The organism is Lacrimispora sp. (assembly GCF_036758025.1).
In the GTDB taxonomy this organism is placed as follows: Bacteria; Bacillota; Clostridia; order Lachnospirales; family Lachnospiraceae; genus Lacrimispora.
On sequence record NZ_DAIOXM010000017.1, the window covers coordinates 1 to 108974 of the forward strand.

Genomic DNA, 108974 nt, shown 5'->3' on the forward strand with positions numbered 1-108974 from the left:
CCGCCGTTTTCAGCGGCGAGTTATATCATAACAAAGGAGGAGACAAATGTCAACATTTATTTTACATTATTTTTACATTATTTTCAAATCCCATAATTATCATATCATGAGCATTATATTAAAGCTGAAAACTCCTTCACGGACATAAAAATCATTCAATTCAATTCTGCCTGCAAATACAAAAAGAAGGAACTGTAAATGACAAAGCTTTGGATATTTTCTCACTTGCATTTCATCACTCTGGTAACCTGTTTTTATTTCTGTAATCTTTTTATTTATTTTAGTAACCAAAAGCAGCTCTTATGTTATATTTTTCCTGCCTTATGTCGATATAATAAATAAGAGAACATAAAAATCAGGCATTACATACAAAACAATTATTACTGAAAACAGAACAGGAATCCAGTATTGCCCTTTCGCCTGTTCATTCAAAAGAAAAACTGACATTATATTACGTTAGGGGAGAAAATAATGAAAGAAAAAAACAGAAAAGGATTATTCGGCCTTTTTCAAAATGCAAAACGCTCCTCCCAAGATTCGGAGGAAGCCCAAAATTCTTCTGCCGTTTCACTGGAGGAGGCTGTTAAAGAAACTTTTGAAGAGACACCCATTGGCGGGAACGATCAGACAAGTTCTTCAGCAACACCTCTTAAAGACGATGAACCGGCGGTCTCCTCCCCATCTATATGGGAACCTTCCGATGATCCGCTTCTTATCCGCATTAATGAAGATGTATTAAACATCGAATGCAGTCAGTTCACAACAAAAACCAGTTCCCTTTCAAATGTCTTTAAGCGTACCGCTTCTGTTTCCCAGGAAGGGGAAGGCACTGAACCAACTCCCAGGGATGCTCAGCCCCATCTTTATATTTCAAAGGATGGCATGGCAGCATGGATATATGTTATACCCCCATTCAACAATGGACGGGACATAAGTGAAAAGGATTTAAGGGCAGTCCTTTCACAAAATCGTGTGAAAACCGGCATTCTGGAGGACGCTTTCCAATCAATTGCAAATGACCTTATTTATGATCAGTCTGTACTGGTTGCAAAGGGAACACTGGCCCGTAACGGAGTTGACGGTTCCATCAATGATCGTTATAAGCGGGTTCTCCACCTTGAATTCGAAGAGGATGAAAAAGGCTCTGTAGATTATAAGCACCTGAATAATATCCAATCCATAAAAGAGGGAGAGGCAATATGCGAAATCACCAGGGCTGTACCGGGTCAAAACGGTATCACCGTAACAGGAATTCCCTATCCCTGTACCATCAAAGGAACTGAATTCCCCGTACCTGTCGGACGCAATACAGTACTTAATAAAGAAGGAACTCTTCTGATTTCCCAGAAAACAGGCCATGTCACATTTGCAAACGGCAAATTTCATGTGGACCCTATTCTTAAGATCAACGGCAACATCGACAACAGTACCGGAAACCTGGACTATGACGGAGATATTTTCATCAGCGGAGATGTCAGAAACGGTTTTTCCATAAAAGCCACCGGAAGTATTGACATCCGGGGATCTGTGGAAGGTGCCGTTATTACAGCCGGCGGTCCTATTACCATTGCCAGCGGCATGTCAGGAAATGGAAAAGGGGTACTGACCTCTGAATCTCATATAAAATGCCGGTATCTGGAACATTGCACTGTATCAGCCGGCGGAAACGTATATGCAGAAAGCATTATTAACTCCAAGGTGAAATGCGGCCAGGACATTGTGGTGACCTCAGGTATGGGAGCTATCATAGGAGGAACTCTTCTGGCCGCCAGCAATATCAATGCCCGTATAATCGGCTCCAAGGTTCGAAGGCTGATTACGGAACTGGTCATTGCCAACATTCCGAAAAGCGTGGAAGAATCAGAAAAGCTGACCAGAGAATTGGAACAGCTCCACTATAATATGTCTGAAGTAAAGAAAAATATTAATTATCTGGAAAACTCCCAGCGAGCGGACAAAGAACAATTATTGGAACGTCTGAAACAGGCAGAGGAATATTTAAATATCAGGGAGCAGGGAATTAACAATCGTTTAGAAGAAATCGCCGCGGATACTGCGGTTCAGACAGGATTGATTCAATGCCAGCAGCTCCTTCCAGTGGTTCGCATTCGAATGGGTGCTTCCGTCCTTTTAATTCAGGAGGAATATTCCAAAAGCTTGATTTACAAAAATAATGAAGGCGAGATTGTTATTGGAAGTAATTAGAGGAGGGACGTTTTATGAAAAGAAAAATTATGATTGTTGATGATTCAATCGTAACGCGTAGTGAGATCGAACAGTTACTGACAGGAACAGACTTCGATGTGATCGGCCAGTACCGGAGCGGTGAAGAAGCTTTGGAAGCTTATGAAAGGGAAAAACCTGATATTGTTACCATGGATATCATCATGCCGGGCATTGACGGAATCGAAACTTCCCGGCGCTTATTAGAACGCTATCCCGACGCAAGAATCATTATCATCAGTTCCCTGGTCTATAATCAAACACTTGAAATGGTAAAATCTCTGGGGCCGTCTATCCCCTTTGTATTTAAACCTATAAAGAAATCTTATTTTATATCTGCTTTGCTTAAGGTATGTGATACTCTTCCGAGGTAGGTATGTTATTTATAAAAAATGACTGCTGCAAATAAAACTTTATTTTGCAGCAGTCATTTTTAATTCTTAGAAAAACATGGACCCAGACGTTAGATCATCTTCCTCAGACGACTGACCGCCAATTCCGGCAGAAGCCATCTGCATCCGCATTTTCATCAACTCAATGAAATAGAGATAATCCGATTTATCCCATGTCTGGTCACCAATCGATTCATCTGTAAGGTGAATTTGCCCGTAAGGCAAAGAGAGGACCTCCTGGGGAGAAAAACCGGTTGAAAAAGCATTCATAAAACTGACCGGCTCTGACCGGCTGTATGAAGGAGCACTTAATGCAGCTTCTCCCTCTCCCATATAATTCATGATTTTGGCAACATACTCTCTGGTTTCCTTAAAGGGAGGAATGCCGCCGTATTTCTGCACATTGTTGGGACCTGCGTTATATGCCGCCAGGGCAAATTCAACATTCCCGTTATAGCGGTCCAGATTTTCCCTTAAGTATTTAGCGCCTCCCATAATATTGCTCCGGGCATCATAAGGGTCAGACACTCCCAAAGATCTGGCAGTAGATGGCATCAACTGCATCACTCCTGCTGCTCCTGCTTTTGAGGTGGCAGAAGGGTTAAAATTTGACTCCGCCTTGGCAACTGCCTTTAAAAGCTTTTCAGAAATCCCGTATTTTCTTGAAGCCTCTGAAAACATCTCATTTAAATTTTCCGGAACCTTTAAAGCTGATTTCAACGCCTGCTTAAAACTTCCTTTGGAAGCCGTCACCTTATGCTCTTTCTGCCCTGCATCAACCTTTGCAAAAGCAGACAATTTTAACTGGTCTATGGTTGTCAAAACACAATCCTCCTAAATTCAACAATTCCCACTTTAAGGAATCCATCTGCCGGAAGCATCCACCCAATAGCTTCCCACGTTAGTGCTGCTGGCCATGCTTCCATCGTCATACAGATAATACCATACTCCCGGCTGAGGCTGTATCCAGCTTGTCAGCATTTCCCCGCCTGCCGGGTTTAAGTAATACCACTTTCCATTTATAAACTGCCAGCCTGTAGTCAGCTTTCCATCACCGGGATTTAAGTAATACCACCTCTGGCCTGACAAAAGCCAGCCAGTCTGGCGAATTCCATTTCCGTCAAAATAATACCAGTCATTTAAAATCTGCTTCCAGCTATTTGTGGGAACTCCTCCGTCTTCCTGCTTGTAGGTGTCTCCCTTCCAGGTGCCTGCCGTGTCCCCGTCATATTCCATGATTACATCACTTGATGTAATGTAATCTCCCTCCTTCATATACTTGCGGTCTTCGGAGGTAAAGCCAATGGCTTTGACTTCATAGTAATAAACTGCATTTTTGTCCATATATTCAGAAAGGTCCGCCATATAGGTTCCTACTGAAATTCGTTTTTTCAGCTTGTCATCGGCATAAAGAGACACCTGATAGCCGGTTGCAAACTCCACCTTTTTCCAGACAGCCTTTGTCTTATTGCTGTCACTCCAGCCGGCAGCGGCAGTATTGCCTAACTTTACCACCGGGACATAATCCACCTTTATTTCAAGAGTATTGTTATCCACGGCCTTGGCAGAGACAAATTTGGCTCCTGTGATCTTGCACTCGGAGCGGTTGTAGGAATCGGCAAATACCATGTTCTCCGATGTAAGGAAAACGCTGACCCTTTCATTCTTGCCTGCCTTCCATTTTTCCAGATCCCGTTTCCAGACCACGTCTCCGACGGACGCACCTGAAACTGTTGTCTTAATTTCCGGCATCAGAATTTCCTGATCGCCGAATTCACTGGTAAATGTAAGATTTACACTGCGGATTACCACTGATTCAGCGCCATAGACCCTGACTGGCACAAGAATTGCCAGAACCAGGATTGCCGCTGCTAAAAAAAAGGTTTCCAGTTTTCTCATCTCGATTTTTTTCATTGCACCCATACTCCATCTTCATTGACAGGGAAACCGTCAATAACCCGGTTGACAGCCATGGTTCCATCCTGATTGAAATAGCGCCAAAATCCGTCGATCCTCTGCCAGCCTGTCACCATCACTCCGTCTTCATCTGTATAATAAGTCTGTTCGTTGCGGACAATCCACCCCTTTAACATGGCTCCCTCTAAGCTGCCCTGCAGCGTATTGAGATAATACCATCTTCCGGCTTCATTAAGCCAGCCCTTCTGCATGGCTCCCTGGGCTGTAAAGCAGTAATAATAGCCGTCTATCACCTGCCATCCGGTGGCTGCCGCGCCCATAGGAGCTGCATACCCATTATCCGGATAAAAGTAATACCATGTGTCGCCGATTTTATTCCAGCCTTTAACCATGGCTCCCTGGGAATCCATGTAATAAATATCTCCGCCTGATAAGAACCAACCGGTCACCATCTTTCCTTCCCGGTCAAACCGGTACCAGACTCCGTCAAGGACCAGCCAGGAATCAGCATGGACAGTTCCGTCTCCATACCGGTAATACCAGATGCCGGACTGCTGCTCCCAGCCTTCCTTAGCCTGTGCATCTGCCGGAACTCCAGGAAGTCTGTCGGCCTCTTTTCCGGTTCCATCCGATACATCCCGGTCTCTGATCACCAGTTCATCGGACTCCACCCAGCCGCTTTTCTTTCCGTTCTTTAACTCATCCTGTTTATAAGGAACGGAACGGATTTTAAAATAATAAGTGCCCTCCTCCGTCATGTACGGATAGAAGTTATATGTAGTGGCCTTTACCTGCTCTTTTTTCAAAATGACAGATTTTCCACGATACAGCCACAGTTCATAGGCTCCCGAAGTATTATCTCCCTTTTCCCATACAGCATGTCCAAGCCTTGTGTCTTTCCAGCCCACATCCTCAGGCTCCGCATACAGTCCTTTAATGGCTTTGACCCTTAAAGTCACCACCAGATCGCTTCCGTTTCTTCTGGCACTGACATAGGAACCGCCATTGACTTTAATTTTGGAGGCCTCATAAGAAGATTTAAAGTAAGCATCGTATTCGTCAGAAGGAGTGAGGGTGACACTCATCCTCGGTTCCTCACCAATGGTCATATTCTTTGAAGTGGATGTGACCCATTCCGCATCAATGACCTTATACTGCTTTCCTCCTGATGTCACATAGGCTTCCCCATCTGTTTTATCAATCTGGATATCCGGCAAACGGTCTCCTGCCTCGATATTCAGTCCCACCTTAATGCTGACTGAATTGATGGACTCGGATGCCATTGCCTTACCGGGAACGAGGGCCAGGCAAACAGCCAGAATCAGGCTTGCTGCCGAAACTCTCTTTTTGATTTTCATGTAATCACTCCTTTATATAGTGTTGTAATTACTATTTTACCATAAAAAACCAATTCTCAATCTTACGGTTTTCTTTCCATGCTTACAAAATACTAACATTAAAAATGGAATTAGTCAAATTTGTAATACTATAATATGGTAAAAACACAATGAAAAAAAGAAGTGTTACAGGGTCTTTCTTCTTTTAAGCTGCTCCTGGAAGGTGAACTTCCGTACCAGAGATTCCTGGTAGGTGGTCATATCAAAAAAACGGCTTCCATACCGGAAATATGGCTCCTCCTCTACTTTGGACAGACTTTCAGCCCACAGCACCTGGCCCTTCAGCCTTGTGCAGCCTGTATCCGTATCAAAAAGAAATGAATAGATCTGATCTACCATCAATTGATGTTTTGATTCAAATCCAATTCCGCCTGCGCTGACATCCTTTATTTTGGCATTTACCTGGATTACCATTCCATCTGGGTCTGCAATTTCCATTATAATAGGAAGAGAAACCTTAACCTTTAAGTCCCGTCTTCTCTGTTCCGTTCCCATCATTTCATCAATACGACATGGAACCTTATAAATGGCACTGCCAATTTCCCCTACTTCTTCTCCAGTGATCTTCACCCTTGCAGATAAGCTGCATTTGCATGTGACAAGGCCCTGTATTCCGTCATAAAACACAACTACGCTGTCTATGTTCACCTTATCCATATCCTCTTCCTCAAATATGAGGCCAATGCTGTCACTATGGGCATCCACCACTCTCACTTCTGCAAGGAAAACTCCATTTAAAGAATAAATACACGCTTTTTCACATTCATTAAACATCATTCTACTCCACCATTTCTTCTCTTATTGGTTCTTCTTCCGTATCTTCCACTGTTTCCTCCGGTTCGGCTTCTTTTGGCTCTGCCGGCGTACCGGGCGCATAATTTAAAAAGTAGACATAGATATCCACGATGGCCTGATACAGTTCATCCGGTATCTGACTCCCAAGTTCAAGCTGGGTCAAAAGAGTTGCGAGGGAGTTGTCCTCGTAAACGGGAACGCCGTTTTCATTGGCTGTTTCTACGATTTTCTCGGCCATGTACCCCATTCCGGAAGCCACAATCACAGGCGCCGAATTCTTTGCCTCATCATATTTTAAAGCTACCGCTTTTTTATTCAGTGTATTTTTAAATTCTGACATCGACTGAACTCATCCTTTCCTGGATTTTAGGAAACACTTCCAGAGGAGAGGAGGGTCCGCCTCCTGCCTGGAGATAAACATTCTCTGCCCGGAAATGATGCCGTTCAAGAATGGCTTTAATTCCCTTTTGAATGCCTGCTTCTGATTTTTGCAGCTTTTCCGGATAAAAAAGCTGGAGAGAGGCCGCTTGATTCCCATAAAGCAGGATCAGCTTAAACTGTCCCAGATCCCTGATATCGAATTTCACGAAGAGCCTGGCGGTGTGCCTTACACCTGCCTGGGTGCTGCTGCCTGACTCATCAGGATCAATCCACATTTCCGAAAACATTTTCCGGCCGTCTATCTCCACCGGAAATGCCAGATGCAAAAGGGGCATATAGACGCTCTCATTTAAGACCATGGACTGGAGCATGCTCTGAAATGCCTGCTTGTTCTCAAGCCCTGTTCCTCCGCTTATGCCTGTCCTTAAAAAATCCACAAACTTATCCGCCCACTGGTTTTTTCCGGCAGCCTTATCCATGTCCACCTGATCCAGCATCTGGTCAAACTGTTCTGTCGTCATGTCACCGAAGAACTTCCGGAAGCCCTGATAGCCTGCAAGCCTGGAAAATGACTGTAAAACCTCCTGCCTGCTGCCGTTCTCATATCTGGCCATGAGAATGGTCAAAAGGGATATCTTGTCCCTTATGGCGCCCATATCGTGGCTGTTTGCCACATAGCGTGCAAAGAAGGGAAGAATCTTTTCCTTTAAAAGGGCACTGTTTTCCCCAGTCTCTCCCTGGGGTGCTGCCATATCCAACTCCTGCAGCAGAGCGTCAATCTCCTCCCTGGTCTGTCTGAAAACATATGCCTCCATATCCTTTATGGTATTAAATATATCATGAAGTAGGTGCTTTCCGGAAGACATATCGTTAAATTTCTTAATAAAATCTAAAATTTCTGCTTTTAAGTCTATGGAATTAGTCTCTGCCATAGCACCCCGCAGCCTGTCAAAGATGCCTCCGCTGAAACGGACCGATGATTCCGCCTGTTCTTTTAAAAAAGGAAAGATCTCTTCCCCTTCCATCTGTGCCGCCTCAAAAAAAGAAGCAATCTGCTGTGCGGCATCATCTCCCATGACTCCGCCTGTCAGCATCTCTTCTCCCTGAAAAAAAATATCGGTAAATATAGCCGACATATCCGGCATGCTTTTTACCATACTGAGAAATGCACCAAAATTGGAACCATACCGGAAGGCAAGCTGCTGCTCCCCGTTTCTTCCGGCATCAGTCCTGTTGTCCCCCCGCATGACCCTGGTGGGGTCAATGGGATTCTGGATCTGGGTCCCCTGACCGGCCTGGGGCGGGGTCTTGATCGTTGTATTATCGTAACCCGAAAGAGGGGTGGTTACTTTTAAAATATCTGCCATAATATGCCTCCATTTAACTGCTGATTCATATATTTTTCAAAAGGATACTGAATTTACTATTATCTTTTAGTCAGCCATACCGATAAACATATATATACTAAACTAGACAAGGCGGTGTAGATATTATGGATAATGGCATGGATAATATGCTTGATATGTATCTCTTTGAAACCAATTCCCTACTGGAGCAATTAGATGAACTCCTGATAGAAGCCGAAAAAGCAGGCGATTTTACAGTGGATGATGTGAATGAAATCTTTCGTATCATGCACACTGTCAAAGGTTCCTCTGCAATGATGGAATTCTCTTCTTTAATGCAGATCGCCCATCACATTGAAGATTTATTCTTTTTCATCCGTGAAAACGGTCTGGACTCTCTGGACAGTTCTCACAAAAGCATTCTTTTTGACCTGATGTTCCGTTCTACGGATATGCTTCGTGCTGAGGTTTCAAAGGTTGAAAATAACAAGCCGCTTAGTGATAATGTCGACAATCTGACCCAGGAAATTAATAGCTTTCTGAAAAAAATCAGCAAGGAGAACCATTCTGCCGGCAAAGAAGAAAAACCTTCTGAAGCTGTCAAGGTGCAGGAAACTTCCCAGCAGGCTTCTGACTTGGCATCCCTTGCTTCTGCCGCCACTCTGGAAGAGATCCGTATTGACCTGGCAGAGTGCCCTGATGACCCGGCTGCTTTCTTCCTGCGTATCTTCTTTGATGAGGGATGCGGAATGGAAAATCTCCGGGCTTTTATGCTGATCAGCTCCTTAAAAGAATCCGGGCTGGAGTTTAACTTTTATCCCAGCGACGTGGAGACAAACAGCTTAAGCTGCGGCATCATCATCGAAAAAGGCTTTTTCCTCACCTTCCAGACACGGGAGGAAGCGGATTCAGCCATATCACAGATCAACAATTTAAATAACATCCGTTCCTACGAGCTGATTGAAAACCCACGGACCAAGGCGGCTCCTGTTTCAGAAAAGAAAAGTACTCCGTCAGCCTCTGCTCCGGCTGTCAGGGAAAGTTCCGCGGCGGCAGTCTCACCTGCTGCAAACAACGGTCACCAAATGCCCAGCAAGCAGAACTTAATCAGCGTAAATCTGGCAAAACTGGATAACCTGGTTGCCATCGTAGGTGAAATCGTCATTACAGAATCCATGGTGACCTCTTCTCCTGAGATTCAGAACTTAAAAAATCTTGACAGCTTTTTAAAGGCCACCCGGCAGCTTCGTAAGCTGACCGATGATCTGCAGGATATTGTTATGTCCCTGCGCATGGTGCCTGTATCCGGCGTATTCCAGAAGATGAACCGAATCGTCCGGGATATGAAGCAGAAGCTTAAAAAAGACGTACGTCTGACCATTATCGGTGAAAATACAGAAGTGGACAAGTCCATTGTGGACAGTATCGGTGATCCTATCATGCACATTGTCCGCAACTCCATGGATCATGGAATAGAAGAAACAGCGGAAGAACGTATTGCCGCAGGAAAAGATCCTCAGGGAGAGCTGACCCTCTCTGCAAGCCATACGACCAATGAAGTAATTATCACCATCAGCGATGACGGACGGGGGGCCGATCCTGCAGGAATTCTTGCAAAAGCAAAGAGAAACGGCATTCTCACCAAGTCGGAAAGCGAATACACCCAGAAAGAAATTCTGGCCCTTCTTCTTGCCCCAGGCTTTTCCACCAATGAAGTGGTCACTGAATTCTCCGGCCGGGGAGTTGGCATGGACGTAGTTAAGAAGAACGTGGAAAACATCGGAGGCACCATAAGTATTACCAGTGAATTGGGTAAGGGAATGTGCACTACTTTAAAAATCCCTCTCACCATGGCCATTGTGGACGGTATGGAGATTTCTGTTGGAAAATCAGTCTTTACCATTCCGATTGCAAACATCCGCCAGTCCTTTAAGGTGAAGAATGAGGACGTAATTTACGATACAGAAGGCAATGAGATTGTCAAGTGCATGAACCAGTTCTATCCCATCGTCCGCATTCACAGGCTTTACAATATTGAGACGGAAGTTACAAGCATTGAAGACGGAATCCTGGTTTGGGTGGAATCCGGCGACAAATCTTACTGTCTCTTTGTAGATGACCTTTTAGGCGAGCAGCAGGTTGTTGTAAAGCCCCTTCCGGTATTCTTAAACAGCTTCAATATCAAGGATTCGGGCATCAGCGGCTGTACCATTCTGGGTGACGGCAATATCAGCATTATATTAGATGTTTTGAATCTGTATGCCGCATCACACAACCAGTATTATTAATTGAAATTGGAGGAATACAAATGCCAGCAGAAAATACAGCTACAGCCGAAGATTTTACTTCCGGCCGGACAGAGACCACAGAGCGCTATTTAACGTTCCGCACAGATAACTTAACATTTGGCGTAAGCACTAATTATATTATTGAAATCATTACCAACCATACCATCACAGCCATGCCCATGGTACCGGGCTATGTCAAGGGAATCATCAACTTAAGAGGACAGATCGTTCCCATCATGGATATCCGTTCAAGGCTTGGCAAACCGGACATCGAATACACCAGTTCGAGCTGTATCATCGTCCTGAACGTGGATTCTGTATTTTTAGGAATTATTGTGGATTCCGTGGAACAGGTTCTTGACATCGACTATTCCAGAATCTCACCGGTTCCTGCCAGTAACCGGGAGGAACTGGTCAGCGGTATGATATCCATGCCGGATAATCACGTGGTCCTTCTTCTGGACTGTGAAACCTTAGTCAACAACTCATAAAGGACGGCTATTTTATGTTAACAATTTCGCAGCAGGATTTCATACGGCTGGTAGACTTCGTAAAAAAGAATTACGGTATCGACCTGTCTAAAAAGATGCAGCTTATTATGGGAAGATTGTCAAATACCATCACAGCCATGGGATTTACTTCCTTTACCGACTATGTGGATCACATTCTATCATCAAAGAATCCGGCTGATCTGGAAATAATGCTTAACAAGCTTACCACAAACTACACATATTTCATGCGGGAGGAAGCGCATTTTAAGTTCTTTCGTGATACTATTCTTCCTTATTTATTAAGTACTAAAAAGAACAAGGTCTTAAGTATCTGGAGCGCCGGCTGCTCTTCCGGCGAAGAGCCTTATACTATTTCCATGATCACCAAGGAGGCCCTGGGGGCGCAAGCCGCCCTCTGGGACACCAGGGTGCTGGCTACGGATATTTCTCAGAACGCCTTAAAGGCTGCAAAGGAAGCAGTGTATGACGGGGAATCCTTAAAAAACCTTTCTCCTGAGTGGAGAGCCAAATACTTTGTCAAAACCAAGGAACAGAACTTGTACTCCGTTTCCCCAGCAATCAAATCAAATGTCATTTTTCAAACCTTTAACCTGATGGACCCCATCCGGTTCCGGCTGAAATTTGATGTGATTTTCTGCAGAAATGTCATGATTTATTTTGACCAGAACACCAAAGATGGTTTGATCCAGCGTTTTTACGATGCAACTGCTCCGGGAGGATACTTACTCATCGGACATTCCGAAACAATCAACAAAGAAAAGACCGCTTACCGGTATTTGATGCCGGCCACCTATCGAAAAGAATGATCTGCGTAATATAAAATCTATTTACTGTTGCCAAAGCTATACGCTTCAGTAAATGGATTTTATATTACACGGATTGCTGAAAGGAATTTGGATTCGCCTTCGGCTTAATAACAGGAGGAATAAATTATGATGAATAAAATTCGGGTTTTCATAGTAGATGATTCCCTGCTGTTTCGCAAGGTATTGATCGATAATCTCTCTAAAAATCCCAACATAGAAGTAATCGGATATGCAGTTGACGCATTCGACGCTGAACGCAAGATTCCTGCGTTAAAGCCGGACGTAGTCACCCTGGATGTGGAAATGCCCAGGGTCAATGGCATAGAATTCGTGAAAAAACTTCTTCCAAAATATCCCGTTCCGGTTATTTTGGTTTCTTCTCTCAATTTAAACGTGTTTGAGGCCCTCTCTGCAGGCGCCGTGGATTTTGTCAGAAAGCCTGACATGTCCAGCAGCAATTCTGCCGGCACATTTTTAAATACGTTAATCAGTAAGATTTTTATCGCCTCCCGGGCTGTTATCAAAGTTCCCGCGGCTTCTCCGGCTCCTAAGGAAGCCGTGAGAGTTCCAATGGGGAAAGCAGCTTTCAGCCTGAACGCCAGCAATACCATCATCGCTATAGGCGCTTCTACGGGCGGAACAGAAGCCACGCTGCAAGTCCTTAAGGAGCTCCCTGCGGACACTCCTGGAATTGTTGTGACCCAGCACATGCCGGAAGGCTTTACCAAAATGTATGCAGACCGCTTAAACCGCCTCTGCGCCATGAGCGTAAAAGAAGCCAAAAGCGGAGATGCTATTGAAAGGGGACAGGTTCTCATCGCCCCAGGCGACCTTCAGATGAAGGTGGTTAAAACAGGAAGCCGTTACACAGTAAACTGCTATTCAGGAGAAAAGGTAAGCGGGCACCGTCCCTCTGTGGATGTGCTGTTCCAGTCTGTTGCCGATACCGCCGGGGCCTCTTCCGTTGGAATTATTATGACCGGAATGGGCAGGGATGGAGCAAGCGGACTTCTCAGCATGAGAAAAAAGGGAGCATTTACCATCGGACAGGATGCGGAAAGCTGCGTTGTTTACGGAATGCCTATGGTAGCCTACAATATTGGGGCTGTGACCAGGCAGGTTTCCTGTTCAGGCATTGCAGGAGTATTGATGAAGCATTTAAGTTCACTATAATTTAATAAATTCCATTGCGTAAAGTTAATATTTCGTTTAAATTGACGATATTATAAATGTAATCAAAAAACAGCAGCATTTCCAAGTCTCTTAGAAAGGAGTAAAAAATGCGTATCTCTACGAACTATCTCAATACGCTGTATAATACCTCCATGACACGACAAAATCAGAATGAAATCAGCCCTTCTGAATCCGGAAAAAACAATTACGATGAAATTACTATCCGCTTTGCTTCTCCGGAAGCAAGGGATTCTAAATTTGCCTCAACCCTCAAAAATGTACTTATGAACGAAATCAGACAAACCCCTTCGGAGGAAAAGCTGGACCTTTTAAAGCAGAGGATTGAAAACGGAACCTATCAGGTAGATGCCAATAAGATCGCCGAAAGGATTCTTTTATACAAAGGAGCGGATTCCAATGAATGAATTTATCGCTGTAATTGAAGAACTGATCCAGTTATTTCAGAAGCTGACTGAAATTGAGCAGGTAAAACTGGAGGCCGCTAAAAAGAACCGTGTCACTTATGTGGAAGACTGTATGAATCAGGAACAGGCCGCCATATTAAAGCTGAGAGGTCTTGACAAGAAGCGGGAACAATGCCAGGAACGGCTTGGCTTTAAAGGATATACCTTTCAGCAGATTCTTTCGGAGGTGCCGGAAGACGGACATAACCGCCTGAAAGAACTGTTTGACCGGCTCTCCTATCAGGTCAAGCTGTTCCAGGATATAAGTGACAGCGCACGTACTATGATTGAGATAAATCTACACATGATAAATAAGGCCATTCAAAGTTCCCAGAATGAAGTGGCTCCAGATAAAGCGAAGTGGGAGGGACTACTATGACACGTTCTACCTTTGCCGGTTTTACTACCGCACACCTGGCCATGGCAGCCAGTCAGCGGGCTATTGATGTAACCGGACAAAATATAGCAAATATTAATACAAAAGGCTACACGAGACAGAGAGTGGATTTGGTAAGCTTTAATACACGTGGCGGCGATTCTATGAGCACGGCTGCCAGTTCCAAAATCGGTTATGGTGTTGAAATTACGGGTATTTCACAGATCAGAGATCCTTTTCTCGATGTCCAGTTCCGCAACCAGATTGCCAAGGTGGGGACTGCTGATGCTAAACAGGCTACTTTAGATCAGTTGGCTAATATCTTTGATGAAACAGATAAGGCAGCTCTAAAACAGGCTCTCAGCGATTTAAGCAGCAGCTTGGACAAGCTCTCCTCCAATGCAAACAGCAGGGAGTTTGACAGCATCGTCCGTTCTCGATTTCAGGTAATTGTGGACTACATACACCAGAAATCAGCTGACTTAAAAACAGTCAGAGAGGAAACCATCAGCGGCTTGGAGAGTACGGATATTCCTGTTGTCAATAATCTTCTTTCCGACATCGGCAAGTTAAATGATGCCATTTGGAAGAGCCAGGTACAGGGCAATCCCTCTCTGGAACTTCTTGATGAAAGAAATAATAAGCTTGATGAATTGGCCGGCTATCTTCCGATCTCTGTAACATATAAGGATGTATATGTTTCTAAAGATGTTAAATTCGAATACCCGGAAGTGAAATTCAGAGCTGGCAATGGCATGACCTATAATCTCACTGGTGGAGAGCACGGTGAGAACTATGCTTCGGTCATCTTGGAACGAAATAAAGGAGCAGACAACGAACCAAATGGAAAAGTTTCTATCTTTTTGATTCCAGCCAGTGATTTTCCCATGGGCTCAGATGTAAGTGCTTTAAAAACCGAAGATCTTTCTGATTATTTAAGAGAAGGTTCCTTAAAAGGAACTGTAGATGCTTTAAATAAATCTGGAGAATTGGACAGTCCTTCTACCGATTTCAGAGGTATTGGTTATTATGAAAAAGCCTTTGAGACCTTTGTTCAGGTATTTGCAAAGACGTTCAATGATTTGAACGGGGGCATGCGGCCTTATACAAGTGTAAATCCTCCGCCCAAAGGAGGGAGTGTATCAAAAAATGACAGTAATTTTGCGGTCTTCAGCGTAGATTTCTCAGAGACTTCCGGAAACTTTTCAGATGGGGAGACCATTAAAATTAATGGAACCACATTTACTTTTAAAAATACACCATCCGGTCCAAATGAGATAGCGATTGGATCAACTATGGAAGATAGCATGAATACTCTGCTCACTTCCCTGAATACCTCACCGAATAATAGCATGACAGTAAATACCATTTCAGATACGGGTACCTGGACGTTGTCGGGAAAAAAATTGACATGGACCGGCACAACCGATTTGGGTAGTGCATCTATAAGCAGTTTCAAGGAACATGATGGAGTGAATAATGTAGCTCTCGTTTACGAAGCAAACCCATCTAACCTCAGAAACTTCGATTTATTCCGGACCTCTGATGGAGACACTACCTTTACTGCTTCTAATATTAAGATATCCGATGACTGGATGAACAATACCATTTACATTATTTCTTCTCAAGAAAAAGGGGCAGGAACCTCTGCCAATGATAATATACTTAAAATGCTGAAAGCCCTGACCGATGAACGGGTATTCAAATATGAACATACTGCAGGAGATATTCCTTACTATACAGGAAACTTCTTCCAGTGCTATTCAAATCTGGAAAACACCCAGGGTATTGACAGTTCTTCCAACAGTGCTGTTCTCACCAACCACATAGCCGTGCTTGCACAAACATCAGACAGCAAAGACTCTGTATCAGGTGTTTCCTTAGATGAAGAAGGCATTAGTCTGATGCAGTACCAGAGATCCTTTTCTGCTGCTGCCCGTCTGATGACAACCCTTGACGAGGCATTGAATACACTAATCAATAATACCGGCATCGTAGGACGCTAAACAAAAAAGACAGGAGGTTTCCAATGAGAATTACGACGAATGCACTAATACGGAACTATAAAAGTAACTTAAGCAGATCTGTAGACAACTTAAATAGCTCCAGAAATCGTGTTATGACCCAGAGAAGTTTTAACAAGGTTGCTGAAAACCCTGCATCCGCAGCCCGTGCCTCTCAGCTTCATCGAAAGTATTATAAGAATCTGGATAACCTGGATACACTGCAAGATATTCAGTCCCGCCAGGATGGTCAGGAAGATGCTCTCATGCAGGTACTGAATGCCATTAAAACCATCAGTGGGGATTATAATTTACAGGCTATGAGCGGTGACAAGCAACAGCCGGAAGAGCGGAAAACCTTTGCCACTGCTATCCGCCAGTTTCAGCAATCAATGACATTAAGTCTCAACTCCACCTATGAAGATACCTTTTTATTTGCGGGATCTGACGGAAAGAATCCGCCTTTTGTGCTGTCTGAGGACGGGTCCAAGCTTACTTATCGGGGAATTGATGTGAATTTAGAGGCAGTTCATCCCGAATATGATAAACTCACGAAGTTAGCCAAAGATGACTCCCTTTATGTGGATTTAGGTATGGGCCTTTCCCTCGATGGAATCGGCAATGTGGTGCCTTCCAGTGCTTTTGACGTTTCACTTCCAGGAATCAAGGCGATTGGTTTCGGAGTGGATACCGAAGGCTTTAGCAACAACGCGATTATCCTGGCAGGACAGCTGGCAGATGAATTGGAAAAGACCCCATTTGATGTAGATAAATACGGAAAGATGGTAGAGAAGTTTAAATCCTTAGGAACGAATGTATTAAATGAAGTTACTAATCTGGGGGTTAAATCAGAATTTTTAAGCACCACAAAAGATCGTTTGGAAAATAATGATATTTCTCTTCAGGAACAGATGCTGGAGGTGGAAGGAATCGATACTGCGGAAGCTATTACTGATTATATGTGGAATCAATATGCCTACAATGCCGCACTCAAAGTAGGAACTAGTATTTTATCTCCATCTTTTATTGATTTCATGAAATAACTTTGATCGGAGGTGTGTTAAATGGAAGCATTGCTTAGAATTACAACCATACCCATGGAATATGAAATGAAAATTCAAAAAGCGAGGCTGGAATATTCAAGTTCTAAATCTGATGTTACGATGAACAGAGACAGGGGCGGCATGACCATGGAAAACCACCCTATCAAAGTACGCTTAGATACGTACAATGCACGTAATTCAGTTTGTCCTACTACAACAGAAAGTGTGAGGCAGGCGGCTGACAAAGGAAAAGCTGCTGCCTTAGACGCCACGGCTGCATATGCAAAGGAGAGTGCCATGTTGTTAGATCCCAAAATTCCTAATGCCCTCAATCAAATATTCAGCCAAAGGGCCCAGCAGCCTACAGGAGAATTCGGATTACGATTTATCCCCACTACAGGCCCTGATATTGAATGGTCTGACCCAGATCTTTCCATGCAATATCAGATGGATAAATTAAGCTTCGATATAAAAGTATTAAACGGGAATTTCGAATTCATACCAGGAAGCATCGAGATGTCCATTACTCAAATGCCTGATGTAAATATTGAATACATCGGAAAACCCCTTTATGTTCCTCCCAGTGCCGCTAATTTATTTAATCATACTTCAATGGATGTTCTCGCTTAATCCTGTACCCCGGAGGTATTTACAATGGAAATCAACACGCAGTACTTTGGCAAGATCTCCTGTTCAGAAGAAGAGTTTATTCATTTTTCTGATGGACTGTTTGGCTTTGCCGACCTAAAAAATTATGTTCCTCTGGCATTCCAGGAGAACAGTGATGCCTTAATCTGCCTGCAGTCTTTAGATGACTCAAATGTTTCCTTTATCCTTATGAATCCATTTCAGTTTTTTGAAAAATATGAGCCAGGACTATCTCATGAGGATAAAAGGCATCTAAAGACTGAAGGCAGAGAAGATGATATTTCCTATTACGTTATCAGTGTTATTCACAATCCAATGGAAAACAGTACGGTAAATTTAAAGGCTCCTATTGCGGTAAATACTAAAAACCGCGAAGCCAGACAAATTATTTTGGATAATCCCCTCTACCGTTTCCGCCATCCACTCAGGGACTTCATAAAAAAGGGGGATTAGTATGCTGATTCTTCAAAGAAAAAAAGACCAATCCCTTACTATTGGCAACAATATTTCTATCAAAGTTCTTGATATAGGAAATGACTGGGTAAAGCTGGCTATTGATGCACCAAAGGAGGTTTCTATACTTCGCACCGAGCTTTTGGAAGCCGTTTCTGCAAACCAGGAGGCTGCTTCTACTCCTTTAAGCGAAGGCTCTCTCTCCATGATCAAGGATTTCATGAACAAAAAAAACAGCGGAGATACCTGATATTATTTGGGTATATCCGCTGTTTCTTTTTCATGATTCAATTCTTCCGTTTCCCCGTCTTCCTCTTGTTGACCTATCTCTTCTGATTCCTGATTTCTCCTTTTAAAGAGCCGATGAACCCCTTTCTTAAAGGTCAGAAACCCCTTTTCCATTCCATTAACTGCCACCCTTATTCCATACCTCCCAAGACGAAGTGTCCAGAAAAGAGGTAAAAGTATACTGGACTTCTCCAATGCCGGATATATGGTTTCCATATAGGATCGGTCTGGGAACAGCCAGTTTACCAACCGCTTTAATTCTTCTGCCCTTCGATCCCTGGCATAGCAATCTGCAACCTTTGTAATCAAGGGAAGTAACTGTGCGCTGATTTCCCGCCCCTCCGAACCTTTACTGAAAACATAGGACTCCATGGCATCATATATTTCCATATTTTCAATTCCTACTCCAGTCCCCAACCAGCGAAGGATGAGATATTCCAAATGTTCCGCAAACTCTGCTATTTTAAGCTTTTTTAACTGTTCATAAATGTAGGGCCATGTAAAGATCTCTCCGTAGGTCTTATAAAATACCCAAAAATCTATAATCTGGTTCAGACTGATATCTCCCCTGGCATAAGAATCGGTCAGCCGACAAATGAAAAACAAGTACATTTCAGTGGGATTCATCTCTCTGATATGATTAAATCCATTTTTATTCGGCAGTGCACGAAACAAATTTATGTAAAACCTCTGCATGGATTTGCTGAAAAACATAGTTTGATTAAAGCATAAAACTCTGTTTCCGGGAATCTTGTAATATAATTCTCCGTGTACTTCCGTATACTTCTCTTCAAAATCTGCTTCACGAAAGAAAGCCTTAACCGCCAGAGCATCCTTTCTTTTCAAACCGATCTCAACAGATTCCCTACAGCACATTTCTTCAATAGGATAACATTTGACTATATCTGAATAATTTAGAAAAAAACAATTAATTTCCCTTCTTTCAAAAATAGTCTGGATCTGTCTTTCTGCTGAATTAAGACGCTCAATCCGATGAACAGATTCTAAATATTTATCAAAAAAGTGCTGACGGACCGGCTGCGGAATCTCTTCGTCTAAGCCCATAATTCCATAATAGACAACATGTGCCACACGATGATAATCAGCAATCCGGAACAATTTTTCCCAGTTTAAATATCTCAAGGGAGCCGGTGGTTCCTTTTGATTCATGACCGATGACAGTAGTGTCATTAAGTACCGCTCTTCATATCCTTTACTCATTCATTATTCCACCCTTAATCTATAAGAAATTTCCTGCCAGCAGTATGTTATTCACTGTAACATAAATTTCCATTCATATTATATATCGGTTTTTTTTAGACAATCTTAACTTTAACATGTAACTGTTCGATAAATAATATGTAAATGAAACCAATATCACGATTACAGAAAAGGTGAAAGCATTGAACACCATCCATTATATCTTCCTTCGGACTCTATTTTTGACGGGAGTCCCCTTTATAGCCTCCTCGCCTCTTGGTCAGGGCAGCCAGGAAAACACTGCCATTATCTCAAATTTTGCCCAAGACGAGAACCCTGTCTCTTTATCGGCTGATTTTCCTCAGGAAGGCCGGTATGACCTTATGCTGGACAGCGCATGCGGCCCTCTTACTTACTACAATCAGTCTGATACCAGATGGGGAAACTTCCTCTATGGAGGAAAGGATCCTCTCTCCACTTATGGCTGCGGCCCCACGGTCATGGCTATGGTGGTCACAAGTTTTACGGGGAATCAGGTGCTGCCTCCTGATATGGCACAGTGGGCTGCAGCAAATAAGTCCTGGGCTCCTGGTCAGGGGTCTTATCACCGGCTGATTCTGGACAGCGCACTGGCTTATGGTCTAAATGCAACTCCTCTTAAAGACTATACGGTGCAGGGGCTGGAGAATGCATTAAAATCTGGACATTTGATTGTGGCCCTTATGAAAAAGGGACACTTTACCCAAAATGGGCATTTCATTATTCTCACCCATTTTACAGAGAATGGAATGATTAAAATTGCTGATGTAAATGAATATAATAACTCACAGATGGAGTGGGATCCATCTGTTATATTAAAGGAATTGAATTATAGGGCATCAGACGGAGGCCCTCTTTGGATGATAGGGCCCGCTGACTAATGATAATAAGAATCTTTTCCAGACAGCCGCAGGCTTATATGGCGATCCAATTCGATGGTACGTTTTAATGCCAGATGAATATTCTTCCCTTTTTCCACCAGCATTTGTGCTTCAGGAGTGTCAGGATTAACATCAGTGCTTCCTTTCAGCCAAGTCCTTATCTTGGAGACTTCCTCCGGCCGCAGGGCAACTATGAGACAATCTACATTGCTGGTACTTACATCGGCCTTGTCCATCTCCTCCTGGCGCATTCCCAACAGCATTTGGACTAATTCCCGATCATTACGAGACAGAGAATCTCCCATTTCTCGAGTAATACGCTCTATTTCAGTAATGCAATTGTATTTTATCTGCATTTCCTTCAGAATCTCAATCATCATAGCCTTTTCCATGATTACCCTCCTTAATTTATAGAAAAATTTTAAATAGCCGGAGAGAAAGATTTCTCTCCGGCCCTGTTTTTTAACTGCTTAATCTCTGTGCCTCTTTAAAAGCATCTCTCAATTCTACAATTAAAGGTCTAACTTCTGAAATAACCTTTACATTTCTCCCTGCACTGATCCTGCTGAATTCATACAGAAAAAAATCATACATGCGATTCAGCTCATTGCTAATTTCAAAGTCAAAGTTTAAGGTATTTCTTAAATAATGAACAATCTCAACAGAACGTCGCATAGACTGGTCAAAAAGCTCATAATCTTTTTTTTCCAGGGCAAGCTCCGCTCTGGTCAAGCGCTTTAAAACCTCATCATATAGAAGACCAAGCATCTCTCCGGAAGTCATGGTATTTACCGCCTGTGTTTTATAATTCTGATAACCATAAGAATTCATATTGTATACACCGCCAATCCTTTATCAACCGCCCAAAGCGCCCTGCAACCAGCTGCTTTGGGAATTCATCTGTGCGATTACTGTCTCTAAAGATGTAAATTGCTTTACATACCGGTCTGTCTCTACCTTAAGCTGAGCCTGAAGACGTTCAACAAATTTGTCGACTTCATCCATGGACTTTTTAAGAGCATTGGTAAGGATACTGGTAGGCGCATAAGTAGAACCTGCTTTTTCAATTAGGCTTCCCTTTACCGCACCCGTAGTAGAGGCATACTGATCAGTAACCTTCAGCAAGCGAGACGCAAGCCCATCTTCGTTTCCTGTAGCATCTGTTTTTTTGGTAAACAGCTCCTGTATCTTTGATCCAGAAGTTTCAAGACCTGCCCTGAACTTCTCTTCATTGAATACCAAAGCTCCATTATCTGAATAATTGGTACTTTTAGTAATTCCAATGCTTTCCAGAAGTGCCGCATCATCCCCATAGACTCTAAAAGCAGAACGCAGAGCATCAGATAGGCTTCTTAATTCAGGATCACCGAATAACATTCCCTTCTTTGCCTCTTCTTCCCACTTTTCAATTTGCGTGTCTTTCATCTCTTCTTTTTGTTCATCTGTCAAAGGCTCGTATTTCCTGTTCGGTTTGGTAGAAACCTCATCATTGACCAGCTTAACTATGGAATTAAAGTCCTTGATCATATCAGAAACTGCTTTTACAATCTTATCAGAATCTACCTTTGAACTGAAAGTGACAGCATCCTCACTTTTTTCTATGATATTACCGTCTGTTCCATAAGTTCCAAAGGTTCCATTTACAGTGACAGTTAAACCATCCAGATCGAAAGAGTTGGATCCACGGGTCATCTCTACTGCTTGAGAATCACCGTACTTTACGCTGATGACAGCATCTTGTCCCAATACTTTATCGTCTCCTACCAGTTTTCCAGCCAAATCACCAAAGAGCGTTTTATTATCGGCTCTGCCATCAATCTCAATGCTGCCAGATGCGCCCTCTTCCTTTGACACAATGGAAAAACGGTCAGCATTTCTCATATAAGTCACAGTTACACCTGCATCAGAGCTATTAATTGCTGCAATAATTTCACTCATAGTACTTTTATATGTAAGGCCCTCAATGTCTTTTCCGTTGATATTGATGTTAAGTGGAGTGTTCTCATCCGCTGGTACTGTCATACCTTTCTTCTGCGAAAACTCTTTAAAAGTGGCTTCCATTCTCAGACGGTTTCCTTCTCCGGCAACGACATCTATAGCACCGCCTTTTCCGATTACGCCACTGTCAGCAGAAGTAAGAATCAAGTCAGAAGATGAATCCGGAGTTCCATCGGGTTTCACAGTGGAAAATTCCAGCTTATTACCAGCACCTACCTTTACCTCAATTCTTCCTGTCCCGAATTCTTTTGCCAACTTTGTTTTAATATCATCCTTCAGAGCATTTAAATCTGCGATTCCGGTATCTCCTCCATAAGCCAGCTTTATGGTTTTTGTAACGCCATTGTATGAAAAGGTCATCTCCTTTCCATTTATACGATCTTCGAAAGTCTCATGCCTATAGAGTTCTTGAGGCTCCATCTTACTGGCAATTCCAGTGCCAACAACTCCATAATCTAACTTTTCATCTTTCAATTTTTCTGCATCAGCACCAAGGGCCTCTAATGCCGCTCTGCTTCCTCCAACCAAACGGATGGTATGTTCATCGCCAAGGGCTGTAGCCTTAAAATCCAGGGTATAACCAGGATTTTCATAGTTGTTCTCATCTACCTTTGTAGTTATATCACCTGTAACATTTGCCTCGACATAATCAGCAAGTGTCTTTTCTCCTACTACAACCCCTCTTAAGGCTTCATTAATTGCATCCTGAACTCCCTGTCCAGTGGAATAGTCACCGCTTCCCAAACGGACACTAAAGGCTTTATCTCCAATCTTGAAGCTTAAACTCTCTCCTTCTAAATTGTTTACTGCCCATTCCCCATTTACGTCGATGGAGCCAGTTTCCAATTTTCTGGTGCTGACATTCTCTTCAGAGACTACCGAAGCTTTAGAGGCCAGTTGTTTTACCCCCACAACAGAAACAGATTCAGAAGTCTTAGGGCTTCCTGTTACCTGAACATATTTACTGTTGGTTCCGACTGGTGTCACATTGCTTTTAGACCAAAAAGACGGACTGGAAATATTGGTTTCTGGACTCATATAGGAAGTATATTTTCTCGAAAACTCAATCAATTTTGAACTAATGGAACGATAAGCATCCTGTTTCCACTGAAGAGTCTGCTTACTCTTTTGTTGTTTTGCTATTTTTGCCCTTGTTGCGGCTGTCATTCCTTCAATCAGACTGTCTCTGTCCAAGCCACTGGCGAGACCGCCGAAGCCTTTGATGGAAGAAGATAAGCTGCCGCTGGTCACACTATTATATACTGATGCCATATTAAAACTCCTTTCTAAACATACAGACGATTTTATTCTCCAAAATTCGCTTTTTTTCTTGTTTTTGCTATACTTATTTATCGACATATTGTATACTAAAGATAATAGTATTATCTCATTTTACGAATGGAGGAATAGAAGTTGTCAACTGTAATTGCAATTACAAATCAAAAAGGCGGCGTAGGCAAAACCACTACTTCCTGCTCTCTTGCCTGCGGCCTGGCTATGAATAATAAAAGAGTTCTGGCTGTAGATTTGGACCCTCAGGGGAACCTGGGGTTCAGCCTTGGACTGCAGATTGAATCAGGAGCAACCATTTATGAGGTCCTAAAGGGAACCGCCACCTTGCAGGAGGCAATCCGCTCTGTAAAGCGCTGTGATGTGATTTCCTCCAACATCCTATTAAGCGGTGCGGAGCTGGAATTTACAGGCAAGCAGAGAGAATGCATGCTGAAAAACCTTCTCTCCACGGTAGCAGGATATTACGATTATATCATTATCGACACCCCCCCTGCACTAAACATCCTTACCATAAATGCATACGCAGCCTCTGATTACTTAATCATCCCTATGGTGCCCGAAATCTTAAGCCTGATGGGAGTATCCCAGATTAAAGATACCATCAATACCGTCCGTTCTTCCGTTAATCCGGAACTGGTAGTACTTGGCATACTGCTTAATAAATACAATCCCAGAACCCTCCTTTCCCAGGAAGTAAAGGAAATGGCTCAAAAAATTGCTGCTCAGATTGATTCCACAGTGTTTAATGCCCATATCCGGTCCAGTGTCAGTGTGGCGGAAGCTCCTGCCCAGGGAGAAAACCTTCTGGATTATGCTCCCCGGTCTAATCCCGCCCGTGACTACAGGGAATTAGTTGAGGAAGTGCTGGAATTGATTAGGCAGCGAAAAAATTGATAATGCAAGGAGTATTAAATTATGGCCAGAAAAAGCAGTAAAACTGCTCATGTTATGAATCTGTTAGCCGGGGATGATTCTGAATCCCCAAAGGAGGAGGCTGCCAAAGAAAATCTGGCTGCCAGACAAACTTCTGATTCCGCAGAAGCTATTAAAGGGCTGGCCAGCATGAATCAGCCCTCATCCGCACCAACACCTATTTCCATCATCGATATGTCTTCTTCAGCACCCGATCCAGTGGCGGAGCTGATTAAAGAGCAACTGGAAGAGGCAGAGGCGGCTGAAGTTGCCGTGGATGCCTCTGCAGTAGAACCTGAGAAAAAAATCTCAAAAGAGGTTACCCCTGAGAAAGAAGTATCCAAAGAGGTAATTCCTGAGGAAAAGGCTCCCGAAAAACCGCCGGTTCCTTCCTTCCAATACTTAAACGTCATGGAATATATCGTCAAGAATGCAGCTCCACAATACATGAAAGACTTCGAAGTGTGCCTCTGCGATCACTGCACCGCTGATGTGACGGCATTATCCCTGTCTCATCTGCCTCCCAAATACATTGTTGTGGACCGGGATTCTGTGTCTCCGCTTTTGAATTTTTATTCCTCCCGCTTCACCCAGCAGGTGGTGGTGGAATTGACCAAGGCATGCTCTGTTGTAAAAGAAAACCCACACCATTAGGTGTGGGTTTCATGCATGATTGCTTCCGCTTCCTGATATGCACTGCTGCTTATAATTCCATTCCATATTTCGTTTACGGTTTCAACACAATCCATATAGGTCTGTGCCAGCAAACCGGACGGAATGCCTAACTTATCGGAAAGAAGCTTTACTTCCTTCCAATCCGCATTCTCGTAGCTGAGAATGAGTCTGTAAAGGTCTCCGCAAACTCCCTCACGTTTGATTAAGGCATCCTTGATTTCCTGGGCTACCGGAACCTCTTCCAGTATTTCCTCCAATGGTGCATCAATCATGAACTGCAGAGTGGAAAACATTCCCATCATATAAACCTCTGACCGGATAATGGGCAGATCCTCCACATGCTCGGAAAGAGCCATGGCATAATTAGCCCTGAGGAAGGACAGCTTCATCATAGCCTCGAGGGCCTCATCCTTTTCAAAGTCATTGTTAAAGCTTAAGAGATATACCCACTGCTTCAACTGACTGATACCCATGGTCACCAAAGCCTGGCGAATAGAGGATACCCGTCTGCGAAGGGCAAAATAAGCAGAATTTACAATCTTAAGAAGAGCATAGCTTAATGCCGCATCATGGCTTACGATTTCTTCTATCTGCTGAATGTCCGGCTCATCTTTTGAGACTTCCACAACAAGCTGGAAGAAGTTTCCTTCCAGGAATTCCATACGATTTACCTTATTGGCCATGGCCTCTGCCACATAGCTGCCTTCTGCAAAATCTGCACCGACTTCCATAGCCAGCTCGTAATCCTCTTTGGTATTAACTCCGGTTGCAATGCACTTCTTATCAAAGCCTTTCATGGTATTGATAAGGTTATTTAAGGAAACACGCTCTCTTCCCTCATGTTTGTTGCTTACATCTACCTTTATGTATGTGACAAAGTCCAGCATGGTAAAATATTTTGGAGAAAACTGAAAATCATTGATAGCAAATATGTAGCCTTCAGTACGGTATTTTTTAATGATTGTAGGAGATAATGGATGGATCATCACATGATCTTCAATCTGGATAACCAGCTTATCTTTGTCAAAAATCTTCGGTGTATTTCTGAACAGCAAAGAAGGAGTGAAAGTTACAAATGTCAGTTTATCTTGAAAAATTCTCTCCGTGTTCTGCATCAGGAAGCCTGCAATGGTATCTGCTGCTGCCACATCGGAGCTGCTGTAGAGGGAATCATAATCCTTCTGGAATAGTACCTCATAGCCGATAATTTTGTCCTCCTTCAGTGCCTTAATGGGCTGCCGGGTGACATATCTGTCCATTTTCTACCTCCTTTCAAGCAAATGATCAATTACTTCCACCAGATGTCCGATTTCCGGTTTTGACAGCTGTTCGTTTGCACCCAGCTGTTTGCCTTTAATCATTAATTCCTGATTGATCATGGAAGAGAAGATAACAAGGGGGATGTGCTTTAATTGCTTATCCTCCTTCACCAGCTTTGTCAGGTGGTGTCCATCCATTTCCGGCATCTCAATATCCGTAATAATCAAACTCACCTTATCAGCAAAATCTGAATCATTTCTGATCTCGTTTAAATAATCCCACGCTTCCTGACCGTTGTTTTTAAAAGTCAGGTTTTCATAGCCTGCCTTTTTGAGAGAAGCTTCAATCATCTTTGTCAAAAGAATGGAGTCTTCGGCAATCAGAATGGGACTGTCAATTCTTTCCCTTTGACCAAGTCTGGATATTTCATCTAACTGGATTCCTGTCTCCGGAGCTATCTCTGCCACGATTTTTTCAAAATCCAGAATAGTTACTAAATCCTTTCCGCACTGGGCAATGCCGGTTGCCACGCCTTCTTCTCCACGGCTGATGGTATCATCCGGCTTCTGAATATCCTTCCAGGAGATGCGGCTGATGCCCACAACGCTGTGTACACGGAAAGCAATGTGCAGCTTATTAAAATTGGTAACAATGAATAAGTCCTTTGGCTGCTGTTCTGTTGCACTTCCGGTTAAATAGTGAGGAAGGTCAATGACCGTGAGAAGAATATCTCTGGGTTTAAAAATCCCCTCTACAGAAGGATGAGCATGAGGAATGGGCTTCACCTTATCTGACATCATGATTTCCCGGACTTTGGCCACATTAATACCGTATAATTCACCGTAAATCGTAAATTCCATTATTTCAATCTCATTGGTTCCTGATTCTAACAAAATATCTGTTTCTGCCATAGTTCTTCTCCTTTGTCCCAATATAATCAGCAAAAACATCTGCTTACTGAAATATCGGCATATTTCTTCCGATTCATAATATTTATAAATCAATTTCCGCTCTGCCGTAGGTTCTGATCCTGACTCTTCCCGTACTCACATCAAAAGACATGGTCCTGGCGTAATTTTCTCCCACATCGGAAGCCGCAAGACGGATTCCCTGTGAATGGAGAATATGTCTTACACTGACAACATTGCGGGCTCCGATGTTGCCAAGGGTGCTGTTTCCCTGCAGTTCGAACATCTTGGCTCCCCCGGCAATCTTGGCAATCAGCCTGGCCTTTCTGGCTCCCATGATTTCTATTTTCCGGAGGGTCTCAGCCAGTCCGGTATCGGCGTATTTAAATATGTTTCCGTCTCCTACACCATATACCTCAGGAAGCATGATATGGACCAAAGCTCCCAGCTTAATCATGGGGTCGTACAAGCTGATCCCAACACAGGAACCGAGAGCATAAGTGATCAGAACTCCCTCCTGCCGCGCGAACTTCATATCTGCGATTCCAACCGTCAGCTTTTTATCCATTACTTATCCCCAGCTTTTCCATTAAAAAGTTCAGTGACTGAATTTCCGGCATCATCAGAAGGTCACTGTGAAGCACGTTCCCACCTATAATAAACTGGCCGCTGATCATCATCATCTTATCTGTTTGATAGCCAAACTCCACCATAGGCACACTTAAGATTCCACCCAGCATGTTCACCGCTGTATCCGGGACAGATAAGTTGATGGTCACATCGCTGAGAGTGGACATTGCATTGACGTAAGAAGATATGATAATATTTCCGACCTCCTCCAGGGCGGAGGTTTCCAGAACATTCAGTTGATAATAGTCTTCAATTTTTTGCTGCATCAGGCTGGATAAGACCTCATTGATAAAATCCAGCTTCAGGATAAAAAGCATCAGTCCGTTGATCTCTCCTGACATCTTTACCAGTATGGCAGCCACAATTTCCTCAGGATCTCCGAGAAACTTAATGGCATCATTGTAGCCAAGAATCTGCACGTTGGGAAGCGTCATCCGCACAGTCTTCCCCAGCATGGAGGATAGAGCCGTAGCTGAATTACCAGTTCCTATGCTGCCTATCTCACGGATCAGATCTAACCCCAATCCATTCATTTCATCGTAGCGTGTTATCTTCATGACACCGATCTCCTTCCTATGTGGTCACCTATCCCTGACGAAGTGTGTTGATGGTGGCCTCCACCTCTTCAGAGGTCTGTACCATTCTGAGAGAGTAGGAATAGGCTCTCTGGGCTTCCATCATTTTAGTCATTTCTTTTGCAAAGTCTGTGCCCGACACCTCCATGGCACCTTTTATCACCTTTGCCTGTTCAAGGAGAATAGGTGCTCCGTTTTTTTCGGTCACAGCAAATTCGTTATTTCCTACGCTTTCGATTCCATCTCTTCTTATAAAGGTATATATGCCTATGGCCTTGGGATCGTGGGCGCCTTCTTCAAGCTCCTCTTCCTCTTCTTCCTCTATTTCGTCCTCCTGTCCAGGGTAAACGGCAGGCTTGACATCATAGGAAATCTCCTCCTGATCCATGTTCAGGACTCTTTTTCCGGAAGTGTTTACCAGATAAAACTGGTCCTCTAACTGGGAAAGCTGGAAGCGTCCGTCCCTTGAATATGTAATGTCTCCTGTGGCAGGATCTCTCAGCATAAAAAAGCCTTCCCCTGCTATGGCATGGTCATATTCAAGGCCGGTTTCCCTGTAGGGCATATCAGTCATATCGGTTTTTGTATAGTCCATTCTGACTCCGCTGCCTGTTTTAGCCGCATCTCCCCCCTCTGTACTCCTTGTCTGGGAATAAATCAGGTCGGAAAACACGCTGTACTGAGGCTTAAAGCCCGATGTATTCACATTGGCAATATTGCTGGACACCACGTTCAGCTTTGCCTGATTACTTAAGGCGCCTAAAGCGCCGATATAAAAAGACTGGTTCATCTTACTCTTCCCCCTATACTCTTCCTATGTCATTGGAAACCTTGCTCATGAGCTGGTCATATATCCGAAGCACCTGAGCCGCACTCTGGGAGGCTCTCTGGCTTGTAATCATCTGCGTCATCTCTTCAATGGGATTGATATTGGATCGTTCCAATGCCTTCCACATAATTCCACCGTCTGCTGCTGTTCCTTCCGCTGCAGTGGTAAAGGAGCCGTTATCGCCCTTTACTAGCTGGCTGTAATCGGCAAAGTCCACAACTCTGATTTTACCCAGAAGAACCGGCTCCTGCTCCTCGCTGGTCTCTCCGTCTTCCCCGGCTCCAAGCCCCTTGATAGGGACCTCGTAAATATTGCCGTCTTTATCCACAGTAATGTGATCGGAAGAAAGCTCAATGGGGTTTCCATCTTCTCCAAGAACCCTTCCTAATGAGGGAATGGAAAGGTATCCTTCGTCATCAATGGTAAAAGAACCGTTTCTGGTATAAACCTGGTTTCCTGCAAAATCCCGAACGGCAAAGAACCCTGGTTTTGTCAGGGCAAAGTCTAAGTTTCCTCCGGTCTCCTCCACTGCTCCCTGATCATGGCTGGTCACGGTGCTTCTGGAAGCACGTATCATGGATACGGCCCCTAACTGAGCAGCATTGTCTTTATCACGGTTTCCGGTGCGGTATAACATCTCATCCCGGAAGGTGGTGCTGACCATACGGTCAGGTTTAAAGCCCGCTGTTCCGCTGTTGACCATATTGTTTCCGATTACATTTAAGTTCCTGGTCTGATACAGAATTCCTGAAGCCAGATTGTAAAATCCATGAAACATATCTTTTCTCCCTTCCTACTTCCCATCTATGAAATTAGTCAGATGCAGCCTGAGCTTTTGAATCGCATTGGAGTGAATCTGTGAGATTCTGGGCTCGCTAACGCTCATGACATGTGCAATCTCCTTCATATTTAATTCGTCCATATAGTACAGTGAAATAACCTTTTGTTCGTTTTCTTTTAAATTATTTATGGCAGAAACCAGAACCTCTTTAAACTCTTCCTGCAGATAATGGTCTTCAGGCTGGTCATCTTCATTTATAGAGGGAAGCTGCACCATCTTTTTATTGTCACTTCCCGCCTCCAGAACCATGTCTAAGGAAAGGACGCTGTAAACATTGGACTTGCCAAGGGTTTCCTGGTACTTTTCCAGACTTATATTCATGTGATCCGCAGTTTCCTGCGGAGTGGGAAACCGGCCTAAGCGGTTGCATAGTTCTGTGACAGCATTGTCCATCTCTTTTGCATTTTTCCTTACGCTTCTGGGAATCCAGTCCTGCTTTCTCGCCATATCAATGATCATTCCGCGAATCCGCTTGGAAATATAGGTTTCGAATTTTACATTCAAGTCAGGGTCAAACTTTTCAATGCCGTTCATAATGGTCAGCACCCCTTCATTGACGATATCCTCCACCTGGGCAAAGCTTAAGTAGACATCACGCATCTGAATGGATATACTTCTCACCATGTTCATATACCGCATCACCAGTTCATGCTTAATCGTGATATCTTTTGTATGCTTATATTTAATTAATAGCTCTTCATTGGTATATTGGCTTAAATCCTGTTCCATTTCGACTAACACTGCCTTTCTGACACAAAGAACGGTCAAAGGGTAATATTTCCGATTGCCTGGATCTGAATATTATTTGCAATCTCATTAAAGGAAAGGACATATACATTGGGATAGAACTGTTCTACTAAACGGTAGAAATACAGTCTGACTACCTGGCTGGTGAGAATCACCGGCTTTTGTTCCAGATCCGCAAATTTTTTCATCTGTTCCCCCATCTGTCCGATCACAGACTGCATCACATCCGGACTGAGAGCCAGATAGATGCCTTGTTCTCCTTTTGCCATACTGCTGATAATATTTTTCTCCAGTTCCGCATCCAGGGTGAGCACCTTCATCTGTCCGCCTTCGCAGAACATTCTGGTGATAGTTCTCTTTAAAGAGATTCGGATATTTTCTGTAATCATATCCATATCCCTGGTGGTAGGAATCGAATCTGCTATGGTACCCAGAATCGTTTCCATATCTTTGATGGGAACACCTTCTTTCAGAAGATTAATAAGAATCTTCTGGAGGCCGCCGTAAGTGAGCTGTCCCGGCATCAGTTCATCCACCAGCTCCGGTGTTTGCTTCCTCACATTTTCCAGGAGCTGCATAACCTCCTGGCGTCCTAACAGCTCAAAAGAGTGCTGCCTGATGGTCTCAGATAAATGGGTCAGCATAACGGAGAGAGGATCAATAACGGTGTAACCGTAAATTTCCGCCATCTCCTTGTTTTCAGGCCTGATCCACTTACTTGGAATTCCGTAAGCCGGCTCCACGGTTTCAATTCCGTCTACCTCGCCGGAAAGGCCCGGGGGCTCTAAAGCCAGATAATAATCTACCAGGATTTCTCCTCTGGCTACCTCTTCCCCTCTGATCTTTATAACATATTGATTGGTATTTAAACTGGAACTGTCCCTCAGTCTGACGGAAGGAATGACAAGTCCCATGTCCTGAGCATACTGTCTTCTGAAAATGACGATCCGGTTGATCATCTTGCCTCCGCTGCTCTCATCGATCAGAGGGATCAGGCTGTAACCGAATTCCATCTCAATGGGTTCAACATTGATGAGGGCATAGACATTGTTCACGTCACGGTAGTAGGCTTCTTCATTGGCACCGATCTCCGGCGCTTCTTCAGCCATTGCCATGGTGGCAGCCAGTTCCTGGGGACCGATAGCAGATAAACGGACTTTCTGACCCAGCTGATAGCCTGCGGCAATAAGAATCACCGCCATAACTGCAAGCTGAACCTTGGGCATTCCAGGTACCAGCATCAGCACCATCATAACAACACCAGTGAGCATAATCGCTCTCGGCTGAGCCATGAACTGACCCGATACATCTTCATTCAAGGTGCCTTCTGATACGGCTCTGGTCACCACCATACCGGTAGCAGTTGCAATTAACAGTGCGGGAACCTGGGAAACAAGTCCGTCACCTACTGTTGCAATGGAATAAATGGACATTACTTCGCCAAATTCCAGGTTTGACTGCACCATACCGATAATTGCACCGCCGATAAAGTTAATGGCAGTGGTGATCAGGGACATGATGGCATCTCCCTTTACAAACTTGGTAGCACCATCCATGGCTCCGTAAAAGTCCGCTTCCTTCTGAACCTTGTACCTTCTCATCTTTGCTTCCTGCTCGTTAATCAGGCCGGAGCTTAAGTCCGCATCAATCGCCATCTGTTTACCAGGCATAGCGTCCAGGGTAAATCTGGCTGCAACCTCTGATACACGTTCCGTACCTTTCGTAATAACCAGGAAGTTTACTAAAACAATAATAAGGAATATAATAAAACCGACAACCACATTTCCCTGCAGAACGAAGTCACCGAAAGCCTTGATCACCTGACCGGAAGACCCCTGGTTTGACAGAATGTTTCTTGTAGAGGATACGTTTAATCCCAATCGAAACAGGGTCGTCACCAAAAGCAGGGCAGGGAAGATGGAAAATTCCAAAGGCTCCTTTATGTTCATGGTTATCAGCAGGATAATCATGGAAAGGGCAATATTTATAATAATCATTACATCCATAAAAAACGGAGGCAATGGAATAATCAATAGAAGTACGATCATAATGACAAATACTACTACAGAATTTTTCAGTAATGTCTTCATTCTTTTACACCGTTTCTTTCAGTTTCTCTGGCATGGTTTCCTCATTCTATGATCTTGTTATTCAGCTGGTATACATGTACCAGAATTTCAGCGACCATACCGTAATATTCTGAAGGAATCGCAGCTCCCACCTGGGTGCCGGCATATATCCCCCTTGCCAAAGGTTTGTTTTCAATCACATGTACTCCGTGTTTCTCACCCAGAGCTACAATCCTTAACGCCAACTCATCCTGGCCTTTGGCTACCAGAACAGGGGCAATATCTTTCTCTATATCATACCGTAGAGCAACCGCATAATGGGTAGGGTTACGAATAATAACGTCTGCCTCAGGGACTGACTGCATCATTCTGGAGCGGGCCCGTTCTCTTTGAAGACTTCGGATACGTCCCTTGATTTCAGGATTTCCTTCGGTCTGCTTAAACTCTTCCTTTAATTCCTGCTTTGACATTTTAATCTGGCGGTCATAATCCCACCGTGTATAGAAAAAGTCAAATCCGGCAACCGCCAGAAATACCATGGAAACCCGGAAGATCATGTCCATAATCGCACTCAGCACATACACTGCCGAACTTTTTAAATCCATATCAATGGTTCTTGACACTGGTATTAAATCCGCTTTTATGACCTGATAAAGAATGATTCCTAAAATGGTAATTTTCACCATGTTTTTCAAAAGCTCTATGACATTTTTTAAAGACAGCATCTTTTGAATCCCCTGAATGGGATTTAAATTGCTGAGTTTAGGGGCCAACTTGCTTTTTGAAAATAAAAACCTTGTTTGTACTCCTGTTCCTATCACCGCCAATGCAATGCTTGTCAAAAGGATGGGAAGGGCCGCCTTTGCAACTGCCAACATGGTATCCAGGAAAATCCCGGTGGTATAATCAGACAGATTTTCCGCCACTGGAGCCAGGCTTAAATATTTTATCATATAATCCCGCATGGCTCTGTACATGAAGGGAAACAACATTCTCAGCATTATAAAGCTTCCGAGAAGAGAAGCTATCATAACCACATCCTTGCTGAGCGGAACGTTTCCTTTTTTTCGTTCATCATTCCGTTTTTTCGGTGTGGCTTTTTCGGTTTTTGAAGGATCCGGCATTCCCGTTCATCACATCCTTTGCATTATAAGAGCCTGATTATATCCTCAATGGTCAGAAGCATCTGGCTGATCAGGCCGCTTACATAATCCGTCATGGGAGAAAACAGGAAAACCAGCATAAAGAAACCCAGCACCAGTTTCGTCTGTATATTCACCACAAACACATTGATCTGGGGAATTATTTTCATTAATACCCCCACTGCAATTTCTGTCAAAAATTCAATGGCAATCAGGGGAAATGAAAACTTAATCGCCATGACCGTGCATTGAATAAAAATTTCCACCATAGCCCATGCCGCCTGAGATCCCAATGCCGCCTGACCGTAAGGAATTGCCTCGGCAGCCTTTATGAGAATCTTAAACAAGGCCAGATGGCCATCCACTGCAAAAAACAGAAGCATGAAATAGGCATGGTAAATGGTTCCTGTAACGGCAATCTGGGCATTAGTCTGAGGATCGTAAATCATTGCCATGGACAGGCCCATCTGATAGTCTATAATGCTTCCTGCAAAGACGATGACCATAATAAATAACTCCATGACAAAACCAATGGCAAATCCAACGGCAAACTCTTTTAAAAGAAGCACCGCAAATTCAATGGAATTCACAGGCTCCGGCACCTGAGCCGAAGAAAAAGAGTAAATGAGCAGGGTAAATACCATAATCATGCCGCCCTTTACCTGTGCCGGAATATTTCTTCTGCCCCAGATAGGATTCAGCAGAATAAATCCTGACATCCTCATAAAAATAAGGGAAAACAGCATCATCTGTCCTATTTCCGGCATCTGAATCTTCCTTTCCTTTTATCCCAGCATGGAATTGAAAATATTTACTGTAAAATCACTGAGCGTTGTCATCATCTGGTCTCCCATCATCAGAAGCATCAGACCTATGACGATCAGCTTTGGAACAAAGGTAATGGTCTGTTCGTGGATCTGGGTAGCTGCCTGAATAATGGAAATAACAATACCCACGATCATGCTGACAATCAGCACTGGACCGGCCAGCTTGACCACTGTCCCAAATAATTCATAAAGCAGACCGTTTACAGCGGTTTCTGTCATATTCTAATCCTCCTGTCAGTAATGAAAGCTGTTCACCAAATTGGTGAACAGAAGCTCCCAGCCATTGACTGTTACAAAGAGCAGAAGCTTAAATGGAAGGGAAATCATGGCTGGCGGAAGCATAACCATACCCATGGACATCAGGGTACTGGATACAATAATATCCACCAGCAAGAATGGCAGAAAGATCATAAATCCTGCCGTAAATGCCCGCTTCAGTTCTGAAGTCATAAAAGAAGGAATCACCACTGTCATGGGGAGTTCCTCAACATTCTCCGGACTGTCAGTATTGGATAAATCAACAAATAAGTTTAAAGTGGCAGTCTCCGTCTGTTTCAGCATAAACCGTTTCATAGGGACTGCAGCCCGGTCCAGGGCCTCTCTCTGAGTTATTTCCTCTCTGATGTAAGGCTGGTAAGCGTTGGTGTTAACATCTTTGATTACCGGGTCCATGATAAAAAGTGTCAGGAATAATGCAATTCCAACCAGCACCATATTGGGCGGGCTCTGCTGAACACCAAGAGCATTTCTGGTAAAAGACAGGACAATGATGATCCTCGTAAAGGAGGTCATCATCACCAGAATGGATGGCAGCAGGGAAATAATTGTCATCATAAGGAGAACTTCCAGAGTTGGCACCCGGCCGCCATTAATATTAATCAAGGCATCTGTATTCATTCTGTTCCTCCTTATACATCATCCCTGTTTCTGTCCGTATATTTCTTTAATATCTTTTTAAAGCTTTCATATCCTTCTGCTCCGGGAAAAGAGGTTCCCTCAAGAGCTTCCTTGGGGATATCCTCCTCTGTAAGCTCCGCCAGAAGGGTGATCTGAGAAGATGCAATGCCAATCAGATAATAGTGGCTTCCTGCACGGACAATCGCAACTGACTTATCCTGACCAAGAGGGAGCCTGTCCAGCATCTGCATACAGGTTCCTCCCCGTTTCATCCCTATCCCTTTTCCAAGACTTTTGGTAAATATATAGCTCAGATACAGGATCAAAACCGTAAGAATCAACGCTGAAATCAGACTAATCACACTGTTCAAATGCAGCCACTTCCTCTCTATTCCGCATTCTTCCTGATAATCTCTGTAATACGGATACCAAAGTTATCATCAACCACCACTACATCACCCTTGGCAATACAGCGGCCATTTACAAATAAATCAACCTGCTCTCCAGCCAGCTTGTCCAGAATTACAAGAGAGCCCTTGGTAAATTCAAGGATTTCCTTTACCAGCTTTCTGGTTCTTCCGATTTCTACGGATACCTCAAGCGGAACTCCCATGATCAGTTCACGGTTTTCTTCCTGCTCCTCAAAATCGGTGCTTCCTTCTTTTAAACTGTTCTGAGGAATAGGCTTCACATTTATGGTCTTGGGCTCCTGAGACGCAGCGGCTTTCGCATGTTCCTGCTCCTTCTGCATCTGGGATATCATCTGCTGCATCTGACTCATCATCTGCTGCTGCATCTGAATCTGACCCATCATCTGCTGCATTGCCATCTGATCGCCTCCAGTCATCTGTGGTATTGCTGTCTGACCGGCCCCGCCCATATAGAGTACTGCCTGGTCTATTCCGGTTGTGGATGGCATTGCTGCCTGGCCGGTTGCTGCCGCCTGGTCTGCTCCAGTACTCCATTCTGCCTCTGGTTCTACGTATGCAGCCGGTTCCTGGTTTACAGGCTCTTCATCCCCAAATCCTCCTGCCAGCAGTCTTTCAATCTCTTCTTGGGTCATCATGCCGCCTGAAGATGGTGCTGCTGTTTCCGGCTCAGGTGCTGCCGATTGCTGTATTGCCGGCTGAGGCTCTGAAACCGTTTCTTCTGCCATCAATTCTTCAGGCAGGAATCCCCTGACAAGCTCTTTTGCAAGACTCGGAGTCATCACATTAATAAATTCACTTTCCAACTGGTCCGCAATCTTTAATGTAAATCCGACCACAACCATGGATTCTTCGTTGTTATAATACTTTTCTTTGAAATCATTTACATTGGCAATTTCAAAGGAGCTTGGAGTTGAAATATTAACCGTCTTTCCTAAAAACTCAGACAGGGCCGTGGCAGATGCTCCCATCATCTGGTTCATTACTTCACAGATTGCACTGATGTTCAGTTCATTTAATTCAAATTCTTCCTCTGGTGTTTCCATTCCCATCAGCATATCTACAATCACTTTTACATCATGCCTTTTCAAAAGCATGATATTGCTTCCGCTGAGTCCTGCAATATATGTAATTTCCACCCCTACTGCCGGTTCCAGGTTTGAAATTTCAAATTCATCCTTTGACAATACCCTCACCACCGGTGTGGTAATATCAACTCTGGCATTGAGCATGGTAGATACTGCAGTTGCCGAGGCACCAAGGCTTATATTTAGTATTTCCCCTATTGCATCAATTTCAAATGCGCTAAAATTCTTTGAATCCATACAACTTTTCTCCCTTTATACTCATTTAGCCCTCTATGCCAAGCCATGCCTTATTTCCCAATTTCCAATGCCTTGGAGGCCATCGTCTTTATGGCATTAAACGCTGTTACGTTGGCCTCGTAGGACCGGTATGCAGACATACTGTCTACTGTTTCCTTTATCAAATCCACATTAGGCATCTGCACATAGCCGTTTTCATCCGCATCCGGATGCTCCGGATTATAAACGGGTTTAAAGGGACTGGGGTCTTGTACGATCTGTGAAACCCTGACGCCGCCTACACTCTGCTGTCTGCTTACACCGGCTGCATTCATCAAAATTCTCCGGAAATTATTCTCATTTTTGGATTGGAGCACGACCATTTTTCTCTGGTAAGGTCCGCCCGCTTCCGTTCTGGTTGTATCAATGTTGGCAATATTCTCCGATGCAATGTCCAACCGGAGACGCTGTGCGGTCATTCCTGACGCACTAATGTTCATGGAACTTAAAAATGACATTTGTCCCCTCCTCTTCGGTAAGTTAACCGATAATACCTGTAACTGTTTTAAGAATTCTGTCAGGCTTAAACGGTTTAACAATAAAGTCCTTTGCACCGGACTTGATCGCCTCAATTACCATGCTTTCCTGCCCCATAGCAGAGCACATAACAACCGCAGCTCCCGGAGCCTTTGCCTTGATGGCCTTCAATGCTTCCAGTCCATCCATATTAGGCATGGTAATATCCATGATTACCAGATCCGGATTGATTTCAGAAAACATTTGTACAGCCTGGGCTCCGTCAGATGCCTCATACAAATCGGTATATCCATTTTTAGACAGGGTGTCCTTGATCATCATTCTCATAAATGCGGCATCATCTACTAATAATATTTTAGCCATTTTCATACATCTCCTTCTATTATCCTTAATTCTTTATATAATCCCTGGCTCAATTTTCACTGGCCTGGTAATTTCCTTTTTCAACAAGGTCTTCCACCCGGATTGCCACATTCCGTTTATGAACGCCTAACTGGCCCTTAAACCATGGCTGGTCATCCACATACAGCTTGATGTCAGAATCCTTGGGTGTTCCGAGATTGATAACATCTCCCACATGAAGATTATAAACATCGTCAAGGGTAATGACAGAGTCTCCCATCTGGGCACGAACCAACAAGTCAGATGATTTGATGTTGTTTAATATTTCCATCTTGATATCCTGGCTGTTTTCCTCTTCGCCCATGGCACTGGCTCTTCTCTTATCCATGATACTGTATATGTTCATAAGGAGATTTCCCGGAATACAAAGGCTAAACCTTCCGGAGCAGCCCTCCATTTGCACATCAATGACAACAATCACGATGGTCTCATCCACACCGATTTCCTGAAACATGCCGGGATTTCCTTCAAGCCTTTCCAGTTCAAAATCCAGACTAATATAGTTTGACCAGGAATCCTTTAAAGGTCCAATGATGTATTGGATCACTCTGCGGTATAAGGCCATCTCAATTTCTGTATAGGTATAGGTCAGGTCAACATTGGTTTCTGCTCCTAAACCTCCCAGCATCCGGTCAATCAGACTCAGCATCAGCGGCATACTGGCATTAATCAGAAGAGGCGGATTCTTGGAATGATCCGGCAGGCTCACGTTGACAAGAGTAAGAACATCATTGTCGCTGAGAGCATTGCTGAACTCATAGTATCTCTGCTCTTCTACTGTAGTGACCGACAATTCACTGGAGGTCCTGAACAGGCTGTTGATCTGAGAACCTGCAATTCTGGAATAATTATCAAATATACTGTTTAAAACTTTAAGCCTGTCTTTTGTAAATTTCTTCGGGCTGTAAAAATCATATTTTCGGTATTTTACTTCACTGTCCTTTTTGTCAATATCCTGACTTGGCTCATCTCCCCCCTGAAGGGAATTGAGCAGCGCATCAATTTGACTTTGGGATAATACTTCAGCCATTTGTTTCACTCCGCTTCATTTTTTAATTGCCTAGTGCGTCCTGATAATTCTGATATATCTGGTCGTAATACTCCTCCAAAGACTTCTCTACCGCATCATTCTTGGTTATCAGTATCTCCACGCGGCGGTTTCGTGCCCTCCCCTCCTCTGAATCAAAAGGAGCAATCGGCCGGAACTGGCCATAGCTGGTTCCCACCAGTTTATCCGGTGAAACAGCACTTCTGCTCTGAAGGTAAATGACCACCTCAGCAGCACGCTGAGCTGAAAGCATTCTGTCGTTACGGACATTATTAGGTCTGTTAGGGTCTCCCTGGGAGGTATGTCCCAATACCTGCACTTCCTTTATGGAAGGCTCCACCTGCTGCATGGAAGCGGCAAACTGTTCCAAAACTTCCTTGCCCTCCTGCCGGAGAACAGAACTGTCTCCGTCAAAAAATACTTTATCACGAAATGAAATAAAAGTGAAGCCGTCTCCGCGGGTAATTTCCACCGAATCCTGCATACCTCTTTCCTCAACCACCTGCTTCAGAGACAAATACAGTTCATCAAAGTCCTGAATCTCCTGCTGTTCAGCCGTCTCTGAGGCTTCATCAATCTGATCCTCCAGTTTTTCTAAAGCCGACGGATTAAAGCTCTGTACCAGTTTTTTCCACTTGGTCTGGTCCATGGAGGACATGGAGTAAAGGAGAACGAAGAAACACAGCAGTAATGTAACCATGTCTCCATATGTATCCATCCAACTTCCGGATTCCTCCGGCTGCCTATTTTTCTTTATCATACAACCACCTGTTTTCCTATTTTCCCTGAGCATAACAGCATGTCTGCAAGGCGTCCTTCTTTTCCCTTCAGGTTAAGCGTCACTTCCGCTTGCCTCTTTGACTGAATTTTTCTTTGCAATTTTCCCCTGCTGTCCCTGCGACAGATAGGATAACAGCTTTTCTTCCAGATATTTCGGATTGTCCCCCGCCTGAATGGACAGAACACCTTCAATGATAATCTGTTTATATAAAACTTCTTCTTCATTGCGGATACGAAGCTTTTTCGCCATAGGAGCAAAGAACAAATGAGCCATAACGCAGCCATAAAAGGTAGTGATCAAAGCCACAGACATATCTGCTCCAAGGGTGTTTGCCCCATTGCCTGACATATCCATGCTTTTTAACATATTAACCAATCCTACCAGAGTACCAATCATACCGAAGCCAGGCGCAACTCCCGATCCTTTGTCATAAATGCTGACATCCTGCTCATGGCGGTCCATCATGGCTGACACTTCACTTTCCAGCATCTCCCTGATCTTCTCCGCATCCATGGCATCCACGATCAGCATAACGCTCTGTTTCAGGAAAGGATCCTTAATGCCGCTGGCCTGTTCCTCCAAAACCAGGAGGCCTTTCTTTCTGGCTGTCTTTGCCATATCTACAAGAGTATCAATGACTGCAGCTGAATTATACCGCTTCGTACTGACCATAATTCCGATGTGTTTGGGGATCTGAGCCAGAGTTTTTAATGGAAAGCTGGCAATCAATGCTGCTATCGTGCCTCCTCCGGTAATAAGAACGCTGGGTATGTCCACAAAGTTTATCAGCTTATCCATGCCGATTCCATAAACAATCAAGCCAAGCCCCGCTACCCAGCCAATGATCAATGATAGATCCATAAATAACCTCCTATATTCCAGGCCGGGCCTGGACTAACCATTTTTCTTCTGCACACGAGCCTGTATTTCAGCATGAAATTCAATCACACGATCGATGATTTCCTCTACGCTTTCTTTTACCACATAGTGCTTTCCGCTGACTAAAACGATATTGGACTCCGGTATGGATTCGATTCGTTCAATCTGCTTGCAGTTAATCACAAATTCTTCATTATTCAACCTTGTAAGATGAATCATGGCTATGCTCCTCTTCTTATCATAGAGGCGGTTGATACCGCCTCTATGAATCATATAAGATATTACCTCTTGATATTAACCAGCTCTTCAAGCATCTGATCTGTAACTGTAATGATTTTTGAGTTGGCCTGGAAGCCTCTCTGAGTGGTAATCATGTCTGTCATCTCTGTTGCAAGGTCTACTTTTGCCATTTCAAGGTAATTACCCATGATTTCGCCCTGGGGACCTCCAGCTTCATAAACACCGATGTTGCCGGCGTTGGCACCTGGAACGTAGTAGTAGCCTGTAGTTTTTTCCAAACCGCTGGTATTCTGCACTCCGGCTAAGGCGATTTTACCGATGATAACGGTAGAACTTCCGTCTTCCGAGGTTCCAACTACAGAACCATCCTTTTGTATCTTATAATTTGTCATCTTTGCAGGTGAATCACTGCTAGACTGGGAACTGCTTTCCGTCCTGCTTCCCGCCGCATCATTGGCAGCCTTCAAAGCGTTCTCAGCATTCGTCACGGTTGTTTTAGCCAGTGTGACTTTTGCATCCGCTTTTTTCACTTCTAATTCCTTAGAATTATTCTGTCCCTGCAAAGAGTCCGGTTCAACTTTCAATAACTTTGCTTGTACGGCTTCCAGAGCTGCCTTTTTTTCTTCAAAAGCTGTCTTAAGGGCGGCATAACCTACGCTCGCAGGGTCTGCAGTAGTATACGCATTGGAGGCAGACGCAAAATCAGTCCATAGAGTATCTAATTCTGCAGGAGTATATTCATTGAGGGCAGCTGGAGCATTTAGTGTTGCTTTTTCTCTAATTGCCGCATAATTCATCTGGTCATAATACAGCCTTGCATTATCATAGGCTGTTTTGTTAGCAGGATTAGAAGTTGTCACCCATACGTCATAAGCGTCATCCATCGCCTTTTTCACATCATTCTTCAGCCAGTCATCCAATCCGGAAAGAGGCCCAGTGTAATCGAGGGGAGCTGTACCCATGGTAACCTCTCTTGCCTTTCCAGTTCCAGGAGCTGGAGTAGACGAACCTTCATACGCCTGCCTTGCAGCCATAAACTCCTGTTTTGCCACTCCTAAAGATGCATTCAGAGAGTTCAGAGCCGCCATGGCCTCATCTAATTTTTTCTGCGCTTCGGCTATACCTTCCGTCAGCTTTCCGCTGTTCAAATCATCCATCTCAGCGTTAGTCGGAATTCTCAAAGGAGCCAAAGCTGCAGTATTATAGGTTCCATCGTCATTTAACGTAAAACCATACACATAATTACCTGAATCATCAACCAAATAACCCTGATTGTCCACATCAAATTTTCCAACTCTGGAAAGGAATAAGCCGCTTTCTGCAACAGTGGTTTCACCCTCTAGAGGGAGTGCCTCACCGTTAATCATAGGGCCAACAATAAAGAAACCGCTTCCGTCAATCATACAATCCAAGCTTCTGGAGGACGGAGACGGGCTTCCCATAGAGAAGTCATAGGAAATGCTTCCCGTGGTTACACCGTATCCTACCTGATTGGCATTGCTGCCGCCATAGCTGCCCGCAGCAGTGCTTCCCTTTGAACCTGAGGAGGTATTCTGATACATGGTATCCTTAAAGGACATACTTCCGGATTTAAATCCCCAGGTATTTACGTTAGCTATATTATTACCAATAACATCCATTTTTGACTGGTGTGTTCTAAGACCTGCCACACCAGCGAACATTGATCTGACCATAATTTTACTTCCCTTCTTTTTTAGATGCCGTCATCCTGCTGTCAGTCGGACATACAGGAAAAGCCCCCATAAATGGTCCAGCTATAATAAAACGGCACTGTCGATATTTGTGAAAATATTTTCTTTCATTTCATTACCGGACATAGTCGTCACTACCGTGTTGTTAGGCACATTAACAATGAACGCACCTCTGTCACTGATAATCACCACATCCTTTGCTCCTTTGGATCGGGCTTTTTCCACTGCCGACTGGAGATCCTTTAAAAAAGAATCCGACATCTCAATTCCGCGTTGCCCTGCCCGTTCTGCGGCATGACGGGAAAATTGAAGCCCTTGTGTTTGTCCGATCCTGCTTTGAAGCACCTCGTTGAAGCTTACGGCTGGCTTCTGCGCTGCCGCAGCACCTGCACTTCGCAGCTTTAGCTGCCTTAGTTCCTCATTCTGGTTTATCTTGCCTAGCATTATTCATCATCACCTGCACTATCCTTATCCATATCGGTTTCTGAATCCTCTTAATCATCTGTTGGATCTTCTACTCCATCTGCATCCTCAGGATCCTCGGTTTCATCTGTATCTTTATTGGGATCTTCAACGCCATCCACCTTATCAGGATCTTCTGGGTCACCTAAATCCTCCGGCGGTGTATGTCCTTTTTCATAGACAGACATAATATTGGCAACCGGATAACCCGTCTTATCATCATCATTGATGTAAAGAGTGGGGGTGCCTCCGAAAATATCTACTCTGGTCACAGTTCCAGTGATCTTTTTTACTGATCCGTTTTTATCCTGAACTGCCAGCATAACTTCTTTTCCCATCATGGAAGTTCCATAATTGATGGTATTAACCTGAGCAAAATCATTCATTGCAGTAGAGAAATTACTCATGGCCTGCATCATGGCAATCTGGGTCATCTGAGTCATCATCTCAGAGTTATCCATGGGGTTTGACATATCCTGATTCTGCAACTGTGCTGCCAGAAGTCTGAAAAAGCCTTCTGTTGACAGTTCACTGTTACTGGCTGTCGTAGTACTGTTTGCAAGCGCTCCCAGAGAATTATAATAACTCACTCCGTTTACATTTGACATTGTATCTCTCCTTATCTGTAACCAGCGCCTTCTTCACTAACGCCATTCATTTCAAAAATCCCAAGCCTCAGTTTCTGGATAAAGTCCTCGCGGTTTCCTTCCTGCTGCCTTCCCTGATGCTGCTCACGTTGTTCCTGTCTTTGACTCTGATCCTGTTGCTGATTCAAATAATCAGTCTCTTGCTTGTCCACCTGAATCTGGAACGGACGCTCCAGGTTGGATTCCAGAATTGCTCCTAAGTCACCTGCTGACTGGGACAAAAGCTTTAGGGTTTTATTCTCCGTACACATCAAGGAAACGCTGATCTGGTTATCTTCATAGGAAATTTTAATCCGAATCTTACCCAGATTATGAGGTTCCAACTGAATATCCAATTCACCTTTCCCTCCGCGCATCTGTCTTAATATCTGTTCCGACAGCTTTGCTTCCAGTTCCTCTGTATTTTCTGCATTTACAGAAACAGGAATCTCCTCAATCTTTTCAGGCCGGTGTTCCTGGGTACTTACAGGCTGGTAAGGTCTTTCTCCAAGTCCTGCCAAAGCATCATTTTGGTTTTCCTCTTCTGATGATTTCTTTTCCTGAACATCACCCTTATGAATGATCGCCAGCTGTTCCTTTTCTGCCGGATTTAAAACTTCCTCCGCCGTCCCTGTAAAAGACTTATTCTGAAAAATACCTTTCTCCGATTCGACAGAACCAGATGTTTCAGAATTTTGTATGGAAGAACTCCATACTGCTGATTCCGTTTTCTCAGATGGATTATTCTGCTCTGCAAAAAGGGGCTGAGGTACTTTTGTTAAATCTCCCGACTGCAGGATCTGGGCTTCTTCGTTTAAGCCTTCCATTCCCACACCGCTCTCCGTCAGCTTCTGAAGGCGGAACTGATCCAAGGCCCGGAAGGAATCCATTGCCCGGATATTTCTGTCTTCTCCAAGTGCAGTTACAGGAATCTCTTCTGTTCCAACGGCTTCTACAAACCCATTCATCAGTTCTTCTCCGGTTTTGAAAGCCTCATTGTCCGAAGCCTGAATCTCTGTCATTCCAGCTGCTGCAACGGAAGCTACCGCTTCTGAAGAAACCATAACATCTTCTGCATCTTCCTTTGATCCCGGACTTTTGCTGTCCTTCTTCTGGTTGCTGCCTTTCAGCATGGCCTTAAAATCCGAAAAACCGTCAACTGCCTTTTCATCCTTTTTTCTGGTACCGGTCATCTGTCTGGACAGCAAGTCCACACTGCTGTTTTTTACTTCTGTCATTTTCTCACTCCTTTCTTTCATGCCATACGGCACTTGATTTCTATGGTAACTGCCGGAAGCCTGTTCCGGCAGGATTACCTGCTCGCCTGGACTGAGGTGGTGTTAGAAACAAATTCTTCAATGAACAGTTCCTCACTGCGCAACACCTCTTTGTTATACTGCAAAAGCTTTTTTTCCTTCAGCTTTTCAATGGAAACCACTTCTTTTCTGGCCTCCACAACCTCACTGCGCTTTTGCTCCTCTTTTTTCTTCAGCCGCTGAAGAACTCCCTGTTCTGCAAGAATCTTCTGCTGCATAAAAGCAATATAAGTCTCATATTCCCGCATCACATTAATCGCGATGCCGTTCTGTGTCTCCTCCTGGAAGCGGACACAGGCACTTCTTCTCTGGTCGGATAATTCCTCAATCTTTTTTTCCTGGCTGACTACTTTAGCCACAATCTGGGCGTGTTCATTTTTTAAATTATCCAAAACCTGATCTTTGTAATTCAACACCGTATCAAGTGGAAAATTGAATTTTTTCATGTTCCGCCCTCCTTTTCAAATCTATGCTAAAATTCTTTTCAGTTTTTGTAAAACCTCTTCGTAACTGTCGCTTTCCTGTATTCCCTGGCATAAGAACTGATTTATCTTGTCAATTTTAGATATTGCCATATCAAGCCTGGGATTGGTGCCGCTTTTATAGGCACCGATGGAAATAAGATCTTCATTTTTCTCATAAAGGCTCAAAATATCCCGGACTTCAGAAGCCATTTTCCGGTGTTCATCGGAAACGATATTGGTCATCAGACGGGAAATGCTGGCGCTTATGTCAATGGCCGGGAAATGGTTTGCATTAGCCAGCTTCCGGCTTAAAACAATATGGCCATCCACAATACCTCTTACCGTATCGGCAATAGGCTCATTGGTGTCGTCGCCTTCCACCAGAACCGTATATATCCCGGTAATGGAACCTTCTCCAAAATTGCCGCTTCGTTCCAGCAGCTTGGGAAACTCCGCATAAATGGAGGGCGTATAGCCTCTGGCAACCGGAGGTTCTCCGATTGCCAGCCCAATCTCTCTTTGGGCCATGGCAAAACGGGTCAGGGAATCCATCATAAGCAATACATCCTTGCCCTGGTTTTTAAAATATTCGGCGATGGTAGTTGCTACCAGGGGACACTTCATACGAAGCATGGCCGGCTGGTCGGAAGTCGCCACCACCAGAACAGAACGTTTCATTCCTTCCGGCCCCAAGTCCTTTTCTATGAACTCCCGCACCTCTCGTCCTCGCTCTCCTACGAGAGCTACGACATTGATATCTGCCTTTACATTCCTGGCAATCATTCCAAGCAGGGTACTCTTTCCAACACCGCTGCCCGCAAAGATTCCAATACGCTGTCCTTTTCCAATGGTATTTAAGCCGTCAATGGCCTTAACTCCGAATTCCAGCTTGTCCGTAATGGGAGGACGGGTCATAGGATTGATATAAGGATTTTCTACATAATAATACCGGGGAGATTCAAAAGCACCCTTTCCATCCATGGGTTCGCCTTTTGCATCAATGATCCTGCCTCTTAAAAAATCCCCTACCGGTATCTTCAAACGGCGCTTTGTGTTGCGGACAAAGCTGCCCGCTGCAATGCCGTTCATATTCTCATAAGCCATGAGCTGTATTTTGTCGTCCTTAAAACCCACTACCTCTACCGGAATCTGTTCCTGCCTGTCTTCGTTATAGATGTAGGCAATATCTCCGATGCTGGCCCTACCGCCAGAGGCTTCCATGGACATCCCTACAATGTTTTCAATTTTCCCGATGTGATCGATGGTCTCAGTCTTCATGATAAGATCCGGTAATTCTTTAAACATGCAGGTCCCTCCCGTTACAGTCTCGCGTTATTGAGTATTCCTTTGATATTTTCCAACTGGGTATTGACGCTGACGTCAATAATTTCTCCCGGAAGTTCAATGATACAGGTGCCATCCTCTGCATTGTCCATGGCAATGATCTTGATATTTCCGGAAATGTGGGCAAGTTCGCTGAGCAAGCCCACATCTCCCTGTATGATCATTCCTGCATCCTCCTGGGATACATAAATCTTTGCCCATTGGGTTTTCTTCAGCTTCCCTGCAGCAGCCACAATCATTCGTTTAATGACCTCTCCGCTGGATTTTAAGCTGGTCTGGATCACCTTTTCCGCAATGGTCAGAGTGACCTTTTTCAAGTCATCAATATATTTGTCCAGAATCTTTTCTTTTTCTTCCGTAACACTTTCAATACTTTTTTTCATTGCTTCCACAAATTCGTCCTGGCGGAATTTGAGAACTTCCTGATGTACCTCATAGGCTTTTCGGAATCCCTCCTCATATCCTGCATCGTATCCGGCCTGACGGCCTTCCTCTGCGGCCCGGTCACGAATTTCTTCCGCATCTTTCATTGCCTGGTCCAGAATTACCTGCACCTTCTGTAAAGCCTCCTCGTATAGCTCATCAGTCTGGAAATACCCGCCTGACGGCTGGACTTCCTCTACCTCCTGATCTTCCTCCGGCTGCTCCTTTTCCTTTACAACAATATCTTTAAATTCCCTGGTAAATCCAAATTCCAGAACGTGGTCCTCAAGGTGCGTGCCCTTAATAATATTAGACAATGACATCATCCTTTCCGCCCTTGCTGATGATCAGCTCGCCTTCTTCCTCCAGACGTCTGATGATGCCAACAATCCTCTGCTGAGCCTCTTCCACATCCTTCAGACGTACATTAACCGTAACTTCCATATCGGACTGAATGCTGTCCTTCATACGGGCTGACATATTGGAGAAAATAACGCTCGTGATCTGTTCATTAGCGTTTTTAAGCGCATAAACCATATCCCGCATATCGCACTCCCGGATGAAACGCTGAATAGAGCGGTCGTCCATGGTGATGATATCCTCGAATACGAACATCTTTTTGCGGATGGTATCTGCCAGCTCCGCATCCTTTCTGCCCAATTCGTCGAAGATAAGCTTTTCGTTGCTTCTGTCTATGTGGTTCATTACATTTGCTATGTAATCAATACCGCCCACGCTGGTGTAATCGGTGGTGAGGATACCGGAGAATCTCTTCTTAATTTCCTCTTCCACGATTTTAATGGCTTCAGGAGAAGCACTTTCCATTCTTGCAATGGATTCCACTACCTGCATGCGCTTTTCGGGAGCAAGCTCTGAAATAATCTGAGCAGTCATCTCTTCATTGGTATAGGAAAGCACCAAAGCAATAATCTGGGACCTTTCATGCTGGAGAACGGAAAGCAGGTTCTTTACATCGCTTTTCCGGATAAATCCAAAGGACCTGGATTTCAGGGACTGGGTAACCTTCTGAAGAAGGCTGTTAGCCGTACTTTCACCAAATGCCTTTTCCAGAACAGTTCTGGCGTATTCCAGACCTCCGTCAGTAACAACCTTCTGAGTTAAGCAGGTCTTATAAAATTCATCCAAAGTGTTTTCCGTCAGCTCAGATTCCACATGTCCAAGCTTTGCCACTTCCAGTGTTAATTTTTCAATTTCATCTTCAGTTAAGTATTTGTATATCTTGGAAGCCTTTTCCACTCCCAAGGAGACAATCACTGTTGCCGCTTTTTGTTCAGGCCTAAGACTAGTCGCCATTATTACCGCCTCCATTCAGCCATGTTTTCAGAAGCTGAGCCGATATCTCAGGATTCATCTCTGCAAACTCACGCACACTGTGGCGCAGCTCTGCCCCTCTGTCTTCTTCCGGTTCCAGAATCGCGATTTCTTTTTCCTTGGTCGCCGCCAATTCCGGAACATCTTCCTGGCTTATATCCATAGCCTCCAAGCGGGCCCGTCTCTTTCTTCTGATCCTGATAACCAGAATAACAATCAAAAGAAGGAGGATCACTCCAGCCAAGGCTGCAATGAGAATCCAACGGTTAATTAGCAAACCGCCTGTCCCCGTTTCCACCGGTTCTTCTGGTTCCTGTGGTACTTCTATAGTATAGAAAGGAGCAGCTACGGCAGTTATTTTCTCCGCCCGTTCATCCAATGCGATTCCTGCTGCATTTCCAGCCAAATCCCGTATATCATCAATTGTAAGACTTCCAAATCCGTTTCCGTTTATTACTACTGAAACAGTCAGATTCTCCAAAGTACCCGGATTAATCTGTCCCTGCTCCTTGATCTGATTCAAAAGATACTTTCTGGTCAAACTGCTGGAACCGTAGGCATTTTCTCCGTCAGTTCCCCCTGCATTGTACTGAGGGATGTCTGCATTTGCCTCTGAGCCGGCTACACCGGAAGCATTCTCTCCGCTTCCGGAATACTCCCTGAAAATGGACTCCTCGGAAGTGAGACCTGTTTTGTCATTTTCGTCAATCTTTTCGGGTGTATTGTAAACAATGCTCTCCCGAATCAGCTTCTCCATGTTAACCGTGCCTTTTACAGATACGCGCACATTGCCGTTTCCATACACTGGTCCCAGGACATTCATAACCTTTGCAGAAATCTGATCTTCAATCGTCTTGGTGATCTCTTCCCCGATCTTTCCACTGGCAATGTCCTCATTTTCGGAAGTAACAGAGACCTCACGCCCGTTTCCGTCAAATACGGAAACGTTGTCAATGACCATTCCGGGTATGCTTCTGGATATAAGAAGCTGGATGGATTTGGCCTGCTCTTCCGTGGGAGACCCTCCATCTTTCATAACTACAACAGCCTGGGCGCTCGCTTCCTGCTTCGTTTCATCAGACAACGCATATTTGGAAGTCTCTCCCAGGGCTATGGTGACATATGCTTCTTTTACACCATCCAGAATTTTGATAGTAGAACCGATTCTGGTTTCCAGATCATAAAGTTTGAAGGTCCGGCGGTCAGAATCCGTAGTCATCAAGTTTACATTATTTCTGAATACATCGTATGTAAAACCACTTTTAGGATACCCTTCTGAAACCATCTTGGCTTTAGTGGTATCCATCTCTTCTGCAGGCACCAGTATATCTCCATCTGTGTACTGATAAGCGATTCCGTCTTCCTGCAATTTTCCAATAATCTGTTTGGCTTCTTCACTGCCAACTCCGGTAAACATGACCTCATAAGGCTTTTCCTTCATCGACAGTGCTATAACAATAGCTCCTACTACAACCGCCGCGCCTAAAACGCCGGCAATAATGATTTTCTTAACTTTACTGCTCAGTTTTCCTAAAAGTTCCTTAATTTTTTCCATCACATCTGTCCGCCCCGTTATCTATGGTTAAATACCGATTCTAATAATCTCATTGTAGGCTTCCAGTGCCTTAGTCCGAAGAGATGCGAGAAATTCTGCAGATAACTGGGCTTTTGCTGCGGCTGCAGGAACAGTATGAGGATCATCAATCTGGCCTGTTGACAGCAAATATTCCTGTACCATCAAATCTTCATCTGTACTCTTTACATTTTGAATCGCTTCTTTGAATATATCACGGAAATCCGGACTTCCATCCCGTCCGGCTGTCACCTTCTTTTCACTTCCTATGGAACCAATTGACTCCATGGGAATAATCGGCGTTATAAACATCTGTGCCATCTTATCTACCTCCCGACTTAACTTTTAATCACTGTACGAAGTCTGCTCACTTCACTGTTTAAGGCATTCAATTGATACTGGTATTGAAGATTTGTTCTTGCCAGCTCCACGTTTTCCACATCCAGGTTAACATTATTTCCATCCATTCTGGCTGATTCATTCTTTGTGTCATGGATGAAATACCTGGAACTGTTTATGATGTTCCCCATATCTCTTGATGTACCCGCGCCCTGTCTGCCGGTCTGCAGACGCCTGCGGAATTCGTCTTCAAATGTGACGTAACGGGCCTTATACCCGGGAGTCTCTACATTTGCAATATTATTCAAGGTTACCTGCTGCCTTGACCACAGGTGGCCTAATGCTTTCTCTGCCATAGAAATGCTGTTTCCAAATATTCCATTCATAGACATTGCCCCTCACTTTCATTCCTTTTGTAGAAATTTGGAAGCCATACTTTACCGCTGAAATCGATTCATTACAGTTAAATTTCAACAACGTTTTCCAATTTTTAAGTTTTTCTGTAATTTTTCTTACTATATTCTACATTTTATTACAGATATTGTCAAGAAAGAATAAGGGGTTAAGTCGAATTTTGTCAGAATTTCTTTGAAAATGCAGAAAAAAAAGGAGGGGAATGTAAAAACATGATAATCCATAGGAACAAAGTATGTTTGTATTTAAAACAAAAACCCCCTGAAGTGCGGAATTTAACGCCTTCAGAGGATTAGGCACTATGGTTATATTGTTATAAAACAAGCTCCATTAAATATACTATATTCTAATTTTTAAATACTTTTAATTTTTATTGTATATTTTCTAGTTTTATAATATAAACCCAAATTTAGCAGTTGAAAAAGTAAAAAATTCAGGAGTTTGTACAATAGGATACTCCAGACTTTTTTATTGATAAATCAAAACCAATTCCCAATCATTTTCCGGTACATTTCTTCAAGACCAGTTTTAGCTTCCCAACCTAATTTCTTCATTTTAGAACCAGATAATCGTAATCCTGTTTCCGCCGCATATCCATATTGATTATCTTTCGGAATATTATAAGTCACGCCTATTTCCCCATTCGCAATCTTATCGGTAACCATTTCTGCCATTTCACGTATTGTCATCGTATTTGCTTCGTTAACAATATTATACGCTTCTGAAGATTTTCCATTTTCTAAAAGAAATAAAATTGCATCCACTGCATCATCAGTATCACAGTAATTTCCCACGGAATTTCCTTGTGTGTGTAATATAATATCTTTATTTTCCCTTACCGAACGTGCAAACTGAGCAAATATTCGGTTATCCTCCTCCCGGACTCCTCTGCCAAAGGTCTGTGCTAGCCTTGCAATTTTTACCGGAACGCCATATTCATGATGATATATATGGCAAAAGTTCTCTGCCATACGCTTTGCCATGGGATAGCAACTGCGAATTTTCGATATGTCAACACTTCCAAGTTCTTCCTCAGTCACTTTTTTCCCTTCTGAACAATCAATTTGCCCATATACTTCCATAGAAGATAAATAAACCATACTCTGAGCATGACATCTTACTGCTAATGTAAGAACGTTTTGAGTTCCATTTACAATAGATCCTGCAACTTCCACAGGATTAGACATCATATAAGAGGATTGAGTGGCTGCCGCACAGTGAATTAAATATTCATAATCACCGGAAATCTGACAAACTGCTTCTAAGTTCACTAAATCTGCCTCAATAATTTGTACACTATATTTCATAAAATCACACAGTTTATTTTTATTCCGAACGATAACTGTCACATCATGATTCTGTTCCAGCAATCGTCTTGTTATCATTCTTCCAATATATCCAGTGGCACCGGTAATTAAAAAAGTACTCATCTGGCTACCTCCTTTGCCGTTCTTAGCCCAAGGCCGTTTGTATCCACTTCCTAGCTTTAATCCTGTCCTGTTCAATCAAGTCATGTACTTTTTGGTAATCAATTTCATTTTGCAATAAATTTCGAGTTATCATTTCATTCACGTCAGAAACAAACCGCTCTGACAATCCCAATCTTCCTAATAAGGACTGTACTCTTGTAGTCCGTTTATCCGCTTCTGAACTTCTCATAATGACAAACGGCTTTTTAAATATAATAGCCATACATGCACCATGGAAAGAATCTGTAAAGACAAAACTACTTTCAGCAATTAAACAGAGCCACTCTTCGATAGAACTAACGCTGTAATAACCTTCCTTATAAGCATCAATACCGGCAATTTTTTCTTCTGACCATTTTAAATGCTCCTTAATATGAGTTAACAAACCCGTTTTTTCCGATGTGTCATAAAGAACATAGCTTGCAAGGTAAACACCCTTATTTTTCTTTTCTGAAGAATTCGCCATATCCCAATATACTTTAAAATCACATAGGAAAACGGGATCAATATTTACCTCTGTATCAATACCCCATTTTTTGCATATTGCAATACCGCTATTCTCACGTACAGAAATACGATCAAATCTTTTTAAAAATTGAGAGTATTTTATCTCATCCTCTAAACTTCCATCCCATTCTTCTGTTCCAAAAGAAGTTGAATATGCGACTTTTTTCTTTTCATCTCTTATAAAATATAAAAGCCCAATTTCATTAAATAATTTCGAAATTTCACAATTCCACATCTGATCAGAACCCAAGATAAAAGTTTCTGCATATAAATTTACATCTGTCATGTTTTCTCTTTTATCAATCAAGGCAGACAAATCTTGGGGATCATAAGGATTTTCGTTAAACAGTCGGGGGATTCCTGCAGGTATATGAGGGGAATCCATAGGATGCTGTATCATCAGAACCCGATAACCCTGTTTTTTTAAAAAGGAATACAATGCAAAATAAGTAATTTCGGCACCATAGCTATACTCACTGTATATCCCAACTAAACCTATATCATGGGCTCGCCATGTATTCTCATTGACCGCCTTTAAATTCCCGTTTTTTGTCCAAGGGATCAAATTCCCCCATGGACGATCTCTTTCAAAGATGTAAGAAACTTTAATTCCTTCTTTTTTTAATTGCAGTGCAATTTCCTCATACTTTTCACATGCAATCACCATAACCGCATCTCTATAATACTCTTTATATTCATCAAGGGAAACGACCAATTTTCCATGATACCTGTTTCCTATTTTACTTACATCATTATCCACAAAACAAACTGTACGCTCCGCACTGAGATACCATAATGCATGATTTCCATAATTTCCAGCGCCAAAAATAGCATATCTTTTTCTCATGACCCTTCCCTTCTTACTTGTCTACTATAATGTCCCAGATGATTTTTTCATCCGAAATACCTTTCTGGCTTATTATTGCTCTTATTTCTTCAGCAGCAGTCTTGTTCCTTACAGCAATTATAATATAATCAAAATCATTTTCATCTATTTGGTCTGCCGAAAGAATAGGAAAGCCTATAGAACTGTATTTTTTATAATTACTATCAAACCAGCCTGTAATTTGATAATCTCTGTTCTGGTTAAGCTGTACGTAATAATTTTCCCCTACATTTCCTGCACCATAGATGCAAATTCGTTTTCCAGATTTCACTTTTTCATAGGGAAAAACAAAAAAATCCGGAGAAAGTATCTCAGCTTTCTGTTTTTCATTATTATTTTCTAAACCATATCCACCATATTTTTTAGAAACATATTCAAAATCTTTTTTGTAGAAATCACTCCAAAAATGTACTCTCTCCACTGGCTCATCAAAAGGCTTTACTAATACTGGTTGCATACTATCTTCTATACTGCATTCCTTATAATCAATATTTCCTTTGACCGCCTTAAATACAGATTCTCCAAGGTTATTGTTTATCAAAACAAGAGAAACCCCTTTATTGTCATTAAATCCAGGTTTAGCCTTGTCAATTCCCCAATAATCAGCAATTGTGATGTCTCCAGGATGAATCACGTTTTTATATGGGCACTTATAACAAGATGGCCGTAAGATTGCATGTCCATAAAATAACGTTTTAAACACCTCGCTATGTACTTTCTTCCTGTTAATAAATGTCAGAGTTTCTATATGAGCTTCCCACCCGTGTTCCGCTTTATTGCGGAAATCGACAGCAGTACATTTCCCACTATTTTTTTTTTCCTGCCATGCAAGATACTCTTCCCAAACCTTTGGACTAGGAACTCCATGACAAAGAATATCCGTACAGAATAAACCTTCATAGTACTTCTGAATGAAACTTCTTAATCCAGCCACCTGACAAGAGGTTCCAGAAAAAAGAACCTTCCTTCCGCACTCCAGATCAGCTTTTACAGCCTTAAAAACATCTCTCAAATCACTCTGGATATATTTGGAACCTCGCATACGGTTTCTTTCGTTCGCATTCTCAGCACGAACATGAACAGCCTTAAAATCGTCAGACAAAATACACCCATAGACGACTCCATCTTCCTCCAGTACATAGTCGGATAAAGCTGTAAAAACACCTCCAGAGCGGGAAGACATTCGTATAGCTAACTCTTTATGTTTTACGGCGAATACTAACGGCATATCAAATTGATGAGAATTATCTGCCATATAGCCCTCCTCCAACTAACCATCGCAATGAGCGTTGAAGATGTCTCCTGAAATACTCTGCATACACCGCTACCTCCATCATCACGCACCTCCGTCTCTTTTACACTAAATATCCTTTATTTCGCTGATCCGCCTTAAAAGCACAAACATTAAGACACTGGTAACAACGATTGCACTTCTCATTATTAATTTGCGGATATAAAAAACCCTCTTCATCAGGTGTCATGGAAATAGCCCAAACAGGGCAAACTGAATAGCAAGCAGTACATCCACAACAATTTTCTTTCCTTTCAAACAATATAGGGAATGGTCTTTCCCCATCATTGCAAAGGTTAAATTCTGACATATATGAAACCTTGTCATTGAGTTGTGAAAGATTAAACTTGCTACTCAAAATTGGTTTTACAGCCTTCATTTTTTTCACCTTTCAACCACTGCTTACTATTATTGTGAATTTCTGAACCATAATTTTTCTCTGCCAGATGCGTATAAATATTATTTTTTAAAATAGAATCATTTTTAACAACTGCGAGGAAGTCTAGCAAATCCACCTCTTCTCCTTCCCGAAGAATAGGAACAACTTTATTCATTCCCCGATGTTCTTGTTCAAACATCCTTTTCACAAGCATTATTTCTGCTATCTCACTTTTTAGTATCTGCCTTGTAACCTCCAACGTTTCAACATCAATCACCAAAACTGCATTATCATATTTGGAAACAGAAAGGAGGTGATGATTCCCCAGCTCTTTTGCAAAGTAATAATTCCCTCCCCAGCCATTTTTTTCTTTCTTTATATCTACTTGAGATAATTCTTTATATTCTCTCACTGTAAAATTACATTTATCTATTAATACCGACATATTCGCCATATGAGAAAAAGCCAGCATATTCCTACCACAATTATTGATGCTTATAAATGGAATGGATTCACTTGAAAATCCTTTTGGGAATTCAGATATGGTGGCTATTTCATTCGTTTCCAAGTCCCAAACATTAATTTGTTCTTCCTGGCAAGCAGGAAGAATCCAGCACTGCTTCCCTACAATTTTGGCAGTCAGATAACGCATATGAGATGGGCCTATTCGTCTTATGGTCATATGTCCTGTATTAATATCCAACAGCATAATTCCATTGGTTTTTCTGGATGGCAGATATAATTTATCATTATAAATGTCTGCTGTTAATCCAAATGCAATCCCCTCTTGCATTGCTTCCTCTTTAGTGAGCAGTTCCTTCCAGCCTTTGATTTCAGCAACTTTCTTTCTTCTGCAATCATAAGATAGAATATCCGGGTAATATTGAGGTATAAAATAAATAGTGTCATTTACACAAACCGATGTTTCAAATTTTGCTTTTGACATATCTTTCCCTATTCCCGTATGCTCTGTAAACTCTCCAGTTTCAATATCATATTCTCCGATTCTATTTCCAAAAAAAGGGGCAAAAATCACCTTTTCCCCGCTTATGACTGCGCTTCTATGTATATTTCTAGCATTTAAATCTTCTCCTGGAAATTCGCCTATAAAGCGCGGCTTCATAGTGTCTAAAGGAATACAGAAAAGGCCATTGTATCCTAATGCTGATACCCAAAGACAATTATCATGCTCCGCAAAATTCAAAAAAGCAAAATTTTTTATCATCCAATTCATCTTTTTTCTCCCACACGAATTAGTGTATAATCTTTTCCTCGTTAATTCCCCACTCTCTTAACATTGTATGAACAGATATAAAAGCATTCTCATTCCGAATGGCTATCATCACATAGTCAAAATTTATCTTCAAAACTTCCTCAGGGCTGGTAACATGATAGTTGGTATTTTCAAACTCTTTATATTGGCCATCTACCCATAAAACAACTTCACAATAACCGGAAGTCTGAATCTGTCTGTAATAATCCTGTCCCATATCTCCGGCTCCATACAGAACAATTTTTTTATTCTTCTGAATCTTTTCAAAGGGAAATTCCCAAGATTTCAATTCTATTAATTCACGAATAAGATGATCCATCTTGCGGTGTACCTGCCCCATCTGTTGCATGTGTTTATACACTTCCTCAAGCCGGTTTGAAAGCCTCTGTAATTCCTTCGAATTTTCACTTAGACGCTCTTCTCTTCTCGCCCATATCGACTCTTGCTTATGCGCCATTTCATCTGCATAAAACAGATCAATAGTCTCAAAAACTGCTGCAATTATCTGTTTTTCATACCTCTCACTTGTGGCATATTCCAAATAGCTACAGCGTGCCCTTTCTCCTGCTTTCTCCAGCATTTCCGGCCGCTCAATAACTTTTCGCATAGCTTCTTCCAAATCTCCGGCATCCCCTGTCTGGGTAATCCACCCTCCCTCCGGAAGAGTGATATAGGAAGCGCCCACATTTTGACTGATAATTGCAGGAGTCTCCAACATGGCCGCCTCCAGGACCACTAACGAACATGGTTCATCTCTGGAAGGTACAACCAGAACATCACTTTGCCGAATGAGTTTATAAATCTTGCTTCGATTAGTTAGTTCACCATGATAGCAAATGTTACTCTCAGAAAAGTATCTATCTTTCAACTCTTGCCAGTAATCTTGCTCCCATTCCGGCACTCCTCCCGCTATGTGAAACTCCGTCTCAAGCCTATCTTCATTTTTAAGATTGGAATAAGCCTCCAGTGCAATATCAAATCCTTTTCTGGGCTGCACCATTCCTAAGATCAAAAAACGAATCTTTTTATCTGTATATGATTTCTTTTTAATAGAACGATATTCTTCAAACTCATCCCTCACACCGTTATAAATGATTTTAGAGTCTTTTCCGCACAATCTCTTTAAACATTCTCTAGCATATTCACTCACCACATATACAGTACCAGCACGCATTATGGCTTTTCTCTTTCTTATATCCTGTATAACATCAGCAATTAATTCAGCCTCATGCACATAAAAAAGAACGGGCCTGACATCGCTTAGCAAATCCCCTAAATCACAAGTTAAAATCGTATTGCAAATAATCAATTCATAGATAAGGGATTTCTCTTGATATTCGGATTCTTTTTCCAAAAAATCAAATCTATTGATAATCTCCGGATGAATACCCAGTTTTACAAATTCTGCACAAAAAGAGCCATCCTTATAGCTCCACAACTCAACGAGATAATCTTTTTTCTGCAAAATCTTTGCTACATTCAACAAGCACCACAATGAACCACCATATTCCATTTCATGGGAAACTAATAAAACTTTTTTTATTTCCTCCATACATTTTCCCCCTTCACATGCTGCTTTCCTCTATTCTAAAAAATCTCTAAATTCATAGGAACGATTATAAAATTCATCATTAAGTCTTCCATTTATAATCGGGATTCCTGACAAATCTGTGTATTTATTTTGTATAAAGCTCAACATCTTATCAGTCACCTTTATATCAGCCTGGCAATCATCATACAGTGCGAGATATTCTTCAAAAAAATCCATGATACTTTGATGCATTAAATCCAAATCGTTTCGTTGATTGATAGTTCTATTTTCTTCTGCATAGGTTGGCTCTCCATTGGCAGAAAAAGATAGTAAAGTGGGTTGGGTAGAGGTTAATATATTTTCAAGCAATATATACGATTCACAAATAAAAGCTTCTTTTTCAAACCATGTGGATATTGAAAATAAAGATCTTATATTTATATTTCTATTATCCTTTATGTGCACAAAATAATAGCCGAATGTTTCAATTTCAAACAACCGCTCAAGTGCCGACTGGCAGGTTCCTGATGCCGCCAAATCAAATACTGCTACTTTCTTTCCACTTACTATCCCCTGTTTCTTAGCATATATTTTATATCCGGTTCTCACCTCCTCTGCTCTTTGTAAAATCAGACTTTTATGTGCCATAACGTACTCATGTGATTCCATACCTTTATGGTAAACTTGAATTTCATCATTAACCAGCAGAAAACGGTATCTCAATAAATCTTCTGGTTTTCCGTCATAACCCAAGCCGAGAACCCTTTCTATGTCATTTTCATTATAGATTTCACTAACAATACAAGGGGTTCTGGAGGTTAAAAAATAACAGGCATCAGGCATTTGATCATCGGATTTTTCACATAACATTTGGTACATCTTTTCAATCAGATAACCATCTCTTGCCAAAAACAATATTTTATCAAAATCTATACTTTCTTTTTTCATATTGTCTTTAAGCCAGAATAAATATTTAGTTACAATCGGTGCTATAAATATTCGAGAAAACCTTCTGACATCCTTCAAACTTACCTTTCCAGAGTCTTTTTGAAAAGCAAAAGGATCATTAAATATTTCAGCAACGAACAATCCAATTAATACCCTGTTATCATATTTTTCATAAAAATATTCTAACTCATAATAACTTGAGAATGCCATCATTTCACTTGCTTTTTTCACTTCGTAGGAATCAATACCAAATAACGGAGGATTTATAACATCAGCTTCATAGTTATCACCAATATGTAAACAAGAATTATCTTTTATCGCATCCTTCAAGATACAGAACAAGCCGTTGCACTTTGTCCTCCCATATTCACTGGATACAATTATATCCTCATATTCGTTAATGCTATTATTGTCCAAAAGCACTTTTATATGCTCTCTTGATAAATACATATCTGAAACAAAAAACACTCTTTTGCCTTTTGATATTGCAAACTTATAAGCTTCTATCATCCGATATCTTGGAACAATGACCTTTTTCTCAATATCAAATTCAAGTTCCATTAGTTTGATTACCGACTCATAAGACAAAGCAGTGTTATGCATAAATCTCTCGTAAATTTTCTGCAAAGAGGGATATTCCCCAGAAAGCAGTTCCCGTTCTGCTCTTACTCTCTCCTTAACAAAATCCAGACCATACTCATCATTAACTTTTCTTGCTAAAATTTCAAATACATCCATGGGATACAATACTTTCCGCATAAGGATTGTATCAAAAATGTCAAAACTGATCACATCATGCCTGTCGATTTCTCCCAACAATTCCTCATAAGATTTCTTCTTGTAATCATCGTCGATTATTCTTATTTCGAATTTTTCTATCAAATTAGTTCCGTTTATATCATACAAATTTATATTATTTTTTTTGCAGAATCCTTTAATTCTATTATATATTATTTTAACAGAACTGGCCCTAGCTATAACAACTATATTTTTTATACCGTTTTTTATCAAATCTTCTTCGCAAACGATATTATAATCATAAATTCTGCCGTGTTTCTGATATCCATCTAATAATCCAAAGATTTTAAATTCTCTACAATTATCTAATATCTCTTTTGTACTTGGACTAATCCCATATACAACTATTGGTTCTTCTTTGTATCGGCAAAAGTTTTCTCTAAACTTTTTAATCAGGCAATTACTTTCAGCCATACTTGACAGCCTCCTCATCAGTTTGCAACAAATATTTTTTTCCATCCAATGCGCTTTAATTGTTCCAGTACATCCGCTCTGTATTTCATATCTACAGCAACAATCACGCCAATTTCCTCTTTATCAGACACCTTTTCACTAAGATAATAAGCATCATGTTTCAGAAAGCTTCTTTTAATCGTATATCCATCACTTACCAAGAAATATTCATAATGGAGCTTTTGGTTTTCTAAAAAATCAGAAACATACTTCCCATTATTTCCCTGCCCATAAATACAGACCCTTTGATTATCCATAATAAACTTTATAACTTCAAATCGGCTCCAAACATTTTGACCACCGAATAAATTCATAATAGATTGCATGCCAAATACTTTCAGGGAACCCTCTATGGATTTTGACAAAAGATATTGATAGTTTATAAGATTATTTCTTGCAGTTTCTTCATTTAAGACCGTTGCGGAATAAAAACCATTTCTTTGTGCAATATATATTATAATTCTTTCTAATGCATGATTAAAGGTCCCATCAGTATCCATAGGTTCTTTAGGGAATGCATCTTTATTGACAGGTTTATTCATTAAATTTTGAAGCGCTTCTTTCCGAAACCAAAAACAACTTGAAAGAGCAAACGGCTGTTGTTCTTCATCCATATATCTTTCAGCGCCAAATTCTTTCGCCAATTCCCATGTTTTATCATAGCATATGGTCCACGAATCACCTAATAGCCTCACATATCCGCTGTGGTACGGAATATCAGGTGTAAGAATTCCTAAAAATCTATTTTTAATAAATAACGTTATTATTTGATTAATTACTGCTTTATTCTTAATAAGACTTGACCATGCATAATGCATGAATGAATATCCTACCATAGGGTATCCAACTCCACCTGTGGTTTTCTTATCATGAAGATAGCAAATATATTTATAGCCTTTTACATATCTCCATAAATCCAATAAAAGGGCTCCCCAATCACGTCCGATATTACTTGAATATATAATATCAAAGTTATCCCTATACTGTCTAAGAGCTGTAAATAAAGTATTGTAAGCCTCTTGATTTGCAACCGATATCACAAGGTACATTTCAGTTGGAATGACACTAATGTATTCCAAACATTCGGATATCAAATCCTCATAATAAATATGCATTGCTATTGCGCATTGAGAGTATAAGTTTCTGTCGACATCGACATGTTCACCGCTAAGGATATAATCTAGATTCAGATTCCGTCTTATTACCGACATATTGCAATTTTCAATAATGTATTCCCATATAAGCCCTGCATCATAATTTGTCTTTTCAGAAATGTAGCTTACTGCATCTGAGGTTTGGTTCCCTAAATTAAACATTAACATTTCCGATTTAATATCCCGAAAAACGCTCTTACTAAGGACCGGGCATTCATAATATTTCAACAAATAAAAGGGCGCATATTTCAATAGATCAAAATTATCTTCCGGTCTTTTAGCTATAAACTTTATTGGATTTAAGTATGCTCCTCCAAGAAATTGTGTACTTTGTAAATATTCGGTTAAGGTTTCACTTTCATTTTTTTCATCTTCAAGCATTTTCTGAAACTCATGGTTCTTTATAATAGTTTCTGATATAAAAATAAAAGCATTCTCCAGTTTCCTTGGAACCAACTTTCCATATTCATCTTTATACTCATATCTATAAATTAATCCCCAATAATCAAAGCTCTGTTCGGACATTGTCGTAAACATATTTTCCAGACTATAAACCGGACCAAAAAAAGAGGTATCAACATATAATATTTCTTGAGTATCAATATTTTTAGATCCAGTTAAATATCTTGCCGATTCTTTCCATAAAGAAACATCATTATTTACCTCAATAAACTTTACATTATCAAAATCCCGCAATAAATCGCCAATATCTTCTGCCAATTTATGAGACGAAAAAATATAAATACTTTTACAACATTTATACAAGCTATCAATAAGAACAATTGTATCTTTTCCCAAAGGATATTCTTTTTGTTCGTATATCACAACAGTCCAATCCAGTTTCATACACAACTCTCACTTTTCTGCAATAATGTAAAATGGAAGAATACCATAATTCGCCTTTAATATACTGTAGTATGCTACTATATACACATCCTTAAACCCTACAGCTTTCAATGTATCAAGTAAGTCCCAGGAAAAGATGTTATATACAAGAGCCCCCTCTTTTGATAAAGGATTTCCATGGTACATAGGTTCTTTATGGTATACCAATTCTCCATTTATAATTTCTGCCCTTTTTTCTACCTCATCATTGAAAGTCGCAAATGGGACAGTAATTACAGCCTTTCCATCCGGCTTCATTACCCTGAACATTTCACGAAATGCCTTATCATAATCAGAAACATGTTCAAATACATCCTGCGACAAAACAAAATCAAACATCTCCGATTCAAAGCTTAAATTCATCGCATCTTCATGCAATATTCCATCAATATATGATCCGCTCTCATAATCCCCAAGATACTCACTCCCTACCAAATCCGGAATAAACTTTTTTATTTCTTTATATGACTGTGTCACATATTCATACATATATGCACTCTTTCCGCTTAAGTACATTCTTTTCATCACACCAATCAAATATCTCATCCGATTGTTTAATTTACATTTAGAACACACCAGCCGTTCTCTATAAACCGGACTTTTTTTCTTAAAACCACCTACAAGTTCAGAAAACATGTAGTCCAGTTCAAATTGGCTTTCTTCCTGGCATACATCACAGTATCCAGATATCATCATCCGTTTCTCAGGCATTTCAAAGCAAAGTTCTCCAACTGCTTTTTCATATGCACCATACTTTCTACATATTTTTTCACAAACATCAAGGTATCTTTTCTTTGTTCGGATAATAAATTCCTCTTCCATTTCATCTTTTATCATATTTCTAGCCATTATCTTGCAAACAACATCAGAGTTTATAAAAGTTTCTTTCATGATTCTTTCACCTCACAATTCATTGATCAGCCTAAAAATTCTGCATTCTGAACCATCATAAGTTTTCCTGTCTTTTCATACAGCGCAAACAAGGATCCTCCATCTCCATAATAAGCATCACTTATGATAATTGCCCTATCCACATCACCGCTCTCATCAAAAATCCCCCATCCCTCTGATTTATAACTAGAGACAATGCCGCTATACTCATTCCACAAATGGGGTCTCATAGACTGAAGAGTTGCCGGCATCAGAGGATGGGGACGCCACAGCAATACAAATTCACCTTGTCTGTCTTTAAACAGATTTATTATATTTTTTATCTTTGCAATAATTTCATCACTTTTTTCCAAGAATACAGCGATGCTCGTATTGTACAGAATGACTTTCTTTTTTGTTCCATCACTACTATAGATGATATATTTCCATTCTTCAGGAATATCTAAGCTTTCTTTTTTTGTATTTAACAATTTATCATATTTAGGGCTTCCTAAAGCCAATATTTTTTGTTCTATATTTCCATATACATTTTTACAATTATTGTTTCGTTCAAATTTATGTAATTCTTCCACATAGGTTTTTCTAATTGTTTCCGATTGGACAATCACCTTATCTGCATATAACGTTCCCGGAAGTACACAAAAATGTTTCTGTATAGTATCTCCTGCGCAGACGAAGTAAGGGATATAAACAAGCATATCTGTGTAATTTTTTAATTTCTTTGCGTAAAAAGCAGGATGTACAGTGGTTATTATATTATTATTATCATAAGGATTATGGATATAGATTACATCCGGTTTTCTCTCCTCAATCAAATAATCCTCCCATGACGTAATAGGCACATATTCAGGATACGCATTTCCCTCATAATGCATACGCCCCAAAGTTCCATCGATATTTTTATCAAAATATGGTATGGGGATTACATATACTTCACAGCTTTCGTCTTCATCAGCTGCTTTCCAAACACTTTCAAAGGAATCCCACATAGATGCTTTATATGGTAAAAACACTATTTCTTTTTTGTCATCAGAAAATTCATCCCTGACCTTATTATATAATTGGATTAGCTGCTTTTTTATCTTTTTCGATAGCTTCTGGAATTGGCAGTCATCGGATAATTCAATGCTCATCTGATAAATATCTTCACAATAATTCTCCAGAACTTTTATCAGGGATACTGTTATTTTACCGAATGTTTCAAAATAATTTCCCAGAACAATGGCAGTTTCCTGACATTGTGAGAGTATATCAATAATATCCTCTTGAGTAACTCCATTACCCTTTTTTCTAATATTTTCATTCGTGTCTTTTAATACGCCAATTATATCCAGAATCTCTTTTTTCTTATATTTTTTCATCGCAATTATTCCTATGCATATACTAGACCCCAAATATCTGCTGATTTTCCATGGCTTCGTATATTGCTCTGTATATATAAAAATCTGCCGGTTCCGTGATCTTAATATTGTTTTTTGTACTCATAACCATATGCATCCGTACATTATACAAGCTACATAAATGAGAAGAGTCAATTGTTTTCAATCCATCATCTTGCGCCATCTCATATAGCTTCAGTATGTCCCCAAAGCGAAAGGATTGTGGCGCTTTCGCTACAAACATTTGATCCCGAGGGGGTACATCTATAATGCTGCTTCCAGCCACACAACGTACTACACTTTCACGAACTGGCTCAGATGTAATAGCATTGCCATGTTTTTTTACAGCTTCAATATTATTACTGATCAATTCTTCGTTTATCAACGGTCTTACTCCATCGTGTATCAGCACAATATCATCTTTTAAACAATACTCTCTCATTGCCTCAAGGCCGCAATAAATAGAATCATGCCCTGTATCACCGCCAGGCACAATGTTTAGAATCTTTGTAATACCATATCGATTCAATAAGCCCTTTAATTCTTCTATCCATTCCTTAATACACACTACTACAATTCCATCGATTTCCTCATGATACTCAAAATGTTCTAATGTATAGATAATAATGGGCTTTCCATGCATCTCTAAAAATTGCTTCGGCTTAGAGTATGAATTCATTCTCTTGCCTGTACCCCCCGCAAATATTAATACCTTTGCCATCTCTTTACTCCTATTTATATTTCATAAGGCTCATCAGTTATCATGTCTCGTTTTAAATTCTACTGCATAACAAAACAAAAAACCAAGGCTAGAAGATATCCCCAGCCTCAGCAACAAATTTTCGTTCTTCAACCGATAATAGATGATAGATTGTCTCTTCCAGTGCCGGGAATGGAACCTGTTCCGATATTTTAATTAAAAAAACTTTATTCTTAAAAGAAGAAAGATCATAAAGCTTCGATAAAAAGCTAAAGGTAGCATTAGCTGTTTTCTCTTCTCCTGGCTCCCGCTTTAAAAGAACCAAGATTTCTTTTAAAACAGAAGGCTGGTAAGGCTCTGCCCGAAGAGCAAGGACTCCATATCTTACCATGTCAGAATACCGATTTTCTCTCGCATAAAAGGTAAAAAGCTTATGGTATACGGAAGCGAGATCAGCTGATATGTTAAGAGTATCATTCCCTTTATATATATCTAACAAATGAAGGGCCTGCTCAAAATAATATCTTGCCTTCTCCTCATCTCCCTTGTTATAAAACCACCGACCTGTCATGTAATCCACATCAGGGGTATTACAACCGTAACTTTTAGCTCTCTGATAAACAACCATAAAGTCTTCATCACTATCAACTTCTCTTATGCACTTTACTTTAAGCCAATTAGCAAAGCAATAATTCTTCCTCTCTATTTCTATATTAGCATTTGGATCTTCTGTAGCGCGCTCATAAGCCTCCTCTGCTTCTTCCAGCCTTTGAGCTGCAAGAAGAGAATCCCCTAGATACCCCCACATCATGTAGTTTTTCGGATCTTCCTCCAGTTCCCTCTGCACCATGAAGATATTCCGGTCACTCTTCTTTTTTTTAGCAAATTCCTCACTAGCATAACCAGTATGAAAAATGGCAAGGGTATCTGTAGCATCACAGGAATACAGCTTACTGCCATCGGTTAAAGCAAGGTATTCATGAATTCTTCCGCGATAGCGAAGCTTTGGATCATTCCGAAAAATACGGTACTGAACTCCCACAGCCATCTGCTTTCCGGAATCATCAAGATGTATCCAGGCAAGCTTAATCATATGGGGAAGTGAGGAGGAATTGGTAGTCCTTTCCAAATACTCCAATGATGGAAGCAGCTTTTTGGCATCTTCTGGCAAAAAATATTCATCTGCATCCAGAAATGCAATCCAATTACCCTTTGCTTGTTGAATAGCAAAGTTTTTCGCAGCAGAAAAATCATCAATCCAAGAGAAATTGTAGACCTTGGCCCCCATTTCTTTTGCTATTTCCACTGTTTTGTCTGTAGAGCCAGTATCTACCACAATCTGTTCAAATAAAACTCCCTTCCCCCAGCTAAGTGCTTGGCGAATGTTCTTCTCTTCGTTTTTCACAATCATACATTGGGACAGGCGAACGGAAGGCTTCATACAAAATTCCTCCTAAATATGATAAAAAACCCCCGGAAATCACCGTTCCGGGGGATTATAAATTAAAATCCAGCGTAATTACTGCAGTAACTGTAATACACCCTGTGGAAGCTGATTAGCCTGTGCAAGCATAGCCTGGGATGACTGAACCAGAATATTATTCTTGGTGTAAGCCATCATCTCTTTTGCCATGTCAACGTCACGGATACGGCTTTCAGCAGCAGTCATGTTCTCAGTAGTTACTCCCAAGTTGTTAACTGTATGCTCCAGACGATTCTGCTGTGCACCCAGGGCACCACGGGTAGAAGAAACTGTGTTAATAGCAGTCTTAACAGCATCAACAGCTAACTTAGCATTAGCTACACTGTCAACAGATGAAGTATTTATATTCAGATCAGTTGTTAAAATACTATCAAGTGCTACTGTCAATGAGTTGTTACTATTAATACTGTCACCAATCTGAAGGCTGACATTAGTACTTGTACCATCTAAAAGCTTAGTACCATTGAATGTTGTAGTATTAGCAATACGATCGATTTCATTCTTCAACTGAGTAAACTCATCGTTCAAAGCTGCACGGTCAACAGTATTATCATAAATTCCGTTTGCAGACTGCATTCCCAGTTCTACCATACGATTTAACATGGAGTGAACTTCTGTCATAGCACCTTCCGCTGTCTGAATTAAAGAGATACCGTCATTAGCATTCTTCTGAGCTGTCTCAAGGCTTGTGATCTGTGCTCTCATCTTCTCGGAAATAGCAAGACCAGCTGCGTCATCACCTGCACGGTTTACTCTGAAACCAGAAGATAATTTCTCAAGGCTCTTGCCTACTGCTGTATTGTTGCTTCCTAACTGTCTGTGAGCATTTAATGCTGCGATATTGTGTTGAATTCTCATAGATATTTCCTCCTTGAATGTGTTTCAGGGAATTCCTTTTCCCTGTGTAGTATGTTTTCCCTTTTCAGGAAAAATAAGTAAATCATGTTGATGGAATCCTGCGGGGTACCAGCCGAATTAACGATTCCATGTTTTGACACTTGTGTCTTAGGAAGCGTAACTTCCTTTCATGTGTATTATCGTATTGGTCAGAACAAAAGATAAGCCCTTTTTTAAATATTTTTAAATATTTTTTATTTTCAGCCTCTCACATCCACAATCTGCCCAATCCCATCCACAGGCACCTGCTCCGGAATCGCTGCTTCTACCATCTTAAGCAGCCCAGCTGCCGCAATTTCCTGAGAGTCCATGGCCTTCTTTGCCACACTGAGACCTGCACTCTGCTGAACCCTTGCAAGACTCATATCTATACTCATTGCACCAATATCCATAATTCCACTCTCCTTTCACGGAATACACCTGATCAGAACTCCTGATCCATCCCGATACTATTATATCGGTTACTTCAATCACTAAAATAACCCCTTATAAACTTTCCTTATAACAATCCAAGGTAAACCAAAATTCTACTCCACCCTGGACATTCCTGACCCCGCACCCCTTCCGGTGAGAATCCATAATAGCCTTCACAATAGAAAGCCCAATACCGCTCCCCCCATACTCTCTCGTATGAGCCTTATCCACCTTAAAAAACTTGGACCACAACTTAGGCAGATCCTCTTCCGGTATATTCTGCCCAGTATTAAACACAGTCACCAACGCTTCCTCTCCATTTTCCTCCGCAGTAATAACAATCTTTCTCTCCCCATCCAAATGGTTCAGCGCATTGTTCAAATAATTAGTAACCACCTCTTCTATTTTAAATTCATCCGCATACACAGCAATAGGCCCATTATTTACAAACACCACCTCAGCCTCACTCTGCTGAATAAGAATTTTTGCAGAATTCACCACTCCCTGAATCAATTCCGTCAGATCAAAAGCTTCAGCCTGAAGAGTATCGTTTCCAAACTCAAGAGCTGTAAGATTCAAAAGCTGACGGACCATCTGGTTCATCTTTCCGGCTTCATCCATAATCACTTCACAATAATAATCCCTGCTTTCCGGGTCCTCAGCCATACCTTCAGTCAACCCTTCCGCATACCCCTGAATCAAAGCAATGGGAGTCTTCAACTCATGAGAAACATTGGCAATAAAATCCCTCCGCATCTCATCGATTTTATTCTTTTCTTCAATATCCCGCTTCAACTGCCCAATGGTTTCCTTCAATGTATCCGACAACTTATTCATACCGTTCCCCAGCACTCCGATCTCATCCTCTTCCTGACCCGTATACTTGGCGTCAAAATCCAAAGAAGACATCTTTTCAGATAAATTCGCAAGCTGGAGAATCGGGGATGTGATCCTTCTTGTGACCAGATAAATGAAAAAACTACCCACAACCAGCGCCGCCACCCCCACATAAGCCAGAAACCGGTTGGAAAGGCTCACACTATCCCGTATACTTGCAAGAGGAATGGACAGCAAAAATATGGTCTTATTATCAGAAAAATACCCCCAGCTTTCCAGATAATAGGAATCGGAACGCCTGTCATAGGTCTTCTGCACAATATAATTGTCATATCTTTTCAAAATGCTGGCATCAGGCATATTTCTCCCGAAAATATATGCCTCCACTCTGTTTTTCAAAAACTGCCTGTCCCCGTTTGAAGGGAAGAGAACTTCGTCAGTGGTGCTGTCAATCAGCACCATCATTAAATTGTACTTTTCCCCTAAGGCCCGGAACATCTTCTGGGGAGCCCCTTCATTTTTCATATCCGGGTCATAGGAGTCCATGTAATATGATATAATATTTTCCCCGCTGTCATTTGCCTCTTCCACCAACCTGTCGATGGAGGCATAGGCCTTTCCCATGATCTTCACCTTATCTCTGGTATAAAAACTTTCCAGAAACCAAGTATTGATACACCAGGTAGAAATGAGGACAAATGCCATAAGGCAAACAAAAATCACGGCAAAACGTGCTTTAATGGAGTGTTTCATTCCTTCACCTCAAATTTATACCCCATGCCCCAGATCGTTTTGATGTAGTCTCCCTTATCTCCCATTTTGCTTCTCAGCTTCTTCACATGGGTGTCAATGGTCCGGGCATCGCCGAAATAATCGTAATTCCAGACATGGTTTAAAATCTTCTCTCTGGACAGGGCAATTCCCTGGTTTTCCAGAAAGTAAGCCAAAAGTTCAAACTCCTTATAGCTCAAATCAATGTTTTTCCCGTCAATGGTGACCTGATGGGCCGCCCTGTCCATGCAGATTCCTCCTACCTCCAAATCATCAGAAGTCACTGCCTTGCTGCGCCTCAATATGGCATCCACCCGGGCCGCCAGAATCTTTGGGCTGAAAGGCTTGGTAATGTATTCGTCCACTCCCAGCTCAAAACCCTGAAGCTCATCCCGCTCCTCTCCCCTGGCCGTCAGCATGATGATGGGAACCTGGGAATATTGGCGGATGGTTTTGCAGGTCTCCCAGCCATCCATTTTAGGCATCATTACATCCAAAATGATCAGAACAATGTCCTTTTGTTCAAAAAATATATCCACTGCTTCCTCTCCATTTGCCGCCTCTATTACCGAAAATCCTTTTACGCTCAAAAAATCCTTTACCAGTTTTCTCATTCTGGCTTCATCGTCCACTACTAATATTTTTAATGCTTCCATAATAGCCTCCTGAAATCATACTCTGTTTTTACCAAACTTCTTAGGGAATACTCTCGTTACCCTGCAGACAGATTCACCTTGCTCTCCAGGGAGTCTTCTCGTTGCCCTACAGGAAAATTCACCTTACCCTTAGAGAACCATCTTTTTCCCTACAAACAAATTCACCTTATATTTATGGACTCTATTTTACCAAATAGTCATGCAGATATCCACATTTTCACAGAGATTTCACATAACGAAAAAAGCAGATGCGCCCAAAGGACTGCATCTGCTTCTTCAATTACAACACTATCTCAATTCCGTAGTAGGAATGGTATCCATATCATCGAATGCCTGGTTCTCTCCGCCCATTGCCCAGATGAAAGTATAGTTGCTTGTACCTGCACCTGAGTGAATACTCCAGGAGGGGCTGATAACAGCCTGCTCATTCTGCATCACAATATGTCTTGTTTCCTTTCCTTCGCCCATCATGTGGAATACCACATTGTTCTCAGGAATCTCAAAATACATATAGATCTCCATACGTCTCTCATGAGTATGTGACGGCATGGTGTTCCATACGCTGCCTGGGTCCAGGACAGTAAGGCCCATGGAAAGCTGGCAGGTTTCCAGCACGTCCGGATGGATGAACTGGTTGATGACACGTTTATTGGAAGTCTCCATAGCACCCAAAGGCTTCTTAGCTGCCTTTTCAATTGGGATAAAGGTTGTCTTACATTCCTTGTGAGCCGGAGCACTTACCATGTAGAACTTAGCCGGATTGGAGGAATCGTCACTGGAGAACAGAACTTCCTTTGTGCCTTTGGTGATATACAAGCAATCTTTATTGCCCATCTTGAATTCTTCTCCGTCAGCTACGATCTTTCCAGGGCCGCCGATATTAAAAATTCCGACTTCTCTTCTCTCAAGGAAATAGCTTGTCCCAAAGTTCTTCCATATATCGATTCCCTTGTCAATGGAAACAGTCTCTGTGGTAGGCATACAGCCTAATGTAACCATACGGTCTACGTGAGAATAAACAGCGACTACCTCATTGGCAATGTATAAGTTTTCAATTAAAAATTCATTTCTGGTTTCTTCTGTTGTGTATCTTCTGAAATCTTTCTGATTTGCAGAATATCGAATATCCATGAATAAAAACCTCCTTCTTTATACTTTTGAAATAACTGACCATCTTCATCCTACCACAGGGCAGTTTTTAATTCAACATCTTATTTTGCCTCTGAGGAATTATTCCCCAGAGGCTGCGATTAAATCCATATTATTTTTCAAACGCTCATTATCCGGATCATATTCAAGGGCCTTCTTTGCATGACTTAAGGCTTCCTCTCTCATGCCCAGATAATAAGAAGAAATGGCACAAAGGTCATCTAATGTATAATCCCAGGAATATCCCATGTTGACAAAGGTCCGGGATTTTTCTTTGATATTTAAAGCTTCTTTTCCCAGAAAATACGTCATGGACCAGTCCTTTAATTTGTAGCACATGTCTGAAAATTCCACATAAGGATCACGGAGCTCCGGCATTTCTGCAATCGCTTTATAATACCATCCATAAGCATCTTCTATTTTCCCCAGATGGAAGCAAGAAGTTGCAATCCAGCGCATGGCGGCGCACCGCTCATCACGCCACTGAGCAGAGGGCAGATTCAAGTATTCTTCCAGGGCGCCAACGCATTGTTCCCATTGCTTTTTATACATATACTCTCTTCCCAGATAATACCGCATCCGCTCATCATCCGGGTCTTCCTTTACTGCCAGCTCCAAAAGAGGCAGATAGGAACCTCTGGACTTGGAAAAATCCGGATAATGGTTGAGAACCATACCTTCGATGTATATGATTTCAAGAGGCAGGTCGCCTACATACTGGACGTGCTCATGAATCGGACATTTCCAGCGGAAACCGTTCCGCTCATGGGCTTTAAAATAATAAAACTGCACGTCTGGGGTTCCGTCTGGTTTTAAACTCCAATTATAAAGATATCTTCCATGTTTTGCCGAAGGCCCATTTATAATTGATTTATGATTCAGCCAGGCTTCTTCCAGGTTCTTCCTCCACCCCGGCTCAAACCGCTCGTCTAAGTCCGTGGACACGCATATATCTGCATCCTCGGGAACGTGGTCCAGGGAAATATTCCTGGCCACGTCAAACCTCCACGGTTTAACCACATCCACGTAGACAACGGCTCCCCGTTCTCTCAGACGTTCTACTGTGCCGTCATCAGAGCCTGTATCCGTGACCACAATCAGATCCGCTTCGCTCATGGAATCCATCCACTGGTCCACAAAATGAACCTCATTTTTGCAAATGGCATAAACGCATATTTTTAAGCGACTCATGAGTCTTCCTCCCCTTTGACCCGCTGACTGACTTTCTCTTCGATAAACTTTAAATTGCCCTGAAGCCTTTTATTATCCGGCTCCAGCTTTAAAGCCTCTTTGGCATAATCCCTCGCTTTTTCATAGAGTCCAAGCTCATAGGTACTGAGGGCGCCATAATCATAGAGGGCATATCCCCAGCTTTCCGGTTCTACCAGATAGCTTCCTGTGCTCTGGGTGATGGAAAGACCTTTTTCCACCATTGCATAGACCAGGGGCCAGTTCTTTTCCTTATATCCCGACTTTGCCAAAGCCAGGTAAGGTTCACGCACATACTGGCATTCTGCCAGGGCCCGGTAACGCCATGCTCTCGCCTCTTTTAAGTTTTCTTTTTCTTCATAACTTTGGGCCAGGAAACGCATGGAGGCGCTCCGCTCCTCATCCCATTTTGCAGTGGGTAGGGATAAATGCTTTTTCAGGGTTTGAATAGCTTCATCAAACTTTCTGTAGTACATATATTCTCTTCCAAGCCAGAACACAGCCCTGTCATCCAGGGGATTTTCCTCTACGGATAATTCCAATAGGGGCAGATACTGGCTTCTGGGCTTTGATAGATCAGGATAATGGTTCAGCCTGAGTCCTTCCACCCACACTTTATTCTGAGGGGCTTCCCCTGTATATTCTAAAACCTCATGGACAGGATGAACCCAGCGGTATCCGTGCCGGATATGGATTTTTTCCATAGGAAACTGTTTCTTTGGCGTCCCGTCAGGATTACAGGTAAAGGCAAATAAATAGCTTGCCCGGGTATGACCCGGTTTCCAGGCGGCCTCCAGTTTCTCTCTCCAGCCAGGCTCAAATACTTCATCTAAATCATTGGAAACGCAGATGTCCGCATCTTCCGGTACATGGCTCAATGCCACATTTCTGGCTGTGTCAAACCGCCAGGGAGATATGGTTTCTTCATAAACAATGGCTCCTCTTTCCCGGAGCTTTTCAACAGTCCCGTCCGTTGAGCCTGTGTCCGTCACAATGACGGCATCGGCAACTGACACGGCGTCCATCCAGCGGTCCACAAACTGTTCTTCATTTTTACTGATGGCATATACACAAATTTTATATCGGCTCACTTTATTAACTCCTTTTTACTCATCTTACTCAACCAATTTTACATCGTGCCCTCTGGGTATTACGCTACTATTAGTATATGCAGTCTGCGGCTTGTTCCGTGAGAAATCAGTTATTCGGGCAAGCAAAAAGGATATAAGTGTTTATTCTTATACCCTTGTCTGAGCTTCGTATAGATTTTAATTTCCATTTTCAAACATTTTAAAAATCGCTGACATTACCTCTGATATTTTGTCATAGGACAGACGTCCGATCTTATATAGTATAAGATTCTTTTCTAAAGTAAAAATTTTATTGGGGCGCACATTACTATTTTGTTTCAAACTTCCTTCAATGAAGTCTTCATCGCAGATGGAAACAGAATATTCATCCATCTTCATACTGGAAGTGATTTGTACAACAATAAAATCATCACCTTTTAAATCAGCTAAAATTAACGCCGGCCTTTTCTTTGCTGCGCTTAAATCACCGAAAGGAAAAGGCAGTACGATCACATCTCCTGCTTTAAAAATTCCTTGATTTTAAGATTTCGCCACGCTGCCTCCTCTTCTTGTGAAAGTCAATCTTTTGCAAGAAGAGACTCACTTAATAATGCACTGCTGGCCTCCGCATTCTCATACAGTACAAATCTTATAAAATCCAGCACTGAATCCAGTTTATCTTCTGGTATCTGGGAAATTAATGTAGAAATCATCTCTTGTTTCAACATATGCCATTCTCCCTTCTCATTTAAATTAATGGGTTGATTCCCGCCTTTAACGTTTTTAATAAAAATATCATATCATTCCAAATTACAACTTACAAGCTTCCCCTATATATTTTCCACACCATACACCACCTGGTAAATCTCTTCCTTATACGCCTTAAACTCCTCCTCCGTCACTGCCTTCCCATAACTCATAATCTGCAGCGGAGTTGGCATGTCCCCGGCTTTTAAAGGCATTTGTTCATAGTAAAAGAAATTCAAATGAAATCCTATCCTTTCATAAAAGCCCGCCCGGCGTCCTGTCATGGGATCTTCTTCTGTAACAGGCTCTATTTCCAGAAACACCGGCTTTGAACTTTCTAAAACAACCTCTTCCACCAGTTGTTTCCCGTATCCCTTCCCCCTGCATGCTTCAGTGGTTGCCAAGTGCTCCAGGAAAACACAGGCTGAAAGCTCCCAATATCCCAGAAAAGCAAGAATCTCTCCTTCTTCCTCCACAACCCGGATTCTATAACATGGATCACTGAAAACCTTTTTCTGCCCTTCTCTGGTTCGGCGCTCAACATCAGGAAATGAGTCCTCATAAATCCGGTATATTTCCTCAAAACGGGTTTCAGGGGTCTTTAACAGCATAATATCAATCTCCTAATCTTTTATTTCTGATCGTTTCTTCCTTTCAGTATACCACTTTCCGCCAAAAGAAACCACCAAAACAGCCTGCCCCCTTACGGAACAGGCTGTCTTTCATTTACATTTATTTAACAGTAATTCTTCCCTGACCTGCCGGATTAGCATAATCAGAACCCACATTACCGCCTAAATTGCTGCGGATATAAGCAGAAAGAATATCCACGTCAGTCATAACCTCATCCCTGGTCACTTTGCTTCCCTTAAACATGGTCATGCCGTCTCCGGCGGATTTTAACATGTAGTTATGGGAGGCCACAGTATAAGTTTTATTCACATCAAGAGGCGCGCCGCCTACCATGATATCAGATACCCGGTATGCTCCGTTCACTTTTACAAAGTTGCCTTTTTCGTCTACCTGCACATTGGAAATCTTTGAACCGTCAATGGTATAAGTAAGACCGGATACCTGCAAAAATCCTCCGCTCTCTTTGGGATAATTGGAGGAAGCCATCTCCAGGGCATCCTTAATCTGCTGTCCTGTTGCTTCTACCACACACCCCATATTTCCAAACGGAAATACTGTAAGAGTATCGTTATAAGTAATATCTCCCGCCTTTATGCCGGCTCTCACACCACCGCCATTGGTAAGGCCAATATCCGCACCAAGGACAAAACGGTATGCATCGGCACACAGATCGCCGAGGTTTGTCTCTGCACTTCTGACTGCCCGGTTTCCGGTGGCAGGATCATTGATGGTCAGCTCCACATCTGAATGTCCGATTACAACCTTTAAGGTTTCATTGTACTGAGCCTGAATCGCTTTTATGAACCTGTCCGTATCATAATCAATGGCTTTTCCGTCAGCATTGACAGTGCTTTTTCCCGGAAGTACAAGCTGAGTACCCACTGTCAGCATATCCGGATTCCTGATCTTGTCTCTGTTTGCTGCGTAAATTTCTTCCCAACGGTTATAAGAGCCCAGCTCCCTCTTTGCAATCCGGCTTAAAGTATCTCCGGATTTTACCGTATAAACACTGGTTCCTGCTCCCGGAGGAACCTGGGAAACCAATTCGCTGGTAATGGTTCCGTCTGTGCGCAGAGTCAATTTTCCGATATTCTTCAGTTTTGTTCCAGCCTGGGTAAGAAGCACATCACGTCCATCCTTATTTTTCACGTACTTTTCATATTCCTCATGGGAATGGCCGTCAATGAGTATATCGATTCCAGTAGTATTTTTGATCACACTGTCAGAGGTCCAGCGGTCCGTTGTCCCATTTTCACCCAAATGGCCTACTAAAACCACATAATCGGCACCCTCTGCCTTTGCACTGTTTACAGATTCCTGAATCCGGTCGTAAAGCTTTTGTCCGCTTTCATCTTCACAGAATCCGTAAATGTAATTCCCATTTTCATCCTGAAAATAGGCTGGTGTGGATTTGGTAAAGCTTTCGGGAGTGGTGGCACCTACGAATGCAACCTTGGTATCACCGTATGTAAATATCTTATAAGCTTCAAATACGGGAGCACCGGTCCTCAAATCCATAAAATTGCTGGAATAGTAGCCGCAGTTCAACTTTCCTGCCAATTCCAGAAAACGGGGCATTCCATAATCGTACTCATGGTTTCCCGGCACAGCGAAATCAAAGCCCACCTGGTTCATAATGTCGATCAAATACCCTCCGTCTGACAAGGTTCCGATGGGTGCCCCCTGGATAGCATCACCCGCATCAATCAGCGTCACATAAGGGGTCTGGGCCTGCATCTCCTTCTTATAGAGAGACAGTCCGGCATATCCTATGTTGTCATCAATCCCGCAGTGGACATCGTTGGTATAGAGAACCACGATATCCTGATCCGCCGCCAGGGAAGAAAAGGACATGCCTGTGGTCAGGGATATGACCATAACCAGGGCCAGCCATAGTGACAGGAACCTTTTTTTCTTGCTTCTGTTCATTGCTTGAAACCTCCTTTTGATAAAATATAAGCTCCCCCTATTATATCAGATAATTATATAAAATAATATAACATTTTTGAATATTTGAAAGCTAATCCCCCTTTTTATTAGTCATTTTTCGACATAATAATCCATAATCACAAACAAAAAACACCCCTCCACCTCAAGCTATGCTCTTGGCAGAGGGGTATCCCTCACTGATTCATTATTGATCGCTGTTCACTTCTTCACTGATTTCTATTCCCAGATCCACAAGCTGCTTGGGATCCACGGGAGCCGGTGCCTCTGACATCAGACAGGAGGCATCCTTCACCTTCGGAAATGCCATAACATCGCGGATGCTATCAGCACCTACCATCAGCATTACAATACGGTCTAAGCCGTAAGCAAGGCCGGCATGAGGCGGAACCCCGAAACGGAAGGCATCTAACAGGAAGCCGAACTGCTCCTGAGCCTGTTCCTTGGTAAATCCAAGAACCTCAAACATCCTGGACTGAATGTCGCTCTGGTGTATACGCACAGAACCGCCGCCAAGCTCTGTCCCGTTTAAAACCATATCGTATGCCTTGGCCCTGATTGCACCCGGATCGCTGTCGATCAAAGCCCAGTCCTCGTCCATAGGCGCAGTAAATGGGTGGTGAACAGCAGTGAAACGGTCCTGGTCCTCGGAGTACTCTAAAAGCGGGAACTCTGTCACCCACAGGAATTTAAACTCATCCTTTTTCAAAAGATCAAGCTGTCTTGCTAGCTCCAGCCTCAAATTGCCCAGAACATCAAAGACTACGCTGTCCTTATCCGCTGCAAACAACAAAAGGTCGCCAGCCGTTCCTTCCATGGCATCTGCCAGCTTGTGAAGCTCTTCTTCTGACATGAATTTCGAGAAGGAGCATTTATAGGTTCCATCCTCATTGATTGCCAGATAAGCAAGGCCTTTCGCTCCAAAGCCCTTCGCATACTCCACAAGGGCATCAATCTTCTTACGAGGCATAGCCCCCTGCCCTTTTGCATTGATACCACGCACAGAACCGCCGCTTTCCAGAGCGCCCTTAAATACAGCAAACTCTGTATCCTTCACAATATCAGAAACATTTTTTAGCTCCATTCCAAAACGCAGATCAGGCTTATCGGAACCAAAACGGTCCATAGCCTCTCTCCAGGTCATTCTCTGAATAGGAAGCTGGATATCATAATTGCAGATTTCCTTAAATAACTTTTTCAGCAGCCTTTCATTAACCTCCAGAACGTCTTCCACATCCACAAAAGACAGCTCCATATCGATCTGGGTAAACTCCGGCTGTCTGTCAGCTCTCAAGTCCTCATCACGGTAGCATCTTGCAAGCTGGAAGTAGCGATCATATCCAGAGCACATAAGCAGCTGCTTAAAGAGCTGAGGAGACTGAGGAAGAGCATAAAAGGAACCCGGATGAACACGGCTGGGAACCAGATAATCTCTGGCACCTTCCGGCGTACTCTTAATCAAAGTAGGTGTTTCAATCTCCAAAAACCCTTCTTCCGCCAAAAATGCCCTGGTCAAAATAGCAACCTGGCTTCTCACCATAATATTTCTCTGAATATCCGGTCTTCTCAAATCCAGATAGCGGTATTTTAATCTCAGTTCTTCTTTTGTCTTGCTGTTTTCCTCAATAGGAAATGGAGGTGTATCTGATTCAGAAAGAATCCTTAAGCCTTTTGCACGAACCTCAATAGCACCCGTAGCCATGTTTTCATTAATATTTCCCGCACGATTTTCCACGGTTCCGGTAACTGCAATAACAAATTCGCTTCTCAGCTTTTCTGCCTTTGCAAAGTTCTCTGCTCCGCAGTCACTTTCTTCAAATATGATCTGCAAAATTCCAGAGCGGTCCCTCAAATCCACAAAGATAATACCTCCCTTGTTCCTGCTCTTTTGTACCCAGCCCATAACTGTGACTTCTCCGCCTGTATTGGCTGTCCTAACCTCCGTACATCTATGGGATCTCTTTATTCCCAACATTGACTCTGCCATAACTTCCTCCTAATGTCTTTTTTAGCATTAATCTTTATAAAATTCTTTAAACTGGGTATAGCCTTCCTTTTGAAGGCTTTCCTTCTGAAACTTCTTATTCTTGTTCATCTGAGAAACTAAGACAACCTCTCCTTTGGCCCGCAGTTCCATTGCCTCTTGAATGGCTTTGTTCATCACTTCAGCGCCGGCACCTTTTTCAATGAGAAATACCATCTTTTCCTCTTTTCCAGGAACAGTAAAACCTTCATCCATAAGAATGGTGATAATCCGCTCAAATCCAACAGAAAAACCACAGGCAGGGGTATCCATCCCTGTAAACTTCCCAATCATCTTATCGTAACGACCACCGCCGCCAACAGACCCCGGAAACCCATCCACATGAATCTCAAAAATAGTTCCTGTATAATAAGACATCCCTCTTACCAGAGTAGGATCAAATACAATGTTGAACTGACTGGTAGAAATCTCAGTAACACTATCTATAATTGATGCCAGATTCTCTGCCTGAGACTGGTCCATGGCATCTTTCAATAACTCACCAAGGCTCCGCACGCCTGCTGCATCCGGGGTCACGTTTTCAAAAAGGCTTAAGTATTTGCTGATCTTTTCTTCATCATAACCGGCCTCTGCCAGTTCTTTTGCAACACCGTCAGTACCAATCTTGTCCATTTTATCCAGAATAATAAATACCTGGTCATAGGATTCCTCCGGAAAACCGCAGTAAGCCGCCATTCCCTTTAAGATATTCCTGTCGTTAATTCTTATGGAATAACCCTTGAAACCGATTTTACCAAGCAATGTAGTGGTTGCCAGAATCAATTCAATTTCCGCAAGCCGGGTAGGATCCCCCAGAATATCGATATCACACTGAACAAACTGCCGAAAACGCCCCTTTTGAGGACGGTCCGCTCTCCATACACTCCCCATCTGAAGAGCTTTAAAAGGAGAGGTAAGCATTGCTGCATTATTAGAATAATATCTGGATAAAGGAACAGTCAAATCATAACGCAGACCACTGTCAGTCAAATCACCCTCCGACTGGGCTGTTTCCAAATTCAGCTTTTCTCCCCGCTTCATAATCTTAAAAATCAGCTTTTCATTATCCCCGCCCTGCTTGCTGCTCAAGTTTTCGATATGTTCCACGCAAGGAGTTTCAATGGAATGAAATCCAAAGCTGCCATAAGTTTCCCGTATCTGCTCCATCACATATTCCCGTATCTGCATTTCTGCAGGAAGAATATCCTTCATTCCCGTAACCGGTTTCTTTTTTAACGCCATTTCATTTTCTCCATTCCTATATAATTAACAGCTAACCACAAAATTAACACCCAAACCCAGGAAATGCCAAAAAACAGGAAGCAGGTAAAGCCACCAAAATAAAGGCGACTTGCCACTGCATCGGAGCCTGTTTTTGGTGGCTTTACCTGCTTCCGTTACCCCCGACTCCATCCCACTCAAATCCAATCTTAAGAATCCAAAGTTGCCAGCAATTTTTCTTTCCTCTCCAACATTTCCCCAATTCTACTCACATACTGTTCTACATCCTTAACATTTTCCACCCGTTCCAGACGGTTTTCCAAAGGAAATACCACCTTAGTAGTAGTACCAGCCCCACAGGCAATGATAGTCTGCTTTTCTTCCATAATCAAAACATTATAAATACAAGCCTTCCCAGGACGTGCATAACCCACATTTTCAAAATTCCCCGCCATATTTTTCTGACGATAAAGGTAGTAAGGTTCCTGCCCCATTTTTCTAGCATAATCTGCTGTCACCTCAATCATTTCAGGCGTATTGGCAATCTTTAAATCCCCATACCGCTCCTTAAACATATTAAGTCGTGCAGCCCTTTTAATAGCAAGAGAATGAACCGTAATACCATCCGGATCCAAGGCCTGTATCTCCTCCATAGTACGGATCACATCCCCCACATCCTCCTCCGGCAGCCCCACAATCAAGTCCATATTGATATTATCAAACCCCATAGACCGAGCCATAAAAAAGCAGTCCTTCACCATATCCACCGTATGCCTCCGGCCAATCAAATCCAAAGTTTCCTGCTTCATAGTCTGAGGATTAATAGAAATACGGGTCACCCCATGATCTTTTAAAACCTGAAGCTTTTCCTCTGTAATACTGTCCGGCCTCCCAGCCTCCACCGTAAATTCCTTTACCCCGGAAAAATCAAAGGTCTTTTTCAATCTAATTATAAGCTGCTCCAAATGAGCGGCAGAAAGGGAGGTAGGCGTACCCCCTCCGATGTAAACCGTATCCAAAGGCCTGCCCGCCATTTTTCCCGCCACATAATCCATTTCTATAAAAAGGGCTTCCAAATACTGCTCCATCCGTTTCTCCCAAAGTCCAATGGGAAAGGATGTAAAAGAACAATATAAGCAGGTAGTTGGACAAAATGGAATGCCCACATACAGACTATAGCCGTTTTCATAATCAATGGAAGACAACAAATCCATTTCCCGTTTTGCAATTTCCAAACTCAAATCAATCTTTTGGTCACCGGAGAAATAAGTATCTTTCATATAACTGCGGACCTTCTCTTCTTCCCAGCCCTCCAAAAGTTTCGTCATAGCAATTTTCGTAGGACGGATTCCTGTTAAAGTCCCCCAGGGAAGCTCTATGCCTGTAATTTCCCGCAGCATATTATAAAGCATCCGTTTAATCCTGTTTTTCGTCTCAAAACGGTCTGAAAAATCAGCTTCCGTCACTGAGGATTTTACAATCCCTTTTTCAATATCCTGAACAGTCAGTTCAAAGGAAGCTTCCCCGGTCTTGCCGCGGATTAGAAGGCTCTGCCCTTCCCCCGGCATTTCTTCACGGGTAAAGCTTTCTCCCGGATAAAATGCCATTAAAAGCTCTCTGATATCCTGCTCAAAGGATTGGTCATCCAATATCATTCCTATCATCTTGTTCTTCCTATCCCTTGTAGTGTAATGCCACCGGGTTATACACCTTTTCATGTCCCACAGTGGTCTTATCTCCATGTCCCGGATATACAAGGGTATCCTCCGGCAGCGTAAACAGCTTTTCTCTTATGGATTTAACAATCTGATTCTGGTTCCCTGTAGGAAAGTCAGTTCTGCCCAAAGATTCCTGAAACAAGGTATCTCCGCTTATAAGAACCTCTTCTTCCCGGATCAAATAACAGACCGAACCACACGTATGCCCCGGCGTAAACAGCACCTCAAAGGAAATTCCTGCAAGAGATAACATTTCTCCATCCTTTACATATTCCACATCCGGCACCACACAGGCCGAGCCAAAGCCGGAAGACAAATTCAGAGAAGAATTAGTAAAAAGATCTTTTTCCTCATCTCCTCCATACACCTTTATTTCGGGAAATGCTCTTCTGATATCCTCTACTGCAAGGATATGGTCAAAATGACCATGAGTCAGCAAAATAGCCTCAGGAGTCAGGGAAAGTTCCCGGCACATATTCAGAATATATGCTCCATTGTCTCCCGGATCGGCAATTACTGCTTTTCCTGTTCCTTCCCGGTATAAAATATAACAGTTGGTTCCGATCTGCCCTACGGGGTAGGTCTTGATTCTGAAATCGCTCATATTCCTGCCTTTCTCATGCAAGAGAACTGCGTTATCCCGCAGTCCTCTCAATGTCTATGACGCCTTCAATCTGTCTCAGCTTATCGATCAGCTTTCCAAGCTCCTCCACCCCATGAATATCAAAGGTCATGGTAATGGTGGCATTGCCCTGCTTGTTGGTTCTGGAATTCATAGAAGTGATATCGATTTGCCTCTCTGAAAACACCTTGGAAATATCTACAAACATGCCGATCCTGTTTTTTGCAAATATATTGATTTCCGTAGAATACCGCTCCTTGGCATTATTTCCCTCAGGCTCCTGCCACTCTGCGTCAATCATACGGTTTCTCTCATCCTCCGGCAAAGCTAATATATTGACACAATCCGTTCTGTGGATGGAAATTCCCCGGCCTCTCGTCACAAATCCTACAATCTCATCTCCCGGTACCGGGCTGCAGCATCTGGAAAAACGGACCGCCAGATCGTGAATCCCTTTTACCACAATTCCGCTGCTGGAACGTTTCTTCACCGGAAGCTTGCTGTTCATGTCTTCAATGTCATTTAAAATGCTGGTGTCGGTCACTTCTTTCTTAAGCTTCTTGTTCCGCTCATCCACCATCTTGTTGATGACCTGGCCTTCCTTTAAACCACCGTGTCCGATGGAAGCAAGGACGGATTCCCAATCCCGGAAGGCATAGCGCTTCATGACCTTATTCTGGTATTCCGGTTTATTAATATCGGAAAAGATGATTCCCTTGGTCTTGCAGTAACGCTCTACCATTTCCCGGCCTCTGAGGATGTTATCCTCCTTCAGCTCTGTCTTAAACCACTGTCCGATCTTGGTCTTGGCCTGGGTGCTCTTTACAATATTCAGCCAGTCCCGGCTGGGCCCCCGGCTGTTCTGGGAGGTGATGATCTCCACCTGGTCGCCATTTTGGATCACATAGTTAATGGTCACAAGCTGGCCGTTTACCCTGGCACCTACCATCTTATTTCCCACGGCACTGTGAATGGAGTAGGCAAAGTCAATGGGAGTGGAGCCGCTTGGCAGGTTCTTCACGTCTCCGGAAGGAGTAAAGCAATAAACACTGTCAGAGAACATATCTAAATCGCCCTTGACCACGTTTAGGAATTCCTTGTTATCGGACATGTCCTTCTGCCACTCCAGAATCTGGCGCAGCCAGCTTAACTTCTCTTCTTCCTTGCCCTCTGCCACCTGTCCGCTTCCGCTTTCCTTATATTTCCAGTGGGCGGCAATTCCGTATTCCGCAGTCCGGTGCATCTCATAGGTTCGGATCTGGATTTCAAATGGCTGCCCGTTGCTTCCGATTAAGGTGGTGTGAAGGGACTGGTACATGTTGGGTTTGGGCATGGCGATGTAATCCTTAAAACGGCCCGGAATGGGCTTATACATCTCATGAATCACTCCAAGAGCTCCATAACAGTCCTTGACGCTGTCTACAATGATTCTCACCGCAAATAAATCGTATATCTGATCCAGAGTCTTGTTCTGGTTTACCATCTTCTTATAAATGCTGAAAAAATGCTTGACCCGGCCATCTACCCTGGCTTCAATTCCTGCCGTCTTTAAATGGTCATGGACCTCATCGACAATGCTTTTTACAAAGATTTCCCTGGCATCCTTCTTCAAAGATATCTTTTCCGCCAGATCAAAATACACATCAGGCTCTAAATATTTTAAAGACAAGTCATCCAGCTCGATCTTAATTTTTGAAATACCCAGACGGTTGGCAATGGGAGCATAGATTTCCATGGTCTCCCTGGCCTTTTCCTTCTGTTTTTCCGGCTTCATGTACTGTAAGGTCCGCATGTTGTGAAGGCGGTCCGACAGCTTGATGATGATAACACGGATGTCTTTTGCCATGGCTAAAAACATCTTTCTCAAGTTTTCAGCCTGAATTTCCATCTTATCCATGGACCAGGATATCTGGGTCAGCTTGGTAACGCCGTCCACTAAGAGAGCTACCTCTCCTCCGAATTCTGCTTTCAGCTCATCAAGAGACATAATGGTGTCTTCCACCACGTCGTGAAGGATTCCGGCGGCAATGGTTTCCTTATCCATCTCTAAATCGGCCAGAATAATGGCAACACAAAGAGGATGAATGATATAAGGTTCTCCTGACTTGCGCCTTTGATCCTTATGTGCTTCATCCGCAATGCGATACGCTTTTTCTATCATGGAAATATCATCAGAAGGATGATATCTTCTTATGGTTTCTACCAACTCCTGATAAAGCGATTCCGGGCTGGTGAAATCAGCCGGACCCTCCCGGTCTATTCCTATTAAATTCTCCAGATTCTCTCTACCGAAATCTTCCGGGATATTTTTTTCCATTATTGGATTCTCTGCCATATGCCGCCACCTTTTTGTAACAATCCTGATTATTGCCTGCTTTTAAACATAGTTATGATTCATTATAATTAGATTTGTCGAAAAATGCAATTATTTTTTCTTTTTCTGCTTTTTCCAGAAAAGCCCCTTCCAGGGCATACCGGTTCATCTGAACCAAATCCAACTGCAAAAAGCCCATATGCCTTTGAATCAATTCTGCTTCTTTTTCCAAAGAAGTATCTGAAACCGTCATGTTATCCGTATTGTATGTGACCCGGATTCCCCTGTCATAAAAAGCTTTTAAGGGATGCTCCTTGATAGATGGAACCGCTTTGGTCTGGAGATTGCTGACCACGCACATCTCTAAGGTAATGTTTTCCTTTTTTAAAAGGTCCATACACGCCTCTGACTGAATGGCTGCACAGCCGTGTCCGATTCTTTTGGCTCCATAGTGGACTGCTTTTATGATATTTTCAAAACTGCCCGTCTCTCCTGCATGAATGGTAAAGGGAATTCCCTTTCTATCGGCACCTTTAAAAAGCTGTTCAAAATGAGACATGGGAATCAGCCCTTCCGGCCCTGCAATATCCACACCTACAACCCCTTTTCCAAGATAAGAAGCTGCCAGATCAAAAGTTTCCTCATTGTCTCTGTCCGGTCCGTTGACCATGGCGCAGAGGAGCAGTCCGGCTTTCATGGGGGAATTTCCAAGCCCCTGGTTCACCCCTCTTATGACCGCTTCCAACACTTGCTGCCCTGTCAGCCCTTTTTTCATATGAAGCTGAGGTGCAAAGCGGATTTCAGCCAGAATAAGCCCCTGTGCTGCCAGCCGCTGTGTCAAATCCCTGGCTGCCAGCTCCAGGGCCTCTTCTGTCTGCAGCAGCCGCCCAGGTAAGTCAAAGCACTTTAAGTAATCCACCAGGCTTTCACAATTCTCCCCTACGGAAATAAGTTTCTTAATATCCTGGCCTTCTAAATCATATCCAATCTGCCCTGCAAGTTCCTTTACCACTTCCGCGGACAAGGAGCCATCCAAATGCAGATGAAGGTCTGTTTCCAATGGTTTCATAGTTGTCCCTCCCCTTTACAAATATCATATGAAATAACCTGCATTAAGCTTTATGAAAGTATTCTACCATATTATAAGAAGGAAAGAAACAAAAACAGCATCCCGGGCTTTTAAAAGACCGGAATGCCGCTTTTTGCATTGATTTTCATTTCTTACAGAACCAAACACCAAAGGGGAATGGTCACTAAAGATAAAAGGGTGGTTACCACCACACACTTTGTGGCAAATATGTAATCGCCGTCGTATTTTGCCGCCAGTATGGCGGTGGTGCTTCCTGCAGGCATTCCGGTTAGGAGAACAGAAATTCCGGAAAGAAGAGGGTCCACATGGAACAGGCGACAAGCGGCATAAACCAGAAGGGGAATCAAAAACAGACGAAAAAATGTATACTTGATGATTCCCCGGTCCAGGAAACTTCCCGGAGCCACCTCTGCCAGTATGGTTCCGATTAAGACCATGGACACCGTAGTAGTGCAGCTTCCGATGCTCCGGATGGTGTTTTCAAGGAATCCGGGCAGTGGAAGCTGGGTGACCATAAGCAGCACCCCGATGTAAACTGCTACGATACAGGGATGAATCAGAACCTTTTTCACCACTGTCTTCCTATCCGGGCTGTCTGTAAAGTAGGAGACTCCGGCAGACCACATGACGATTCTCTGAGGCACCAGGAAGATGGAGGCATACATAAGCCCTTCAGGCCCGTAGACCCCTTCTGCAATGGGGTTCCCCATAAATCCGGCATTGGAGCAGACTGTTCCGTATTGGAGCACCTTTTTTCTACGGGCCGGTTCTCCGTTATAGAGGACCTTTGCCAGCACAAGGCAGCCAACCTGGATTAAGGATGCGATCCCAAGAATGACAGCAAATCCTTTTAAGATATCCATATTAAATTCGATCAAAAAGGAACTGATGATATTGCAGGGAAGGATTAAGTAAATGACCAGATCCGTAAGAATGGCCTTTGCTCCCTCCGGCAAAATATCTTTTTTCCTGAGAATAACACCTGCCGCCACCAGGAGAAACAGCATCCCCTGGAGATTTATGAGATTACCATTATTCATTTTGTCTCCTAAATAAATCAAGCGGATATGCTTGCATATCCAGCTGAATCATAAATTCAAGGTTGAAAGATGTTTTTCTTTCAACCTTATCAATCTTATCACTCTTCTAATGATTTCATATATTCATCCATGGCTTCCGCCACTTTTTTGGAGTAAGCAACAGCTTCCACCACAGTTCTGGCTCCTAACACCACATCTCCGGAAGCAAAGATACCGGGAATGGTAGTCTGGCCTCTTTCATCGGTTACCAAAAGGCCGTTGCTTCCGGCTTTTAAGCCCTCTGTGGTATTCACCAGCTTGCTCTTTGGTCCCTGGCTGATGGAAATGATGGTGGAGTCTGCATGAACCTGCTCCAGCTCTTCCTCATTTCCAATATGATTTTCTTCATCATCATAGATCAGATTCTCAAATACAGGGCCGTCATCGTTAATTTCTATGATCTGCTTTCCGAACTGGAAATCAGCTCCGTCAATTTTCGCATAGTTGGTTTCGTGGTCACTGGCATTGCTGTGAAGGCCTCTGGCATAAAGAGTTACCTTCCTGGCCCCATGGCGGATGGCAGTTCTCGCCACATCCATGGCGGAATTTCCCATTCCGATGATGGCTACCGTCTCTCCAAGGTCGTAGGCATCGGGATTTGCCAGATAGTCAATGGCATAGTGGACATTTCCCAGGGATTCCCCCTTAACGCCCAGGGTCTTAGGCCTCCAGACACCGGTTCCGATGAATATGCTCTTATATCCGTCCCGGATCAGGTCCTTGATTTCCAAAGCAGTTCCAATGGCAGTGTTGGGACGGATCTTCACACCGATTTCCAAAAGCTTCTTTTTGTATCTTTCTAAAATTGTCTTGGGCAGGCGGAATTCCGGGATTCCGTACTGTAAAACGCCTCCCAGCTTGTCCTTGGAATCAAAAATCGTCACGCTGTAGCCTTCCTTGGTCAGAAGAAATGCGATGGTAATTCCCGCAGGTCCCGCACCGATTACCGCCACTTTCTTTCCGTTTTTCGGCTTGCATTCGATTTTCATTTTATCGAAAATAGTATCGGAAATATAGTTTTCTATACTGCTGATATGAACCGGCTGTCCTTTTTTACCCAGGATACAATGGCCTTCACACTGCTTTTCGTGATTGCAGACGAGGGAACAGACAATGGACAGGGGATTGTTTTCAAATACCATGTCTCCTGCTGCGTTTAAATCCCCTCCTTTAAACGCCTGAATCATCTGGGGAATGGGGGTATTGATGGGGCAGCCTTGACGGCACAAGGGCTTTTTGCAGTTTAAACATCTGTTTGCTTCATCGATTACATGAACTCCCATAATTTATTTTCCTCTCTTCTTTTTATTGGCCGCCGGATTTCATTTCCGGAGAACGACTATTTTAACCGCATTTTGTATACAATAAGTTTACATATTTCACATCATATCATACTCAAAATAGTAAAATCAATAGGCTGCACCAATGTATAAAAAAAAATAAATTATGACAAAAATATATCGAACAAACCCTGTATTTTCCCCGTTTTCAGGCTTTTTTCAGATTATTTTCCTTCGTATACGATCAGGGATTCCACGTCATATCCGGCCAGCTTTTCTGCTCCGTTTAATCCGGCCAGTTCCATGATAAAGCAGATTTTCACCACTTCTCCTCCAAGCTCTTCGACCAGCTTGATAATGGCTTCTATGGTTCCGCCTGTAGCGATCAGGTCATCGATGATAACCACCTTCTGTCCTGGTTTGATGGAATCCTTGTGGAGCTCAACGGTGGCTGTTCCATACTCCAGTTCATAGTCCGCAGATACCACTTCCCTTGGAAGCTTCCCTTTTTTCCTGACAGGAACAAAACTTTTATGCTCTGCATAAGCCACGGGAACGCCAAAGATAAAACCTCTTGACTCCGGTCCCACAACTGTGTCGTACTCCACTCCGTCAAGCATGTTTCTTATGCCATCCACTGCCAGGGCAAGTCCGTCTGCATCCTCCAGTATGGTGGTCACATCCCGAAAAATAATTCCCTCCTCCGGGAAATCCGGAATGCTTGTAACATAGTCCTCTAATCGCTTCATCCTTTATACCTCGTATTGTTTTATTTTTAACCAACTTGAAATTTCTCAACCTCTCTATTATAACTCAAAGATTTCTTTCAGGCAAATGTTGTTTTTTAATAAGGACATTTTTTAAGAAAAAAATAAAAGCCCCCCGCACATTCAACCCGGAAGGCCCTTACACTGTCTTTTATTTATCTTCTTGGATGCGCCCCCGTATAAGCACGGCGCACAGATTCTCCTCTGGTGCAGTTCATATAAAGCTGGGTGGAGGACATATCAGAATGTCCCATCATGGCCTGTACTGCGCGGATATCAGCTCCGCCATGGAGCAGATGTGCTGCAAAAGAATGGCGCAGTGTATGGGGCGTAATATCCGCCTCTATCCCTGCCTTATCTCCGTAAAATTTTATAATCTTCCAAAAGCCCTGGCGGCTCATGGGCAGTCCGTTGCAGTTGGTAAAAAGCCACTGGGAGTCCATATCCCGGAGAAGGTATCCCCGTCCCCGTTCCATATAAGCGGAAAGTGCCAGCTTTGCCACCTTTCCAAAGGGAACCATACGCTCCTTTTGTTCGTCCTTGCAGGTAATATAGCCTACGGTCAGGTTCACATCCTCTTTTTTCAGGTGGATGATTTCCGATACCCGTATCCCGGTGGCATAAAGAAGCTCCAGCATAGCCCTGTCCCGAAGCTCCTTGGGGGAGTCCCCGTTTGGCTGGCTCAGCAGGCAGTTCACTTCCTCCACCGTTAAAATGGTAGGTGCCTTTTTTTCTACCTTAGGGGCCTTTAAAAGCTCCGCCGGATCTTTTGGTATATTTCCCTCTCCCCACTGATAATGAAAAAACGCCTTCATGGAAGCCAGGCTCCGTGAAATAGTGGTGGAGGCTTTTCCTTCTCTTTCCAGGTACAGGATATAGGAATTCAGACTGGTCTTCGTCACCTTGTCCACAGTCTCAATTCCCTGCTGTCTTAAAAAGGAGGCCATCTGCATCAAATCTCTTTGATAAGATACCTCCGTATTCTTCGATGTTTTTCTGATCTCCCTCAAATAAATGATAAAATGGTCTATCTCTCCTAACATTGCCTTATCCCCTAACCTGACTGTTTAAAAATGCCCTAAAACAAGACTTCTTCCTAACATTATATATACTATTTTCGATAAAATCAAACACATTTTTTTTACATTGTAACCATTTTAAAGCCATTTTTTACAGTCAGTACAAGATATAGGAAAGGAATTGGTTTTTTCCGCAAGATATGGTAAAACAAAGGGAAATATTTTAAAGAACAAATTTCAAAAAAATCGGATTTAACCAGGCTTCACAGGCACTTCCTAAGGCTGCCAGGAGCAAAAGCAGCAAAAAAGCCGGTATCCGGAACCGTCTTCCCTTTTGCACTCCCCAGAAGAGAAGGATTCCCCAAAGGGGAAGGTAGAGAAGTCCCTGGGGCATCAATGACATGAGAAAAACAGGAAGCCCCATAAGCCCCTTTTGAATGGTTATAACCGAAAGAATAAATCCCATGGAAAAGCCCATCCCTGCCGTCAAAAGACAGAAGAGAAAAGCGCCGTAAACGGTCAGTCCCATAAGCCAGGCAATCCAGACCTCTGCCGCCCTCTGTTTAAAAACCTGTCCGAACAGTCCCAAACGCTCCTCCTGTTTTAAACTCACCTGTCCCTCCAAAAGAGCCAGATAATACCCCGCCTCCTCCATAAAGGTGGGATACCAGAAGTTTGCCGCCGCAGTTCCGGCCACAAGCCCGGCCAAAAAACAGAGGATATAACGGTCCCAGGCCCGGTTCTCCAACGGCCCCGGACTTCCCTCGGGCCGAAATTTTAATTGTTCCAATACCTCAGCCATATAAAAATCCCCTTACAGGTTTTCTCACAACAGGCCGTTTCACAGCCTGTGTTTCCATAAATATATGCCTGTAAAGGGACATTTATTCTGCTATGGAGCCGTATTACAGACAGCCCCTCTTATTTCACGCCGTACTTGCGGGCATAGGCCAGGACAGAAGCAATGGTCTTTCCATCGGTAATCTCTCCCCGGTATATCATTTCCTCTAAATCCTTTACTTCCCACTCTTCCACTTCAATGTATTCATCCTCGTCCAGATTCTGCCTGGAGGGCTCCAGCTCCCTTGCCACAAATACATCGATGGCTTCATCGCAAAAGGCCACGGTGGTATTAATGGTGATTAAATATTCCAGCTTTTCCTTATCCGTTTTATAGCCTGTTTCCTCTTCCAGCTCCCTGTGGGCACAGTCGATTTTCGGCTCATCGGGATGGTCTAAAGCCCCCGCCGGAACCTCCAGGGTATAGCGGTCCAGAGCATTGCGGTACTGGCGCACCATCAGCAGCTTTCCGTCTTTTGTCACCGGAACCACGGCTGCAGCTCCATTGTGATGGATGAAATCCCAGTGGGCCAGATGGCCGTTTGCATCTACCGTATCCTCGTATATTTTTAAAATTGTCCCCTGGTATTTTAAGGTTCTTTCCAGGCGTTTTACAGGCTGCTGTTCCATTTTTTCCTTACCTCCGTTATGTGGGATTATATTTTTTCACATTTTGCAAAGCAGGCGTCAGCCGCCTTTATGACCGCATTGCGAAAGCCGTGTTCCTCCAAAGCAGACACTGCTGCAATGGTAGTTCCTCCGGGAGAGCAGACCTGATCCTTTAAGGCTCCCGGATGGGTTCCTGTCTCCAGAACCATTTTCGCACTGCCGAGAACGGTCTGGGCAGCCATCTCATAGGCAGCATCCCTGGGCAGCCCATACTTTACGGCGCTGTCTGCCAGAGCTTCAATGAACATATAAACATAGGCAGGAGAGCTTCCGCTGACGCAGACTACCGCATTCATCAGCCGTTCCTCTACAATCCGCATCTTACCGAGGGAAAGGAAAATGCTCTCAATGGCCTGCTTCTCCTCCCGGGAAAAATCCTTTTCAGAAAAACAGACTCCCGTCATTCCCTCTCCAAGAAGAGCCGGAGTATTGGGCATGGCCCGGACCACACGAATTTCCTCTCCCAGCTTCTCCTTCAATTGGTCCGTGGTGATTCCCGGGGCAATGGAAATGACCACATGATTTTTTGTCACCACATCCCTGATATCAGCCAGCACCGGAGAGAAATACTGAGGTTTTACAGCCAGCACAACGTATTTTGCCTGGTCTGCACACTCAGAATTGTTTTCTGCGTGAGGCACTCCGGTCTGCTCTGTAATCTGTCTGCACTTGTCCAAATTGACATCGGTAAAGATAATATCTTCCTTTTTATACTCCTTAAGCAGCCCTTTTAATATGGCCCCTCCCATATTTCCGATTCCTATGATTCCTATTTTTGCCATGGTCTTATTCTCCTGCCTTTATTATTTCTGGTCCTGAAAAAACCGGTTAGCATTATTTTAGCACTTCTTTTTTGTGAATGTCAATTTAAGACTTTTTCCCTGCAGCAGAAATAATACGGACTGCCTGCTTTCTTAAAACAGACTTTTCCGGCTCCCTAAATTCATAATCCGTTATAATTCCCGTATAGTCAGATAAATGGTTGATCCGGTTCATTCCCTGACGGTTGAATTTTGACTCGTCAACTGCCAGAAAAGACTGCTGGCACTGGCTCACAAGCTGCCGTTTTAAAAATGCCTTATCAATGGAGGGAGTCAGCACATGAAATTCCCTGCTTATGGCTGCCGCTCCAAAGAAGCCCACATCAAACCGGAAATCCTCCAGCATACGGGTGGCATGATAGCCTAAAATACTTCCTGTTGACTTTTGGACATAGCCTCCGCACACAAAAAGCTCTGCCTTGCCGTTTTTCATCAAAAGGGCAATTTCAAGGTCATTGGTCACAACCGTCATATTTTCCATATCCATAATATTTCTTGCAATCTCATAGGTGGTGGTTCCCGCATCCAGATAAATACAGGTTCCCTCCCGGACAAAATCCATGCATTTATCCGCAATCCCCTCTTTCTGATCCCGGTTTTTTACGCTTTTTTCCGCATAAGCCACCTCAGTCTTGCTGACCGCCCCTCCATGGCAGCGTTCAATCAGCCCGTCATTTTGAAGCTTTTCCAAGTCCCTGCGGATGGTCATGGGACTTACGCCAAGTTTTTCTGCCAGTTCCTCCACCTGAACACTGCCATCCTCCTGTATCATGTTCAGAATCTTAATCTGCCTTTCCGCCATCATCATGTACCTTCTCCTCCTGTTATGGATTTCAAAACGCAAAAATCCCCGCCGCCGGACAGGCGGCAGGGAACACCATGCACTGGATAAAATCCCTTGTCTATATCATAAATGATTAAAGGAAAATACTCAATATCAAAACTTCAACAAATCCCACAGCCCAGGCAATGGTAGAGGTGATGGAATAAGTCATGATCTGATCTTTTACTTCTCCCACTCCCAAGGTCCGGTTTACCACCCAGAAATAGCTGTCATTAAAATAGCTGAAAAACAGAGAGCCGGTACAGCAGGCCAATGCTCCCAGAATCGGATTCACTCCTGCAGCCAGGATAATGGGAGCCGAAATGCTGGCCGCCGTTGTCATGGCAACTGTGCCTGAGCCCTGGATAAAGCGCATGGCAGTTGAAATAATAAAGGGAAGTACTACAATGGGAATTGCAGTGCCTGCAAGAGCCTCCGCCATATAGGTCCCAAGCCCGCTGTCTTTAATAACCTGGCCTAAAGCTCCGCCTCCTCCTGTCACCAGCATGATGATTCCGGCAGATGCCATTCCAAGCTCCATTTCCTTAATAGCTTCTTCTCTGGTTAAATTTCTTCCCAGGGTAAAGATTGCCAGCACAAGGCCGATACCCACAGCCACAATAGGGGATCCTAAGAATTGGAAAATCTCCATAAAGCCGGTTGTCTTTCCCGCAGCGCTGGAAACAGTGCTGATGAGAATTAAAATAATCGGAAGAAATAAAGGTGCAAAAGATTCAAATGCAGAGGGCAGATTCTCAGAACCAATGGAAAAGTCCTGGGAGTAATCCGGCTCCTGGTAGGGCATACGGATAAATCCTTCCTTTTCATCGGGAATCTGGTAAATCCTTTTTCCTACCCATCTGGCATAAATCGTACAAGCTACTGCCATGGGAATAGCGATTACAATGCCATAAAGAATAAATTTTCCTACATCCACTCCGAAGATTCCGCAAACACCCAGGGGGCCGGGAGTAGGGGGCACCATGGTATGAGTGATAACAAGTCCTGCTGCCAAAGCCGCGCCCAGGGAAATCACGGATTTTTTCGTCACCCTTGAAATAGCCTTTGCAATAGGGGCCAGAATCACGAATCCGGAGTCACAGAAAATTGGAATGGAAACCAGAAATCCCGTAAGAGCCAAAGCTTCCTCTTCCCTCTTTTTCCCAAAAAGCTTCAAAAATGTCTGAGCCATTCGCTTTGCTGCTCCGGTCCGTTCAAATATCTGACCCATCATAACACCAAAGCCAATAATAATACCAATGCTTCCAAGGGTTCCCCCGAAGCCCGTTGTAATGGAATTGATAATTCCAAAGGTCTTTCCGTCCTCCAGCTTGATGTTTACTAATGGCATGCCTCCTACCACCCCAATGATAACAGCCGCCATAATCAGAGCCAAAAATGCATGAATCTTGGTCTTCAGCACCAGAAATACTAAAATCACAATTCCGATACCCAAAGCAATCATCATTCTTTCGCCGCTAAGTCCTCCTACCATAAAGAAACCCTCCTCTTAATTTATTGCCCCGCTATGCCTGTTTAAAGCAGGGAGAATATTTTGCCGCAAGTAAAATGGCTTCAATCATACTTACCGCAGAAGCCTCTCCTTTACCTGCAATATCAAACGCTGTTCCATGGTCTACCGAGGTCCGGAGTATGGGCATTCCGTTGGTAATGGAAATGGTCCGGTCAAAGTCCAGAGTCTTGGTCGCAATGTGCCCCTGGTCGTGGTACAGGGAAAGAACACTGTTATACCGTCCCTGGGCCGCCTGATGGAACACGGAGTCCGCCCCAATAGGGCCTGTCACCGGATACCCCTCTGCCTGCAGCTCCAAAACTGCCGGAGTGATCTCATTTACCTCCTCATCTCCAAACAGTCCATGCTCGCCGCAATGGGGATTGAGCCCGGCAATGGCCATGGTTCCTCCCTCCACGCCCAGGCGCCTTAAAGCTTCCAGACACCGCTTCACATAATCCTTGATCCTGTCCTTGGTGATCAAATCCAGCATTTTTCTTAAAGAAACGTGCCTTGTGAGGAAAAATACTCTCAGCCCGTTTGTCTCAAACATGGTAAGAGGGTCCTCCGTATCAGTCAGTGCGCTGAATATTTCCGTATGGCCGATGAAATTGATTTCTCCTGCCTTTAAAGCTTCTTTGTTGATGGGAGTGGTAGCCACCGCATCGGCTCTCCCCTCATTTGCCAGTCTGATGCTTTCCGCTATGTAATCATAAGCCGCCTTGCCGCACATTCCGCTGACCTTACCGAATGCAAACTGATCCATGTCAATGTTATCTAAGTCAATGAGGTTTAGGATTCCCGCTTCGAACTTCCCTTCCTCCGGCTCCTTGATTGTCTCGACCTTTAAATCCACACCCGTAATTTCAATGGCCTGCTCCATCACCTTTTTATCTCCTATGATGACGCATTCAGCCGCCTCAAAAACCTTCGGCTCTGCCAGAGCCTTTGCCACAATTTCCGGTCCAATACCTGCCGGGTCTCCCATTGGTATAACAATTAACGGTTTGCTCATAAATTATTTCCTCCTTTTATTTACATAAATAATTTTTCTTTTAAATAAGTGATACACCGGTTGGCAGCATCAGATTCTCCTACCATACCACCCTTTGTGATGATGGACACACCTTCAAAGTCTCCCTTTAAAAATGTTCCGTAAGCTGCAAGGGGAAGTACTTCATCAAGCAGGCATAAACCGGCAGTATTAAATTTCCTGCATATAGCCACTGTAATGTCCCCTCCGCTGCTGTAAATCCCTTTAAAGCTGCTGTTTTCCGCAAAAATCCGGCGGGCGATTTCTGCAAAGGAATCACATATGATTCCCGTCATTTCATCTATGCCGCCTTCATAACCTGCCTTGTACTCTTCAAAGTCAATCCGGTTTTCAGGATAAATTCCGTCTCCCGTAACTGTCAGGATATCGTAGGCACTGCTGGCCTTCAGCACGGCTTCTGAAACCTTTTTAATCTCATCCTCCCGGCTTTCTTCACTCTCTAAGAATCTGGCTGTCTCCACGAAAACATTATGGGCTGTACGCTGGGTCAGCCACAGTTCTTCCATCTGCTTTTTTGTCACTGGATTTACGCTTCCCACCACGGCCAGAATCTTATTTTTCCTCTCTCTGGTTGGGGGAACGATCAGCTTTCTGGCAATGGTGGCCGTAAATACTCCCGGATCCACCGCCGCAAATTTCAGCTTGCTGGTAATGGCCGCATCCGCAATCAAGTCCAGGTCCTCCTGGGTCACACAATCCAGGACGATGATTCTGCATCCGCTGTCTGCAAGGGCCTTCATCCGGTCCGCCAGAGCATGTTTTCCTTCCATCATCCCGTTCATCTCAATGCTTCCCACCTTGTACTTGGTCTGCTGTTCAAAGATTTCTGAAACAACGGAGCTGGTAACCGGGTTCTTGGGGTCTAAGGCCGCTTCCGTCTTATGGAGGGGAAGGCCTTTGACCATCATATATCCGCCGATCACAATTCTGCCGGAGGCAGGAAAACAGGGGGCACAGATAGCTATGTACTCAGGTCCCAGGGCATCTAAGAGCGCATCGGTCTCGCTTCCTACATTCCCCCGCAGCGTGCTGTCAATCCGCTTGGAATAGACAATCACTTCCTCATTTTTCAGCAGATTGGTGACATTAAAAACCCGGTTGTAGGCTGCCGTGCTATCCAGCCCCCGGCTGTCCGTAGGATACATAACACAATCGCACTGGTCAAACAGCGACAGATTGATGCGTTCCGAATTCATCGCAGTGTAGGTCCGGTAATTCATCTTCTTCAGCAGAACCCCAGTGGCATTAGCCCCTGTTAAATCATCTGCTACCACAACACATTGAGGCATACTCCCTCTCCCTTCTCCCTATGATTTCCGGTTGGAAAATGCTTATGTCCGGAAATGTTTTGTTTGTTTATGTTCATTCTAATGTTTATTTATGTTCCTAATCTTATATCAGTTGGTTGTTCCTGTCAATATATTTTTTATTTTCTTTTTATTTTTATTCATTTTCACCAACTCTCCTTCCCTCATCCCTGTTTTCCATAAACAAAAAAAGAACCGGGTACATATTTCTATATACCTGGTTCTTTCTGAATTCTGCTGTTTATTCTGCTCCAAGAGCCGCCATTGTAAAGTAATTATAAGGTTTATTAAAATGAGGCAGAAATAAAATATCCGTCAATTTCAGCCTGTCTATGGTAACCTGTTCCTGGATTGCAAGGGAGAACAGATGAATCGCCATGGAAATATCATACTCAGAACACATCTGAGCACCCAGAATTACACGGGTCGTCTTGTCATAAACGATTCTGATTTTCACCTTGTAGTTGTCATGCTCAATAAAGGCCGGCTTCTGGGTATCCTCATAATCGGTCACAGCCGCATCATAGCCCAGGGCTTTTGCCTTGGTGTAAGTAATACCTGTGGAAACCATCTTCAGATTCCAGATGCAGATTCCATTCGAACCCTGAACACCGATGGATTCAATCGAAGTGCCGCAGGCATTGTGAGCTGCCACAATTCCGGAACGGACCGCATTAGTAGCCAGTGCGATATAGCTGGTCTTTTGAATGGAATTGTCGAATACAGTAGCACAGTCGCCGATGGCATATACATCGGGATTGCTGGTCTGCTGGCGTTTATCCACCAGATAGGCTCCGTTTTCAAACAGCTCCAGCCGGTCTTTTCCAAGACAGCTGTTGGGCTTAAACCCAACTCCCAGAATCACCATATCCGCCTTGTATTCATGCTTATCGGTAATTACCTTTTCCACCCTGCCGTTTCCTTCTATCTTCGTTACGGTTTCGCCGTAAGCCAGACGGATGCCGTGGTCTTCCAGGTTTTTCGACATAATATCGGAAAATTCCTGGTCATAGTAGCCTGATAGGCAGGTGTTCACGTTGTCAATTAATGTAACATTTTTTCCCACGCGGCGGAAGGCTTCTGCCAGCTCCACACCGATGTATCCTGCTCCCACAACTGCCACATCCTGAATGGAATCCTGATGAAGTTTGTCAATAACGTCCTTGGCATTCTGGTACAGCTTTACAAACTGAACGTTTTCCAGTTCCTTCCCTTCGATGTTTGGAGAAATGGGCAGGGAGCCTGTTGCGAGAATCAGCTTGTCATATACCTGCTCATAAGTCTGCCCGTCCTTGCCTTGTGCACGGACAATCTTGTTGTCATAATCAATGGATTCCACCTTTGTTTCCATATAAACCCTTGCGCCTTTTTGCTCAAAGATTTCTTTGCTGCAGTAAAATAAACCGTCAGCGGATGAAATCTGGTTTCCGATCCACAGAGCCATTCCGCAGCCTAAGAAACTGATGTTGTTGTTGGAATCAAATATAACCACTTCTTTATCTTTATAATTATCTAAAATCGTATTAATTGCTGCTGTTCCGGCGTGATTTGCGCCGATTACCACAATACGTTCCATAAAAAAACCTCCTCTGTATCATAAGAGCCTGCAGGTTTTATCCTGTTCATTGTTTTCATATGCATTATAACACATTGTTAAAATAAAAACAATTACTATTATTAAAAAGTTTTCTAGTCTTTCAATATCCCCTTGCAGAGCTCGCAGGCCGTAGGCGTGGCCGCCGCTCCCCCCAATGCTGTTTCCCGAAGCTCCATGGGCATCCGCAGTCCCACCCGGTAGGATGCCTCTAAAATCTCATCAAACGGAACCACTGACCTGGTGCCGCTTAAGACAATTTCCGCACATACCAGAGCATTGGCCGCTCCAACGGCATTGCGGTTCTGGCAGGGCGCTTCCACCAATCCTGCGATAGGGTCACAAACCAGTCCCATAAGATTGGTGATGGCAATGGAGGCCGCTCCCAGACACTGCTCCGGGGAACCTCCCATCAGCTCCGATACTGCTGAGGCAGCCATGGCGGCAGACGATCCCACCTCTGCCTGACAGCCTCCCTGTGCCCCTGCCACTGTGGCATTTCGCATGATCAAATATCCCACTGCCGCCGTATGAAACAGGGCCTGTACCATCTGCTCATCGGAAAAGCCAAATTCCTCCTGGAGAGCTGTAAAAACTCCCGGAATGATTCCCGAAGACCCTGCCGTGGGTGCCGCCACAATCAGTCCCATGGAGGCATTGACCTCCAAAACACCCATGGCATAGGCAATGGCCTTAGAAGTGACGGTGCCGCATATGGAATGGCCTTCCAGCCGTCTGGCATTCATTCTGGAGGCCTCTCCCCCGATCAGGCCTCCCATGGACTTTACCGGCTCTTCGATGGCCTTTCTTACAGCCCGTTTCATAATCTGCCAGGAATGGGTCATGCGGGCCATAGCGTCCTCCCGCTTCACTCCCAGTTCCTCTTCCTCCCGGCGCAGCATGATCTCAGATATAGGAAGCCCCTGTTCCTTACAAAGCTTCAGCAGTTCATTTCCTGAACGAAAATCCATAAAGTTTCCTCCCTTATTCAATCAAAATGGCGCTGAAAATAGACGGATGCTCTTCGATCTGATGGACAACGCTTTCTGAAATGGTTTCATCTGCCTCAATGATTGTATAGGCATTTCTGCCCTTTTCCTCTCTGTATAAATGCATGAAGGCAATGTTAATGTTATTTTCGCTTAAACAGCCTGCAATGTGGGTAATGACTCCCTGGGTATCCAACTGTTTTACAAGAATGGTGCTGTACTCTCCGGAAAGCCTGATGCTGACTCCGTCAATGGCGCTAAGCTCTGCTCTGCCTCCTCCGGTGGAAATCCCCCGGATCACCATATGCTCGTCCCTGTCGGTGGTCACGTCAATGTCAACGGTGTTGGGATGGACATCGGCCTCCTCTGTGTTGATTTCAAAGGAAATATCCACTCTTCTCTCCTTTGCAATCTTAAGAGAATTAGGAATCCGTTCATCGTCAGCCTGAAATCCCATAATTCCCGCCGCCAATGCTCTGTCCGTACCGTGGCCTCTATAAGTATGGGCAAAGGATCCATAGAGAATAAACCGGGCAGAAACCGGCTCTCCCTTTAACAGCTTCCGGGCCAACTCCGCAATGCGCAGGGCTCCGGCTGTGTGGGAGCTGGAAGGCCCGATCATGTTGGGGCCGATCACATCAAATGCACTGATTAATTTCATAGGCATAAGCCTCCTTCTAAAAATAGAATGTTCATAATAACGCACAATATGCGGTCCGATTTTACGGACCGCATAAAAAGCTTAACGAGGAGATATTTCTGGCGGGATGGCACTTACAAAAGGCTTGCCGCCCAGATTCCTATTATGCTCTTCTTTGGCTTTTCTTATAATCTCCGGATTTTCCAAAAGATCAAGGGCCGTCATGGCGATGACCTTTCCGGCAGCCATCATTCCCTTATGGGCCATGGTTGATTTGCCTGTTGCAACCCATTGCCAGGAATGGGCGGGAGTTCCGTTAGGAGCCGTCGTCAGTACTGCCGTGGCAGTGGGAATGGTCCAGCTCACATCTCCCACGTCTGTAGAACCGCTCATGGGCTTAGATGGGAATGTGAGAGGGGCAACCAGACGGTTAATGGGGCTTTGGGCCTCTTGATCAATGGTATCCTGATCTGCATCAGGAAGGAATCCGCTGATCTTTCTTGCAATCTGGTTTTTGGTGCTCTCCGGAAGCTGGTCAAAAAACTTTCTGGCATATTCCATTTCTTCCTCCGTATAGGAAAGAGGAGTAACCTGCTTTAAATTTTCATACATGACTTTGCCCAGCTCCCGGTTTACCATATAGCTGGCACAGGCGGAGTCAAAATCAATTTCAACCTCTGTATCCGTCATCATGGCCGCGCCCTTTGCAATCCTTACCACCCTGTCATAAATCTCCCTTGCCTGCTCTGCTTTAGGTGCACGGACAAAGTAATAAAGCTCTGCCGTAGGCTGCACAACATTGGCAGAGGTGCCGCCCACATCGGTAAATGCATAATGAATCCGTCCTTCGTCAATGATGTGCTCCCTTAAGAAATTCACACCAATGTTCATCAGCTCTGCAGCATCCAAAGCGCTTCGTCCGTGTTCCGGTGCCGCCGCCGCATGAGCTGCACGGCCTTTAAACCGGAAATAAGTCTGAAATACAGCTAAGGAACTGAAATCCCACATCCCTGTGGAGTCCATAGGGTGCCAGGTAAGAGCTGCATCCGTCCCCTCAAAGACCCCGTCTCTGGCCATAAAAGCCTTTCCATAGCCGCTTTCCTCCGCAGGACAGCCAAACAGGCGGATGGTGCCGGTCATGCCTGTTTCCTTCATATAGTCCTTAATACCTGCCGCACCTGCAAAGGCGCCGGCGCCTAAAAGATGATGGCCGCAGCCGTGGCCGCTTTCTCCTGCCTTAATGGGCAGCGGTTCTGCAACATCACATTGCTGGCTCATATTGTTTAACGCATCGTATTCCGCAAGTATTCCGATAACCGGACTGCCGCTGCCGTATTCAGCAATAAAAGCATCCTTCATCCCTGCAATGTCCCTGGTCACCTGAAACCCCTCTTTTTCTATGGCATCGCACAAAAGATCAGCAGATTTTTTCAGGGCAAACCGGGTTTCCGCAAACTCCCATATTCCATCGGAAATGCTTGTGAACAGTTCCTCTTTTTGTTCAATTAGTTCTATAATTCGTTCCTTGGCGTTCATGCAGTCTCCTTTCCAGATCGATTTTTATGATAAACATTTATTTTGCGGCCCTGCTGCTGATGGCAATGGCTGCTAAGACGGAAATAATCATAGTAAATAAAAGCAGATAACCCTGAACCTGACCATAAGTGGAAGCAAAGATCACTCCCGCCGCAGTGCTGATAATAAGCGGTGTAACTGCCAGAGGAAAGTTCTTGCGCAGGTGGGGAAGCAGCATGGTTCCCAGCAATGCAGGCATAACACTGCTGAATCCGGGCTGCAGCACAGGATTGCTTAAATAATGGATAAAAGGCGTAAATATGAACATACCCGCAAAGATGATTATGGTAGTGGTGATGGAGGACATGCCGATGGCAAGAACAGAAACAACCTCTCCCTCATCACTGTGAGGCTCCACATTCATCAGGCGATGGCCTGCTGCGGCAGCAGGAAGTTTCATATTCATAACATTCCCCGTTATGAAAGAAAGATATGTTCCCCCTGCTCCCAGTATCGGAGAAAAAGAAATAACCTCCGTAAGCTGAGTAGGAATAAACACGATACAAAGCTGTATGGCAGCAGCTGTTATGACCGGAATATTCAGCTTAACACCGTAAACAAGGGTTGTCACCATGGGTACCATAAACATCAGTGCAATACCGGCAAGAGTGGACCAGCGGCCTAATCTATGGATGGAGCTGTAATAATCGTTTTGTTTCATGGGTCCTTCCTCCTTTATTTAAGTAATTGGCTGAATACAATTGCAGAAACCATGCCCAGTACAAGGCTGATGGGGAAGCAGAATTCCGACAGAGCCTTGATATTGCTTTTCTTTGCCAGAACCTCTAAAATTGTATTAAATGCCATGGAAACCAGCAGCACCAGCAGGGGCACAAGTCCAACGGCACCTGTGGCTCCTACCCGGAAAGGAGCGGAAAGATAAGGGCCGGAAAAGACACAAAGGAGCGCAATGAACATGGAAGCAAAAATAGCCTGGAATTTCTTCTCCTGTTTGCCCTTTAAAACCTTAATTCCCTTCTGAATCAGCTTGGAGCCAAAGGCCGTATACAACGGTCCCCATATAATACCAATGGTCATAACCCACATAGCACCCACAAATGCTTCAAAGGAAAAGTCAGGGTCAGCAATTCCGGTAAAACCAAATGCCTTTGCAGTAACATCTGCCTCCATATTCTCATACACGCCGGAACCAACCACACTAAGGCGCAGCCAGGGAAAATACCGCCCAAGAGTAGGCATAAGCAGCAGCAAAATAATCAGGATTGGCAGACTTGGCAAAATGGATACTACGCAGCTGTTGACCATAACCTTTTTCAAGGCTGCCCTTTCCATCCCAAGCTCTACTCCCCTGGCCCATGCCTTTCGCATGAAAATAACAGACTGGACCAGAACAAATGCGATGACGATTCCGCAAAGCAGAAATACGACACCACCATTGGCAATGTTTAAATAATCCTTCATACATATCCTCCTTTTTGTTCAATGGGCGATCGTCTCATGAGGATATATTACACAAAATATTTTCAAAAATAAATATATTTTTGTATATAATGCAGGGCATTTTCATATTTGTTTTTTACTTTCTAAAAATCAGGTTAAAAAAGTGAGGTGATTTTTTAACCTGATAAGGTTTTTATTGTTTTTTAATGGTGTAAAGCACCAGCCCGTTAAAGGTGAGATTTGTACGAAGGGAATAACTGCCTGTGATTTCCTGATTCCAGAAATAGCACTCCGGATATATGGCATGCTCCAGATAGTCAATCACCTCCGGATCATTAAGGTCCGGCATCCCCACTCCTAACCAGCGGCCAAATACACCTGCGCTTCCCTGGTCAAAAACAAACTGTTTCATGCGGTAAGTCCCGGACTGGAGCCCTTGAAGCAAAATGGTAATCTGATGAATTTCATGCTCAACGAAATAGAAATCCACAGAATAAAGGGGATTCATATAGTAGGGGTGGTAAACCGCAATACAAAACTCATCCATTCCTTCTCTGGTTACCATAATACTGTCGCCGCAAAATACCATCTGGCCCTTTAGCCGGTTCAGCGCCTCCAATACAAAATACACAGGACGCCTGACCTTTTTCACCCAAAACAACCCCAGGATACCGAAATCATAAATCCCCTCTATTCTCTGGGTGTGGTAGGTGCTGGCAGGAAACCCCACCGCCTCCACCTTGCCCCGAAGCTGAAGAAGATTGTCAAAAATCAGGGCGGACCGGAAAAAAGCACCTGCTTCTGCTGAACCGCTGCCTGTCAGCGTATTCCATCTTGTCATATAAAGAGGAGGAACAAAAAGGCCGTATTCTGTAAATAAAGCCTGAATCATTTCCAACCGGTGGACGCAGAAGTATTTTAGCTGTTGTTTCGTTCTTTCATTATCCTGTTCCGTAAAGGGCCTGGGATATCCGTGAAACCCGGCAAATTCCGGGGCATTCTGAAACTCCTTTACTGTGCCGAAGAATTTCTGCCGTCCTTCTTTTTCAGGAAGCAGGGCCCAGTCAGGAATTAAAATACCCACATGCGCATCAATGCCTTTTTCCCTGAGAAGCCCCAAAAACCAATGATAAAACCGGCCAAAAGGCTGCAGATGGTCCGGGTTTTTACAGGCAATTTCAAACCTCCACTTTCCTGTGGCACGGCGGGAATTATGGGACCGCAGCACATCGGCAAAGCAGGACAGCCGTTTTTCATAAGCTGTTAAACAGCCTTTATAGCGATCCATCTGGCGTGAAATATCAATTTGCACATAGGGAATCATTTGAAGCTTCTCTATCTGGTGAATGTACTCATGACAGATATAATTTTGATAAACTGCCTCCTGTTTCACCTCCACTTCTTCTAAATCAAAGTCCTCAAAATAGATAAACTCAAAGTGAAGCTGCCTGCCGGCTTCTGCAAGCTGTTCCATCAGTTCGGACTGGAGCACATCCGTGATACGGCCTGCTCCGATCATCTTTTCAGGTTTTCTTAAGGGCTGTCCCGTTTCTTTTGATAAATCCAGTTCCACCGTATCCGGCGAGTATGTAGGCATATCCTGGTGCATATCATGTTCTTTCATATATTTGACCAGTTCCAGCAGGTTATCCTGGATATTGGAAGTGATCTCTTCAATTTCATTTTTCTTGTCTTCGGAAGCTTGGGCATGGAGTTTCCGGTATTCTCCGGGAGCCTTTCCATACTGCTTCTGAAAGGCGGCAGAAAATGCCTTGGCATTGGCAAACCCATGTTCCATGGCAATTTTAATGACGGGCTTGCTGCTGCCAATGAGGCTCACCACAGCATGCTCCAGACGCACTTGGTTTAAATACTGTAAAAAGCTTATTCCCATCTTGCTTTTAAAGTATTTGGAAAAGTACTGAGGAGACATATATAGCTGTCCGGCTGCATCAGTCAGGGTAATGGTGGAGGCATAGTTGCGCTGGATATAATCTAAAATTCTGCTTATAGACTCCTTGCCTTGGATTTGCTCCGGCAAAGCCCGCTCTCCTTCCACCTGAAACCGCTGCATCAAGGTCACTAAAAAGCGGAACAGCAAGGCATAAACTTCCAGATTAGCTCCCTTTTCATTTTTCACCTGTACCAGAAGCATTTGTGTAAGCAGACGCTTAATTTCATGGAGTTTATCAAAATCCGGCTGCAGGATGGAATTGCAGCAAAATGAGCTTTTCAATACCTCCCCGCACTCTTCCTTCAAAAACTCTTCGTCTATATACAGCATAATGGCAAGATTGTTGTATTCCCCGCGGCAGGCATGGATGTCCCTGTGGTTGATCAGTATAATATCATCTGGAAGCATATTATAAAGGTCGCCGTTGATTTCCACCTGAAGCCTTCCCCTGAGCAGCAATATGCACTCCAGGCCGCTGTGGGTATGGGGTTTTATGTTTTTAATGCTGTTAAGAGTAATGTTGATTGAAGTCTGATTCATAGGCAGGTCCTCCAACTATGCTCAAATGGTCTTTGCGTTCCGGTTCACCCGTTCTACTGTTCCGACGAGAACTGCGGCAAAGGCCAGCAGATAAAAGGGATACAGCTTAATGGACACATATTCTGCCAGAACCCCCATGAAAAGGGGCATGAGGGCAGCCCCTACATAGGCACATGCCATCTGGATTCCCATAATGGCCTGGGACAGTTCCTTGCCGAAATTCTTTGGGGTTTCGTGAAGCATACAGGGGTATATTGGACCGCATCCCATTCCAACCAGGATAAAACCGGCCCCTAAAAACCCGCTTCCCCTTCCCAGAAGGATGGTGAAAATCCCAAGAAGTATGACTCCCTGTCCTATTCGGATCATCTCTTTGTTGGACAGCTTTATGGCGGCAAAACCATTTAAAAACCGGCCAAAGGTAATTCCAAAGTAAAACAGAGAGGCCCACTTTGCCGCAGATTCCGGTGAAATCCCTTTTTCCATTACCATATAACTACTGCTCCACAGACCTGCGGTGGCCTCCAGAGCACAGTAGCAGAAGAAAGCGGTAAGAATGGGCTTTGCGCCTTTCATTTTCAGGATTTCCTTTATGGTTAAATGCCCGCCATCTTTGGTTTCTTCCTGCCTCTGCTCAGGACTTTTCTTCCAGAGGGGAAGGGAAATCATCAGCATGGCAGCCAGGATGATCTGGATAAAGGAAATGGAACGGTAGCCCATGGACCAGGGCATTCCGCCTGTAAGAAAATATCCCATAATATAAGGCCCAAGGGTGGCTCCCACGCCCCAGAAACAGTGAAGCCAGCTCATATGCCTTGCCTTGTAATGGAGGGCCACAAAATTATTTAAAGCAGCATCCACCGAACCTGCTCCAAGGCCGTAAGGGATGGCCCAAAAACACAGAATTAAAAAAGAACCGGAAATCGAAAAGCCCCACAAGGCTATGGCCGTCATTGCCACGCTGACAGCCGTTACCTTTCCGGTGCCAAATTTCCGGATGAGGCGGTCACTGTTTAAGCTGGAGATAACCGTGCCTCCTATGATGATGGTGGAAACAACTCCTGCATAGGATAAAGGGACATTAAGCTGGCGGTACATGGACGGCCAGGCTGACCCCAGCAATGCATCCGGAAGGCCAAGGCTGATAAAGGATATGTAAATGATGACAAGTAATATGGATAGCATAATTTCCTCCTGTAAAATAGCAGTCATCTGCTGCTATAGTCCATATCATACCACGAAATCCTGGATTTTTTCTATATTATTATTGACGAAAAAATATAAATGAAATATTAAAATGAGGCTTATTTTATTTTCAAATATACTATGGAACAATTTCATTTTTTTTGGTATAATGCAAAGGAAAATAATATCTTTATATTTTCTTATTATTCTGGCTATTCAGCCACTTTATTACCCATGAAATAAAAATGCAGCCTATACACCAGATGACAGAAGAATAACTTGATTGGAAATCTTTCTTACGCTATAATAAATTTAAGAAGGCAAATTCTCCTTTTGGGTTATGAAGAAAAGGAGAATGGATGAACCGTGACACCAATTTAATCAGCTCCAGAGAAGGGAGAATTGCCGCATTGCAGAAGCTTAATTTATTGAGCAATACGTTCATGTCGGTAGCCCTTCAGGATGAAGAAACCTGCCAATATGTACTGCGTATCCTGATGGGAATTGATGATTTAATGGTCCGGGAGGTTAGAACCCAATATACCATATCAAAAATCACATCCCACGGGGCAATCCTTGATGTGCTGGCAGAGGACAGCAATGGGAAAATTTATAACATTGAGATACAAAAAAGAGACACCCTGGATCACGGGAGACGGACAAGATTCTATCATTCCATGATAGACAGCGAATTCCTGCAAAAGGGGAAAGATTATGATGAACTGCC

Annotated in this window: 106 protein-coding genes; 17 read left to right on the forward strand and 89 right to left on the reverse strand. The window is 43.3% G+C overall.

Features of this window, described 5'->3' with window-relative positions:
* Positions 1-471 precede the first annotated feature (471 nt).
* Positions 472-2205 (forward strand): DUF342 domain-containing protein, encoded by a 1734-nt coding sequence (locus tag V7M78_RS14335; RefSeq protein ID WP_333650705.1) that lies wholly within the window; start codon positions 472-474, stop codon positions 2203-2205.
* A 14-nt stretch (positions 2206-2219) separates the two neighbouring features.
* Complete coding sequence (locus V7M78_RS14340; RefSeq protein WP_333650707.1) at positions 2220-2597, forward strand: response regulator transcription factor; 378 nt, start codon at positions 2220-2222, stop codon at positions 2595-2597.
* Between the two features lie 66 nt (positions 2598-2663).
* Here the strand turns inward: V7M78_RS14340 and V7M78_RS14345 are convergent, their stop codons facing one another.
* The 6 genes from V7M78_RS14345 to V7M78_RS14370 all read right to left on the reverse strand — a co-directional run bounded on the left by V7M78_RS14345 (position 2664) and on the right by V7M78_RS14370 (position 8472).
* Positions 2664-3437 (reverse strand): lytic transglycosylase domain-containing protein, encoded by a 774-nt coding sequence (locus tag V7M78_RS14345; protein WP_333650709.1) that lies wholly within the window; start codon positions 3435-3437, stop codon positions 2664-2666.
* A 33-nt stretch (positions 3438-3470) separates the two neighbouring features.
* Positions 3471-4529 carry an N-acetylmuramoyl-L-alanine amidase family protein gene (locus tag V7M78_RS14350; RefSeq protein WP_333650711.1) on the reverse strand — a complete coding sequence of 353 codons (1059 nt, stop codon included), beginning with the start codon at positions 4527-4529 and terminating at the stop codon, positions 3471-3473.
* The gene (locus V7M78_RS14355) at positions 4526-5890 is read right to left on the reverse strand and encodes an N-acetylmuramoyl-L-alanine amidase family protein (protein ID WP_333650713.1); all 1365 of its coding nucleotides are present in this window, start codon (positions 5888-5890) and stop codon (positions 4526-4528) included. The genes V7M78_RS14350 and V7M78_RS14355 overlap by 4 nt, the downstream gene beginning before the upstream one ends.
* Positions 5891-6055: 165 nt before the next feature.
* A complete protein-coding gene (locus V7M78_RS14360) occupies positions 6056-6706 on the reverse strand; it encodes a PilZ domain-containing protein (protein ID WP_333650715.1) in 651 nt (216 codons plus the stop codon).
* A gap of 1 nt (position 6707) precedes the next feature.
* On the reverse strand, positions 6708-7064 hold the full coding sequence (locus V7M78_RS14365) for an EscU/YscU/HrcU family type III secretion system export apparatus switch protein (RefSeq protein ID WP_333650717.1): 357 nt from the start codon (positions 7062-7064) through the stop codon (positions 6708-6710).
* Positions 7051-8472: a hypothetical protein gene (locus V7M78_RS14370; RefSeq protein WP_333650719.1), complete on the reverse strand. Its 1422-nt coding sequence runs from the start codon at positions 8470-8472 to the stop codon at positions 7051-7053. Before V7M78_RS14370 ends, V7M78_RS14365 begins: the two co-directional genes overlap by 14 nt.
* 125 nt (positions 8473-8597) lie before the next feature.
* Between V7M78_RS14370 and V7M78_RS14375 the strand changes: the two genes are divergently transcribed.
* The 11 genes from V7M78_RS14375 to V7M78_RS14425 all read left to right on the forward strand — a co-directional run bounded on the left by V7M78_RS14375 (position 8598) and on the right by V7M78_RS14425 (position 18467).
* Positions 8598-10739 carry a chemotaxis protein CheA gene (locus V7M78_RS14375; RefSeq protein ID WP_333650721.1) on the forward strand — a complete coding sequence of 714 codons (2142 nt, stop codon included), beginning with the start codon at positions 8598-8600 and terminating at the stop codon, positions 10737-10739.
* Positions 10740-10759: 20 nt separating this feature from the next.
* The gene (locus tag V7M78_RS14380; protein ID WP_333650723.1) at positions 10760-11230 is read left to right on the forward strand and encodes a chemotaxis protein CheW; all 471 of its coding nucleotides are present in this window, start codon (positions 10760-10762) and stop codon (positions 11228-11230) included.
* 14 nt (positions 11231-11244) lie between these two features.
* Positions 11245-12057: a CheR family methyltransferase gene (locus V7M78_RS14385; protein ID WP_333650725.1), complete on the forward strand. Its 813-nt coding sequence runs from the start codon at positions 11245-11247 to the stop codon at positions 12055-12057.
* A gap of 126 nt (positions 12058-12183) precedes the next feature.
* Complete coding sequence (locus V7M78_RS14390; protein ID WP_333650727.1) at positions 12184-13230, forward strand: protein-glutamate methylesterase/protein-glutamine glutaminase; 1047 nt, start codon at positions 12184-12186, stop codon at positions 13228-13230.
* A gap of 107 nt (positions 13231-13337) precedes the next feature.
* The gene (locus V7M78_RS14395) at positions 13338-13655 is read left to right on the forward strand and encodes a flagellar biosynthesis anti-sigma factor FlgM (protein WP_333650729.1); all 318 of its coding nucleotides are present in this window, start codon (positions 13338-13340) and stop codon (positions 13653-13655) included.
* Positions 13648-14073, forward strand: coding sequence for a flagellar export chaperone FlgN (flgN, locus tag V7M78_RS14400; RefSeq protein ID WP_333650731.1), 426 nt, complete (start codon positions 13648-13650; stop codon positions 14071-14073). The genes V7M78_RS14395 and flgN overlap by 8 nt, the downstream gene beginning before the upstream one ends.
* A complete protein-coding gene (locus V7M78_RS14405) occupies positions 14070-16076 on the forward strand; it encodes a flagellar hook-associated protein FlgK (protein WP_333650733.1) in 2007 nt (668 codons plus the stop codon). Before flgN ends, V7M78_RS14405 begins: the two co-directional genes overlap by 4 nt.
* Before the next feature lie 23 nt (positions 16077-16099).
* Positions 16100-17116, forward strand: a complete 1017-nt coding sequence (locus tag V7M78_RS14410) for a flagellin N-terminal helical domain-containing protein (RefSeq protein WP_333650735.1) — start codon at positions 16100-16102, stop codon at positions 17114-17116.
* Positions 17117-17137: 21 nt separating this feature from the next.
* Positions 17138-17746: a DUF6470 family protein gene (locus V7M78_RS14415; protein WP_333650737.1), complete on the forward strand. Its 609-nt coding sequence runs from the start codon at positions 17138-17140 to the stop codon at positions 17744-17746.
* A 24-nt stretch (positions 17747-17770) separates the two neighbouring features.
* On the forward strand, positions 17771-18217 hold the full coding sequence (fliW, locus tag V7M78_RS14420; RefSeq protein WP_333650740.1) for a flagellar assembly protein FliW: 447 nt from the start codon (positions 17771-17773) through the stop codon (positions 18215-18217).
* 1 nt (position 18218) lies between these two features.
* Positions 18219-18467: a carbon storage regulator gene (locus V7M78_RS14425; protein ID WP_333650742.1), complete on the forward strand. Its 249-nt coding sequence runs from the start codon at positions 18219-18221 to the stop codon at positions 18465-18467.
* A gap of 2 nt (positions 18468-18469) precedes the next feature.
* On the opposite strand, the gene V7M78_RS14430 is transcribed toward V7M78_RS14425, so the two are convergent.
* Entirely contained in the window at positions 18470-19726 is a 1257-nt protein-coding gene (locus V7M78_RS14430; protein WP_333650744.1) for a nucleotidyltransferase domain-containing protein, read from the reverse strand.
* A gap of 182 nt (positions 19727-19908) precedes the next feature.
* Between V7M78_RS14430 and V7M78_RS14435 the strand changes: the two genes are divergently transcribed.
* The gene (locus tag V7M78_RS14435) at positions 19909-20625 is read left to right on the forward strand and encodes a C39 family peptidase (RefSeq protein ID WP_333650746.1); all 717 of its coding nucleotides are present in this window, start codon (positions 19909-19911) and stop codon (positions 20623-20625) included.
* On the opposite strand, the gene V7M78_RS14440 is transcribed toward V7M78_RS14435, so the two are convergent.
* From V7M78_RS14440 to fliD, 3 genes are all read right to left on the reverse strand, one after another.
* The gene (locus V7M78_RS14440) at positions 20622-21017 is read right to left on the reverse strand and encodes a hypothetical protein (RefSeq protein ID WP_333650748.1); all 396 of its coding nucleotides are present in this window, start codon (positions 21015-21017) and stop codon (positions 20622-20624) included. The genes V7M78_RS14435 and V7M78_RS14440 overlap by 4 nt on opposite strands.
* 70 nt (positions 21018-21087) lie before the next feature.
* A complete protein-coding gene (gene fliS, locus V7M78_RS14445) occupies positions 21088-21456 on the reverse strand; it encodes a flagellar export chaperone FliS (protein WP_333650750.1) in 369 nt (122 codons plus the stop codon).
* A gap of 24 nt (positions 21457-21480) precedes the next feature.
* Entirely contained in the window at positions 21481-23895 is a 2415-nt protein-coding gene (fliD, locus tag V7M78_RS14450; protein WP_333650752.1) for a flagellar filament capping protein FliD, read from the reverse strand.
* A 141-nt stretch (positions 23896-24036) separates the two neighbouring features.
* Here fliD and V7M78_RS14455 point away from each other — a divergent pair, with 141 nt between their 5' ends.
* Together V7M78_RS14455 and V7M78_RS14460 are read left to right on the forward strand one after the other, a co-directional pair.
* Positions 24037-24810 (forward strand): ParA family protein, encoded by a 774-nt coding sequence (locus V7M78_RS14455; RefSeq protein ID WP_333650754.1) that lies wholly within the window; start codon positions 24037-24039, stop codon positions 24808-24810.
* A 21-nt stretch (positions 24811-24831) separates the two neighbouring features.
* The gene (locus V7M78_RS14460) at positions 24832-25482 is read left to right on the forward strand and encodes a late competence development ComFB family protein (RefSeq protein WP_333650756.1); all 651 of its coding nucleotides are present in this window, start codon (positions 24832-24834) and stop codon (positions 25480-25482) included.
* Here the strand turns inward: V7M78_RS14460 and V7M78_RS14465 are convergent.
* The 79 genes from V7M78_RS14465 to V7M78_RS14855 all read right to left on the reverse strand — a co-directional run bounded on the left by V7M78_RS14465 (position 25479) and on the right by V7M78_RS14855 (position 108247).
* Positions 25479-26762 (reverse strand): EAL and HDOD domain-containing protein, encoded by a 1284-nt coding sequence (locus V7M78_RS14465; RefSeq protein ID WP_333650758.1) that lies wholly within the window; start codon positions 26760-26762, stop codon positions 25479-25481. The two genes, V7M78_RS14460 and V7M78_RS14465, sit on opposite strands and share 4 nt — an antisense overlap.
* Positions 26763-26765: 3 nt before the next feature.
* Positions 26766-27674, reverse strand: a complete 909-nt coding sequence (locus tag V7M78_RS14470; RefSeq protein WP_333650760.1) for a chemotaxis protein — start codon at positions 27672-27674, stop codon at positions 26766-26768.
* Positions 27675-27756: 82 nt separating this feature from the next.
* The gene (locus V7M78_RS14475; protein ID WP_333650762.1) at positions 27757-28239 is read right to left on the reverse strand and encodes a chemotaxis protein CheD; all 483 of its coding nucleotides are present in this window, start codon (positions 28237-28239) and stop codon (positions 27757-27759) included.
* The gene (locus V7M78_RS14480) at positions 28232-28858 is read right to left on the reverse strand and encodes a chemotaxis protein CheC (RefSeq protein ID WP_333650764.1); all 627 of its coding nucleotides are present in this window, start codon (positions 28856-28858) and stop codon (positions 28232-28234) included. The genes V7M78_RS14475 and V7M78_RS14480 overlap by 8 nt, the downstream gene beginning before the upstream one ends.
* Before the next feature lie 28 nt (positions 28859-28886).
* Positions 28887-29666 carry a flagellar hook-basal body protein gene (locus V7M78_RS14485; protein WP_333650766.1) on the reverse strand — a complete coding sequence of 260 codons (780 nt, stop codon included), beginning with the start codon at positions 29664-29666 and terminating at the stop codon, positions 28887-28889.
* Positions 29667-29679: 13 nt separating this feature from the next.
* Positions 29680-30483, reverse strand: coding sequence for a flagellar hook-basal body protein (locus tag V7M78_RS14490; protein ID WP_333650768.1), 804 nt, complete (start codon positions 30481-30483; stop codon positions 29680-29682).
* 15 nt (positions 30484-30498) lie between these two features.
* Positions 30499-31275 carry a sigma-70 family RNA polymerase sigma factor gene (locus V7M78_RS14495; protein WP_333650770.1) on the reverse strand — a complete coding sequence of 259 codons (777 nt, stop codon included), beginning with the start codon at positions 31273-31275 and terminating at the stop codon, positions 30499-30501.
* Positions 31276-31310: 35 nt separating this feature from the next.
* Positions 31311-33383: a flagellar biosynthesis protein FlhA gene (gene flhA / locus V7M78_RS14500; protein ID WP_333650772.1), complete on the reverse strand. Its 2073-nt coding sequence runs from the start codon at positions 33381-33383 to the stop codon at positions 31311-31313.
* Between the two features lie 41 nt (positions 33384-33424).
* Positions 33425-34486, reverse strand: coding sequence for a flagellar biosynthesis protein FlhB (flhB, locus tag V7M78_RS14505; RefSeq protein ID WP_333650774.1), 1062 nt, complete (start codon positions 34484-34486; stop codon positions 33425-33427).
* Between the two features lie 23 nt (positions 34487-34509).
* Complete coding sequence (gene fliR, locus V7M78_RS14510) at positions 34510-35271, reverse strand: flagellar biosynthetic protein FliR (protein ID WP_333650776.1); 762 nt, start codon at positions 35269-35271, stop codon at positions 34510-34512.
* Between the two features lie 18 nt (positions 35272-35289).
* On the reverse strand, positions 35290-35550 hold the full coding sequence (locus V7M78_RS14515) for a flagellar biosynthetic protein FliQ (RefSeq protein WP_333650778.1): 261 nt from the start codon (positions 35548-35550) through the stop codon (positions 35290-35292).
* Between the two features lie 15 nt (positions 35551-35565).
* Positions 35566-36228 (reverse strand): flagellar type III secretion system pore protein FliP, encoded by a 663-nt coding sequence (gene fliP / locus V7M78_RS14520; protein WP_333650780.1) that lies wholly within the window; start codon positions 36226-36228, stop codon positions 35566-35568.
* Between the two features lie 11 nt (positions 36229-36239).
* Complete coding sequence (locus tag V7M78_RS14525) at positions 36240-36590, reverse strand: flagellar biosynthetic protein FliO (RefSeq protein ID WP_333650915.1); 351 nt, start codon at positions 36588-36590, stop codon at positions 36240-36242.
* A gap of 26 nt (positions 36591-36616) precedes the next feature.
* Positions 36617-37981: a flagellar motor switch protein FliN gene (gene fliN, locus V7M78_RS14530; protein ID WP_333650782.1), complete on the reverse strand. Its 1365-nt coding sequence runs from the start codon at positions 37979-37981 to the stop codon at positions 36617-36619.
* A 50-nt stretch (positions 37982-38031) separates the two neighbouring features.
* Entirely contained in the window at positions 38032-38478 is a 447-nt protein-coding gene (gene flgC, locus V7M78_RS14535; protein WP_333650784.1) for a flagellar basal body rod protein FlgC, read from the reverse strand.
* A 22-nt stretch (positions 38479-38500) separates the two neighbouring features.
* Positions 38501-38860, reverse strand: a complete 360-nt coding sequence (locus V7M78_RS14540; RefSeq protein WP_333650786.1) for a response regulator — start codon at positions 38858-38860, stop codon at positions 38501-38503.
* A gap of 49 nt (positions 38861-38909) precedes the next feature.
* Positions 38910-39929 carry a flagellar motor switch protein FliM gene (locus tag V7M78_RS14545; RefSeq protein ID WP_333650788.1) on the reverse strand — a complete coding sequence of 340 codons (1020 nt, stop codon included), beginning with the start codon at positions 39927-39929 and terminating at the stop codon, positions 38910-38912.
* A gap of 22 nt (positions 39930-39951) precedes the next feature.
* A complete protein-coding gene (locus V7M78_RS14550) occupies positions 39952-40707 on the reverse strand; it encodes an OmpA/MotB family protein (RefSeq protein WP_333650790.1) in 756 nt (251 codons plus the stop codon).
* Between the two features lie 72 nt (positions 40708-40779).
* A complete protein-coding gene (locus V7M78_RS14555; RefSeq protein WP_333650792.1) occupies positions 40780-41589 on the reverse strand; it encodes a motility protein A in 810 nt (269 codons plus the stop codon).
* Between the two features lie 33 nt (positions 41590-41622).
* Positions 41623-41880 (reverse strand): flagellar FlbD family protein, encoded by a 258-nt coding sequence (locus tag V7M78_RS14560; protein ID WP_333650794.1) that lies wholly within the window; start codon positions 41878-41880, stop codon positions 41623-41625.
* Between the two features lie 8 nt (positions 41881-41888).
* Entirely contained in the window at positions 41889-43541 is a 1653-nt protein-coding gene (locus V7M78_RS14565) for a flagellar hook-basal body complex protein (protein ID WP_333650796.1), read from the reverse strand.
* Positions 43542-43622: 81 nt separating this feature from the next.
* Entirely contained in the window at positions 43623-44003 is a 381-nt protein-coding gene (locus tag V7M78_RS14570; RefSeq protein WP_333650798.1) for a TIGR02530 family flagellar biosynthesis protein, read from the reverse strand.
* Positions 44004-44053: 50 nt separating this feature from the next.
* A complete protein-coding gene (locus tag V7M78_RS14575; RefSeq protein WP_333650800.1) occupies positions 44054-44629 on the reverse strand; it encodes a flagellar hook assembly protein FlgD in 576 nt (191 codons plus the stop codon).
* A gap of 11 nt (positions 44630-44640) precedes the next feature.
* Positions 44641-45885 carry a flagellar hook-length control protein FliK gene (locus V7M78_RS14580; protein WP_333650802.1) on the reverse strand — a complete coding sequence of 415 codons (1245 nt, stop codon included), beginning with the start codon at positions 45883-45885 and terminating at the stop codon, positions 44641-44643.
* 74 nt (positions 45886-45959) lie between these two features.
* Positions 45960-46409: a flagellar export protein FliJ gene (gene fliJ, locus V7M78_RS14585; protein ID WP_333650804.1), complete on the reverse strand. Its 450-nt coding sequence runs from the start codon at positions 46407-46409 to the stop codon at positions 45960-45962.
* 21 nt (positions 46410-46430) lie between these two features.
* Complete coding sequence (gene fliI, locus V7M78_RS14590) at positions 46431-47732, reverse strand: flagellar protein export ATPase FliI (protein WP_333650806.1); 1302 nt, start codon at positions 47730-47732, stop codon at positions 46431-46433.
* Between the two features lie 14 nt (positions 47733-47746).
* Positions 47747-48511 (reverse strand): FliH/SctL family protein, encoded by a 765-nt coding sequence (locus tag V7M78_RS14595; protein WP_333650808.1) that lies wholly within the window; start codon positions 48509-48511, stop codon positions 47747-47749.
* Positions 48504-49508, reverse strand: a complete 1005-nt coding sequence (gene fliG / locus V7M78_RS14600) for a flagellar motor switch protein FliG (protein WP_333650810.1) — start codon at positions 49506-49508, stop codon at positions 48504-48506. The genes V7M78_RS14595 and fliG overlap by 8 nt, the downstream gene beginning before the upstream one ends.
* Positions 49498-51081 (reverse strand): flagellar basal-body MS-ring/collar protein FliF, encoded by a 1584-nt coding sequence (fliF, locus tag V7M78_RS14605; protein ID WP_333650812.1) that lies wholly within the window; start codon positions 51079-51081, stop codon positions 49498-49500. Before fliF ends, fliG begins: the two co-directional genes overlap by 11 nt.
* 27 nt (positions 51082-51108) lie before the next feature.
* Positions 51109-51420, reverse strand: a complete 312-nt coding sequence (locus V7M78_RS14610; protein ID WP_333650814.1) for a flagellar hook-basal body complex protein FliE — start codon at positions 51418-51420, stop codon at positions 51109-51111.
* Between the two features lie 17 nt (positions 51421-51437).
* On the reverse strand, positions 51438-51824 hold the full coding sequence (gene flgB, locus V7M78_RS14615; RefSeq protein ID WP_333650816.1) for a flagellar basal body rod protein FlgB: 387 nt from the start codon (positions 51822-51824) through the stop codon (positions 51438-51440).
* A gap of 507 nt (positions 51825-52331) precedes the next feature.
* Entirely contained in the window at positions 52332-53282 is a 951-nt protein-coding gene (locus tag V7M78_RS14620) for an NAD-dependent epimerase/dehydratase family protein (RefSeq protein WP_333650818.1), read from the reverse strand.
* A 22-nt stretch (positions 53283-53304) separates the two neighbouring features.
* Positions 53305-54675, reverse strand: coding sequence for a polysaccharide pyruvyl transferase family protein (locus V7M78_RS14625; RefSeq protein WP_333650820.1), 1371 nt, complete (start codon positions 54673-54675; stop codon positions 53305-53307).
* Between the two features lie 13 nt (positions 54676-54688).
* The gene (locus V7M78_RS14630) at positions 54689-55969 is read right to left on the reverse strand and encodes a Coenzyme F420 hydrogenase/dehydrogenase, beta subunit C-terminal domain (protein WP_333650822.1); all 1281 of its coding nucleotides are present in this window, start codon (positions 55967-55969) and stop codon (positions 54689-54691) included.
* 100 nt (positions 55970-56069) lie between these two features.
* Positions 56070-56384 carry an NADH-quinone oxidoreductase subunit I gene (locus tag V7M78_RS14635; protein ID WP_333650824.1) on the reverse strand — a complete coding sequence of 105 codons (315 nt, stop codon included), beginning with the start codon at positions 56382-56384 and terminating at the stop codon, positions 56070-56072.
* Entirely contained in the window at positions 56356-57618 is a 1263-nt protein-coding gene (locus V7M78_RS14640; protein WP_333650826.1) for a hypothetical protein, read from the reverse strand. The genes V7M78_RS14635 and V7M78_RS14640 overlap by 29 nt, the downstream gene beginning before the upstream one ends.
* A gap of 19 nt (positions 57619-57637) precedes the next feature.
* Positions 57638-59209: a glycosyltransferase family 4 protein gene (locus V7M78_RS14645; RefSeq protein WP_333650828.1), complete on the reverse strand. Its 1572-nt coding sequence runs from the start codon at positions 59207-59209 to the stop codon at positions 57638-57640.
* Positions 59210-59239: 30 nt separating this feature from the next.
* The gene (locus tag V7M78_RS14650) at positions 59240-61348 is read right to left on the reverse strand and encodes a hypothetical protein (protein WP_333650830.1); all 2109 of its coding nucleotides are present in this window, start codon (positions 61346-61348) and stop codon (positions 59240-59242) included.
* Positions 61349-61365: 17 nt separating this feature from the next.
* Positions 61366-63387 (reverse strand): rhamnan synthesis F family protein, encoded by a 2022-nt coding sequence (locus V7M78_RS14655; protein WP_333650832.1) that lies wholly within the window; start codon positions 63385-63387, stop codon positions 61366-61368.
* 9 nt (positions 63388-63396) lie between these two features.
* On the reverse strand, positions 63397-64317 hold the full coding sequence (locus V7M78_RS14660; RefSeq protein WP_333650834.1) for a class I SAM-dependent methyltransferase: 921 nt from the start codon (positions 64315-64317) through the stop codon (positions 63397-63399).
* Between the two features lie 26 nt (positions 64318-64343).
* Positions 64344-65678, reverse strand: coding sequence for a hypothetical protein (locus V7M78_RS14665; protein ID WP_333650836.1), 1335 nt, complete (start codon positions 65676-65678; stop codon positions 64344-64346).
* Between the two features lie 22 nt (positions 65679-65700).
* Positions 65701-66417, reverse strand: coding sequence for an IspD/TarI family cytidylyltransferase (locus V7M78_RS14670; protein ID WP_333650838.1), 717 nt, complete (start codon positions 66415-66417; stop codon positions 65701-65703).
* Positions 66418-66505: 88 nt separating this feature from the next.
* Positions 66506-67801: a glycosyltransferase family 2 protein gene (locus V7M78_RS14675; protein ID WP_333650841.1), complete on the reverse strand. Its 1296-nt coding sequence runs from the start codon at positions 67799-67801 to the stop codon at positions 66506-66508.
* Between the two features lie 114 nt (positions 67802-67915).
* Positions 67916-68737, reverse strand: a complete 822-nt coding sequence (locus V7M78_RS14680) for a flagellin N-terminal helical domain-containing protein (RefSeq protein WP_333650843.1) — start codon at positions 68735-68737, stop codon at positions 67916-67918.
* Between the two features lie 239 nt (positions 68738-68976).
* On the reverse strand, positions 68977-69168 hold the full coding sequence (locus V7M78_RS14685; protein WP_333650845.1) for a YjfB family protein: 192 nt from the start codon (positions 69166-69168) through the stop codon (positions 68977-68979).
* 94 nt (positions 69169-69262) lie between these two features.
* Positions 69263-70780 (reverse strand): sensor histidine kinase, encoded by a 1518-nt coding sequence (locus V7M78_RS14690; RefSeq protein WP_333650847.1) that lies wholly within the window; start codon positions 70778-70780, stop codon positions 69263-69265.
* Positions 70777-71454 carry a response regulator transcription factor gene (locus V7M78_RS14695; protein WP_333650849.1) on the reverse strand — a complete coding sequence of 226 codons (678 nt, stop codon included), beginning with the start codon at positions 71452-71454 and terminating at the stop codon, positions 70777-70779. The genes V7M78_RS14690 and V7M78_RS14695 overlap by 4 nt, the downstream gene beginning before the upstream one ends.
* Positions 71455-71742: 288 nt before the next feature.
* Entirely contained in the window at positions 71743-72585 is an 843-nt protein-coding gene (gene kduI, locus V7M78_RS14700) for a 5-dehydro-4-deoxy-D-glucuronate isomerase (protein ID WP_333650851.1), read from the reverse strand.
* A 99-nt stretch (positions 72586-72684) separates the two neighbouring features.
* Complete coding sequence (locus V7M78_RS14705; protein WP_333650853.1) at positions 72685-73794, reverse strand: tetratricopeptide repeat-containing glycosyltransferase; 1110 nt, start codon at positions 73792-73794, stop codon at positions 72685-72687.
* Positions 73791-74903 carry a tetratricopeptide repeat-containing glycosyltransferase gene (locus V7M78_RS14710; protein ID WP_333650855.1) on the reverse strand — a complete coding sequence of 371 codons (1113 nt, stop codon included), beginning with the start codon at positions 74901-74903 and terminating at the stop codon, positions 73791-73793. Before V7M78_RS14710 ends, V7M78_RS14705 begins: the two co-directional genes overlap by 4 nt.
* 177 nt (positions 74904-75080) lie before the next feature.
* Entirely contained in the window at positions 75081-75395 is a 315-nt protein-coding gene (locus V7M78_RS14715; protein ID WP_333650857.1) for a type II toxin-antitoxin system PemK/MazF family toxin, read from the reverse strand.
* A gap of 65 nt (positions 75396-75460) precedes the next feature.
* A complete protein-coding gene (locus V7M78_RS14720; RefSeq protein WP_333650860.1) occupies positions 75461-75610 on the reverse strand; it encodes a hypothetical protein in 150 nt (49 codons plus the stop codon).
* Between the two features lie 102 nt (positions 75611-75712).
* Positions 75713-76240, reverse strand: a complete 528-nt coding sequence (locus V7M78_RS14725) for a GNAT family N-acetyltransferase (protein ID WP_333650862.1) — start codon at positions 76238-76240, stop codon at positions 75713-75715.
* A 121-nt stretch (positions 76241-76361) separates the two neighbouring features.
* Positions 76362-78191, reverse strand: coding sequence for a bifunctional UDP-sugar hydrolase/5'-nucleotidase (locus V7M78_RS14730; protein WP_333650864.1), 1830 nt, complete (start codon positions 78189-78191; stop codon positions 76362-76364).
* A 205-nt stretch (positions 78192-78396) separates the two neighbouring features.
* A complete protein-coding gene (gene aspS / locus V7M78_RS14735; RefSeq protein WP_333650866.1) occupies positions 78397-80196 on the reverse strand; it encodes an aspartate--tRNA ligase in 1800 nt (599 codons plus the stop codon).
* A 27-nt stretch (positions 80197-80223) separates the two neighbouring features.
* Positions 80224-81474, reverse strand: coding sequence for a histidine--tRNA ligase (gene hisS / locus V7M78_RS14740; RefSeq protein WP_333650868.1), 1251 nt, complete (start codon positions 81472-81474; stop codon positions 80224-80226).
* Between the two features lie 188 nt (positions 81475-81662).
* On the reverse strand, positions 81663-83117 hold the full coding sequence (hemZ, locus tag V7M78_RS14745; protein WP_333650870.1) for a coproporphyrinogen dehydrogenase HemZ: 1455 nt from the start codon (positions 83115-83117) through the stop codon (positions 81663-81665).
* A 10-nt stretch (positions 83118-83127) separates the two neighbouring features.
* A complete protein-coding gene (locus tag V7M78_RS14750; protein WP_333650872.1) occupies positions 83128-83775 on the reverse strand; it encodes an MBL fold metallo-hydrolase in 648 nt (215 codons plus the stop codon).
* Between the two features lie 31 nt (positions 83776-83806).
* Positions 83807-86128 carry a RelA/SpoT family protein gene (locus V7M78_RS14755; protein WP_442914662.1) on the reverse strand — a complete coding sequence of 774 codons (2322 nt, stop codon included), beginning with the start codon at positions 86126-86128 and terminating at the stop codon, positions 83807-83809.
* Between the two features lie 52 nt (positions 86129-86180).
* A complete protein-coding gene (gene add, locus V7M78_RS14760; protein WP_333650874.1) occupies positions 86181-87176 on the reverse strand; it encodes an adenosine deaminase in 996 nt (331 codons plus the stop codon).
* Between the two features lie 152 nt (positions 87177-87328).
* Positions 87329-88237, reverse strand: a complete 909-nt coding sequence (locus tag V7M78_RS14765) for an AEC family transporter (protein WP_333650876.1) — start codon at positions 88235-88237, stop codon at positions 87329-87331.
* Between the two features lie 98 nt (positions 88238-88335).
* Positions 88336-89559, reverse strand: coding sequence for an NAD(P)-dependent oxidoreductase (locus V7M78_RS14770; RefSeq protein WP_333650878.1), 1224 nt, complete (start codon positions 89557-89559; stop codon positions 88336-88338).
* A gap of 221 nt (positions 89560-89780) precedes the next feature.
* Entirely contained in the window at positions 89781-90305 is a 525-nt protein-coding gene (locus tag V7M78_RS14775) for an adenine phosphoribosyltransferase (protein ID WP_333650879.1), read from the reverse strand.
* Positions 90306-90478: 173 nt separating this feature from the next.
* A complete protein-coding gene (locus V7M78_RS14780; RefSeq protein WP_333650881.1) occupies positions 90479-91366 on the reverse strand; it encodes a site-specific tyrosine recombinase in 888 nt (295 codons plus the stop codon).
* Positions 91367-91565: 199 nt separating this feature from the next.
* The gene (locus V7M78_RS14785) at positions 91566-92144 is read right to left on the reverse strand and encodes a stage II sporulation protein M (RefSeq protein WP_333650883.1); all 579 of its coding nucleotides are present in this window, start codon (positions 92142-92144) and stop codon (positions 91566-91568) included.
* A gap of 119 nt (positions 92145-92263) precedes the next feature.
* A complete protein-coding gene (locus V7M78_RS14790; protein WP_333650885.1) occupies positions 92264-92812 on the reverse strand; it encodes an NUDIX hydrolase in 549 nt (182 codons plus the stop codon).
* A gap of 26 nt (positions 92813-92838) precedes the next feature.
* Positions 92839-93633, reverse strand: coding sequence for a pyrroline-5-carboxylate reductase (proC, locus tag V7M78_RS14795; protein WP_333650887.1), 795 nt, complete (start codon positions 93631-93633; stop codon positions 92839-92841).
* A gap of 85 nt (positions 93634-93718) precedes the next feature.
* Positions 93719-94480, reverse strand: coding sequence for a DeoR/GlpR family DNA-binding transcription regulator (locus V7M78_RS14800; protein ID WP_333650889.1), 762 nt, complete (start codon positions 94478-94480; stop codon positions 93719-93721).
* A gap of 109 nt (positions 94481-94589) precedes the next feature.
* Positions 94590-95990, reverse strand: a complete 1401-nt coding sequence (locus V7M78_RS14805) for a GntP family permease (protein ID WP_333650891.1) — start codon at positions 95988-95990, stop codon at positions 94590-94592.
* Between the two features lie 31 nt (positions 95991-96021).
* The gene (gene pdxA / locus V7M78_RS14810) at positions 96022-97023 is read right to left on the reverse strand and encodes a 4-hydroxythreonine-4-phosphate dehydrogenase PdxA (protein ID WP_333650893.1); all 1002 of its coding nucleotides are present in this window, start codon (positions 97021-97023) and stop codon (positions 96022-96024) included.
* A 20-nt stretch (positions 97024-97043) separates the two neighbouring features.
* Entirely contained in the window at positions 97044-98351 is a 1308-nt protein-coding gene (locus tag V7M78_RS14815; RefSeq protein ID WP_333650895.1) for a four-carbon acid sugar kinase family protein, read from the reverse strand.
* A gap of 259 nt (positions 98352-98610) precedes the next feature.
* Positions 98611-99945 carry a H2O-forming NADH oxidase gene (gene nox, locus V7M78_RS14820; RefSeq protein WP_333650897.1) on the reverse strand — a complete coding sequence of 445 codons (1335 nt, stop codon included), beginning with the start codon at positions 99943-99945 and terminating at the stop codon, positions 98611-98613.
* A 113-nt stretch (positions 99946-100058) separates the two neighbouring features.
* On the reverse strand, positions 100059-100934 hold the full coding sequence (sdaAA, locus tag V7M78_RS14825) for an L-serine ammonia-lyase, iron-sulfur-dependent, subunit alpha (protein WP_333650899.1): 876 nt from the start codon (positions 100932-100934) through the stop codon (positions 100059-100061).
* Between the two features lie 13 nt (positions 100935-100947).
* On the reverse strand, positions 100948-101613 hold the full coding sequence (sdaAB, locus tag V7M78_RS14830) for an L-serine ammonia-lyase, iron-sulfur-dependent subunit beta (protein ID WP_333650901.1): 666 nt from the start codon (positions 101611-101613) through the stop codon (positions 100948-100950).
* Between the two features lie 81 nt (positions 101614-101694).
* Positions 101695-103128: a M20 family metallopeptidase gene (locus tag V7M78_RS14835; RefSeq protein WP_333650903.1), complete on the reverse strand. Its 1434-nt coding sequence runs from the start codon at positions 103126-103128 to the stop codon at positions 101695-101697.
* 37 nt (positions 103129-103165) lie between these two features.
* Positions 103166-103828, reverse strand: coding sequence for a hypothetical protein (locus V7M78_RS14840; RefSeq protein ID WP_333650905.1), 663 nt, complete (start codon positions 103826-103828; stop codon positions 103166-103168).
* Between the two features lie 14 nt (positions 103829-103842).
* Positions 103843-104589: a DUF5058 family protein gene (locus V7M78_RS14845; protein ID WP_333650907.1), complete on the reverse strand. Its 747-nt coding sequence runs from the start codon at positions 104587-104589 to the stop codon at positions 103843-103845.
* Between the two features lie 172 nt (positions 104590-104761).
* Positions 104762-107062 carry a helix-turn-helix domain-containing protein gene (locus V7M78_RS14850; RefSeq protein WP_333650909.1) on the reverse strand — a complete coding sequence of 767 codons (2301 nt, stop codon included), beginning with the start codon at positions 107060-107062 and terminating at the stop codon, positions 104762-104764.
* 21 nt (positions 107063-107083) lie between these two features.
* Positions 107084-108247 (reverse strand): MFS transporter, encoded by a 1164-nt coding sequence (locus V7M78_RS14855; RefSeq protein ID WP_333650911.1) that lies wholly within the window; start codon positions 108245-108247, stop codon positions 107084-107086.
* Positions 108248-108606: 359 nt separating this feature from the next.
* On the opposite strand from V7M78_RS14855, the gene V7M78_RS14860 reads away from it, so the two are divergent.
* The coding region (locus V7M78_RS14860) for a PD-(D/E)XK nuclease family transposase (protein WP_333650913.1) at positions 108607-108974 on the forward strand (368 nt) is incomplete at its 3' end.

What these genes read in the sequence shown, in the direction of transcription:
- V7M78_RS14755 (WP_442914662.1), bottom strand. Translation starts at nt 86,128, where the DNA reads ATGGCAGAGAATCCAATAATGGAAAAAAATATCCCGGAAGATTTCGGT.
- V7M78_RS14465 (WP_333650758.1), bottom strand. Translation starts at nt 26,762, where the DNA reads ATGGACAGATATGTCACCCGGCAGCCCATTAAGGCACTGAAGGAGGAC.
- fliR (WP_333650776.1), bottom strand. Translation starts at nt 35,271, where the DNA reads ATGCCGGAAATAGGACAGATGATGCTGTTTTCCCTTATTTTTATGAGG.
- V7M78_RS14840 (WP_333650905.1), bottom strand. Translation starts at nt 103,828, where the DNA reads ATGAAACAAAACGATTATTACAGCTCCATCCATAGATTAGGCCGCTGG.
- V7M78_RS14360 (WP_333650715.1), bottom strand. Translation starts at nt 6,706, where the DNA reads ATGATGTTTAATGAATGTGAAAAAGCGTGTATTTATTCTTTAAATGGA.
- fliJ (WP_333650804.1), bottom strand. Translation starts at nt 46,409, where the DNA reads ATGAAAAAATTCAATTTTCCACTTGATACGGTGTTGAATTACAAAGAT.
- V7M78_RS14410 (WP_333650735.1), top strand. Translation starts at nt 16,100, where the DNA reads ATGAGAATTACGACGAATGCACTAATACGGAACTATAAAAGTAACTTA.
- V7M78_RS14355 (WP_333650713.1), bottom strand. Translation starts at nt 5,890, where the DNA reads ATGAAAATCAAAAAGAGAGTTTCGGCAGCAAGCCTGATTCTGGCTGTT.
- hisS (WP_333650868.1), bottom strand. Translation starts at nt 81,474, where the DNA reads ATGGCGTTAAAAAAGAAACCGGTTACGGGAATGAAGGATATTCTTCCT.
- V7M78_RS14390 (WP_333650727.1), top strand. Translation starts at nt 12,184, where the DNA reads ATGATGAATAAAATTCGGGTTTTCATAGTAGATGATTCCCTGCTGTTT.
- V7M78_RS14415 (WP_333650737.1), top strand. Translation starts at nt 17,138, where the DNA reads ATGGAAGCATTGCTTAGAATTACAACCATACCCATGGAATATGAAATG.
- V7M78_RS14805 (WP_333650891.1), bottom strand. Translation starts at nt 95,990, where the DNA reads ATGGTAGGAGGACTTAGCGGCGAAAGAATGATGATTGCTTTGGGTATC.
- V7M78_RS14835 (WP_333650903.1), bottom strand. Translation starts at nt 103,128, where the DNA reads ATGAACGCCAAGGAACGAATTATAGAACTAATTGAACAAAAAGAGGAA.
- V7M78_RS14335 (WP_333650705.1), top strand. Translation starts at nt 472, where the DNA reads ATGAAAGAAAAAAACAGAAAAGGATTATTCGGCCTTTTTCAAAATGCA.
- V7M78_RS14670 (WP_333650838.1), bottom strand. Translation starts at nt 66,417, where the DNA reads ATGGCAAAGGTATTAATATTTGCGGGGGGTACAGGCAAGAGAATGAAT.
- V7M78_RS14610 (WP_333650814.1), bottom strand. Translation starts at nt 51,420, where the DNA reads ATGGCACAGATGTTTATAACGCCGATTATTCCCATGGAGTCAATTGGT.
- V7M78_RS14380 (WP_333650723.1), top strand. Translation starts at nt 10,760, where the DNA reads ATGCCAGCAGAAAATACAGCTACAGCCGAAGATTTTACTTCCGGCCGG.
- V7M78_RS14365 (WP_333650717.1), bottom strand. Translation starts at nt 7,064, where the DNA reads ATGTCAGAATTTAAAAATACACTGAATAAAAAAGCGGTAGCTTTAAAA.
- V7M78_RS14515 (WP_333650778.1), bottom strand. Translation starts at nt 35,550, where the DNA reads ATGACAGAAACCGCTGTAAACGGTCTGCTTTATGAATTATTTGGGACA.
- V7M78_RS14815 (WP_333650895.1), bottom strand. Translation starts at nt 98,351, where the DNA reads ATGCCTCAATGTGTTGTGGTAGCAGATGATTTAACAGGGGCTAATGCC.
- V7M78_RS14635 (WP_333650824.1), bottom strand. Translation starts at nt 56,384, where the DNA reads ATGAAGGCTGTAAAACCAATTTTGAGTAGCAAGTTTAATCTTTCACAA.
- flhA (WP_333650772.1), bottom strand. Translation starts at nt 33,383, where the DNA reads ATGAAGACATTACTGAAAAATTCTGTAGTAGTATTTGTCATTATGATC.
- V7M78_RS14690 (WP_333650847.1), bottom strand. Translation starts at nt 70,780, where the DNA reads ATGAAACACTCCATTAAAGCACGTTTTGCCGTGATTTTTGTTTGCCTT.
- V7M78_RS14575 (WP_333650800.1), bottom strand. Translation starts at nt 44,629, where the DNA reads ATGTCAAATGTAAACGGAGTGAGTTATTATAATTCTCTGGGAGCGCTT.
- V7M78_RS14855 (WP_333650911.1), bottom strand. Translation starts at nt 108,247, where the DNA reads ATGCTATCCATATTACTTGTCATCATTTACATATCCTTTATCAGCCTT.
- V7M78_RS14405 (WP_333650733.1), top strand. Translation starts at nt 14,070, where the DNA reads ATGACACGTTCTACCTTTGCCGGTTTTACTACCGCACACCTGGCCATG.
- fliD (WP_333650752.1), bottom strand. Translation starts at nt 23,895, where the DNA reads ATGGCATCAGTATATAATAGTGTGACCAGCGGCAGCTTATCTTCTTCC.
- add (WP_333650874.1), bottom strand. Translation starts at nt 87,176, where the DNA reads ATGAAACCATTGGAAACAGACCTTCATCTGCATTTGGATGGCTCCTTG.
- V7M78_RS14555 (WP_333650792.1), bottom strand. Translation starts at nt 41,589, where the DNA reads ATGGATCTATCATTGATCATTGGCTGGGTAGCGGGGCTTGGCTTGATT.
- V7M78_RS14845 (WP_333650907.1), bottom strand. Translation starts at nt 104,589, where the DNA reads ATGAAGGATTATTTAAACATTGCCAATGGTGGTGTCGTATTTCTGCTT.
- pdxA (WP_333650893.1), bottom strand. Translation starts at nt 97,023, where the DNA reads ATGAGCAAACCGTTAATTGTTATACCAATGGGAGACCCGGCAGGTATT.
- V7M78_RS14730 (WP_333650864.1), bottom strand. Translation starts at nt 78,191, where the DNA reads ATGAACAGAAGCAAGAAAAAAAGGTTCCTGTCACTATGGCTGGCCCTG.
- V7M78_RS14665 (WP_333650836.1), bottom strand. Translation starts at nt 65,678, where the DNA reads ATGAAAAAATATAAGAAAAAAGAGATTCTGGATATAATTGGCGTATTA.
- V7M78_RS14660 (WP_333650834.1), bottom strand. Translation starts at nt 64,317, where the DNA reads ATGAAAGAAACTTTTATAAACTCTGATGTTGTTTGCAAGATAATGGCT.
- V7M78_RS14695 (WP_333650849.1), bottom strand. Translation starts at nt 71,454, where the DNA reads ATGGAAGCATTAAAAATATTAGTAGTGGACGATGAAGCCAGAATGAGA.
- flhB (WP_333650774.1), bottom strand. Translation starts at nt 34,486, where the DNA reads ATGCCGGATCCTTCAAAAACCGAAAAAGCCACACCGAAAAAACGGAAT.
- fliG (WP_333650810.1), bottom strand. Translation starts at nt 49,508, where the DNA reads ATGGCGACTAGTCTTAGGCCTGAACAAAAAGCGGCAACAGTGATTGTC.
- V7M78_RS14495 (WP_333650770.1), bottom strand. Translation starts at nt 31,275, where the DNA reads ATGGAACAGGATTTAAGCCAATATACCAATGAAGAGCTATTAATTAAA.
- V7M78_RS14685 (WP_333650845.1), bottom strand. Translation starts at nt 69,168, where the DNA reads ATGGATATTGGTGCAATGAGTATAGATATGAGTCTTGCAAGGGTTCAG.
- V7M78_RS14705 (WP_333650853.1), bottom strand. Translation starts at nt 73,794, where the DNA reads ATGAGTCGCTTAAAAATATGCGTTTATGCCATTTGCAAAAATGAGGTT.
- V7M78_RS14475 (WP_333650762.1), bottom strand. Translation starts at nt 28,239, where the DNA reads ATGGATAAAAAGCTGACGGTTGGAATCGCAGATATGAAGTTCGCGCGG.
- V7M78_RS14545 (WP_333650788.1), bottom strand. Translation starts at nt 39,929, where the DNA reads ATGGCTGAAGTATTATCCCAAAGTCAAATTGATGCGCTGCTCAATTCC.
- V7M78_RS14720 (WP_333650860.1), bottom strand. Translation starts at nt 75,610, where the DNA reads ATGTTGAAACAAGAGATGATTTCTACATTAATTTCCCAGATACCAGAA.
- V7M78_RS14655 (WP_333650832.1), bottom strand. Translation starts at nt 63,387, where the DNA reads ATGAAACTGGATTGGACTGTTGTGATATACGAACAAAAAGAATATCCT.
- V7M78_RS14470 (WP_333650760.1), bottom strand. Translation starts at nt 27,674, where the DNA reads ATGGCAGAAACAGATATTTTGTTAGAATCAGGAACCAATGAGATTGAA.
- V7M78_RS14790 (WP_333650885.1), bottom strand. Translation starts at nt 92,812, where the DNA reads ATGGAACAGCAGCCTGTAAAACGCCTGGAAAGAACCTTAAAATACCAG.
- fliF (WP_333650812.1), bottom strand. Translation starts at nt 51,081, where the DNA reads ATGGAAAAAATTAAGGAACTTTTAGGAAAACTGAGCAGTAAAGTTAAG.
- V7M78_RS14630 (WP_333650822.1), bottom strand. Translation starts at nt 55,969, where the DNA reads ATGGCAGATAATTCTCATCAATTTGATATGCCGTTAGTATTCGCCGTA.
- V7M78_RS14625 (WP_333650820.1), bottom strand. Translation starts at nt 54,675, where the DNA reads ATGAGAAAAAGATATGCTATTTTTGGCGCTGGAAATTATGGAAATCAT.
- proC (WP_333650887.1), bottom strand. Translation starts at nt 93,633, where the DNA reads ATGGCAAAAATAGGAATCATAGGAATCGGAAATATGGGAGGGGCCATA.
- V7M78_RS14770 (WP_333650878.1), bottom strand. Translation starts at nt 89,559, where the DNA reads ATGGGAGTTCATGTAATCGATGAAGCAAACAGATGTTTAAACTGCAAA.
- V7M78_RS14550 (WP_333650790.1), bottom strand. Translation starts at nt 40,707, where the DNA reads ATGATAAAGAAAAATAGGCAGCCGGAGGAATCCGGAAGTTGGATGGAT.
- fliW (WP_333650740.1), top strand. Translation starts at nt 17,771, where the DNA reads ATGGAAATCAACACGCAGTACTTTGGCAAGATCTCCTGTTCAGAAGAA.
- nox (WP_333650897.1), bottom strand. Translation starts at nt 99,945, where the DNA reads ATGGAACGTATTGTGGTAATCGGCGCAAATCACGCCGGAACAGCAGCA.
- V7M78_RS14460 (WP_333650756.1), top strand. Translation starts at nt 24,832, where the DNA reads ATGGCCAGAAAAAGCAGTAAAACTGCTCATGTTATGAATCTGTTAGCC.
- V7M78_RS14850 (WP_333650909.1), bottom strand. Translation starts at nt 107,062, where the DNA reads ATGAATCAGACTTCAATCAACATTACTCTTAACAGCATTAAAAACATA.
- sdaAB (WP_333650901.1), bottom strand. Translation starts at nt 101,613, where the DNA reads ATGAAATTAATCAGTGCATTTGATGTGATCGGCCCCAACATGATCGGG.
- kduI (WP_333650851.1), bottom strand. Translation starts at nt 72,585, where the DNA reads ATGGATATTCGATATTCTGCAAATCAGAAAGATTTCAGAAGATACACA.
- V7M78_RS14750 (WP_333650872.1), bottom strand. Translation starts at nt 83,775, where the DNA reads ATGAGCGATTTCAGAATCAAGACCTACCCCGTAGGGCAGATCGGAACC.
- fliI (WP_333650806.1), bottom strand. Translation starts at nt 47,732, where the DNA reads ATGTTTAAAGAATTACCGGATCTTATCATGAAGACTGAGACCATCGAT.
- V7M78_RS14640 (WP_333650826.1), bottom strand. Translation starts at nt 57,618, where the DNA reads ATGAATTGGATGATAAAAAATTTTGCTTTTTTGAATTTTGCGGAGCAT.
- V7M78_RS14350 (WP_333650711.1), bottom strand. Translation starts at nt 4,529, where the DNA reads ATGAAAAAAATCGAGATGAGAAAACTGGAAACCTTTTTTTTAGCAGCG.
- V7M78_RS14490 (WP_333650768.1), bottom strand. Translation starts at nt 30,483, where the DNA reads ATGTTTCATGGATTTTACAATCTGGCTTCAGGAATTCTGTATCAGACC.
- fliP (WP_333650780.1), bottom strand. Translation starts at nt 36,228, where the DNA reads ATGAATACAGATGCCTTGATTAATATTAATGGCGGCCGGGTGCCAACT.
- V7M78_RS14565 (WP_333650796.1), bottom strand. Translation starts at nt 43,541, where the DNA reads ATGGTCAGATCAATGTTCGCTGGTGTGGCAGGTCTTAGAACACACCAG.
- V7M78_RS14680 (WP_333650843.1), bottom strand. Translation starts at nt 68,737, where the DNA reads ATGAGAATTCAACACAATATCGCAGCATTAAATGCTCACAGACAGTTA.
- flgB (WP_333650816.1), bottom strand. Translation starts at nt 51,824, where the DNA reads ATGAATGGAATATTTGGAAACAGCATTTCTATGGCAGAGAAAGCATTA.
- hemZ (WP_333650870.1), bottom strand. Translation starts at nt 83,117, where the DNA reads ATGATAGGAATGATATTGGATGACCAATCCTTTGAGCAGGATATCAGA.
- V7M78_RS14645 (WP_333650828.1), bottom strand. Translation starts at nt 59,209, where the DNA reads ATGGAGGAAATAAAAAAAGTTTTATTAGTTTCCCATGAAATGGAATAT.
- aspS (WP_333650866.1), bottom strand. Translation starts at nt 80,196, where the DNA reads ATGGCAGAGTCAATGTTGGGAATAAAGAGATCCCATAGATGTACGGAG.
- V7M78_RS14780 (WP_333650881.1), bottom strand. Translation starts at nt 91,366, where the DNA reads ATGTTAGGAGAGATAGACCATTTTATCATTTATTTGAGGGAGATCAGA.
- flgC (WP_333650784.1), bottom strand. Translation starts at nt 38,478, where the DNA reads ATGTCATTTTTAAGTTCCATGAACATTAGTGCGTCAGGAATGACCGCA.
- V7M78_RS14430 (WP_333650744.1), bottom strand. Translation starts at nt 19,726, where the DNA reads ATGAGTAAAGGATATGAAGAGCGGTACTTAATGACACTACTGTCATCG.
- sdaAA (WP_333650899.1), bottom strand. Translation starts at nt 100,934, where the DNA reads ATGGATTTTCGTTCAGGAAATGAACTGCTGAAGCTTTGTAAGGAACAG.
- V7M78_RS14425 (WP_333650742.1), top strand. Translation starts at nt 18,219, where the DNA reads ATGCTGATTCTTCAAAGAAAAAAAGACCAATCCCTTACTATTGGCAAC.
- V7M78_RS14765 (WP_333650876.1), bottom strand. Translation starts at nt 88,237, where the DNA reads ATGAATAATGGTAATCTCATAAATCTCCAGGGGATGCTGTTTCTCCTG.
- V7M78_RS14725 (WP_333650862.1), bottom strand. Translation starts at nt 76,240, where the DNA reads ATGCTGTTAAAGACCCCTGAAACCCGTTTTGAGGAAATATACCGGATT.
- V7M78_RS14480 (WP_333650764.1), bottom strand. Translation starts at nt 28,858, where the DNA reads ATGAAGATAACACGCTACGATGAAATGAATGGATTGGGGTTAGATCTG.
- flgN (WP_333650731.1), top strand. Translation starts at nt 13,648, where the DNA reads ATGAATGAATTTATCGCTGTAATTGAAGAACTGATCCAGTTATTTCAG.
- V7M78_RS14785 (WP_333650883.1), bottom strand. Translation starts at nt 92,144, where the DNA reads ATGGCTGAGGTATTGGAACAATTAAAATTTCGGCCCGAGGGAAGTCCG.
- V7M78_RS14650 (WP_333650830.1), bottom strand. Translation starts at nt 61,348, where the DNA reads ATGGCTGAAAGTAATTGCCTGATTAAAAAGTTTAGAGAAAACTTTTGC.
- V7M78_RS14375 (WP_333650721.1), top strand. Translation starts at nt 8,598, where the DNA reads ATGGATAATGGCATGGATAATATGCTTGATATGTATCTCTTTGAAACC.
- V7M78_RS14560 (WP_333650794.1), bottom strand. Translation starts at nt 41,880, where the DNA reads ATGATTCATAGAGGCGGTATCAACCGCCTCTATGATAAGAAGAGGAGC.
- V7M78_RS14395 (WP_333650729.1), top strand. Translation starts at nt 13,338, where the DNA reads ATGCGTATCTCTACGAACTATCTCAATACGCTGTATAATACCTCCATG.
- V7M78_RS14580 (WP_333650802.1), bottom strand. Translation starts at nt 45,885, where the DNA reads ATGACAGAAGTAAAAAACAGCAGTGTGGACTTGCTGTCCAGACAGATG.
- fliS (WP_333650750.1), bottom strand. Translation starts at nt 21,456, where the DNA reads ATGAATTCTTATGGTTATCAGAATTATAAAACACAGGCGGTAAATACC.
- V7M78_RS14370 (WP_333650719.1), bottom strand. Translation starts at nt 8,472, where the DNA reads ATGGCAGATATTTTAAAAGTAACCACCCCTCTTTCGGGTTACGATAAT.
- fliN (WP_333650782.1), bottom strand. Translation starts at nt 37,981, where the DNA reads ATGGATTCAAAGAATTTTAGCGCATTTGAAATTGATGCAATAGGGGAA.
- V7M78_RS14340 (WP_333650707.1), top strand. Translation starts at nt 2,220, where the DNA reads ATGAAAAGAAAAATTATGATTGTTGATGATTCAATCGTAACGCGTAGT.
- V7M78_RS14570 (WP_333650798.1), bottom strand. Translation starts at nt 44,003, where the DNA reads ATGCTAGGCAAGATAAACCAGAATGAGGAACTAAGGCAGCTAAAGCTG.
- V7M78_RS14620 (WP_333650818.1), bottom strand. Translation starts at nt 53,282, where the DNA reads ATGAGTACTTTTTTAATTACCGGTGCCACTGGATATATTGGAAGAATG.
- V7M78_RS14540 (WP_333650786.1), bottom strand. Translation starts at nt 38,860, where the DNA reads ATGGCTAAAATATTATTAGTAGATGATGCCGCATTTATGAGAATGATG.
- V7M78_RS14440 (WP_333650748.1), bottom strand. Translation starts at nt 21,017, where the DNA reads ATGGAAAAGGCTATGATGATTGAGATTCTGAAGGAAATGCAGATAAAA.
- V7M78_RS14385 (WP_333650725.1), top strand. Translation starts at nt 11,245, where the DNA reads ATGTTAACAATTTCGCAGCAGGATTTCATACGGCTGGTAGACTTCGTA.
- V7M78_RS14485 (WP_333650766.1), bottom strand. Translation starts at nt 29,666, where the DNA reads ATGAACCAGTCTTTTTATATCGGCGCTTTAGGCGCCTTAAGTAATCAG.
- V7M78_RS14775 (WP_333650879.1), bottom strand. Translation starts at nt 90,305, where the DNA reads ATGAAGCGATTAGAGGACTATGTTACAAGCATTCCGGATTTCCCGGAG.
- V7M78_RS14800 (WP_333650889.1), bottom strand. Translation starts at nt 94,480, where the DNA reads ATGATGATGGCGGAAAGGCAGATTAAGATTCTGAACATGATACAGGAG.